This window comes from Streptomyces sp. NPDC096311 (genome assembly GCF_044763085.1).
GTDB lineage: Bacteria > Actinomycetota > Actinomycetes > Streptomycetales > Streptomycetaceae > Streptomyces.
In genome coordinates this window covers 1-115,343 of record NZ_JBIWFN010000016.1, presented here as the reverse complement: position 1 = coordinate 115,343, position 115,343 = coordinate 1, and the positions used below count along the sequence as shown (strand labels likewise).

The following is a 115,343-nucleotide window of genomic DNA, read 5'->3' as shown; positions in this document are numbered from 1 at the left end:
CGCCGATCACTTCATCCCGTCCGCGGGCACCGTCGCCGTCATGCTCACCAGCGGCACGACGGGCCCGCCCAAGCGCGTGGCGCTGACGTACGAAGGGCTCGCCCACGCCGTGCACAGCGCCAACCGGCACCACGAGGGCGCACGCGCGGACGCGGCGCCCCGACTGCGCGATGCCACGTCCATCATCGACCTGCCCCTGTTCAACATCACCTCGTATCTCGACATCGCCATGACCGTCGCGGCCGGACGGCGCATCTGTCTGATGCGCCGGTTCGAGCCCTGGGCGTGGGCGCGTGCGGTGCGCGGGCATCGGGTCGTCGTGTCGCTGCTCGTGCCCGCCGCGCTGCGCATGGTCCTCGACGCGCGGATCCCCGAGGAGTGGCTGACCAGCCTCAAGGTCGTGCGCTCGGGCTCCGCGCCCCTCGATCCGAAGGTCGCCGAGGAGTTCGAGGAGCGGTACGGGATTCCGTTGATCGTCTCGTACGGCGCGACCGAGTTCTCCGGTGCGCTCGCCGGGCTCACCATGGCCGACCGGCGGCGCTGGGGCTCGGCGAAGCGGGGCAGCGTCGGGCGGCCGCACCCGGGTGTCGAGCTGCGCATCCTCGACCCTGACGACGGGCACGAACTGGAGGCGGGGCAGGTGGGCGTGCTGCTCGCGCGCGCCCCGCAGATCGCGGGGACCGAGCCCGGCGGCTGGGCCCGCACCAACGACCTGGCCCGTCTGGACGCAGACGGCTTCCTGTTCATCGAGGGCCGGGTGGACGACGTCATCATCCGCGGCGGCTTCAAGGTGGACCCGAGCGCGGTCGCGGACGTGTTGCGGCTGCACCCGGACGTGGCCGATGCCGCGGTGGTCCCGCTGTCCGACCCGCGTCTGGGCCAGGTCCCCGTCGCAGCCGTGGTGCTCCGCCCGTCACGGCAGGAGCGGCCGGGCGAGGAACTGGAGGGCGCGCTGCAGGACTGGGTGCGCGAGCGTCTCGTCCCCTACGCCGTGCCCGTACGGATCCGGGCCGTTCAGGCGCTGCCGCGCACACCCACCATGAAGATCGCTCAACGTCAACTCCTCGACCTGCTGCGGAGCTGAGCCCCATGACCTCTGAGCCCACGTCTGTCTTCGCCCCCACGGACGACCACGAACAACTCCGCCGCGACCTGCGCGACTGGCTCGCCGTTCACACACCGGACGGCTGGCACGAGGAGCTGCGCACCGCCACCAAGGAGCAGTTCCGCGCCTTCAACATCCGTCAGGCCCGTACCCTGCGCGCGGCCGGGCTGCTCGCCGCACACTGGCCGGCCGTGCACGGGGGCGGCGGCTTCAGCTTCCGTGAACAGATCCTGATCCAGGAGGAGTTGGTTCGCGCCGACTTCCCGCAGCCCCGCCTCCTGGAGATCTCGCTCGCGCACATCGCGGCCACCCTCATCGCACACGGCAACGAGGAGCAGCGTGCGCACCTGCCGGCCATTTTGGACGGGGAGATCTGGTGCCAGGGGTTCTCTGAGCCGGACGCAGGCTCCGACCTGGCGTCGCTGCGCACCCGCGCGGAGCACAGAGGCGATGTGTATGTCGTCAACGGACAGAAGATCTGGTCCAGTTACGCCGACCACGCGTCGTGGTGCCTGCTCCTTGCCCGCACCGATCCCGACGCCCCCAAGCACCGCGGACTGTCGCTGCTGATGCTCGACCTCGACGCGCCCGGGGTCGAGCTGCGGCCGATCCGGCAGGCGACGGGCACCGAGGAGTTCAGCGAGATCTTCCTCACCGATGTCGAGATCCCGGTGGCGCACCGGCTCGGCGAGGAGAACGCGGGGTGGCGCATGGCGCAGACCACGCTCGCCGCCGAACGCGTCTTCAACACCCTGGAGTTGCAGGCCCGGCTCGCCATGGCGGCCGAGGAGATCGCCGCGCAGGCGCGGCACACACCGGTCGGAGCGGACGGCGGCAGGGCGGCCGCCGACGACACGGCGTTCCGCCAGGACCTGGCCGCGCGGGCCGCGGAGATCGAGGTGCTCGGCCTCCTCGGGCAGCACCTGGCCCGCGGTGTGGAGCGCACCGGTGAGGTCGGCGTGGAGGGCTCGCTCGTCAAGCTCCTCTACAGCGAGACCCTGCAGAAACTGACCGGCCTCGCCCTGCGCATGCAGGGCATGTCGGCCTTGCTCGACCAGCGACGCGAGTTCGCCACGACGTGGACCTCGGGTCACTGGATGATCGACCATCTCAAATCGTGGAACTGGACGATCGCCGCCGGAAGCAATGAGATCCAGCGCACCATCATCGGCGAGCGCGTCCTCGGCCTGCCCCGGGAGCCGCAGCAATGACCCTCACCCAGACCCCTACGCCCACCCTCTCCCCGCTGGATCCGGAACAGGACGATGTGCGCGAGGAGTTCCGCCGCTCGGTCCGTGCCGTCCTGCGTGACACGACGGCCGAGCGCGGGATACGTCCCGTCTGGTCGGCGGAGGACGACAACGCGGCAGCGTTCCAACAGGCCGCACAGCTCGGCTGGTTGGGCCTCCTGGTCACCGAACGCTGGGGCGGTGCAGGCGCCGGAATGCGTGAAGTGGCCGTCGTCGCGGAGGAATTGGGCGCGCATCTGGCGGTCGTCCCGTTTCTCTCCAGCTCCGTGCTCACGTGCACCGCTCTCGCCGTGGGCGGTGACGCGGAGACGGGGGCGCGCTGGCTGCCCGGTCTCGCCGCCGGGCGGCTGCGTGGGGCGGTGGCGCTGACGGGGCCGTGCGGGCGCCCCGATCCCGAACTGCTCGACGTGCGGGCGCGGATCGAGGACGGGCGGCCCGTCCTCGACGGCACGGCCGGGTTCGTCCTGGACGCCGCCGGCGCCGACCTGCTCGTCGTCGCGGCGCGCCGGGCCGACCGGCCGAGGGCCGATCTGTACGTGGTGGAGCGCGGGACGCCGGGCCTGGAGATCACGGATCTGCTGAGCGTCGACCGAACCCGCAGGATGGGCACGCTGGTCCTGCGCGATGTCCGCTTGGACCCCTCGGCTCGTCTGCCGTACAGCTCGGAGGCGTGGCCGGTGCTCACCCAGAGGTCCACGGTGGCGTTCGCCGCCGACTCGGTGGGCGCGGCGCGACGGGCCTTGGACATGGCGGTCGAGTACGCCAAACAGCGCGAGCAGTTCGGCCGCCCCATCGGGTCCTTCCAGGCGATCAAGCACAAGCTCGCGGACATGTATCTGCTCGTCCGGGGCGCCTCGCTGGCGGTCGAGGCCGCCGCGGCCGCCCTGGACGAGGGACGCGACACCCGCCGTCTTGTCGCGGTGGCGGGCTCGTACGCGAAGGACGCGGCGGCGAAGGTCACCGGGGACGCCATCCAGGTGCACGGCGGCATCGGCTACACCTGGGAGCACGACTGCCACCGCCTGTTCAAGCGGGCCAAGTTCGACGAGAACTACCTCGTCGATCCGACACTCAACCGCGAGATGATCGCCCGGCTGATGCTGGGCGGCTGATCCGGTCGGCGGTCTCGTAGCCGGTCTGATCAGCGGCTTGGTCGGCGGCCTCCAGGAGCGGTCCTGTCCTGGCCCGCACCCGGTCCGTGGAGCCGGGATGGGTGAACACATAGAAGCGCCCGTCCCGGACCGCGGCCACGGCCGCTCGTGCCACCTGAGCCGGTGTCAGCGTCGTCCCCCAGTTACGGTCCTGGCTTCCGGAACCGGGCGCCAGGGCCCACGGCTCCTGGCGCCCGAAAGCCGCGAGGCGGCGCTCCTCCTTCGCCGGAAGCCCGGTGCTCACCGCGCCGGGGCACAGGACGGACACCCCCACGGGCGCCTGACGTGCGGCCAGTTGGGCCCGCAGGCTCTCGGAGAGCGCGACGACCGCGTGCTTGCTCACCGTGTACTCGGGGATCAACGTCCCCGAGGTCACGCCCTGCATCGACGCGGTGTTGAGGACATGACCCGGGTGGCCCGCCGCGAGCATCGCCGGCACGAACGCCTGGATGCCGTGGAGGACGCCCCACAGGTTCACCTCCATCACGCGCCGCCACTCGGCCACGGGCAGCTCCCACAGCGGATCACCGACCGGGCCCATCACTCCGGCGTTGTTGCACAGCACGTCCACCGCGCCGAACCGGTCCAGGGCCGCGTCCCGCAGGCACAGCACCTGCTCCCGGTCCGACACATCGGTGCGGACGGCGATCACGTCCGTCCCACTGTCAGCGAGTTCGCGCCCGACCACCTCCACCCGCGGACCGTCGACATCGGCGAGCACGAGCCTGGCGCCCCCGGCCGCGAACGCCTCGGCGAGTGCCCGGCCGATCCCGTCGGCCGCTCCGGTGACGACGACGACCTTGCCCTGAAGATCCTTCACACGACATCCCTCCGACCAGATCAGGAACTAATAGAGTATCCTTAAATAGCTCGCGCGGTGTACCGCGGAGCAACAGCCGGACCGGCTCACTTCGGGAGGCACGGATGGCACAACAGGTCGACGCAGTGGTGATCGGCGCCGGGTTCGCAGGCCTCTATCAGCTGCACAGGCTGCGCGAACTCGGCTTCACCACCCAGGGTTTCGAGGCCGGCGGCGGCGTCGGCGGCACCTGGTACTGGAACCGCTACCCCGGCGCCCGCTGCGACGTGGAGAGCATGGACTACTCGTACTCGTTCTCCGAGGAGCTGGAGCAGGAGTGGGAGTGGACCGAGCGCTTCCCCGCCCAGCCGGAGATCCTGCGCTACCTGGAGCACGTGGCCGACCGGTTCGCGCTGCGGCCGATGATCCGCTTCGACACCCGGGTCACCTCTGCCGTCCTCGACGAGGAGACGCTGCGCTGGACGGTCACCACCGACGGCGGCGACACCGTCGACGCCCGCTTCCTGATCGCCGCGACAGGGTGCCTGTCGGCGTGGCAGGTGCCGGACTTCGAGGGCCTGGAGTCGTACCAGGGGAAGACGTACCACACCGGCAATTGGCCCAAGGAGTCGGTGGACTTCACCGGTCTGCGGGTCGGTGTCGTCGGCACCGGGTCCAGCGGCATCCAGTCGATACCCCGGATCGCCGAGCAGGCCGCCGAGCTGTACGTCTTCCAGCGCACCCCCAACTTCAGCGTGCCGGCCCGCAACCATCCGCTGACCGCCGAGTACCGGGCGGACCGCAAGGGCACGTACCGCGAGTACCGGGAGCGTGCCAAGTACTCGGGCGGTGGGCACTCGGCGATCCCGCCCGTCAAGTCGGCCCTGGAGGCGGGCGAGTCGGAGCGGCGCGGCGAGTACGAGAAGCGCTGGCGGCTCGGCGGGGCGCCGCTGATGCAGCAGTGCTACAACGACCTGATGCTGAGCGAGGCGGCCAACGACACGATCGCCGAATTCGTCCGGGACAAGATCCGGGAGACGGTCAAGGACCCCGACACGGCGGAGAAGCTGTGCCCGACCGGCTACGCGTTCGGCGCCAAGCGGCTCTGTGTCGACACCGACTACTTCGAGACGTACAACCGCGACAACGTCACCCTCGTCGATGTGCACCACTCCCCCATCGAGAAGATCACCCCGAGCGGCATCGCCACCGGGGAGCGGGAGTTCGCGCTCGACGCGCTCGTCTTCGCCACCGGCTACGACGCGATGACCGGGCCGCTGCTCAGGCTCGGCATCCGCGGGCGGGGCGGCCGGGAGCTCAAGGAGGTCTGGGCGCAGGGGCCGCGTGCCTACCTCGGGATCCAGGTGGCCGGGTTCCCCAACCTGTTCACCATCACCGGACCCGGCAGCCCCTCGGTGCTCAGCAACATGGTGGTGTCGATCGAGCAGCACGTCGACTTCGTGACCGATGCCCTCGTGCACCTGCGGGACCACGGCATCGAGTCGATGGAACCAGAGACCGGGGCCCAGGACGCGTGGGTGGCCCATGTCACGGAAGCGGCCGACGCCACGCTCCACGTGAAGGCGAACTCCTGGTACCTGGGCGACAACATCCCTGGAAAACCACGGGTGTTCATGCCGTATGTGGCGGGGGTCGGCGCCTACCGCAGGAAGTGCGACGAGGTGGCCGGGCGCGGCTATGAGGGATTCGTGTTGCGGTAAAGGGCGGTGGCGTCAGGCCGTCGGGGCGAGAGCCGCGGCGGCCTCACGCACGTCGAGACCGCTCGGGAGCAGCGCCCACACCGGCGTCGTGACACCGGCCCGCACATAGTCCTCGACGCGGCGGCGGCACTCGGCCGGGGAGCCGTGCACGCACACCGCGTCCACCACCTCGTCCGGCACGGCGGCCACAGCGGCCCTGCGATCCCCCGCGTCCCAGGCGGCCCACATGTCGGCGAGCGCCTCGCCGTGGCCGAGCCAGGAGTAGTAGGCGCGGTAGACCGGGACGGTGAGGTAGCCGGTGACCAGGGTGCGCACGGCGGCCCGGACCGCCTCGGCGTCCTCGGAGGGGCACACCATGATCCGGGCGACGATCTCGGCCTGCGGGTTCTCCTCGTGGACGATCGTCGCGATACGGCGCACGTCGTGTGGGGACACCCAGTTGAGGATCACCCCGTCCGCCTCCCGCGCACCGAGCCGCAGCATCCGCTCGCGCAGCGCCGCGACAAGGATCTTCGGGGGCGTCGGCGGCAGCAGTCCGAGCCGGAAGCCGTCGACGGAGAAGGTGTCGTACCGCTGCTTGATCCGCTCGCCGGTGAACGCGGCACGCAGAAAGGCGACCAGGTCGCGGGTGCGCGCGTACGGGGACTCGTACGGGATGTCGTTCCACTTGCGCACGATGACGTTCGACGAGGCGCCGAGCCCGAGCGTGAACCGGCCGGGCGCGGCGCAGGCGAGCGCGGCGGCGGACTGGGCGAGCGTGGCGGGGCCGCGGGTGAACGAGGAGACGATCGCGGTGCCGAGCCGCAGCCTCGGTTCGGCGGCCGCGGCGAGCGCGAGCGGCGTGAAACCGTCGGCCGCGTTCGACTCGGTGGACCAGGCGTCGGTGTATCCGAGGTCCGCCAACTGTTGGTAGAGCAACGGGTGTTGGTCGAGCGGGATGCCGTCCAGGGGGACGGTAAGGCCCCAGCGGTTCATCACTCTCGCTCCCCTCGGGTGATGGCGTGGGCGGTGGCGATGAGCTTCGGCACGATCCACGCGAAGTCGGCGTGCAGCGCGGTGTCGCTGCGGCCGGTGATGTGCCGGTGGTACGAGCCCTCGGCGATGCAGCCGAGTTTGAAGAGCGCGAGCACCTCGTAGTAGCGGCGGTGCGTGACGTCGCGGCCGCAGACCTCCGCGTACCGTGCCGCGAGTTCGGCGCGGGTGGGCGCTCCGGGGTGCTGGCTCGCGTTGCCGTAGAAGGCGTTGAGCGGCGACTGTTCGCCGGGTTCGGTCCACAGGCCGAGCACCCAGCCCAGGTCCACGAGCGGGTCGCCGACGGTGGACTGCTCCCAGTCAAGGACGCCGGCGACGCGCGGCGGCAGATCGTGCGCGAACAGGACGTTGAGGAACTGGTAGTCGCCGTGGATGATCCCCGGCTCCCCGGAGACCGGCTGGTGGGTACGGAGCCACCGCGCGACCTCGTCGAGGTACGGCAGGTCGCGGGTGCGGTAGTGGGCCAACTGGCCCAGCCAGCGCTCTACTTGGCGTTCCAGATAACCGGCCGGGCGGCCGAACCCGGCGAGCCCCGCCGCCTCCCAGTCCACCCGCGACAGATGGGCGATGACCTCGATGAAGTCGTACATCATCGCGCGCATCGCCCCGTCCGCAAGAGCGTGCTCGGGATAGGGGGCCTTGAGGTGGAACCCCTTGACCTGGGACATCAGCAGGAACGGCCGGCCGAGCACGCTCTCGTCGGTGCACAGGTGGAGCGCCTGGGGGCAGGGCACGGGGGTGCCGCGCAGCGCGCGCAGGACGCGGTACTCGCGGGCCACGTCGTGCGCGGATGCGGACAGGCGGCGGCGCGGTGGGGTGCGCAGGATCACCGGGTCCGGGCTGTCCGCCGTGGAGAGTTCGAAGATCTCGTTGGAGCTGCCCGAGGTGATGCGCCGGATCTCGCGCACGGCGCCGATCTCGGGGACCTCGCGGTCCAGGTAGGGCAGCAGGGAGCGCTCATCGACGAAGCTGTCCAGGTCCGCCATGGTCTGGCGACCGCCTCTCCACGGTTGAGGATCAGTGGTTCAGGCTCAGTGCCTCGATGGCTGCCGCGAATCGCTCCTTCGCGGCCGCCGCGCGCGCGGGGATGTGCTCGCTCGGGACCTCGCGCGGCTCATATCCGCGCAGCGTCCGGCGGGCGACGGTGACCCGGTGGACCTCGTCCGGGCCGTCCACGATGGAGAACGACCTGGCCTGACGGAACATCAGCTCCAGTGGCAGATCGGTGGAGTAGCCGAGCGATCCGTGGACCTGGATCGCCTTGTCCACGACGTCGAAGAGGACCCGCGAGCCGAAGTACTTGATCATGGCGATCTCGGTCCGCGCCTCCTTGGCGCCGACCTGGTCGATCTTCCAGGCCGCGTGCAGGGTCATCAGGCGGGCCGCGTGCATCTGGGCCGCCGAGTCCGCGATGTAGTTCTGCACGGACTGCTTCTCGGACAGCAGCGAGCCGTGCGTGAACCGGGACACCGCGCGCTCGCACATCATGTCGAAGGCGCGCCGCATCATGCCGATCCAGCGCATGCAGTGGTGGATACGGCCTGGCCCGAGCCTCTTCTGAGCGAGCAGGAAGCCCTCCCCCGGACCGCCGATGAGGTGGTCGCCAGGCACGCGGACATCCTCGTAGCGTATCTCGGAGTCGCCGGTGGACCAGTTGAGGTGGTGCTCGCAGGGCTCGGCCATGGTGCCGATGGTGCGCAGCATGCGGACGCCGGGGGTGCCCTTGGGCACGATGAACATGGAGGCGCGCCGATGCGGCGGGGCATCCGGGTCCGTCACCGCCATGACGATGAGGAAGTCGGCGCTCGGGCCGTTGGAGGTGTACCACTTGTGCCCGTTGAGCACCCAGTCGTCGCCGTCCCGTACGGCCCGGGTGGTGAGCAGGGTCGGGTCGGCACCGGCGCCCGGTTCGGTCATGGAGAAGGCCGAGCGGAGCTCACCGGCGAGGAGCGGGTACAGCCACCGTTCCTTCTGCTCGTCGCTCGCGCCGACGGCGATCAGTTCGGCGTTGCCCGAGTCGGGGGCCATGTTGCCGAACACCTCGGAGGCGTAGAAGGCCTGGCCGAGTATCTCGTGCAGCAGTGCCAGCTTGACCTGGCCGAGGCCGCCGCCGCCGAGTTCCGGCGGCAGGTGCGCGGCCCACAGGCCCGCCTCCTTGACCTTCTGCTTGAGGGGTTCCTGGAGCCGGGTCAGCGCCTGACGGTCCGCGTCGAGCACTTCCAGGTCACGCACCTCGGTCGTGACGAACTCCCGTGCCCAGTCCAACTTCTTCTGGTACTCGGGCTCGGTGGCGAAGTCCCACATGCGTCCTGCCCTCCCCTGATTCGATCAGCCGACCAGGTCGAACTGGCTGTGTGCCCGCCGCAGACGGTGCAGTTCGGGCGCGCCCAGATACGTACGGTCGAAGACGGCACGACGCAGATAGAGGTGCAGGTCGCACTCCCAGGTGTAGCCGATACCGCCGTGCACCTCGATGGCGCGCCGCGCCGCCGCCACGTAACGCTCCGTCAGATGGGCCTTGGTGAGCGAAGCGAAGCCGCTCGCGTCGCTCTGACGGTTGTCGAGGGCGTGGGCGGCGTACCAGTACATGCCGCGCGCGGGCAGCACGTCGACGGCCAGGTCGGCGAGCTGGTGCTGGATCGCCTGGAAGTGGGCGATCGTCGTGCCGAACTGCTCGCGCATCCGGGCGTGGCCGACGGCCAGGTCGAGGCAGGTGGCCGCGCCGCCGTAGGCGTCGGCGGCCAGGAGTACGGCGCCCAGGTCGAGCACGCGGGCCGCGGCCTCGACACCGCCCGGAAGGCGTTCGTGCTCGGGGTCCGCGAACGTGAGGGTGGCCCCCGGCCTGGTGCGGTCGAGCGCCTCGCACGGCGTGACGGTGAGTCCGTCGGCGGCCAGGTCGACCAGGGCGAGCCCGTCGGCGAGGACCACCACGGCCAGATCCACACCGCCGCCCACCAGGACGCCGTGCTTCTCGCCGGTGAGCCGCTCGCCTCGCATGCCCAGTGTCTCCAGCTCCCAGCGTCGGCCCGGCTCGCCGACGGCGAGGGTGGCGCGTCGGGTCCCGGCCGCCAACTGCGGCAACCAGTGGGCTCGTTGGGCCGGGCTGCCGGCGAGCGCGATCGCGTATCCGGCGAGGGCGCGGCCGAGGAAGGGTCCCGGCGCGGCGGCCGCACCGAGCCGCTCGGCGGCGACCGCCGCGTCGAGGGCGCTCGCGCCGCCGCCCCCGTACTCCTGCGGAATCAGCATCTCGCAGAGGCCGAGCTCGTCGAAGGCGTCGACCGGGCCCAACCCGCCTTCCGGGTCGTAGCACTCCCGTACGCGCGTGAGCGGACAACGGCTCGCGGCGAAGGAGTCGACCGACTCCGCGAGCAGTCGCTGTTCGTCGGTCAGATCGAAGTTCATGGCCCGCCCGCTCCCCTGCTTTTCCTCGTCATTTGTCCTCGTCGCGCGGCAGTCCGAGGCCGCGCTGGGCGATGATGTTGCGCTGAATATTGGAGGCGCCGCCGGCTATGGCGCTGCCGAGCGAACCGAAGTACTGGTTCATCCACCGCTCGGGCCCGACCCGCGCCCCGCCGCCCGCGCCGGTGTGGGGCAGCAGGGCGGCGTCTCCGATGATGTCGAGCGCGATGGCGGCGACGCGGGCGGCGATGTTCGTACTGGAGATCTTGTTGGTGAGGCCGAGCAGGCCCGCGCTCTCGCCCTTGAGCGTCCGGGACAGCTGGTGGTAGCCGGAGTAGCGCTGCGCCTCCAGATAGCCTTGGACCTCGACGAGCCGGGTGCGCATGCCGGTGTCCTCGATCCAGGGCCGCCCGTCGGGACCCGGGGTGCGGCGGGCGAGGCGGATCAGGCTGCTCATCAAGCGCTCGGGTTCGGCCACGTCGCCGACCCAGGCACGCTCGTGCTTGAGCGTGGTGTTGGCGACGCGCCAGCCGTCGCCCACCGCGCCGAGCACCCAGTCGGCGGGGGTGGTGACGTCGGTCAGGAAGACCTCGTTGAACTCGGACTCGCCGGTGATCTGGCGCAGCGGGCGCACCTCGATCCCGGCCTGGTCCATCGGGACGAGGAAGTACGTCAGCCCTTTGCGCTTGGGGACGTCGGGATCGGTGCGGGCGAGCAGGAACATGTAGTCGGCCTCGTGGGCGAAGCTCGTCCACACCTTCTGGCCGTTGATCACCCAGCGGTCGCCGACGCGGTCGGCCCGGGTGCGCAGGGACGCGAGGTCGCTGCCCGCGCCGGGTTCGCTGTAACCCTGGCACCAGGTGATCCGCCCGTTGACGGTCGGTTCGACGAAGCGCTCCTTCTGCCACTCGGTGCCCGCCTCCAGCAGGGTGGGGACGAGGAGTTGAGTGCCGAGCGACCGGATCTCCATCGGTGCGCGGGCCGCCGTGAACTCCTCGCGCACCACGCGCGCCCTCAGGACGTCGGAGGGCTGCTCGCTGCCACCGTAACGGCGCGGGACGGACCGGTAGAGATAGCCCGCGTCGACGGCCAGTTTACGGAAGGCCGCCACCTCCGCCGGATCGACGCCGTGGCCACCGTCCGGGCCCCGTTCCCAGTGCTGCCGGAGGAAGGCCCGTACCTCCTCGCGGAACTGCTCGTACTCGGGTCCATACGCCAGATCCATCCGCTGCCTCTGTTCGCCGGAACCTCTCGGATAATAGAGGATACTCTTTTACCCGAGGGGCGACAAGGACGACCTCGCCGTCAAGACCCCGAGACGCAGGACGGCCGGCTCAAGCCCCTCTGCGGTGGCGGTGAGCATGACCTCACCGGGCTCCTTCGCGGACCGCAGGACGACCAGGGCTTTGCCGTGCCAGGTCCAGTGCCGGGGGCGCCGGAAGCTGTCGACGTTGTGCGGATTGCCGTTTCCGGCGGCCACGAGGTCACCGGCGCCCTCGACGCGGAAGGACACCTTGACCACGGCGTCGGGGACCGGACGGCCGTGCGCGTCGACCACCTCGACCAGCACATGCGCCAGGTCTCCCCGGCCGGTGGTGAGCGAGTGCACGTCGGACGTGAGCCGGAGCCCGGCGGGCTCGCCGGTGGTGGTGAGCGTCCTGCGGCCTATCTCGTGGCCGTCGCGGCGAGCGACAGCGGTCAACGTCCCCTGCCGGTAGGGCACGTCGAACGCGACCCTGCGCTGATCCGCCTCCGTCACGGACCTGGCGGCGATCCGCCGTCCGTCGAGCAGCAGCGTCACATGGTCGCCCGCGGTGTAGACGCGGACGACCATGTCCTTGCCTTCCGGAACATCCCAGGTCCAGCTGGGGAGTTCGTCGTAATAGCAGGACCGGACGTGGTACTGCCGCGTGCCCTGCGGGGTCGGACGCTCGACCATCATCTCCAACGGACTGAGCCCGTTGACGACGGATCGCCAGTGGTTCTGCGGCTTGCGCTGTCCGATCAGATCGATGTCGCCCTGGAAATTGACGAACCAGGGATACGGGATCTTCCCGATGGACGAGTCGAGGCGCCGGTCGTCGGCCTCGGCCCGGCTGTGCGCGACGAGCGTCGCACCACCACCCGACTCACCGATGTAGTCCCAGGCCGTCCACACCCAACTCCCCACGTACCAGGCGTTGTCACGGGCGATCTGCCAGTCGTTGTAGATGTCCGACGAGGTGTCCTCGCTCTGGAGGAACGCCTTGTCCGGGTGCGCCGCGTGGTCGGCGGCCGTGGGCGCTTGGTAGTGGTAGTCGCCGATGTCGACGTAGCGCCACGGATCGCCGCCGCTGGGCGGCGGGTTCATGCCGCCGAGCGAGACCGGTCGGGTCGGGTCGAGCGAGTGGACGAGCGCCGCGAGCCGTGGGCCGTAGTCATGGGGGTCGGGAACGGCGCCGATCTCGTTCCCGATCGACCAGATGACGACGCCGGGATGGTTGCGGTCACGCAGCAGCATGGCGGTCAGGTCGCGTTCCCACCACTGCGTGAAGTACTGGCTGTAGTCGTCGGGCAGGAGTTTGGGGACGTCCCACATGTCGGTGAACTCATTGAGCACGAGCATCCCGAGCCGGTCGCAGGCGTCGAGCATCGCCGTGGAGCGTGGATTGTGTGCCGCCCGGACCGCGTTGAAGGCGGCGGCCTTCAGAATCTCGATCTTCCGTTCCTCCGCGCGCGCGAAGGCGACGGCGCCCAGCGGGCCGTGATCGTGGTGCACGTTGCCGCCCCGCACCTTGTACGGCTTGCCGTTGAGCAGAAAACCGGCTGTTCCGTCGAAGACCAGGGAGCGGATCCCGAACGTGGTGGTGACGGCGTCGACCGTGCGGTCCGCCACCAGGATCTCGGCACGGACCCGGTACAGATTCGGCCGCTCCGGCGACCACAACTCGGCTCCAGAAACGGTGAGTTCCGCCACTAAGGCCTGGGGGGCGTCGTCGTCGACCGCCTTGACCGCGGTCGACGACGTGACGACCGTACGACCCCGCGCGTCAAGGACCGTCAGCCGCGCGCTCGCCTTCACCGGGGTCCCGGAGTTGACGGCCCGTACCTCCACGCGCACCACCGAGCGGCGCGCGTCGACCACCGGAGTCGTGACATGCACGCCCCACAAGGGGATCCGTACCGGCCCGGTGACCGTCAGCCGGGTGTGCCGGTTGATCCCTGAACCGGAGTACCAGCGGCTGGTCTTGCCCCGGTTGTCGACCCGGACCGCGACCACGTTCGCGCCCCGTGGATCGAGATGCGGCGTGAGGTCGTGCGCGAAGGACGTGGAGCCGTTCGGGTGCGAGCCGAGGTGGACTCCGTTCAGCCAGACGTCGGCGTTCGCGCAGACACCGTCGAAGTACAGCTCGACATGGCGGGGGCCGTCGGCCTCTGGCCCCGCGAAGTGTTTGCGGTACCAGCCCACGCCCGCCACCGTGTATCCCTGGCTCCGGCCCCCGGGAAACAGGATGTGCCCGATGCCCGGATACGTGAGGTCGGCGTCCGGTTCGGGATCCGCGCCGACGTCGAACGGTCCGATGCGCTCCGGCGGCTCACCGTCGGGCGACGGGCTCGTGACGAAGGCGAACGTGGCGGGATCCGCGGTGGCGCCGCCGTCGTCGGAGGTGGCCCCGGGCAGATCCTCGATCCGCCAGTCGTGCGGGAGGTCCAGGGTCCGCCACGCACTGTCGTCGAACGACGGCCGGTGTGCCCCGCCCACGTCGCCGCGGTGGAACCGCCACCCTTCGTCGAACGACTGCTCCCGCCGCGGCCCGCCCTGCCGGGTCGCTTCACCGTGCACGTCGGCCGCCGCCCGCGTCGCCCCCATCATCGCGAGCGTGGCGGCCCCCGCACCCCCCTCAAGGACCCGCCGCCGCGTCACGCTGGATCCGGCCCGGCGCGCGGCCGTGCCCGTCTCCTCGCTCTGCCCGGTCCCCTCGTTCATCATCGCGAAGCGCCCTCCTCGACAAGTACGGCATGACTGTGCTCGCCACCGGACCGGGCCCGGCACGCTCAGCGGAAGCGGAAGAGTTCGCGCGCGTTGGTCTCCACGATCTTGCGGACCTCGTCCGTGGGGACGTCGGCGAACACCTTCTTCGCGTTCTCACGGCTGTTCGGCCACAGCGAGTCCGCGTGCGGGTAGTCGCTCTCCCACAGGAGTCGGCCGACACCGATGTCGTGCCGCAGACCGATCCCGACCGGGTCGTCGATGAAGCACGAGTAGATGTGCTCGCGGACGACGTCGGAGGGGCGGCGGTCCGGATCCACATTGTTCTCCAGCGGGAACTCCCGGTAGGACTCCCACACTTGGTCCATCCGCATCAGCGCGTACGGGACCCAGCCGATGCCGCCCTCCGAGTAGGCCACCTTGAGCTTCGGGTTCTTGACGAAGACCGGCGACATGACCAGCTCGGCCATGGAGTTGAACAGGGTGATGCCGAACAGTGCGGTGACCGCGGCTTGCGGTGCCTCGGGCGACACGAACGGCACGATCCTCGACCCGCCGAAGTGCATGGACAGCGGCATCTCGTGCGCGGCCGCCGCCGCGAAGACACGGTCCCAGGCGGTGCCCTGGTACGAGGGCAGGCCGAGCCCCGCCGGATTGTCGGGGAACGTGATGGAGCGGGCGCCCTTGGCGGCGCAGCGCTCGATCTCGGCGACGCACTCCTCCTGGTCCCACAGCGGCAGGATGGTGAGCGGGATGTAGCGGTCGGGCGCGGCCGCGCACCACTCGTCGAGGACAAAGTCGTTGTACGCCCGCACGCAGAGCAGGGCGAGGTCCTTGTCCTTGGCGAAGACGAACTTGTTGCCGCAAAAGCCCGGGAAGCTCGGGAACGGGGCCTGCGCCCACACCCCGTCCTCGTCCATGTCGGCGAGGCGGGCCACCGGGTCGTAGTGTCCTGGCCGCATCTGGTCGAACCGGATCGGGCTGAAGTTGCGGTCCTTGACGTCGGTGCCCGCGGTCGCCGTGAGGCCCACGTTGGGCTCGAGGATGTCCTCGTAGCGCCAGATCTGCATGCCCGGCTTGAGGTGCACCGTCTTGGCGTAGAACGGCTCGATCCGCTCCTCGGCGATCTCCTCCACGTGTGGGCAGCGGTCGTGGTACTTGGCGGGCAGGCGGTCGGTCCACAGTCCGGCCGGCTCGATGAGATGGTCGTCGATCGAGATCATCTTGATGTCGTCGGTGAGGGGCACGAATCCTCCTGGTTCGTAAGGGCAGTGAGGGTGCTGCGGATGTGTCAGCCGAGCACCGTGCGCTCGACGATCCGCATCTGGTCGTTGGCGTCGGCCGGTGTCTCGTACCCGGCCGGGTCACAGGCCTGCGCGAAGTGGTCGCGGACCTGTTCCGGGGTGAGCGGTGTGGCGCGGGCGGCCCAGCCGCGCGTCTGGGCGAGAAAGCCGTGCGCCACATGACTGCCGCCGGCGTGCACCACCTGTCCGCTGACCTGGCACTGCTCGCTCAGCAGGTAGGCGACGACTCCCGCGACGTTGTCGGGTGACATCAGATCGCCCCACAGCTCCTTCGCCTCCGGTCGGGCGAGCCGCGTGCCGGCCAGCGGGGCGATGGCGTTGGCCGTGATGTCGAGCCCTTTGGTCCGCGCCTCGTGCGCGAGCGACTTGACCAGGCCGATCACGCCCGTCTTCGCGGCCGCGTAGGCGGGCTGGCGGAAGTGGCCGAACTGGGCCATCGACGTCGTCAGGACGATCCGGCCGTAGCCGCGCTTCTCCATGTCCCGCCAGGCGGGCTGGCCGACGTGCCAGGCGCCGAGCAGGTGCACACCGAGCACCTCGTGCACCTGCTCCATCGGCTGGTCGGCGAACGTGCTCGCGCTGACCACCCCCGCGTTGTGGACGAGCAGGTCGACCCGGCCGAAGACGTCGAGGGCACGGTGCACGATCGCCGCGCCCCCTTCGGGAGTGGCCACGGAGTCGGTCACGGCGACGCCGCGACCACCGGCCGCGACGATCTCCGCGACGACCTCGTCCGCGGCCGACGTCGGCTCCCCCGGCAGGTCGTTGACGACGACGGCCGCGCCGCGTGCGGCGAGCAGCAGGGCGTACGCACGGCCGAGACCCCGTCCGGCTCCGGTGACGACGGCCACCCTCCCGGTGAAGTCGATGCCGGGCATCATCGCGCTGTCAGGCATCAACGACCACCTCGGACAGACCAGTTCGGGGAGCGCTTGGCCATGAAGGCCGCGGGGCCCTCCGCAGCGTCGGGGTGGTCCAAGTGGTCCTGGAGGATCTGGTAACCGTGCTTGAGACCGTCGTCGAGGCCGCGGTCCAGGCTCTCCCACACCGCGCGCAGCGACGCCCGCACGGCGGCCGGTGACGCGCTCGCGATGATGTGGCCGAGCTCGACGGCGCGCTCGCGCAACTTCTCGCCCGGTACGACCTCGCTGACCAGGCCGAGTTCGAGGGCGCGGCGCGCGTCGATGCGGTACGCCTTGCCGAGCGCGACCATACGAAGGACCTCGCCGAGCGGGACGCGGCGCGCCAGGCCGATCGGCTCCAGGGCGCTGACCTGGCCGACGTGTACATGAGTGTCGAAGAACGTGGCGTTCTCGCTGCAGATCACGATGTCGGCGTCGGCGACGAAGTGCAGGCCCGCGGAGGCACACATCCCGTTGACCGCTGTGATCGTCGGGGTGAAGACCCCGGCCTGGCGGGCGGTGTAGCGCGGGTAGTCCTCGGGACCGTCGAGTTCGGAGACGTCGCCCCCGGAGGAGAAGGCGCGGTCCCCGGCAGCGGTGACCACGACCGCGCGCACCTCGGGATCGGCGTCCAACTGCGGCCACAGTTCGGTCAGTTTGCCGCGCACCGAGCGCGAGAAGGCGTTGAGCCGCTCCGGCCTGTTGATCGTGAGGACGACGACATGCCCGTCCCGTTCGACGAGGAGTTCGTCCTCGGACGACGGTGCGTTCCCCATGGTCCTGCCACCTTCCCTCACCCATCACCATTCATTAAGAGTGCACTCTATTGGTATCATGGCCGCCGCTCTCAGCAAATGGGCGCGACAGGAGTCGGCAGCAACTGCGAGACAGGGGTACGCACATGGGCGTCGCGGTAGTCACAGGAGCAGGCCGGGGCCTCGGCCTGGGGATCACACAGAAGCTCGCGAAGCTCGGCCACACGCTCGTCGCCGTCGACATCGACGAGGAGAGCGCCCTCGACGCGGCGGCGTCGGTCGGCGGCCGGGGCTTTTGCTGCGACATCGCCGACCGCGACGCCGTACGGGCCCTCGCCGAACAGGTCGGCCCGGTGGACCTGTTGGTGAACAACGCGGGCGTCTGGCGGTTCGGCCCTCTGCTCGACCTCGACCGCGAAGCCATCGAGGACGTCGTGCACGTCAACCTGCTCGGCACGCTGTGGTGCGTGCAGGCGTTCGTCCCCGGCATGGCCGCGTCCGGCAGCGGCGGGGTCGTCGTCAACCTCTCCTCCGGCGCGGCCCGCATGCACTCCCCCGGCACCGGCATCTACCCGGTCACCAAGAACGCGATCGAGGCACTGACCATCCAACTCGCGGTGGAGCTGGGCCCCCTGGGCGTAAGGGTGAACGCGGTGGCGCCCGGCTCCATCGCCACCGAGGCCACCGCGCGGATCCTCACCCCCGCCGACCGCGCGGAGCGCGAACGGACCATCCCCGCGGGCCGGATGGGCCGCCCCGAGGACATAGCCGACGCCGTGGCCTACCTGGCATCGGACGCCGCCCAGTACGTGACCGGGCAGGTCCTCTACGTCGACGGCGGGCTCACCTCAGGGCGGGTGAACCGGAGTTGAGCGAACCGGTCAGGAGACGGGGGTGACGGCGTCGGACCTGATGAGGTCCGACGCCCGTTCGGCAATCATGACCGTGGGGGCGTTGGTGTGCCCGGTGATCAGCGTGGGCATCACCGACGCGTCCACCACCCGCAGCCCCTGAACACCCCGCACCCGCAGCTTCGGGTCGACCACGGACTCCGGGTCGCTCCCCATGGCGCAGGTGCCGACGGGGTGTTCGCCGCGCCATGCGTAGCCGCGCAGATACGTCTCCCACTCCTCGTCGGTGCGGACTTTCGGCCCCGGCAGCAACTCCCCCTCGACATACGGCCCCAGGGCGTCCCGCGCGAAGATCTCCCGGGTCTTGCGGCACACGGCGATCAGTTCGGCGATGTCATCCCGGTCCGCGAGCAGCTGGTGCTCGATGCGTGGCTTGTCCTGAGGGCGCGCGGAGTGCAGGGTGACGCGTCCGCGGGCCCGCGGATGACTCACCGATGGCATCGCCATGCAGGTCGAGGTCTTCATGGGCGTCAGTTCGTTGACGTCGTGCCGGTACTCGATGCCCTCACCGGCGTCGGTCCCCGGCACCGAACCGCTCAACCCCATCGGCGCGAAGATGATCTCGTAGTCGGGGCGGACGGAGTCCTCGCGCAGCCGCCCGAAGGCGATGGAGTGCGCGGCCGCGACGGTCACGGCACCGCGCCCGCGCAGCGCGAAGTCGAGCCCGTGGCGCAGGAATCCGAGCGGGGTCAGCTCCATGTTGAGGGTCGGGACGCCGACCGAGTACGCCATGGTCGCGTAGATGTGCTCCTGGAGACCCCGCCCCACCCGCGGGCTGTCGGCGAGGACGTCGATGCCGTGCTCGTCGAGCACGTCGACCGGACCGATGCCGGACAGCATGAGGAGCTTGGGCGAGGCGAGCGCGCCCGCCGCGAGGAGCACCTCACGGCGGGCCCCGACCCGCACGCTCTTCCCGTCCCTGCGGTACTCGACGCCGGTGGCCCTGCCGTCCTCGACGAGGATCCGGGCGACCAGGGCGCCGGTGCGGACGGCGAGGTTGCGGCGGCGGCGCGCGGGCGCCAGATAGGCGCGGGCGGTGCTGTGCCGAAAGCCGCGGCGCTGGCTCAACTGCCCGTATCCGACGCCGTCCTGGACCGCGCCGTTGTAGTCGTCGTTGAACGGGAGTCCGGCCTGCTGCGCGGCGGCGAGATAGGCCTCGGTGAGCGGGTGGTCGAAGCGTGGGTACGACACGTGCAGCGGGCCCCGCCGGCCGCGCAGCCGCCCGCTGCCGCCGTTGCCCCGCGCGCCCCGGAACGTCTCGGCGCGCATGAAGTACGGCAGGACGTTCGCGTGGTCCCAGCCCTCGCACCCGAGCGCGGCCCACTCGTCGTAGTCGGCGGGGTTGCCGCGGGTCCACACCTCGCCGTTGATGGAGCTCGATCCGCCCAGCACCCTTCCGCCGCCCCAGTGTTCGACAATGTTGTTGCGACTGGGGTCGGGTTCGGCCGTGTACCGCCAGTTGTACTTCTCGGCGTCCAGGAGTGCGAAGCCGGCCGGGACGTGGATGAAAGGGCTGCGGTCCTCGCCCCCGGCCTCGAGGAGCAGCACCGTGCTCCGGCCGTCCTGCGACAGCCTGTTGGCCAGGACACAGCCGGCGGAGCCAGCCCCGATGACGATGTAGTCGACGCGTCCGTGGTGCCCGTTCACTTGCCAGACCCCTTCCGTGCGGGAAACACTCGGCGAGTTGAGTGTACTCAATTCATCCTTCAGGGAACCCGAACAACCTAAGGAGCCGCATGCGCGCAGCCGTGATGGAGAGCCAGGGAAGCCCGTTGGTCGTACGGGAACTGAGCCCGCGGGAGCCGGGGCCGCGCGAGGTCGTGGTGCGGCTGACGGCGAGCGGGGTCTGCCACACCGACCTGTCGGTGCTCAACGGGGTCCTGAACGTCCCCGCCCCCGCCGTGCTCGGGCACGAGGGCGCCGGGATCGTGGAGCGGGTCGGATCCGCCGTGACAGGGGTACGGCCTGGGGACCGCGTGGTCACCGCAGCGGCCGGCTGCTGCGACGAGTGCTACTACTGCGTACGCGGCGAGACGCACAACTGCGACGAGATCGCGGCCCGTACGGTCATGCCGCGCTTCCTCGCCCAGGACGGCGCCGAGCCCCAGGAGCTCCTGGGGCTCGCGGGGCTCGGCACCTTCGCCGAGCTGATGACCGTGCACGAGTCGTCCGTCGTCCCCGTCCGCACCGAGCTGCCCGACGAGCAGCTCGCCCTCGTCGGCTGCGGCGTCGTCACCGGTTTCGGCGCAGTGGTGAACACGGCGCGGGTCGAGCCGGGTACGACGGTCGCCGTGATCGGCTGCGGCGGAGTCGGCCAGGCGGCCGTCCAGGCCGCCGTGGTCTCGGGGGCGGCGTGCGTCGTGGCGATCGACCCGGTCGAGTCCAGGCGGGCCTCCGCCCTGCACGTGGGCGCGTCCGTGGCACTCGCACCGGACGCGGACCTCGACAAGGCAATCGCCGAGCTGACCGAGGGGCGCGGCGCCGATGTCGCCATCGAGGCGGTCGGCTCGGCAGAGACGGTCATGACCGCCTGGCGGGCCACCCGGCGCGGCGGCACGGTGGTCGTGGTCGGCGCGGCCGCGCAGTCGCAGCAGGTGACGCTCAGCGCCGACGACATCATCCACAGCAGGAAGACGCTGAAGGGTTCGATCTTCGCGGGTGGCGCCGCCAGGAAGCTGATCCCGGAAATCGTCCGCCTCGCCGAGGCCGGCCGCCTCGACCTCGCGTCGATGGTGTCGCGGACCATTCGCCTCGACCAGATCGACGCCGCCTTCGAGGACATGCGCCACGGCCGCGGCACCCGGTCCGTGGTCGTGTACGGCGACAGTGACGGCGAGGACTGAGGGCCAGGGCCCGTGCCCCTGGGTGCGCGACAGAGCAATGACTCCGTCGCGCACCCAGGGGCCAGTACTGCTCCGCGTAGGTTCGTGGAGGGGTGTTCAGGCTGTTCGGAGGGGGCTGGCGGTGCAGGTCCCGCCGCCCAGACGCAGGCGGTCGCGCGAGACGAAACGGCGGCCGATCGATACGGGGTGAGGCAGGGATCACGCTCCCGGACGGCGTACCGTTCCCGCGCGTTCGCTCCGTGTCCCGGCGGCATCCTCCGGGAGGTTCACCGACTTGTACTCCAGGTAGGCGCCGACGCCCTCGGGCCCGCCCTCGCGCCCGATGCCGGAGCACTTGAAACCGCCGAAGGGGGCGTGCGAGGAGATGCGGAAGTCGTTCACGGTGACCTGGCCGGTGCGGATCCGCCCGGCCACGTCGATGCCCCTCTCGACATCCGCCGTGAACACCGATCCGGACAACCCGTACGGCGAGTCGTTGGCGATGCGTACCGCGTCCGCCTCGGTCGCGTACGGAATGATCACCGAGACCGGGCCGAAGATCTCCTCCCGGGCGATCCGCATCGCGTTGTCCACGTCGACGAACACGGTGGGTTCCACGAACCAGCCCCGCGACAGGCCGGCCGGACGGCCGCCGCCGACGGCCACCTCGGCACCCTGTTCCCGGCCGGACGCCAGATAGCCCTCCACCCGGTCCCGCTGGCGCGCGGAGACGAGCGGGCCGATGTCGGTCGCGTCCGCCCGCGGATCGCCGACGGTCAGCTCGGACACGGCGGCGCAGTAGCGGTCGGCCACCTCCTGGTAGCGGCTCACCGGCGCGAGAACCCGGGTGATCGCGGCACAGATCTGCCCGTTGTTCTGCATCGCGCCGTTGACCATCTTGGGGATGTCGCGTTCCAGGTCGGCGTCCTCCAGCACGAGCGCGGCGGACTTGCCGCCGAGTTCGAGGCTCACCCGCTTGACCTGCTCACCGCAGATGGCGCCGATGCGCCGGCCCGCGGCCGTACTGCCGGTGAAGGTCACCATGTCGACATCCGGGTGCGCGACGAGATGCTCGCCCACCTCGCGGTCCGCCGGCACGATGCTGACCACGCCGTCCGGATAGCCCGCCTGCCGTACCGCCTCGCCGACGGCATAGCCGTCGAGCGGAGTCTCCGGTGCCGGCTTCACGACCACCGTGCAGCCGGTGAGCGTGGCCGGGAGCATCTTGGACAGGATCAGTCCGAGCGGCGCGTTCCACGGGATCACCGCGGCGACGACGCCGACCGGCTCACGGATCACCAGAGAGGGGCCACCGCCGCCCTGCCGCAGTTCGCGGAGTTCCACCGCGCGTACCGTCTCGATGTAGCGCTCGATCAGCCCGCGCACGACATGGGCGGTGCTCGGCCTGGTGAACCGGACCGGCGCGCCCATCTCGTCGGTCTGCAGCAGCGCCAGCTCCTCGGCCCGGGGGACGAGGTGGTCGGCGAGGCGGAGGGTGATCTCGGCCCGTTCCTCGAACGACATGCGCGGCCAGGGCCCGGTGTCGAACGCGGCCCGGGCCGCCGCCACGGCCGCGTCCATGTCGGCCTTCTCAGCGGCCGGAAGCCGCCCCATCACCTGCTCGGTGGCCGGTGAGACCACCTCACACCTCCCTGGTCCGGCGGGCGCACGCCACTGGCCGCCGATGAACAGCCGATCGAATTCGAGCATCGAGTTGCCTCCTGCCGACTGGGTCCATCCAAGAAGGGGACGTTATCCTCACACTTTTTAGCGAGTCAATGCGTCCAACTTGTGTGAATAGAAACGCTAATTACAGGCATCACGACGTAATCAGTGGCCTATACTTGGCAGTTACCCCCTGTCGGCGCCACGGACGACGAGAAGGACGCGGATGAGGAACGCACGACCCGCAAGCTTCTACCGCTACGCGCAAGCGCTTCCGCAGCGGACCGCTGTCATCGAGTCGGACGGGCGCAGGATCACGTACGGCGAACTTCATCGGCAGGCGAACCGCGTCTCGCACGCCCTGCGCGCCTCCGGGGTCGAAACGGGTGCGAAGATCGCCGTCCTCGCCTCGAACAACGCTCACTTTCTCGCGCTGGAACTTGGCGCTTCGCAGATCGGAGTCCGGATGGTGGCGGTCAACACACACCTCGCCCAGGACGAGGTGACGTACATCCTGGGCAACAGCGAGAGCAGGCTGGTCTTCACCGAGGAGTCGTTCGTCCACCGGGTCCGCGCCGGCCTGTCCGCGCTCGACCGGTCCGCCGACGACCTCATCACGATCGACGCCCCGGGCGGTCCGCGGTCCCTGGACACGTTTGTCGCCGGTCGTCCCGAGATCGAGCCGGCGCACCGTGTCCACGCCATGCGGTCGATGTACACGTCGGGAACGACGGGGCGTCCCAAGGGCGTTGTCTGGCCGGTCGACACGAGCGTCACCCCCGAGGCGGGGGTTGCCGCGCTGGATTGGATCATGGAACAGCGGGGGATGCGGCACGACCCCACGGCCGTGAACCTGATCTCAGGACCGCTGCACCACGGGGCGCCGGGCTCCTGGGCGCTGGCCGGACTGCACCGGGGGCACACCATCGCGTTGAGCGGCAAGTGGGACAGCGAGCAGTTCCTGCGCCTCGTCGAGGAGTACCGGGTCACCGTCGCCCAACTGGCGCCGATCCACTTCTACCGCCTGCTGCAGCTGACTTCGCGGGTGCGCGCGTCGTACGACCTGAGTTCGCTGCGGATCGTCAGTCACGCGGGTTCGCCGACTCCGGTCGCCGTCAAGCGGCAGATGATGGACTGGCTGGGCCCGATCCTGTGGGAGTACTACGGAGCGGCGGAGGGCTGGGGCACCACGATCTCGCCGTCCGACTGGCTCGAGCACCCCGGCAGCGCGGGGCGCCACGACGCCGAAGGTGCGCGGATGAAGATCCTCGACGACTCCGGAAGGGAACTGCCACCGGGCGAACCGGGAACGCTCTGGGTGCGCAACCCGACCGGGGTGAACTCCGAGTACCTGGGAGACCCGGAGCGCACCGCGGCCAACCGGCGCGGGGAGTACTTCACCGTCGGCGACATCGCCTACCTGGATGCCGAGGGCTGGCTCTACATCGTCGACCGGCGTACCGATCTGATCCTCTCCGGGGCGGTCAACGTCTACCCCGCCGAGGTGGAGGACGCCCTGCGCCGGCACCCGGCGGTCGCCGATGTGGCGGTCATCGGCATGCCCGACCCCGAATGGCATCAGCGCGTCCACGCGGTCGTCGTGCCGGCCCCGGGAGTGGCCCCCACCGCCGCTCTCGTCGACGAGCTTCGCGCCTTCGTCGGCGGGAGGCTCGCCAGGTTCAAGGTGCCGAAGCAGATCGAGTTCCGCGCGGCGCTGCCGTACTCCCAGGCGGGCAAGCTGTTGCGGCGCGAGCTGCGAGAGCAGGCAGGGCGCCCGGACGGTCGTTAGGGCCGGATGCCGTACCGGGGCTTGGGGCCGAGGTCGTGCCCCAAGCGCGCAATGGCCGCCTCCAGGTAGCGGATCAGCAGCGGCCGGGTGTCGCGCGGATCGATGACGTCCTCCACGCCGAACGCCTCCGCGATGGGGAACACACTCTTCATCCGTACGAGACGGGCCTCGATCTCCTTGCGCGCCTGCTCGGGGTCGGGCGCTGCGGCGATCAGGCTCCGGTAGGCGGTCTCGACCCCGCCTTCGACGGGCAGCGAGCCCCACTCCCCCGATGGCCAGCCCAACCGGAGACCGAGACGCGCCGGGGTGCTCGTGGCCACGCCGGCCATGCCGAAGCAGCGGCGGACGTGCACGGCCACCGAGGGCACGGTGATCTGGTGCGCCAGCCACAGGGTCCGCATCCCGGCCCGTAGCGTGCCCGACGCCTCGGCCTCCGGGCCGACCATGAAGCCGGGGACGTCGACGAAGTGGACGAGCGGGATGCGGAACGTGTCGCACAGCTCCATGAACCGCGTCGTCTTGTCGGCTCCCTCCGCGTCGACCGCACCGGCCTGGTACAGCGGGTCGTTGGCCACGACGCCGACGACGTGACCGTCGAGACGGGCGAACGCGGTGATGACGCACCGGCCGAAGTAGGGCTTGATCTCGAACATCGAGCCTTCGTCGACCACCAGCTCGACCAGTCGGCGCATGTCGTAGCCGCGGCGCTCATGCGGAACGATCGTCAGCAGCTCCTCCTCACGCCGGTCGGGGCGGTCGTCGGGCTGGATGTAGGGCGGCAACTCCCACACGCTCTGGGGCAGATAGGACAGGAACGTTGCCATCTGGGTGAAGCAGTCCTTCTCGTCGACTGCCTCGTTGTCTGCGACACCGCTCCTGTGCACGTGCACTCCCGTGCCGCCGAGCTCCTGTTTCGTGACGTCCACGCCGATCGCCCGCTTCACGATCGCGGGTCCGGCAGCGAAGAGCTCCGCTCCCTGAACCATGCACGTCCAGTGCGTCAGCAGGGCGTACGCCGCGATGCCACCGGCGACCGCGCCCGCGATCCCGCCGATGACCGGCACCTCCCCCAGCAGTTGCAGCGGGTCGGTCCAGTCCTTGCTGTTCGGCAGGTACGAGCGCCCGAGGCTCTCCATCGTGCGGATGCTCGCCCCGGCTCCGTCGAAGAACTGCACCATCGGGACCCGGTACTCCTTGGCCATCGCGTAGGCCAGGTCACGCTTGTTGCGGTTGCCCGGCCCGCCGCCGGAACCGCCCCGGACGGTGAAGTCCTCGCCGCCGACGACCGTGTTCCGGCCGTTCACGGTGGCCAGGCCGGCCACGTACGGGTCGGGGACGAACGACGTGAGCGTGCTCTGCTCATAGGTGCCGGTACCGGCGAGCTGCCCGAACTCGACGAACGAGCCGGGGTCGACCAGGCCGTCGATCCGCTCACGGATCGTCAGGCGGCCGCGCTCGTGCTGGCGGGCTATCCGCTCCGGCCCGCCCATGCCGAGCGCGATCCCGCGCCGCGCACGGATCGCCTCGACCTCGTTGTGCCAACTCATGACTCCTCCTTCGTCACAGGCGCGGTCGGAGCACTGTGCTCGTGGCGCCCCCCTTCGGCGGCGCTTCGGCGTGAGCGGAATACGACGAGCGCGTCCAGGGCCTCGGCTCCCGTGGCGGTGGCACGCAACGGGTTCACCTCGACCGAGTCGAGCTCGTTACCGAGTTGCCAAGCCACGCCGGCGATGCGGCAGATCGCGGCCACGAGGGCGGATCGGTCGACCGGTGGCCGGCCCCGCGCCCCGTCGAGCACCGCGCGGCCACGCAGCTCGCCGAGCATCTCCTCGACGTCCCTCGCGGTGACAGGCAGCAGTCGCAGCGCCACGTCCGCCAGCACTTCCACGAACACTCCGCCCAGCCCGACCGCGAGCACCGGGCCCCATTGGGGATCCCGGGTCACACCGGCCACCAGTTCCACACCGCCACGGCGCATGGGCGAGACCTGCACGCCCTCGACCCGGATGCCGTCGCGCGCGACGACGCCGGCGGCGCGCACCTCCTCGTAGGCGCGCCGGACGGCGTCATCGCCGGTGACGTCGAGGATCACCGCACCCACATCGCTCTTGTGCGGCACGTCGGGCGATACGAGTTTGACCGCGACCGGACCGCCGAACCCCGAGGCGATCTCGACCGCCTCGTCGGCGCTACGTGCCAGGCCTGCCGGAACGAAGGTCACCCCGCCCCGCGCCAGCAGCGCGCGGGCGGCCCATTCCGACAGCACGCCGTCAGCGGGGGCGAGCGGCTGCGCGGGCCGAGGGGCGAGCGCGGACCGGGCGGCGAGCCCGGGCAACCGCCGGGACCAGTGGGAGAGATGGGAGAGGGCGGTGATGCCGAGCGCCAGGCCGGGCAGCGCACGCACCCCGACGGCGTCGACGGCCGCCCGACCCGTGTCGTTCAGGTGCGCGACGGTCTGGGACAGCAGGAAGGCGGGCAGGTCGATCGCCTCTGTTCCCCTGCCGATGGCCTTGAGGAGGCCGCCGATGCCGGTCGTCTTGCAGGAGTCGTAGGCCGGCACGTTGCTGAGGATCGCGACGGCGCCGAACTCCTCCTGCCGGTCCACGATCCGCAGCACCCGCTCGAACTCGTCACCGAGCGCCGCACCGGTGATGTCGAGCGGGTTGCCGACGCCGGCGAACGCGGGCAGCACGGCTTCGATCTCCCGCGTCGCCGACTCGTCGAACTCCGGTAGCTGCAGGCCGAGTCGCTCGGCCTCGTCGGCGACGACGTCCACGGAACCGCCGCTGATCGACACGACGGCGATGCCGGGTGCCCGCAGCGGTCCTGCGGTGGCGAGGACGCCGGCGGTGATCACCAGTTCCTCCGGCGAACGGACGCGGAGCGCACAGCATTGGCGCAGCGCGGCGTCGACGACGCGGTCGTCACCGACCAGACTGCCCGTGTGGGAGACGGCGTTGCGCGCGGCGATCTCGCTGGCGCCCGCCTTCAGGACGATGATGGCCTTGCCGAGCTCGCGGGCCCTGTCCGCGGCTGCCAGGAACCGCGCCGGATCCGCGATGGCCTCGGCGAACAGCGCGATGCTGCGGGTGCTCTCGTCCTCAACCAGGTACTCGATCACGTCGGTGGTCGTCAACATCGCCTCGTTGCCCGTGGTGACGACGCAGCTGAGGCCGACGCCGAACTCGGCGGCCAGATCTGCAAGGGCGTTGCCCATCCCGCCGCTCTGGGACACGATCGCGACCGGACCCGGCCGGATACCGGGCGGAACGCTCGCGATCCAAGCGCCGGTGCGGGCCGCCACGTTCAGGAAGCCGAGGCAGTTGGGTCCGACGAGCGTGACGCCGAGCTCGCGGGCCCGCGCCACGATCGCGCGCTGCCGGGTCTCGCCCGCTGAACCGGCCTCCGCCCAGCCGGAGGAGAGCAGGACCGCGCTACGGGCACCTGCGTCGGCCACGTCGTCGAGGACCTCGTGTACCGCGTGTGCCGGTACGAGGAGGACGGCGGCGTCCACCGGCTCACCGATCGCGGCGCACGTGGACGTGGTCGCCAGGCCGTGGGCGGGAGTGGCCGATCGGTTGACCGCGAAGATCCGGCCCGCGAAGCCCACGCGCGCCAGGGCCTCGACCACCCCGTAGGACGACGGGGACGCGTCCTTCGCCCCGACGATCGCCACGTTCCGCGGTGTCAGCAGCCGGGCGAGATCGCCCCGCCACGTTGTCCGCCAGTCGGAATCATCGCTCACGACATACCTCGGCGTCCGGCATCTGCCCTCCTGTGGCCAGCCAGTTCGACAGTACTGTAATTCAGTGCACTTTTCTGGAATTTCTCGTTCGAAAGTGAGTGAGCATTACCGAATTAAGGGCACTTAATCTGCCTCCGCCCTTAGGGGTGCGCGCCGGAACGGACACCTCAAGGGTCGCGCCCCGCTCGCAGCACGGACGGCCCCGGACGCGAGGGCGGCGAGGCGGAAGGCTGGTGTGGCCGGACAGGTATCCGGCGTCCGTCACGGGGTCGGTGGAGCGCCGGCGCAGCAGCTGCGGGGCGACCGTGACGTCCGACTCGAAGACGGGGAAGCCGACCAGCTCCGCGACCTTGCCGAGATGATCGATCCCAAGGGATCGGCTGCGCGAGGGCGAGAAGGGAGTCCAACGTCAGTGTGTGAAGACAGAGCTGGACTCCCTCGCAACCGCACTCTATGTGAAGACCGACGGCCTGTTGACGGCCTCACCGCATCTCGCGCCGTGGCTGCCGGCCGTGGGGATCGCCCCGCAGGTCACCGACACCGAGCGGGTCATGCTCGCGACGATGCAGGCCAAGCTCAGCTTCACCCCCGAGGCCGAGTGACTCCGCCACGCCGGTTCCCAGAGGCTGGTCAGGCTGCGCTCGTGTCCGGCCCGCCCAGGTAGAACTGTTCTATCTCCGCGCTACGGGCGAGGAGTTCGGACGACGGGAGTTCCAGGGCCAGGCGACCCTGGTGCATGACCACCGACCGGTCCGCGACCATCGCCGCGTAGTGCAGATGCTGTTCGACCACAACCACCGCGATGCCGTGGTCCGTCGCGAACCTCCGTATTCCGGAGAACAACTGGTCGCACATCACGGGGGCGAGTCCGAAGGACAGCTCGTCCAGCAGGAGCACGCGCGGGCGCCTGCACATGGCGCGGGCGAGACTGAGCATCTGCTGCTCGCCGCCGGAGAGGTTGCCGGCCCGTACGTGCAGCCGCGCTCCGAGCTCGGGGAACACTCCCAGCGCGTCGGACACGTCCACCTGGCCGACCTTGAGGTTCTGCGCAGTCGTCAGCGCGGGGAAGACGCTGCGGCCTTCCAGGACGAGTCCCACCTGGCGGCGCATCCGCCGGTGGGACGGGCCCACGACCGAAGTCCCGTTCACGGTCACGGTGCCCGTGACCCGTTTCAGGAATCCGCCGATCGCCATGAGCGCGGTCGTCTTCCCGACGCCGTTGCGCCCGAGCACAGCGACGACCTCGCCCGCCCCGACCGTCAGGTCGAGGCCGGAGATCACGGGCGCCGAGCCGTACCCGGCTGCCAGGTCGCGTACGTCGAGGCCGCGCGTGCCCGACGCCGTGGCGGTCCCGGTCTGTGTCGCCATCAGTTCACCTCGTCCTCGCCGGCCAGCACTTCCACCTTCTGCGGCATTCCCCCGGTCCCCAGGTAGGCGTGCCGTACGACGTCCGAGGCGAGCACCCGCGCCGGGGTGCCGCTCGCGACGACCGCGCCGAAGTCGAGGACGAGGACGTGGTCGCACAGTCCCGCGACGACATCGATGTTGTGCTCGACGAGCAGCACCCCGATGCCCAGCCGGTCCACGACGAGCCGCAGCGCCGCGGCCATCGCCTCGCGCTCACTCTCGTCGAGCCCGGCAGCGGGTTCGTCGAGGCACAGGATCCGGGGCCGGGCCGCCAACGCCCTCGCGAGGGCGACCAGTTGGCGTGTTCCCTGGGGCAGGGTGCGGATCTCGCTGTCGAGCCACTCCTCAAGCCCGAGGAGCGCGACCGCCTGGGTGGCGACGCCGTCCAGACGTGCGGAGCCGGGGCGCACCCATCCGCTGAGGTACGCGCCGACGCCACGCGGGTCCTGGGCGGCGAGGAGGTTCTCCCGCACCGTCATGTCCGAGAAGAGCTCGAGGTTCTGGAACGTCCTGCCGAGCCCGGCGCGGGCGCGGCGGCGGATGGTCCACTCGGAGACGTCGAGGTCGCCGAGACGGACGGTGCCTGAGCTGCGGCGGGCGAAACCGGTGAGGGTGTCGATGAGGCTCGTCTTGCCCGCGCCGTTGGGCCCGATCACGCCCACGACCTCGCCTGGGCGGATCTGGAGGGTGACGTCGTCGACCGCGCGCACGGGGCCGTAGGCGAGGCCGAGGCCGTCGACGCGGAGGAGAGGTTCGTCGAGACGTGGCGCGGGCCCGACCTCGGGCACCAGTTCCGCGGTGAGGACGTCCTTGGAAGACTGCACCCCGCCTCGCGGGCCACGCCGCACGCGTCGCCGCACCCGGTCCGTCACCGGGCTCAACCGCCGCCGCAGCATGGGAATCATGCCGTCCGGGTCCTGCAGCATGATCTGGATGACGAGCAGGCCCGACGCGACAGCGAAGATCAGGTCGATCTTCGCGGACAGGTTTCTGAAGAGGTACGAGAGCGGGCCGCCCGAGCTGATGAGCCCGGCGTACAGTGCCCCGGCGACGTAGCCGACACCGCTGACGATGGTGAAGGCGAGGGCGAAGATCGACTTGAAGACGTCGAAGTTGGTGAGCGTGATGGTCCGGCTCAGGAAGACGGTGAGCGATCCCGCGAGACCCGCGACCGCTCCGCCGAGCGCGAAGGCGGCGACCTTCACCCCACCGACGGAGATGCCGAGCGCGGCGGCCCCCCGCTCGTTGGCGCGCACCGCGAGCAGCCGCCGCCCCGCCACGGACCGGCGCAGGTTCGCGGTCCCGATCCCCACCACCAGGAGCGCCGCCAGGCACAGCAGCGCGAACCGGCCCGGATGCCGGCTGGGATCGAGATCGAGACCGAACAGAGTCGGCTCCGGCACGATGATCCCGCCGAAGCTGTCGTTGCCGATGAACGTGGGTGAGATGAACACGGTGTTGGCGATGACGACGCCGAACACCATCGTCCCGACGGTCAGGTCGATGCCGCGCACCCGGATCGCCGGCAGCCCGATGAGCCAGCCGACGGCGGCCCCCGCGGCAGTGCCGAGGACGAGAGTCATCGCATAGCCGAGCCCCCACGACCCGGCCGCATGGGCCCCCACCATCGCGCCGACGCCCATCAGCGCGTACGTCGCGAGGCTGATCTGCCCGGCGTATCCGGTGACGATGACGATGGCGAGGCTGACGAGCGCGGCGATCGCCGCGTTGGCGACCGCCCCGGACCAGCCGCTGCCCAGGCCGAGCGCGAGGAAGACGGCCACGCCGAACCCGATCGCGGCCGGGACGGGGCGCAGCAGCCCGGCGCCGACCTTGGGCAGCCGGCTCTCGGCGAACCCGCGGCCCGGCACAGCGGTGCCGCCTGCCACGAGGGCGACCAGGATCACCACGAACGGTGTCATCAGGCGGATCCACGTCGGCACGTCGTAGAGGATCATCACCGCTTCGGCGATGCCCATGAGCAGGGCGGCCGCGACGGCGACGCCGTAGTTGCGGAACTTGCCCACGAGGCTCGCGGCCAGGGCGTAGTTGATGAGCAGGGTGAGCTGGGTCGGCGAGAGCCCGATGGTGGGGACGACGAGGATGCCTGCGGCCGCGGCGAGCGACCCGCCCAGGGTCCAGGTGATGATCCCGACGGGGTGCGGTGAGATGCCGAGCGTGGCGGCCGCCACCGGGCGGCTCTGCAGTGCGCTCGCGGAGAGCCCGAGGCGGGTGTGGCGGAACAACAACGTGAGGCCGACGGCGAGCACGAGGACGACGCCGAGCACGATCGCGGAGTCGTAGCGCAAGGGCACGCCGAAGACGGGGAAGTTGCCGCGCCCCAGGAACCGTGGGATGACGACGGTCTCCGAGGAGTACATCATCAGCGCGGCGTTCTGGATGATGAGCAGCACGCCGAGGGTGGCGATGACCCGCGCCAACTCGGAGGCGTTGCGCAGCGGATACATCACCAGGAGGTAGACGGCGAGCCCGAGGAGCGCGCCGGCCCCGATCCCCGCCGCCATGGCGAGGCCGACCGGCCACCGGGCCAGGGCCCGCAGTCCATGCGTGGCGGCGCCGTCCTCGTACAGCTCCCAGAAGACGTACGTGCCCGCCATGCCGATGGCGCCGTGCGCGAAGTTGAGCACGCCGGAACCACGGTAGATCGTGACCACGCCGATCGCGGTCAGAGCGTACGCGCCGCCGGCCGAGAGGCCGACGATGATGAAGGTCCACAGCTGGAACACTCCGACTCACCTCCCTTTAGCGGTAGTTGAGGCCGCGCAGCACTTGATGTCGTCGACTCCGGGGAAGACGGACCCCCAGAGGTCGGAGGGCGCGGTCAGCACCCCGTCCTTGGAGAGTCGTGAGGACTCCGCATAGACCTGCACGACGCGCGGGGATCCTGGCACTGGCCCCGGCTTGGTCCAGTCCAGCGGTGGCGTCGCCCCGGTGAGGACCGGGTGCTCGGCGATATAGGTCTGAAGGTCGGCGGTCTTGAGGGACTTGGCGCCGTTCATGACATCGGCCAGCGAGAGGATGCCCTCGTACATGTTGAAGGCGTTGTCACTGACGGTGTCGAGGTGCGGCGGCGCCCCGACGGACGGACCGTACTTCTGGATGGCTTCGAGCATCTGCGCGCGAGCCGCGTTCTCGGTCGGGTCGGTGGCCCAACTGGTCGCCACCCGTAGTGTCATGCCGGTCTCTCTGGCCGCCTTGATGGACTGGCTGCCGATCGAGGTGCTCGCGGCGAGCACGGGGACGTCGACGCCCATGTCGGCGAGCGCCTGGAGCACGGGCGCTGTGATCGCGTCGCCCACGCCCATGACGACGGCGTCGTAGTCGTCCGCCAGGACCTTGGCCGCGTAGGGCAGGAAGGTGGTCGTGTCGGACGGCCAGCTGACTTTCTTGAAGTCGGTGATGCCCTTGGCAGCGAGGGACTCCTTGGCGAAGTTGCAGAGTTTCGTGGACACGGCGCCCTCGGCCGTCAGGCAGGCGACCTTCTTGAACTCGTGCTGCTTGACGAGGAGTCCGATGTTCTGGTGGGCGAAGATGCCGAGGCCGGCGGGGTACGAGAGCGGGCTGGTGGTGTCGTCCGGCCAGATCGGCACATTGAACCAGTTGATGACGTCGGCCTTCTTGATGAACGGCCAGGCGATGTTGCCCTGCACGCCGACCGATTCGACGAGGGCCCTGACCTTCGTCTGGTTGAGCAGTTCGTCCGCACACTTGGCCGCGACGTTGGGGTCGCCCTTGTCGTCGCAATGTACCCACTTGAGCGGGCGACCGTTGATGCCGCCCGCCGCGTTGACGGCCTTGACGGCGACCTGCGCGATGTACGGGAGCTGGGGAAAGGTCGAGAGCGGCGCCGACACCGGGAACATCGAGCCGATGACGACCGGGTCGCCGCTCAGCTTCGGGTTGTCCGCGGCCTGCGGAGAGGCGCTCCGCGGCGCCTGTTCGGCGCCGCTCGCCTGGACCGAGCACGCCGCCGTGAGGAGGAGACAGACGGAGGCGCAGACACCTCGAAGCCTCCGCCGTCTCCTCTGGCGCTGAAGTCGCTTGCCTAGCAGCATCGTGCCACCTCACTTTGGGCGAGCGTCGTCGCTCGCACCTCGGGGGATATGACCTTTTCGGGCATGTCAGACGAAGTGCACCTAGGAATTGAGTGCACTGTATTAATCCACCGAAGGGTCGTCAATGCGTGGCGACGGGTGAGAAATTGACGATCAAGCGATGTCAGACGGGTGTCCCAGAGACGACGGCGTCACCCGGACAGAAAATGCGTGCACTGATCGTGGCGTCCACGCGCGCAACGATCACGACACTGAGGGACCGTCACCTCAGTCTCACTCCCCCATCGCGTCCGCGAGCCGCTCGGCCGCCTCCGCGAAGTCCTCGGCCATGCCATAGACCACGTCGCGGGTCGACCGGACCCGGTCGATGAGCCCGACCCCCTGGCCGACGAAGTAGGTCGCCAGCTCCCGCGCGCCCGGATTTCCCTTCTCGGCCTGCATGTCGACGTAGCGCAGCGCCCGCTCGGAGACCAGCGACTGGAGCGGCATCGGCAGTGGCTCCGGATTGCCGGGCCGCTCCCAGGCGTCGGTCCAGGCGGACTTGAGCTGCCGGCACGACTTGCCCGTGCGCCCCTTGGAGCGCACGGTGTCGCGGGACGAGGCCGCGAGCATCTTCTGCACCGTGTACGGCGCGGTGTCCGCCTCCTCAGTGGTCAGCCACACCGAACCGGTCCACACTCCGGCCGCACCCAGGGCGACCGCGGCCGCCATCTGGCGACCCGTCACGATGCCTCCCGCAGCGAGCACCGGCACCTCACGGATCGGGCGGATCGCCTCGACGACCTCGGGGACGAGGACCATGGTGGTGACCTCGCCGCAGTGTCCGCCGGCCTCCGTGCCCTGGGCGATCAGCACGTCCACACCGGCCCTGACCTGCTTGATCGCGTGCTCCTTGGCCCCGACCAGGGCGGCGACCGGGACGCCCGCCTCCTTGGCCCGGTCGATCATGTAACGGGGCGGCACGCCGAGCGCGTTGGCGATCAGCTTGATCGGGTGGCGCAGTGCCACGTCGAGCAGTTTCTCGCCGATCCCGTCGGCCGGCACATTGGCCATGGCCGGCCACCTGTCGCGGCCTCCGGTCTCCAGGCCGTGCTCCTTGAGCAGGCCGTCGACGAACGCGTGGTGTCCGGTGGGCACCCGGGCGGCCAGCTCCTCGGCCGTGAGGCGCTGCCCCTTGCCCTCAAACTTCTCGGGGATGACCAGGTCCGCCCCGTAGGGCTTGCCGTCCACCTGCTCGTCGATCCAGGCGAGTTCGTGCTCCAGGTCCTCCGGCGTGTGCGACGACGCACCGAGGACACCGAAACCACCGGCGTTGGTGACGGCCGCGACCACGTCACGGCAGTGACTGAAGGCAAGCAGGGGCAGGTCGATTCCGAGCATGTCGCAGATGGGGGTCTTCATGACGATCTCCTTCTCTGACGGCTGCGGACTGGATCCCGAGGGGGTGCAGCCACCCGGCACCGTAAATCTGACGGAATCCGTTCAGCAATAGATCCGAGCCGCTGCGCGCCCTATTGCTGAACGGGACCCGTCGGTTTTATGGTCGGCACGCGGACACCATCCGCCGCACCGTTCGACGACGCTTCCGTCGTCCCCATCTCCCCCATCTCCCGCGTCTCGACATGCCTTCCGGTCACCGCACCGGTTCGCCCGAGAGGAGACCCCTGCCCGTGGTCACCGCCGTCACCTCGATGTCCGCCCAAGACGTCGCCGCCTTCGCCGACAGCGTGCGCGGCACCCTCATCCGGCATTGGCCGGACCCCACCGCCGCCGCCGACGCCGACGCCGAACTGAGGCTGCTGTGGTCGGACGCCGTCGAGCACGGCTGGTTCGGGCTCGCGGCGGACGGCGCACTGGCCGCGGCGCTGGCCGCCGTGCGCGAACTCGGCCGTGTCAGCTGCCCTTTGCCGCTGCTCGACGGCTATGTGGCCGGACTTCTCTTCGCCCACGACAGCGACGTCACCGACCGGATCGCCGCCGGCGAGATCCGGGTCGTCGCGACGCTGCGGGATCAAGAGGCGGCTCCTGTACGGCACATGGACGCCGCGCCGGCCGCGACGCACCTGCTCGCGATCCCGCCGACCGGCGGCCAGGCGCTGCTGCTCCCGGTGCTGTCGACGTGCCCGACTCCGGGACTCGCGGTCCCCGCCTGGTCCGAGGTCACCACGGGCGCCGCGGAGGCCGCCACTCCCGTCGACCCGGAGAGCGCCGACGAGACCGTCGTCCTGCTGCGGCTCCAACTCGCCGTGCGCGCCCTGGCCGCCGCCGGTCGGGCGCACGAAATGGCCGTCGAACACGCCATGAACCGGCGGCAGTTCGGCAAGGTGATCGGCTCCTTCGGCGCCGTCCAGCAGCGCACGGCCGACTGCCAGATCGCAGTCGCGTCCGGCACGCTCCTCGTCGACGACGCGATACGGGCGTTCGAGCAGAACACCGCCGACCGGCTGCTCACGGCCGAGATCGCCACGGAGCACATCCGCACCGGCGCGCCGGGCATCCAGCTCGGCGCCCACCACACCCTGGCGGCGGTCGGCTACTTCGAGGAGCACGCCGCGCCCTGGCTGTTCCGCCGTGTCCACGGTGACCTCGCGCGCCTGCGGGATCTGCCGCGCGCGGCGGGCTCCGTCTGCGATGTCCTCGTCGAGGGGTCCGGGTCGCTGCCCGCGGCCGACCTGGGCGCGCAGGGTGAGGCCTTCCGCGACGAAGTCCGCGCCCTGTTCGAGCAGTTCGCGGATCGTGCCACCCTCCACGGGGCCAACCTCGACCCGGACGTGGTCGGCGCGCTCGCCGACCGGGGCTGGCTCGGCTTCGCCTGGCCCAAGGAGGCGGGCGGACGCGAGGCCACCCTGGCCGAACAGGTGGTCCTCCACGAGGAGGCGGCCTATCACCGCGCCCCCGTCGGCCGGGCCCTGGGCGCGGTGACACTGCTCGGCAACTCCATCCTCAAGCACGGCACCGAGGCCCAGAAAGACCGCTTCCTGCCTCTCATCCGCCGCGGCGAGATGGCCTTCTGCCTGGGCTACAGCGAACCCGAGGCGGGTTCCGACCTCGCCTCTCTGCGTACGCGTGCCGTACGCGACGGGGACGGCTGGGTGATCAACGGGCAGAAGCTGTGGACCACCGGCGGCCATCTCTCCAACTGGGTGTGGCTGGCGGTGCGTACGGACACCGATGCCACCCCGCGCCAGGCCGGCATCACCGTCTTCCTCGTCCCCATGGACACACCCGGAATCACGGTGCAGCAGCACACGTCCCTGTCCGGCGGCGTCTCCTGCACCGTGTTCTACGACGACGTACGGGTGCACGACGACCTGCGCGTCGGCGAGGTCGACGGCGGCTGGCGGGTCATCACCGATGCGCTCGCCGGCGAGCGCATCACCATGGGCAACATCGCCGCGGCCCTGCACCGCCAGCTCGACGACCTCCTGGCAGTGGTGCGTGCCGACCCCGACACCACCGTGGGGCCGCGCGGCTCCGCCCGGCGTGAACGCCTCGGCGCGCTCGCCGTAGGCGTCCAGGCCAACCGTGCCCTGGTCGCGTCGGCGATCCGCGCCACCGCCGCCGGGACGGGCGCCCGGCTCGAGGCGCCGATGGCCGGCGTCATGGGCGGCGAACTCGCCGAGCAGTTCGGCGAGAGCGTCCTGGAGATCCTCGGCTGCGACGCGGCGCTGTCGGCCGCCGCCGCCCCGGTGACCGACGTGCCCGGCGGCGGGGCCTTCGAGTACGGCCTGCGCCTGTCGGTCATGTACGTCGTCGGCGGCGGCACCAACGACATCCAGCGCGGTCTCATCGCCCGCGGTCTGGGCCTGCCGCGCTGAACTTCCGCGCGAAGCCCCGTACGAGCCGAAGCAAGAGCCCACGTAGGAGCTGTGAATGACCTCCTCTGTCACACCCGCCCGTCTGCGCACCCTGTTCCGGCCACGCGGCGTGGCGCTCGTCGGGGCCAGCGAGAAGTCGCACTTCTCCGCCTCCGTCCACCGCAACCTGCACGCCTTCGGCCACGGCGCCCACACCCACGTCGTCAACCGGCGCGGCGGCACCGTGCACGGCCAGAGCGCCGTCACCTCGTGCACGGCTATCGGCGAGGAGATCGACGTCGCCTTCGTGATGGTCCCGCAGGCGGGCATGCACGACGCCCTCTCGGACGCGGCGGCGGCCGGCATCCGGAACGCCGTGATCCTGTCGGCGGGGTACGCGGAGACCGGCGCCACCGGCCGCGCGGCGCAGGCCGAACTCGTGGCCCACGCAAGGGAGTTGGATCTGCTGCTCCTTGGCCCCAACCACCTGGGGTTCGCCAATTTCGTCGACGGGATCCCGGTCACCTCGATTCCCGGCCTGCCCCGCACGTCGGGCGAGATCGCCCTCCTGTCGCAGAGCGGCGCCAGCACGGGCGCGATGCTCGACTTCGCCGCTCTCAGCGACACCGGTCTGAGCCATCTGGTCACCCTCGGAAACGAGGCGATGATCACCGCGGGGCATGTCCTCGACTACCTCGTCGACGACGAGGCGACCCGCGCCGTCGCCGTCTACATGGAGTCCGTGCGCGAACCGGAGACGTTCCGGCGCGCCGCCGCGCGCGCGACTGCGGCGGGCAAGGCGGTGGTGGTCCTCAAGACCGGCACCAGCGAACTGGCGGGCCGCTCCGCCGCCGCGCACACCGGCGCCCTGGTCGGGGACGACCGGATCGTGGACGCCGTGTTCCGCCAGTGCGGGGTGATCCGCGTCGACACCATCGAGGAGATGCTCCTGACCTCCGGCCTCACCGCCCGCACCGGACCGCTCGACGCGGACGCCACGGGCATCGGCGTGGTCTCGATCTCGGGCGGCGCCTGCGGGATCATTGCCGACCGCGCCGCGGACGCCGGACTGTCGCTGCCCGCTCTGCACCCGGACACCGAACAGGCGTTGGCCGCCGTCATGCCGGCGTACGGCACCGTGCAGAACCCGCTCGACCTCACCGGCGCCGCCATCATCGACCCCTCGCTCTTCCCCAAGTCGATCACCACGGTGGCCGACGATCCGGCCGTCGGTGCCGTCGTCGTCATCAACGGTCTGCCGTCCTTCGGTGAAGGCCCCTGGACCGGGCAGCGCTTCCTGGACGCGGTCGGCGAGGGTGCGGCGCGGGCGTCCCGGCCCGTCATCCCGGTCAGCCAGATCCTCCAGCCCGTCACCGCCTACACGCGCGCCGCGCTGGACCACGCGGGGCTGCCGTACGCGCTGCCAGGACTCAAACACGCCGCGACCGCGCTCGCGGGCCTCGTCCGCTGGTCTCGCGCCCACCACGATCTCGCGGCCGCGAAGGGTGAACCGGCCCCGGCCGGGACCGCGTTCACGGTTCCGGCCCGCGCCGATCGGCACGGCGCTTGGTCCGAGTCGGCGGCTCGGGGTCTGCTGACGGCGGCAGGGGTCCCCTTGGTCCCCGCGACCCTGGCCACCTCGGCCACCGAGGCCGTCGCCGCCGCGGAGGGGTTCAACGGGCCCGTCGCGTTGAAAGTCGTCTCCCCGCAGATCGCGCACAAGAGCGACATCGGCGGGGTACGCCTGGACGTCCACGGCCTCGACGCGGTGCGCCATGCGCACGACGCGGTACGCGACGCGGCCCGCCGGGTGCCGGGTGCCACGGTCGAGGGAGTGCTCGTCTCGCCGATGCGGCGCGGCGGCACGGAGCTCCTCGCGGGCGTCGTCCGCGACGAGCACTGGGGTCCGGTTCTCGCGGTCGGACTCGGCGGCGTCCTCACCGAGGTCCTCAAGGACACCGCGCTCGCCCCGCTCCCCGTCACCCCGGCCCAGGTACGCGAACTGCTGCTCGGCCTGCGCGGCGCACCCCTGCTGCTGGGCGCACGCGGGTCGGTCCCGGCCGACCTCGACGCGGTCGCGAACGCCGTGGCGGCTCTCGGCAATCTCGCGCTCGCGCTCGCCGAGGACCTGGAGGCGCTGGAGATCAACCCGCTGCGGGTGGACGGCTCCACCGTGGAAGCCATGGACGCCCTGGTGACCTGGCGCCGCCACTGACGCGCCTGCGAGATCGACGCCCACCGTCCCGGACCCTCCACTCCCGCACCATCGTCGATCAGAAATTGATCACGGGGCACATCGTGGCGGATGGCGACAATGGCCTGCGTCTTCGAACGTTGGAGTACCTGTCAAGAGCTGTGGGCCGGCGGAGCTCACCTGGTTCGCGGCCCAGGTGCACGAGACCTTGGATGGCGTCCAGGCGGGTGCTGCGCGCCAGGTGGTGACCTGGTTCTCCATGTCCTGTCTGCGGGGTCTGCCCAACGCTGCTGCCTGGCTCCGCGGGTGATCCATCACCGTAACTACAGTTGAGCGGGACATTGGCCACCCTCCTGTACCAATCATCTGTGGCATCACAGGTCAGCGACCCAGCGCACCTTCGGTGCGCGCCGGGGGCACGGGAACCGTGGAGTGGGGAGTCCTTCACGACCGAGACCACGACGTGGGGATCAACGACGAACGCGGTCCTCGCCCTGCGCGACCATCTGCTCACCGCACGGGTGACGCTGGTGGTGATCGAGGCGACCTCGGACTACTGGAAGCCGTTCTACTACGTGCCGGCCGAAGGCCTGAACGTGATCCTCGTCAACGCGCGGCAGGTCAAGAACCTGTCCGGCCGCAAGACGGACGTCTCGGACGCGGCCTGGCTCGCCCAGCTGGGCGCCCATGGCCTGATCAGGCCCTCCTTCGTGCCGCCCGAGCCGGTCCGTGTCGGCGCCCTCGCGGTGGCGCTGGAGAACGTCGATCGGGGAGGATGGCGCGCGAACGCGACCCCTTGTTCTTGATCAACAGCATAGAGAACCTTGATCATCAGGGGTCGCGTTCACCGTGTCCAGTTCAGACAAGCAGGCCAACAAGGCGCATTCATACGTGAGTTACACATCTCGCGGCGTGAGAATGCACGCGCCCTGGGTCGCCGGCAGGAGCAACCAAGTCCTCATCACCAGGAGGCTCAGCGAGTTGTGGCAATGCCGCCGTCGACAGGAACGACCGCACCAGTGACGTAGGAACCAGCGCGGGAGGCCAAGAAGACAGTGACGCCAGCGATGTCATCAGAACGCCCGATCCGGCCCAGTGGCGAGGACGCAGCAATCTGGTCGCCGTGCGCTTCGAGCGTCGCGGCCATCATCTTCGACTCGAACGGCCCCGGGGCCACCGCGTTCACCGTGATGCGTCGACGGCCGAGTTCGGCGGCGAGGACCCTCGTCAGATGGTGCAGTGCGGCTTTGCTTGCCGAATAGGAATAGCTCGATTGCTCCGGGACCCGGATTCCGTCGATGGAGCCGACATTGATCACACGGGCGGGGTGGTCATCTGTGGCGGCCCGCTCCAGTTGAGGAAGCAGCGCGCGGGTCAGGAAGAAGGGCGACTTGAGGTTCAGGTCGAGGACCTTGTCCCAGCCCGAGGCGGGGAACTCTTCCAGCGGTGCGCCCCAGGCAGCGCCGGCATTGTTCACCAGAATGTCGACCTGCTCCCATTGTGCGCCCACAGCCGCGGCCAGCCGAAGGCACTCGTCCTCGCGCGCGAGGTCCGCGGGGATCGCGTACACCTCGCCGAAGTCTCGCAGTTCTACGCACGCCTTCTCGCACGCATCGGCCTTACGTGACGAGAGAACGACAGTGGCACCTGCCTGAAGCAGGCCCCGCGCGGCCATGAAGCCGATACCGCGGCTCCCTCCGGTGACGACGGCTGTCCGGCCAGTCAGATCGAACAGCGGATTGGTCGAGTAGTGCATGGGATGTTCCAAATCAGTCATATCGTGACCCCTCCATCCAAGGGCAGGACAACACCTGTCATGTACTCAGCTTCGTCTGAGGCGAGAAGCGTCCTCCTCACCGTCACCTCATGCCTCGACCATCGCTTCGGTTTCGACACGCTGCGTCTCGCTTCCACCGATTCGCTGGTGGGTATTCAGCCGCGTGCGCTTGAACAAGCCGGCAACGGCGAGCCCGACGAGGAACGCGGCGACGGGCACGGCGAGCAGGATGTCGTTCGTCGTGCTCCCGGCAGCCGTCGTCAGCGCGATGTTGTCGACGACGAGCGCGACGAGCGCGACAAGGAGGACGGTGGCGACGGCTGCTACCCATGCCGTGGTCCGCTCGGCGAGACGGCGCCGGAAGAACACAGCGATGGCCGCCGAGGCCAGACATTGGAGCGCAAGGATCCCGACCGTGCCCGGCGTACTGACCCAGATAGTCATCTGCAGATAGGGATCGGCCTGCGCCAGGGCGAAGCCGATGATCACCACTACCGCGAGCGCGCTCTGGACCGCCCCGGCCAGGGCCGGCGAACCGTACTTCGGGTGGGTCCGGGCGAGTACGCGAGGAAGGAGACGGTCGGAAGACAGCGCCTTGGCATAGCGGTTGATTGCATTATGGAAGGCGACTTGTGACGCGAAGATGCTGGTCAGCAGGAAGATGTAGGTAATGTCGAGGGCCGACTTGCCCAGGTACTCGTTCATCAGGGATGTGAGCATCGCGGTCGGGTCGCTCCCCGCAACGGCCACTGCCCGCGACTCCCCGGCGGCCTGCACCAAGACCCACAGCACAAGCGCGTAGAACACCGCGAGACATGCGACGGCCGCGTAAGTGGCACGAGGAATGGTCCGGTCGGGCCTGGCGGCCTCGGCCCGGTACAAGGCGGTGGACTCGAAGCCCATGAAGCACACGAAGGCGATGCCGAGCGCGGCGTAGGTGCCCGAGCCGTGCCAGGCCTGGGGGGTGAAGCTGGTGAAGGACAGGCCTTCATGGCCGCCCCGGCTGAGCACGGCGACCATCAGTACACCGAGCAGCAGCGTCTCGATCACGAGCAGGCAGCCCAACACGCGGGCGCTCAACTCGGCGCCCCGGCGCCCCAGGAACCAGACGGCGACAACGCCGGCGAGCGCGAAGGCCCACCACGGCACCTTGAGACCGGTGAACTGCTCACAGGCGGTGCTGAACTGGGCGCCAAGGAGTCCGTATCCGCCGAACTGCACAGCGTTGTAGGAAACAAGAGCGAGGATGCCGGCCGCGGCACCGCAGCGACGGCCGAGACCGAGGGTGATGTACGTGTAGAAGGCCCCCGTCCCTCGCGTTGCTCGGGTCATGCGGTTGAAGGCGTAGGCGAAGACCGTGAGGACGGCTCCGGCGACGAGGAACGTCGCCGGGGCCGCCAGGCCGCCGACAGCGAGAGCGAACGGAGCGGTACCCGCCATGATCGACAGAGGGGCGGCTGCTGCAATGACCATGAACATGATGGCGACTGCGCCCAGGCGCGGCGCGGCGGGTGTATCAGGCACGAGGGCCTCCAGGGGCGTGGCCGGGACGCATCACCAGCGTTATGAAAAGCCCGTAATACATCGGGTGTTGCGTAACCTAGATGCGTATCCCTGAAGGCGCAAGAAGTTGAACGGGATGCAATCGCGGATTGACCACCGCTTCATCAGCGGTAGTTCAGATCGCGGAGCTGCGCACCACTGTGAGCGCCCGGGTGATCACGCTGTGCTGCCGCGATGCCGTCCAGGTGTCCGGATGTTCGATGGCGCTGAGGCACACACCGTTGGTGAGGGCCCGCAGGAAGTCCGTGATGCCGTCGAGCTCGGAGTCCGGCACCAGAGGGATGAGGTGGGAGCGGAGCAACTGGCGTACCTCCCGCTCCCACTCGTCGAAGAAGTGCGCGATGTCGGCGTCACTGTCGCGCGCCGGCATGAGGTTCAGGCGCGCGTGCTCCTCGCGCAGGCTCTCCGCATCATCGGGGACGAGCCAGCAGAGCAGAGCCCGCAGGCGCGCAAGCGGGTCCTCGACGTCGTGTTCAAGGACTGAGAGCTGGTCCCGGCCCTTGGCGATCGAATAGCTGGTGAGGCCGACCAGCATGTCCCGGCGCGACCGGTAGTAATGGGTCACGAGCGTGGCGGACCCACCAAGACGCTGGGCGACGGTACGGAAGGAGAGTCCCTGCAGCCCCGACTCGGCGAGCACGACGATGGCGGCTTCCAGGATCTCCTGGCGGCGGACATCGGAGTCGACGAAGCGTGGCATCAGTCTTCGCCGCCCTCTCCCTGTTGCTGTCCTTGCCGTCCGCAACTGTGCGGTCCACTGCCCTGGCCGCGCCGATCTTACCCGGCCCGCCCACCGGCGTCACCGCCCCAAGCTTCCCCGCCGACTCGCTGCCCCTCCATGCCCGCTCACCAGCCTCGGCGTCAGTCCACCGCCTGCCAGAAGACCCAGCTGTCGGCCACGTACGCAGGGCGCTCCGCACCCTCCAACTCGACCGTGACCGAGGTGCGCACGAGCAACCCTCCTTCTCTGGGCCTGACGTCCGCTACCGTCCCTCGGGCCCGGAACCGGTCGCCGACGTGGACGGGGGTGATGAACCGGGCTCGGTCGATGCCGTACATCCAGGGCATGAGCCTCGCTCCGGTGACCACGAGCAGCGGGTTCGTGAGGTGATCCAGCAGGCTCAGGAGATGCAGGCCCGGGATGAGGCCATCGCCCTGGCTCGCATGTTCGTAATCGTGGGGATTGCGGGCCACTAGGGTCGTCTCCTCGAAGGCGTCGGCCTGGTCCGCGCTGATCGACAGCCAGTCGCTCAGGAATATCTGTCCGACCGCCGCGGGCAGTTGGTCATAGGGAAGGACCAGCCCCATTCCCGGGACGGTCGCATCCCAACTCCCGTTTGTCCGGTGCTTGCCATCCACCTTCAGCTGGTTCTTCGGTATGCGCTGACTGGCCGTACGCGGGAACGGCTCGGTACGCAGGTGGATGTAGCGGGGAACCTTGAACCGGGCCAGCCGCTCCTCGCAGAACGCGACCAGCTCCGCCGCCTCGACCTCCGCGTCCTCATGCACCTGCACGTACGCAAGAACTTCTTCCCCGCGCAAGGTGTCCTCGACAGGCACGACAGCCGTGTCGACGACCGCGGGATGCAGCCGCAGGACCGCCTCGACCTCGGCGGGGGCGATGTTCTGTCCTCCGCGGCGAATCAACTCCTTGAGCCGGCCGACGAAGTAGTACATACCGTCCTCGTCGCGGCGCACCAGGTCGCCGGAGCGCAGCCAACCGTCGTCCAGGACCTCCCGCGTGGCGTCCGGATTGGCGAGGTAGCCGGTGAAGACGATGGCACCGCGCATCTGCAGCTCGCCCTGGCCCGCCCCTTCGACGACAACCCCGTGGACGTGGACCAGGCGGGCCTCGATGTCGGGGTACGGCACTCCGATGGCTCCGGTGCCGACATACCGCTCCGCCACATGGTCGGGCATCGACAGTGCCGGTCCCGACTCGGAGGATCCGTAGATCTCGCGCCAGGGAAATCCGAAGCGTTCGTTGAGCTCGCGATGCCGGTCGGCCGGAACACCCACCGCCTGCGCGCAGGTGATCCGGTGGTCGCGCTCGGCGGCGCTCGGGGGCGCGGTCAGCAGCAGGTCGGGGATGGCGCCGATGGTGTAGATCTGCGTGATGGCGAACTCCTTGGCCACAGCCCAGAACCGGGAGACGCTGAACTTGCGCATCACCACGACGGGGACGCCCGAGTGCCAGGACGCGAGGGTCAGGTAGAAGCCGTCCCCGTAGTGGAACTGCACCGACACCAGGATGCGATCGTCCGGCCCGAGCGGGCGCGTGCGGAGAATCAGGTCGACGTAGCGCAGCGGTTCGGAGTGGTCGCCGCCGAGTGCCTTCGGCATCCCTGTCGTCCCCGAGGTGTAGCCGATGTCGATCACGTCGTCGATCTCGCACGCCGCGTCGGCGAGGGGCAGCGGGGTGGCATCGCGGCAGTGGTGCTCAAGGCCGTCCGGCTCGCCGTCGAGCACCTCCAGTACGTCCTCCAGGGGCCCCCTGCCGACCAGGTCTCCCAGCACGCGGGCGGCCCGGCCTTCCGCCACCGCCCATCGGCAGCCCGCGTCGTCGACCATGAGGGCGGCGTCCACAGGCCCGATGTCGGGGCCCATCGTGACGACGGTGGCGCGGGCCAGGACGATGCCGAAGTAGGCGATGAGGTATTCGGCACGGTTCCCCACGGCCAGCGCCACGCGCTCCCCCACGGACACACGAGGAGCGAGGAATCCGGCGAACTTCTCGATACGCTCGCGCAGTTGGGCGAAGGTGAACGTGGCGCCGTCGTCGAAGATCAGTGCCGGTGCGTCACCGCCCGCGTCGAAACAGCGGGCGGTGAAGGTGGACAGGGTGGTGCGGGGAACGGCCGTCCAGGCCTCGGGCATGTCCGCGGGCCAGGTGACCTGGCCCGCGGCGATCGTTGCTTCGGTCGGCATGACTCTCCTAGAACTGGGGCCGGTGGTGCGCCCACGGCGCGATGGTCTCGAAGGCGGCGGCAGCCTGCAGTACGGCAGCGTCCGCGCCGCGGGCCGCCGCGATCTGCAGCCCGACGGGCAGGCCGTCCCGTGTGAACCCGGCCGGCACGCTGATGGCAGGGCAGCCCGCGTGCGCGATGGCTTCCGTCAGCCGCTGGTTCTCGATGGCGGGCCAGCGGGTCGGTACACCGTTGATCTCCGTCGGGCCGCCAAGCGGGCCGGGATGGGGGAACGCGGGCATCGGAGTCGTCGGCCACACCAGAAGGTCGTACTCGGAGAACAGGCCGGCGAACTCCCGGTAGATCTTGGTCCGGGTCACCATCTGCGTGTACGCGAACTCCCGCGCGCTCATGTCCAAGACGCGCGTGTAGAACTCCCGCATGGGCCCTGGGAAGTCGGTGAAGGCAAAGCCTTCCTCGATCAGGGCGTCGACCTCCTGGGCCAGGAGGGGACCCCACCACTTCTCGAAGTAGTCGATGGGGTCGGGCAGGTCCAGTGCGACCTGTTCGACGTGCGCTCCGCCATCGGAGGCCAGACGCTTGACCGCTGCGGCCACCACGCGGGCGGTCTCGGTGTCGACCGGACCCGAGCCGAGGTCCGGGCTGAAGGCCACCCTCTTGCCTCGCAGTGAGGCCGTCCGCAGAGACGCCAGGTAGTCGTCTCCGTGCTCCAGCAGACAGACGGCGTCATCGGCGTGCGGTCCGGCCACCACATCGAGCATGAGGGCGGCATCCGCGACCGTCCGCGTGAGCGGGCCGGTGACGTTCACCGTGTCGTACGCGCCCGTGGCCGCCGAGGCGAAGGGGATCCGGCCGCTGGTGGCCTTGAGCCCGACCGTCCCGCACATCGAGGCCGGTACACGGATGGACCCGCCCCCGTCGCTGCCGGTGGCCAGAGGCGCCAGACCGCTGGCCACCGCCGCGGCCGCACCGCCGCTGCTGCCGCCGGTGGTACGGGAGAGGTCCCACGGGTTGTTGGTGATCCCCGTCAGTCCACTCTCGGTGATACCGGCCATGCCGAATTCCGGAGTGGTCGTCTTGCCGACGAGAATCGCTCCGGCACCCGCCAGCCGTTCCCAGATCGGCGCGCTGCGGTCGGGGACGTGCTCCGCATAGTGGCGAGCCCCGAAGGTGGTCCGGACGCCGGCCGTCTCCTCCAGGTCCTTCACCGTGGCCGGGATGCCGTGCAGGAGCGGGAGTTGGTCGGCAGGCGTCGAGAGGACGAGCTTTTCGGCCTGCCGGGCTGCCGCGAGGGCCTGCTCCGGTACGACGGTGACGAAGCAGTTGAGGTCCGGCTGCAGGCGTTCGATGCGGGACAGTACTGCGGTGACAAGTTCGACCGGTGAGATGGCGCGTCGGCGGATTGCGGCCGCCAGCTCTGTGGCCGGGGTGAAGCAGAGGTCGTCCTCGGACGTGACGTCCGAGGCGACACTCCGCTGCGCCGGGTTCGTGCTCATGCAGGGCTCCTCTGCAGGCCTCGATGCCGGTCCCTGAACCCGGGCATCAGCGACGGGAGGGCCGACCTGCGTTATGAGTGGCACGTTATACAAAAGCTGTTTCATTTGGAAGACGTCGGCCCCGGTTTCGTGGACCGCCGCCGCATGGGACGCCCGGGGAGGCTCCTGGGCGGTGCGTGACATCGCGGTCCCACGCGTGCGAGCTCGACGATGCCGTTCGGCAGAACGGCATCGTCGGCATGCTCACAGCGGAGGACTTGGGCAGCGGTGAAAGACTCGCATGCTCCGCAGTCCATGAACCGGGACGCCTTACGGCCGGTGACCACGGCGCACAGACTCGACTACCGGCCCCTTCGGGGTGCGGTCACCTCATTCAGCTGAGCCGATGAGCGCGAGCGACGGTTCGTACACGTAGGAATACGAGACGGTGGCGCCGGTGAGCCTCTTGTCGAGATACAAGATCGTCGACGTGGTGAGCAGATCAGTCGTCACCCGCGCCGGCTCGTACAGATCCTGCGCTTCGATCAACAGCCTCGCGCGCCGCTTTGGATCAAGAGAATCCTGAGCCTGAGCCATGAGCTTGTCGACTCGAGGATTCTTGTAGTGGGTGTAGTTGTAGTAGGAGCCGCTCCCGACGTAGTAGGGGACGTTCTCCTGGGTGTCCCCGACAATGCCCGCCGCGGCGCCGATCAGAAGGTCGATGCCTTTGCGTGCTCCAGGACTGTCGCGCAGCTCAGCGATCTGCACCTGCGTCATCGGGCGAATCTCCACATTGAGGCCGATGCCCTCGGCATCCTGCTGGATCAACTGAGCCATCAGCGACATCGTCTCATTTCCCTGCTCGATGACCAGCACGATGGGCTTGGCGCCCCCGCCCGCCTGCTTGACCAAAGCTTTTGCTGTGTCAACGTCAAGCTTGTTCTCTCTGACCCACTTGGGGTACGCGGCCTCCCACAATTCCTTCGCTTCAGGGTCCCAGGTATTCTTCGCCGCGAGGGTGTAGTTGGCCTCGGCGCTCCCGTGATAAATGGATCGCGCGATCCCTTCTCGCTCTATGACCCCGAAGAGCGCCTTGCGTAGGGCGAGGTTGGCCAGCGGCCCATCAGGCCGCATGACGTTGAGCTCGACGAATCCGAAGGACCGGCCGTAGTGGAGAGACCCGCTGGAGATCTGGGAGAGTCGCGGGAGAATCGCTGGCGGGACCTCGTAGGCACCGTCGATCTCACGGGCAGCAATTGTCTGTGCGAGTGCTACGGAGTCGGACAGGAACTTGAACGAGACCGTTTTCGCATGGGCCCTGTAGGTCGGGTTCCAATAGACTTCATTGCGTGTGAGCTCGATTCCACTTCCCGCCTTCCACTTGGCGAGTTTGAAAGGCCCTGAACACATGACCCCGCCGCTGGCGCTGCCGAATTTGCTACCGGCCCTCTTCGCGTAGTCGGCCTCGTAAACTGCACCCGCGATCCCGGCCATTTGCTTGCTGACGAGCTTGTCGGCTCGGGACAGCCTGACCGTCACCTCGTATTTCCCGGTCGCCTTGACGGACTTGATCGAGGAGATCAACTCCCCAAGTGTCGACTTGGGGGAACGCGCGCGGTTGATGCTGTACGCAACGTCCGCTGACGTCATCTCGGTTCCATCCCAGAACTTCACGCCGTGCTTCAGCCGGTACACGATCGTCTTCGGGTCAGGCTGCTTGAAGCTGGCCAGGTTCGGCGAGATGGAGAAGTCCGGGTTCATCCGAAGCAACGTGTCGCAGAGGTTCGACATCACCTGGATCTCGCCGTAGTCCTGTGCCGACGCCGGATCCAAGGTGTTCGGTTCCCCCTGCGGCAAACCCCAGTCAATGTGGGCGACGTCGCCCTTGGCCGATGGAAGCCGATCTTCCATCTGCGATTCAGACGACACGACTCCGCCTGAGGGAGAACGGCTACAGCCTGACAGCACAACCGTCGCGCTGATCAGGGCTACTCCGGTGATGCGGCGGAGCGAAGTCCACCGTCGAGAAGATGAAGTCGAGAACCGATGCACCATCAGAAACCAGTTTCCCTTGTCAGGCGGCGCGTTGGCGTTGGACCAAGCTGGTGATGTAGCGGGCCGCTTGGTGACCGGTGTGGATGGCGCTTTCGAACGAGTTGCGCCAGATGCTGTCGTCGATGTCCGCGCCGGCGAACACGACGGGTCCCTCGGGCTGGTTCATGATGTGCGGGAAGCCCAGCGCGTGACCAGGAGAATCGACGTGATAGGTGCCTTCGTAGAAGGGGTCCTGGTTCCAGTCGTGTCCGTCACAGGCCACCACGCGGGCCTCGGGTAGGTAAGTGCGCAACGCGGCTTCGACGCTTTTCTCGTCGCATGGATCCAGCGACTGCACGCCATCCGCACCGAAGCCGACCAGCAGCCACCTGCCGTCCTCAAGTTCCTTGAGCGGCAGCACCATTTGCAGTCCAGCCAGTCCGAAGCAGATGGGTGCTTGGGAAACCCCTTCGACGATCATGAAAGTCTTGTAGGCGCGCCCAGGGTGTCCCGCACTCGTCGCCGCGACCTTGTCCTCGTGCAGCGGCGGATTGAACTCGATCCTCCGGATCACGTTGCTGGGAACTGCAACAACACATCCCCTGGCGGTGAAGCGTTCACCGCTGGTCGTCGTGACGTCGACACCGCGTGCTCGCCTGGTGATGTGTGTCACCCTGCTGGAGAGCTGCACCTCGGCGCCGGAGCCTTCGACCATCGCGTGGACGAGTTCGCCGGTTCCCTTGGCGAACATCTGCGAGCAGCCCGACTTGACGGTCTGACCGGACAGGAGACCGTACGGGCCGTACCCGTAGGCGGCGATCTTGCTGATCGGCCAGAGGATGGATGACTCGTCCGGGTGCGTGCCGGCGAATGACGCCAGCAGCGCGTAGAGGAAGTCTCTGGTCGCGTCAGGCAGACCGAGGGGCGCGAAGAAGTCGTGCGCGGAGACATCCAGGTCGGCGAGTTGTTGCTGGTGGACGCGGTAACCCACCGAGAAGCGTTTGGCTGCCTCGTAGAGCCGGATCCAGGCGCCTTCGAGATCCCCGAACTCGCCGACCGGGACGGGCAGCGGCCGCAGCTCACCCCCGGTGAAGAAGACCGCACGGGCAGGATCTTCCTCTTCATCAGAAGTCAGAGCGATCCCGTAACGGTCCAACTCGGCGGCGACGTTGTGGTGAAGGTCGGGATTGACCCAGCCCCCACCGCACTCGATGACGATGTCGTCACGGCCCTCGAACCGCCGCGAGTAGGCGCGACCGCCAAGGCGGTCGCCGGCCTCCAGCAACAGGACGGAAAGCCCTCGGTCGCGCAGGTCACGCGTGGCTGTGGCTCCAGCAAATCCAGCACCCACGACGATCACGTCGTAGTCGGGTTCGTGCGTCATGTGATGGCCCTTCTTCGAAATTCCAAGAGGACGGCTATGGCTGCTTGACGGTGACTCGCTCGTATATGGATCAGCTCAACTGGCCAATCTGACCGGGATGTTCGGTGTCTGCTGAACCCGAAGCGCACCTTGCCGCATGAGTAGCCCGGGCCTTGAGCGGCGAACCGTCGTTGTGCCGCTCGGCGGTGAACTTTCGGATCGCGGTTCGGCAGCGTGTGGTTCCGCGGATCCGACTCAGACGGGGTGATCACTCTGCCGCTACTGCGGCAGAGCCTTTGAGTCCATTTCTTCGTTTCGGCTTCCACCCTTGGCGAGGGATCGCGTCGAGTAGCCGCCGCGTGTAATCGGCTGTCGGATTGTCGAGAATGTCGCTGGTGGTGCCTTGCTCGACGATCTGACCGCGGTGCATGACGATGCAGTCGTCGGTGACCTGCCGCACGACGGCCAGGTCGTGAGAGATGAACAGGAACGCGATGTCCATCGACTCCCGCAGGTCGGCGAGCAGATTCAGGACCTGCGCCTGGACGCTCACGTCCAATGCCGACACAGCTTCGTCGAGGATGAGCAGCTGCGGCTCCAAGGCAAGCGCGCGGGCGATCGCCACGCGCTGGCGTTGACCACCTGACAGGCCGCGCGGCCTGGAAGCGGCATGCCGCGCGTCAAGGCCGACTTGTTCCAGTAGCTCCTCGATCCGGCGCCTTCGGCGCTCCGGCGCCCAGTCGAAGTGCTCTCGCAGCAACTCATCGAGCAGCTGGGCGATTGTCTGCCGGGGATCGAGCGACTGATAAGGGTCCTGGAACACCATCTGGATCTTCCGTGCCCGCCGAAGTCGCTCGTTCTTGCCGCGTGCTGTCCTGGCCAGGGGCTCTCCCGAGAAGTGCACCGTCCCGGAAGTCGCTTCTTCCAGCCCGGCGACCAGCCGTGCGACGGTGGTCTTGCCTGAGCCGGACTCGCCGACCACCGCCAGCGAGCCGCGAGGCGGAACATCGAAACTCACCGAGTCGACCGCTACGAGTTCCTCGCGTTCGCCCTCGGCACCACGAACATTGAAGACCTTGCGCAGACCCGTCACTCGCAGCAGTGCGGTCATGCCTTCGCCTCCACCGGGTAGTCGATGGCTCCTTGCAGTTCCTCCGCGCGGTGGCAGGCGACGTCATGACCGGCGAGCTGGCGCAACACGGGGCGTTCCCTGTGGCACTGCTGCTCGGCGAAGGGACATCGGCTCGCGAACACGCATCCGGGACCCGCCTCAAAGGCAGAGACAGGGCGGCCGGGGATCGTCGCCAGGCGCCGTACCCGGGTACCGCTCGGACGTGAGGCGAGCAGACCGACGGTGTACGGGTGCAGCGCCCTCGTACGCAGCGAAGCGGATGGCGCGGACTCGACGATCACGCCGGCGTACATCACCGCAAGTCGGTCGGCGACCGCTGCCGCGAGGTCCAGGTCGTGGGTGATGATGATCATTGCCAGGTCGCGCTCGACGCGCTGCTCGTCAAGGATCGCCATCACCTCCTCTTGTGTGGTGACGTCGAGTGCCGTCGTGGGCTCGTCGGCGAGGAGGAGCCGCGGGCCGCAGATCAACCCGGTCGCGATCATGACGCGCTGCAACAAGCCACCGGAGAGCTGATGGGGATATTGATGCATCCGGCGAGGCGCGTCGTGGATCCCGACCTCACGCAGGATCTCGATCGCGCGGTCACGCGCCTCGCGTGACGAGGCCCCACCGGTTGCGCAGAGCGCCTCGACAAGGAAGTCGCCCACAGTTCGTACCGGATTGATGTGCGCTCGCGGATCCTGATAGATCATCGACACATCCCTGGAACGGTGCCGCCGCAGAGCACGCGCGTCCATGGCGGATACCGAGACGCCGTCGAAACGGATGTCGCCCGTGACCCGCGCGCCGCGCATCAGCAAGCGCATGATGGCGCGCGCCGTCATGGATTTGCCGGATCCGGACTCACCGACGACTCCGAGCACCTCTCCGGAGTCGACGGCGAGGCTGACGTCGTGGATGACACGACGCAGCTGGCCGTCCTTCTTCAAGTCGACCTGAAGTCTCTCGACTTCGAGCAGGCTGTGTCCGAGTGGACTCATCGGTCGACCTCCGATCGTTGGGCGAGTCGCTCTCCGAGCACGTTGAAGGCGACGACGGTGACGATGATCATGAACCCGGCCGAGATCGACTCCATCGGATAGCCGTTGAGAAGTGCTGAGCGTCCGTCGGAGACCATCAGTCCCCACTCCGCATCCGGCGCCTGCACGCCAAGCCCGAGGAACGAGATCCCGGCAAGGTCGACAAGGGCTGAGCCGAAGCCGATGGTCGCCTGAGCTCGCACCATCGGCAGCACGTTCGGCAGGATGTGGCGAGTGCAGATACGCCAGCCCGATAGGCCGGCAAGGTGGAGGGCGTCGATGTAGGGGAGCGATCGCTCCCTCACCGCCACGGTTCGGACGACACGGGCGAGGTAGGGCGTGTAGGCGATCGCCAGTGCGACGACCGGCGCCCACAGGCCGTGCCCGAAGATGGCAACGGCGAGTATGGCGACCAGCAGCGCGGGGAACGCGAACAGTACGTCGACTCCTCGCGCGATCACGCGGTCGAGGCGTCCGCCCCACCATGCCGACGCTATGGCGAGACTCGTGCCGAACAGCGTGGCCGCACAGACCACGATCGCCGGACCGAGCAGACTCAGACGGGCGCCGTACAACAGGCGGGAGTAAATGTCACGGCCCAACGGGTCGGTGCCGAGCAGGTGGTCCCCCGAGGCCGTCAGGTTCGCACCGAGGATGTCCGTGGCGCTCGGCGAATGAGGTGCGAACACCGGGCCCACCATCGCGAGGAGGACAAGGAGGACGCACACGCCCCCCGCACCCAGCAGCAGCTTGTCGGCCCTGCGTATCCGACCACGCCGTGGCGTCTCAACTGCTGCATCAAGTGCGGTGGTTGTTGCCTGGAGACTGGTCATCGGACAGCCTTCCGCAGGCGCGTCCGCGGATCGAGTACTCGTTGCAGCAGGTCGACGAGCGATGTCGCGATGACGAAGACGACGACGAGTATGAGGGTGATGGCCTGCACGACGTTGTAGTCCTTTGCCTCCACGCCCTTGACCAGCAGGGAGCCGATGCCGTCGAGCCCGAAGGCGCTCTCCACGACCACCGTGCCGGCGATCAGTCCCGCGATGGAGATACCCGAGATCGTGAGGATGGGGAGCGCGGCGTTGCGTAGCACGTGCCGACGGAAGACATGCCCTGGAGGGAGGCCGCGTCCACGAGCCGTCTCGACGTGTTCTCGCGAGGCCTCCTCGCGGATAGCTGTTCGAGTGATCTGTGCCGCGTAGGCACAGAGTGCCAGCGACAGCGCAATCGCGGGCAGCGTGAGGTGCCAGATGCGGTCAGCGAAGCCGTCACCGGCTCCGACCACCGGGAACCAACCAAGCTCGAGGGAAAGGTAGTTGATGAGCAGCTGGGCCACGACGAACGCAGGTACTGCGACCGCGAGGCCACTCAGTGACGCCACGACCGGCCCCATGGCGCGGGAGATTCCACCGAGGATGCCGGAGCCGATCCCAAAGGCGAGGATCAGGATCGCGGCGTAGACGACAAGGAAGAGCGTCGTGCCTACGCGCGCAGAGATCAGTGAGGAGACATTGTCATGAGAGAGGATCGACACGCCGAAGTCGCCGCGCATTGCGCCGCTCAGCCAATCCCAGTAGCGCACTAGGAGCGGTTCGTCGAGCCCTAGTTCATGACGAACGACCGCAATCTGCTTCGGTGTTGCGTGGCTGCCCGCCAGGGACGCGGCGGGGTCCCCAGGGGCAGACGCGAGGGCCACCTGGACCAAGAACGTGGCGACCACGATCGTAACCACTGGCCCGAACAGCGCACGAAGCGAACCGTCCAGGCGCCGGACGTACTGCCACCTGGCGCTCACTGGGGCGAGCCCACCAGCGGTGGCCGACAGGCAAAGGGATTTTGTGCTCGCATAGCCATTACGCACCCTCCGGGCATCAATGCACCTGCACAGCAACGTTATTGCGAAGCCCGTCATACAACAGGGTTTCTACAACGTGGACGGGACGCTATACGACGGGCGTCCCGCGTGGCAATGGGTGTGCGCACCTCCTGTCGCGTGCAGGCAGGGCGCAGGGTTTCGGCCTTGTCAACTGCCCCGCGGCACTCGATGCGGTGACGACTGCCAGGCGCGGGACTACAGGACGAGCACACACACCGGCGATCAGGCCACCTTGGCCGCAGCAAGCGGGGCCGGCCGGGTTCTCCCCCTCGGAAGGAGGGCGCCACGATCGCTTGCCAGCGATGTGGAACAGCGTTTATATAAAGGCATGTTCACGCAAGGAGCACTGGAGCGTTCTGAACGTATAACCGACATGTCCGGGGTCGAGCTGGCTCGTGCCGTCCGTCAGCGAGTGCTGTCGCCGGTGGAGATCGTCAACTCCCTGCTCGAACGGATCGACCAGGTCAACCCGCAGATCAACGCGTTCATCACCGTGGCTCACGACTTCGCCAGGGATGCCGCCAAGCGTGCGGAGCGGGAGGTGATGACACTCGATGCCGACAGCCTTGGTCCACTGCACGGTGTCCCCGTAACGGTGAAGGACCTGACGCCGACCGCCGGTGTGCGGACCACCCTGGGTGTCGTGCCATTGAGAGATCACATCCCACACGAGGATGGAGTGACATGGGCGCGACTCAAGGCGGCAGGCGCCATACTTCTGGGGAAGACCTCAACCCCGCCTCTGGGAAGTCTGTGCATTACCGAGAACGACCTGATCGGACGTACCAATAACCCCTTCGACCTGGGGCGTACGGTCGGGGGCTCCAGCGGCGGAGCCGCCGCCGCCCTGGCGGTCGGGCTGGGCCCCATGGCGATCGGCAGTGACGGTGGCGGCTCGATCCGGGTGCCCGCGTCCTACTGCGGCGTGGTCGGATTGAAGCCGTCACTCGGTCGGATTCCGCTGTACTCCGAGGGCGAGATCTACGAGACGGTCGATGTCGTCGGACCGATGGCCAGGTGCGTCGAAGACGTCGCGCAGATGCTCGCGATCATGTCAGGACCCCACCCCCGGGACCCCTTCAGCCTCCCCGCCGACAACACCGACTACATGGCAGTCATCGAGAATCTCGACGTTCGGGACGTCCGGATTGCGCTGTCGATGGACCTGGGGCGCGGACCAGTCGAGCGCGACGTAGCGGCCGCAGTCACAACAACTGCGAACATCATCGAGCAGGTCTTGGGCTGCTCCGTCAGCCCGGTGGACATCGCGCTGCCGGACTTTGCCGACTACTACCGGGACTACTGGGAACCGTACTTCGCCCTCTACATGAAGTACGAGGAGCGATACGACCTCGGCAGATACAAGCCGTTGGTCGAGGGGATCGCGCGCGGGTCGAAGGTCTCAGCCGTGGACCATATCCGCACCGCGCAGGTCCGACGCGCGGAGATCCATGAAGCCCTTGCCGATGTGCTTGAAGAGCACGACGTCCTGATCACCCCGACTACACCGCAGACTGCGTTCCCCCACCCCGATCCAGACCTCCTCGGTCCAGCAGTTGTCGCAGGTGTCGAGGTCTCGATGCCCGCCATAGACTTCGCCCGACTGACCGACCCCATCAGCAATGCCGGCTACCCGGCGATCACCATTCCCTGCGGTCTTACCGCCGAGGGGCTGCCGGTTGGTCTCCAGATCGTGGGAAGACATCATGCGGACGCGGAAGTGCTCCGCGTGGCCGCTTCCATCGAGAAGGCCCTTGAGCCCCACCTGATGAAGCCTGTCCGCATCCCAGTGGCGGCCCCCAACATCTGACTTTTCAGCGGGTGTTGACCTAGGCGCGCGATCTGGCCGAGGTACAAGACGGCCTCGGGCTCCCCTGCCCTTCACATACCAGCCGCCTGCTCACGGACCCCATTCACGTGACTCACCACAAAGGCAATCCAGATTGTCGGAATCGAGGTCAGCGCCGGTATCCCTCCCAGGTGGCTTTAACGCTCCTGGGCGGCCCCACCTCTCCGGCTTCGCTTGGACCGGCCCCAACCGGACACGATCCGTTCCGGCCTCCGCTGACCCCACCTCGCATCTGCCGCAGAACCGTGGCAAGCGGCCAGCGCGAGCCGGAGTCGAACGTGCGAGTGAGTGCAGGTCGAGCCGATTCAGGCGGGGCCAACTGCACTGTGAAAGCCACCCAGGGGCACATTCATACACCGCTGCTCAATCAACCAATACAGCACGTAACCGCTGCTGCCTTTAGATATCCACACAACACACGTAAGGGGTTCAGATGAGCGAGACATCGCAAACGGATGCCGGTGGAGTCACGATCAGCCCCGACCTACGCGCCTTCATCACTGGCGTGCGCCGGGTGGTGAAGGTCGGAGTAGCCCGTGACAATGGGGACCCGTGGCTGCAGCCGGCCTGGTTCGATGTAGACGGTGATGATCTCATCGCGCTGATCAGCGCCGAGTCCATGCTTGGTCGCACGATCGAGCGCGAACGCGCCGTCTGTGTATGCGTCGACGACATCGAGATCCCCTACGCGTTCGCCGTACTTGAGGGTTACGCGTCCGCGGTCGAAGACGCGAGCGAAGCCGAGCACTGGTTGGAGAAGTTGCTCGGGAAGTACCGCGGCGACTTGCCCCCCGCCGCAGGCCGCGCGCGAACGCTCCTCGACGACGGCCTGAAGCTGATCCAAATCCAGTTGAACAACGTCTACTTCGAACCGGTGGTGTCTCCACCACCGGCGTCTGCGTCCAACGAGGGAGCGCACGCATGAGTCTTTTGACGCCAGAACTTCGTGAGTTCCTGACGAGCACCGCTCGAATCGCCAAGGTATCGGTCAGGCGCAAGAACGGCCTTCCTTGGGTCCAGCCGGTCTGGTTCGACGTAGATGAAGACCAGCTGATCTTCGTGGTCGCAGTTCCCTCACTGCTTGGCTATGCGTTGAAACGAGGGGAGGGAATGGCAGTTTGTGTCGACGACATCGAAGCGCCCTTCGGATTCGCAACCCTGGAGGGAAAGGTCGAGACTTTTCCGGACTCTCCTGACGCTGTTGTCTGGCAAGAACGGATGATCCGCCGCTACCGCGATGACGTGCCCGACCCAGCCGCTCACGCCCGGATGCTCGCCGATATGTATGGCGGCATGTTGACGCGGTTCACGCCGACTGCCGTCCACTTCGAGTCGGCCGGTGGGCTCTTCATGCAGGCTGAGCGGAGTTGAGTGGTAGCGCGCACGGTTCCCGGAATGGAGTTGCCGCCCTGATCGCGAGCGAGGCCTCCAGCGGAGGCAGGGCGGGTGCGTTCCCGGGTGGACAAGGCGGGTAACTCACGTATGAATGCGCCCTGTTGGCCTGTTCGTCCGAGCCGCACGCGATGAAGGCGACCCCCGATGGTCAAGGTTCTCGGCGCTGTTGATCAAAAACAAGGGGTCGCGTTCGCGCGCCGCCCTCCCCGATCGGCGTTCTCCAGCGCCACCGCGAGGACGCCGACCCGCTACACCTGCCCGCCGAACTGTCCGAATTCGATTCGCTGCCGTGGGTATTGCACCAGCTCGCTGATCCGCGCCGGGTGCGGGGGCGCCGGTATCGACTGGCTCTCTGCTCGCCTTGTGCATGCTTGTGTTCTATCCAGACCCGCTGTCCGTCGCGCAGGCGGATGCGGCCGGGGCTGCCGCAGTCTTCACAGAGGTGCTAGGCGTGAGGGTCGGTGACAGCGAGACCGAGGCGTTCTGGAGCGAGTTCCTGCGCTCCTTGCGCGAACGCGGCCTGGGCGGGGTCCGTCTGGTCATCTCCGACAGTCACAGCGGCCTGGTGTCCGCGATCCGCAAGGTCGTGCTCGGCGCCTCCTGGCAGCGTTGTCGTGTCCATTGAAGCCGCAAAAAATCAAGGTTCGGCTTTTCGCGTCTGAGCTCGTTGTCAGGTTATGACGGTTTCGCAGGAAGCAGCAGATCGGGCCGAACCTGCGACTCATGGCGCCCAGGACCGACCGCGGCCGGCGCATCCGCGACATCCTCGCCCGCCTGCCGCTGATGGCGGCCATCGGTGCCGCGGAACGCCGCCTTCAGGCCAAGAACGCCCAGCCGCGGCTACATCTACAACGCCCACCCGGTCGCGGCGGCGGGCGCCCACGCCCATCTCGACATCATCGACAAGGAGGGGCTGCTCGGTCGCGCGACGAGCATGGGCGCCTTCCTCCGCGGCGAACTGGAGGCACAGCTCGGCGAGTCACCGTTCGTCGGCCAGATCCGCAACGTCGGCATGATGCTCGCCGTGGAACTCGTCGAGGACCGCGAGACGCGCGTGCCCCTGCCGCTGCGCGTGGACCGGATGCCGCACGACGTCATCCGCCGCGAGACCGCGTGATCGTCCGCAACTCCGCCCACAGCCTGGTGCTCTCCCCACCGCTGATCATGACCGGAGCCGAGGCCAAGGAAACTGCCTCCGCCCTGCGCAGTGTCCTGGAGCGCCACCGAGCCCACCGGCGAGATCCGCACTGCCTGACGCTCCCGGGACGCCCGGTCCAGGTCCACACCGGGCCTCCCCGTCCAGCACCACCCGACAACGACCCCACCCCGTCCCCGCGCCCCGCACGCGCCTCTTCCGCAGTACCCGCGGAGCGATACCATCCGACCTCGGACCGGGGCACACAGGGGCAGTGCCGCGTGGCGGAGTCGCGGACGACCGCCCGGCGGCACGAGCCGGGGCATGAGATCAAGAAGGAGTCCCGTCGGACCCCTCGTGCCGGCTGCCGATGGGCAGGCGTGCCAGCACGGCCCGCCGACTGGCCCTGACATGCTCACGCATGACGCGCTCGGCGTGCCGCAGCAGATCCAGGCCCGCGGTTCGCTCGGCTTCTTCGGCAACTTCCTGCCCGTGGCGTACATCAACGTCTTCGCAGGCATCGGCTGGGCGGCCGTCACCGTCATCCTGGGCGGCAAGGCGTTCGCGGAGCTGACCCATCTGCCGTTCTGGCTGTGCGCCGGGGCGCTCACGGCCATCCAGCTGGTGGTGGCGATCTACGGCTACAACATGATCAACTACCTCCAGAAGATACTGACCTATGTCCTGACCCCGCTGTTCCTGCTGATCACCGTGGTCGCGGTGGTTCGCGGCGGCCGCCTCTTCCACGCCGACTCGCACGCCTCCGGATACATCGGCTCCACGGGCGGCTGGATCACCTTCGGCGGCTGGTTCCTGTCCTTCCTGGTGGCCTGGGCGCCATTCGCCTCGGACTACTCCCGCTATCTGCCGGACACCCCCGAGGTCGTCACCCGCACCGCCTGGTACACCGGCCTCGGCAACTTCGTCACCATCTGCTGGCTCGGCATCCTGGGTGTGGTCGTCGGCGGCAGCGCGACCAGCTCCGACTCGATCACCGCCCTGCACGAACTGGCCGGCCCCTTCGCGATCCCCGCCCTGATCGCCGTCGGCCTGTCCGCCCTCGCGCAGAACTTCCTCAACGTCTACGGCGGTGCGATCTCCGTCCAGACGCTGAAGGTGCCGGTCAGCCGCTCGCAGGCGGTCACCGTGATCTGTCTTCTGGCCTATGCGATCAGCCTGTGGGGCGCGTCGGGCACAGAGGACAAGTTCAAGGTGTTCCTCAACCTCACCGCGTACTTCATCGCTCCCTTCGCGGCCGTCCTGCTGTTCGACTTCTACCTCGGCGGCCGGTCCGACCCGTCCCGCGTCGACGAGCTCTACGACCGGCGCCGGGTGCTGGGCTGGGGCTTCGTCGCCTGGGTGGGCGGGGTCGCGGCCTCGGTCCCGTTCTGGCAGTCCAGCTTCTACACCGGGCCGTTCTCGAAGGCGTACCCGGGCGCGGGCGACCTGAGCATGTTCGTCGCCGCCGGAGCGGGAACGGTGCTGTACCTGCTGACGTACCGGCTGAAGCCGCTGTGGGTCCGCGACGGCGCGACCTCGCCCGGGACGCACGCCCACAATCCGACAGCCCTCACTGAATCCTGACAAGGCGTCAGGTATCGATTCGTCGGCATCCTCGCGTGCGCGATGCGCGAGCGGACTATTCGGCACGGGACATCACGCGCGGGATCGAGTACGCAGTTACATGCTGCTGACCACGGGATACGGCACCACCTAGCAGCATCGAGCACCAACCGGCAAGGACTCGCCGCCACTCCTAAAGCGGGGGTCGCAGGTTCGAATACTGCCGGGGACACCAGGCAAGAGGGGCACCTACGGATCTCCGTAGGTGCCCCTCTTGCATCCAGGTCTGGCGACTGTCGTACCCATCGGCTCACCTGGTGGGTACGACAGTCGCCAGGGCTTAGCGGATGCCGACCCGGGTCTGACTGCCTCGCCAACGCCGTAGAGGTACTGGCCACGCTCCCCCGACCTTGCCTCCAGGCCGCGAAGGCTGTGCGAAGACCTCCGGTGTGCTGGAGCTGTCTAGGACTGCTCCGGCAGCCGATACCCGCGGGAGTTTTCCGGCGGGCAACGGCAGCGAATCGCGATCGCACGGGCGCTGGCTCTGGACCCGGCGCTCATCATCTGCGACGAGCCCACCAATGCCCTCGACGTCACCACCCAGGCCAAGGTGCTCACCTTGCTGCAGGACCTGCAGCGCGAGCGCGGCGTGGCCTACCCAAGTCCCGTCCGTTGTGACGGTACGGAGGGATGGTCTCCAGGTTCCCGGTGGAGTTCAGCGTCCATTCCTCGCCGCGTGCCATCCCACCGGGCATGACCACCCCGATGTCCCGGCCGCGCAGCCTCTCGTACGGCTCCCGGCCCGACGTCCTGTCCTGCTGGGCGGAGCGAAGCATGATCCGCATGGTGTGCGGTACCCCGCCCGGGCCGGGAACACTCAGGTAGGACGGCTCCACGAAGTCCTGGACCCAGATGTCATCACTCTTCGTGAAATACACGGGCGCAACCTGTATTCCGCTAGCCCGTGCCTGCCGGGCCACGTTCTCGGCGAACGTCTGCTGCAATCCGTCGCCACGGACCCGGGCCACCAGCACTCGCTGTGCCGACTGCAGATCTTGGTGCGTCAACAGAGGGGCCTCCCGCAGCGTCACATCGTCAAAGGCACTGCGTCCGTCCACGGTGACGGTCAGTCTGACGACGGCACGGCCGTCCCACTGTGCGCTGTCGCGTACGATGTCGCGGCCCTCCAGCCGAGTTCCACACCCGCTCGCAGTTCAGCCGCGGTCAGCCGGGTGCCGGCCCGGCATCCGCTGGTCGACTTCCGCTCGCGCGGAGAGCACCACCGGCCTGACGGCTGCCTGCCGGAATGGCTCTCCCCTCGCCTTCCACCTTCGTGTCCCGACCACCAAAATAGGGCTATTTATCGATCACCGTCACAGAAGTGACACATTTTTGTCGCGGGAGCACCACGCGCTCACCCCGGGCCTACGCTGTGCCGGTGACCAGTGTCGATGTCGCCGCAGGACCGACCGCCGAGAGCGGTCCCGAGCCGCGTACCCAGTCCCTGATGCTGACCTTCTTCGGCGCTCACGTGCTGGGGCGGCCCATCGCCGTCTCGTCGGGCAGCGTGATCGCTGCTCTCGGGAGGTTGGGCAGTACGGAGGAGGCGGTGCGGACCACCTTGAACCGGATGGTCAAACGCGGCCTGCTGGAGCGTCGTCGCCAGGGCCGGAAGACCTACTTCGGCCTGACGCCGCACGCCGTCCAGGTGCTGACGGACGGCAGGGACCGGATCTGGCAGACCGGCGCGGTGAACCGGGACTGGGACGGCCGGTGGACGATGGTGGGCTTCTCGCTGCCCGAGGCATGGAGTCGCGAGCGGCACGATCTGCGCTCGCGGCTGATCTGGGCGGGCTTCGGCCCCCTGCAGAACGGCCTGTGGGTGGCCCCGGCGCGCGTCGACGTCCGCGAGATGGTGGCGGGTCTCGGTCTGGAGCCGTATCTGCGGGTGTTCCGGGCGGAAGTGGAGACGCCGACCGACGTCCGTGAGGTGCTGGAGCAGGCGTTCGACGTGCCGGCCATCGGTGCACGGTACCGGGCGTTCCTGGAGCGCTGGGACCGCACCGACCCGCTTCCTGCAGCGGTCTCCGGCGACGAACTCGCAGGCCAGCTCCTGCTGCACACCGACTGGCTGGACCTGGTGCGACGTGATCCGCATCTGCCCGCCGAGCACCTTCCGGGGGACTGGCCCGCCGCTCAGGCGGAGACCGTCTTCCGCGGCCTGGCCAGCCGCTGGGAACGCCCGGCCGCGCGCGCGGCCGCCCGACTGCTCGACACCCTGACACTGGCCTGATCCGCACCCCGGCCCCGCACATCCAGACGCGGACCCGCCTGTCTCATTATTGGGCATTCTATTGACGGCAATCAAAAAAGAGCCCTACATTCGCAGCGCTCTTCCAGCTCGCTCCCCCACTCGGTCCCCCTCGACTCGCGGAGCCGCCGTCATGCCCCGACCCCGTTTCTCGACCCTCGCCGCCGCCTGTGCAACCGCCCTCGCGACTGCCCTGACCGGGCCGGCGACCGGCGCGCACGCCACAACCGCCGACCACTACTCCGGCACTCTGACCGACGGCGCCACCTGGATCGCGGACAAGCCCGCGCAGTGGAACGGCAGCCTGCTGCTGTTCAGCCACGGCTTCGGACCGACCGCCGCTGCCGACGCCCCGTCGACCGCGGTGCGCCAGGCCCTGCTGGACGCCGGCTACGCCCTCGTCGGCTCCTCCTACGACCCGAACGGCTCGATGTGGGCGCTCGACTCGGCCGAGCGGGATCAGTTCGCCACGCTCACCGCGTTCCGCCGACAGGTCGGCACGCCGACCCGGGTCATCTCGGTGGGCCAGTCCATGGGCGGCCTCATCAACGCTCAGATCGCCCGCGACGGCGCGGGACGCGTCGACGGCTCACTCGGCCTGTGCGGCCTGGTCGCGGGCGGCGTAGATCTGGACAACTACCAGCTGGACGCCGAGTACACCCTGGCCACGTTCTTCGACCCTGCCGACGCCGACAAACTCGTGAACCTGGACAGCCAGACCGACGCCGGCGCCCTCGCCGACCGGCTCACGAAGGCGGTGGAAACGGCACAGCAGACCCCGGCGGGACGCGCCCGGATCGCCCTGGCCGCCGCCTACCTCAACCTGGCCGACTGGGCTCCCGGCCAGCAGCCTCCCGCGCGCGACGACTTCGCGGGCCAGGAGGAGCAGCAGTACGCATGGCTCGCTCAGGGCCTGCTCGGGTTCATCGTCCCGGCACGCTGGTCGGTGGAGCAGTCCGCCGGCGGCAACACGTCCTGGAACAAGGGCGTCGACTACGCCGGGCTGCTGCGCAAGTCCGCCCACGCCAAGCAGGTCGAAGCGCTCTACCGCGACGCCGGGCTCGACCTGCGCACCGACCTGAACCGGCTCACCCGCGGTGCGGACGTCACAGCCGACTCGGCCGCAGTGGCTCATCTGAAGCGGACCTCCACCGCCGGACAGGGCCTGGACATGCCGCTGCTGGACATCCACACCACCGCCGACCAGTTGGTGCCCGTCGAGCAGGAATCGGCCTTCGCCGGGCGGGTGCGCAGGGCCGGAGACTCCGCACTGCTGCGACAGGCCTATGTGGCACGTCAGAGCCACTGCAACTTCACCACCGCCGAAGTGCTCGCCGGGCTGCATGCCGTGGAGCACCGGCTGGACACCGGGCACTGGGCCAACTCCGCCACCACCTCCGAACTCCAGCACAGCGCCGACGAACTGGGCCTCGACGGCGCCGCCTTCACCGACTACCGGCCGAATCGTCTGACCGGTACCCGCTGACCCCGAAGCGTCCCCTCCCCACTCCACGCTTGCGCGCCTCAGGAGCCCTCCGTGTCCATGACGACCAAACCCTCCGCCAGAACCGCCACCGGCCGCGGACTGACCACCGGCACCCTGGTCGCCGGTCTCCTCGCCGTCTGCCTCGCCCAGATCGGTCTGGCCATACCGGCCACCCTCAACGGGCTGTTCCAGTCCGACCTGCACCCGGTCGGCTCACAGCTCACCTGGATCTCCGACGCCTTCCTGCTCCCGGTCGCCGTACTGGAGCTGACGTTCGGCCTGCTCGGCGACCTCTTCGGCCGCAAGCGGCTGCTGGTCGGCGGCGCTTCACTGCTGGCCGTGGGCGAGCTGGTCAGCGCCACCGCCCCCGGCATCCACCAACTCTGGGCCGGACAGGCCCTGGCAGGCCTGGGCGCCGCCGCCCTCTTCCCGACGTCACTGGCCATCCTGGCCGCCGGCACCACCTCACCCGCACAGCGGGCCCGGGTCATCGCGATGTGGGCGGCCCTGCTCTCCACCGGCGGATTCCTCGCCCCGCTGCTCGGAGGCATCACCGCCACCTACGGCTCGTGGCGATGGTCCTTCGTCGTGGTCACCGCCATCGCCGCGGCAAGCGCCGCCGTCAGCACCCTGTTCGTCGTCAACTCCAGAGCCCCTGAAGGGCGTTCACTCGACGTAGCGGGCCAACTGACGATCGGTCTCGGCCTGTTCTCTCTGCTCTACGCCATCATCCAGGGCCCGACGGACGGCTGGGCCTCACCGTCGATCGTCATCGCCTTCGTCCTGGCGGCCGTGTTCCTCGCCGCCTTCGTCCTGGCCGAGAAGCACGCCAAGTCCCCGCTCCTTCGCCTGGACCTGTTCCGCAACCGCGCCTTCGCGGTGGCCTCGGTCGTGGCCGTGGTGGGCATGTTCGCCTTCCTGGGCACCGCCTACTCCGTCAGCATCCGGCTCGGCCCGGTACAGGACCAGGCACCGATGCGGACAGCCCTGGCATTCGTCCTGCTCAACGGCATCACACTGGTGATGCTGCCACTGACCGAGCGGCTCCTGAGAACCGTGGCACCCGGGCTGCTGCTCGGCGCGGGGCTGCTGCTGATCGCGGCGGGAGACTACTGGACGGCCACACTGCCGATCACCGACAGCGCCTTCACCTCACTGATCCTGCCGCTCGGCCTCGTCGGCCTGGGCTTCGCGATCACCGTCTCGTCGATCACGGCAACAGCCGTCAACACCGTGCCAGTGCACCTGGCCGGCATGGCCAGCGCCACCACCAACCTCCTGCGAGACTTCGGCTTCACCCTCGGCCCGGCCGTCATCGGCGCCGTAGCCCTGAGCCGCGCGGCAAGCAACTTCTCCGACTCCCTGCACGACTCCGCCCTGCCCGGGGCGCTGAAAGACGCAGGCACCGCCGTACTCCAAGAAGGCGGCCCACTCGCGGTCAACGGCGCCTCCGCAGCCTCACCAAAACTGGCCGACCTGCACCCACTCGCCCTGCAAGCCCTCGGCCATGGCTACTCCATCGGCTTCGCCGTCTGCGGCACAGCCGCACTCCTCTCCGCACTACTGACCCTCATCACACTCCGCGACCGAACCGCCCCGCGTGACCATTCCTCAGAGCACTGAGGCGTGTGTCGACAGTGGATCAAGCAGTGCCCGACTCGGTGAGTCATGAAGCAGCGCGTACCCTCTCAAGGCCCTGATCATTTGTGCCTGGAGAGCTCGTATGAGTTTGGATCTGGTGTCCGTCGACCGCGCGCCGGCCGCCGGGGCTGTTCTGCTGACCGGCATCCCCGGGAGCGGGAAGTCCACGGTGGCCGCTGCGCTGGCTGGCCGCCTGCGGATGTCGGCCCACATTGAGGTGGACGCACTCCAGGAGATGATCGTCAGCGGTGGGCAATGGCCCTCGCCGGCCGCGAACCCGGAAGCCGACCGGCAGATCTTCCTGCGCGCCCGCAATGCGTGCCTTCTGGCGGACAGCTTCGCGCGGGCCGGTTTCATCCCCGTACTCGACGATGTCGTGGTCCGCCGCTCCCACCTCGACTTCTATCGCTCGACGCTGGCGGCCCTGCCGCTCCACCTCGTCGTCCTGGCTCCCGGGCCGACGGTGGCGCGGCGGCGCAATCAGGCTCGGGAGAAGGTCCTGGCCACGGACTGGTCGCCGCTGGATGAAGCGATGCGCTCCGAGCTCCGGCACCAGGGAATCTGGATCGACAACGCCGCGCAGACGGTTGAAGAGACAGTCGACGCGATCCTGTCGGTGACCGGTCTGGCGTCCAGCTCTGAAGTCGATCAACCTCCGCGATGATCGCCAGGGCGTGCGCGGAGATCTGACAGACACCCAGTGGGACCCCTTGGCACCGTTGTTGCCCGGGAGCAACGAGCCGGGACGTCCGCCGATGTGGACGAGGCGTCAGCTGATCGACGGCATAAGGTTTTCGGACCCGCATCGGCGTCCCGTGGCGTGACGTCCCGGAGAGTTCAATCCGGTCGAAGTGTGCGGGCGCACCTGAAGAGGTCACTGGCCAACCTCACCAAACACAGCCTCGACCGGCTCACCGCACTGGTGAAGACGCTGCTCAAGCCGATGCAGTACCGCACCCGCCCCGTCGAGGGACTCATCGCCAAAACCGAGCTCGACCTCCCACCTCCACAACCCCGGCCGTCAAAGATCTCCTAGAAATAGGAGGCCACCAGGTCGCGGTCCACCGTGATGGTGTCGCGATCCAGTGCGGGCAACCCCAGGTGGTCACAGATCAGCTGGGTCAGCTGCTCCTCGTAGGACTCGTTCTGATGGTCAAGTCCGGCCGCCGTAATGAGGGGGGCCATCCTGTTGGGCCAGTATTCTCCGACGTAGTCGGGACCCTCGTAGTCGATGCAGGACATTACCTGGCCATCCTGGTAGTGGTACGCCTTGGGCCCGTGGGCCTTGGCAACGCACGGGTTGGGAACGAACACCATCAGCTCAACGCCCTGGGGGCACAGCTCGCGGTAGTCGATCTCGTCGTAGTCGTCGCTGCTGAACATGTGGTGCACGATCACGCCCCAGTCGCCGGCTGCTGTGTCGTTGCCGTAGGCGAACGGCGGCCGGTGCCGCGCGGACAGACGATCGGCCATGGCAGCCAGACTGGTTCCCTTGAAGTAGACCAGGACGGTTTCGTCTTCCCGGTACCGCTTTTCTTCCATCCACGCTATGACGCCGCAGCCGATCCAACTTGTCATGCTCGGCAACATAACCGGCGCCACTGACATTCCAAGGCCCAGAGCCGACACACGACGCCGAGGTCAACCGCCTCACCCGCGCCGTCGGAGCAGAACACTCCGGTCGCCGACTCACCCGCCCACCCGCTGAAGCGCTCAGTCACATCCAACCGCCGTGACCCGCACCGTTATAGATCTCTAGCCGTCGCCCGCAGAGGCGGAGCGTTCAGGGACATTCCCGTGGGCATTGGCGCTTACCGCGCTCTCTGGGGCGCGAAACTTGCTGGTCGGCTCGGGGTTGATGGGGCATGCTGCACACGTGATTGAGCGAGAAGCCGCAGTTCGGATCGCTGAGGAAGAACTCGACCGCGAGTATCAAAAGTGGTCGGCTGCGGGCGTGGACTCGATACGCACGGCTGTGGTGCATGTCAAGGAGCACGAGCTGGTGTGGATCATCTACTGGCAGTCCGTGGAGTTCATGCGCACAGGGAACCCCAGCGCCATGCTGGTCGGCAACGGGCCGTACCTGGTCGACCGCATCGACGGGGGGCTGCACCAGATCGGCGTCGTGTCCGCGAGGGGCGGGGAGTGGGAGGCCGACTACCGCGTTCGCATGCGGGGCCTGGCTGTCCGTACCCCGATAGACGATCTACACGATGAGATATGCGAAGTTGCCGCCACACGCGGGCGCATGCAGGCCACGCGCACTCTACGGCAGGGGCTGCCGGTGCTGTCTCCTGCCCACGCCCTCCAGTACGTGAGCGGGTTGCTGGACGGCAATGCCCCGGCCCACCTCGTGGCCGTCGCCGCCGAGCAACTCGTCGAACCCATCAATCCAGTGCTTGCTGTCAAGACCATCCGCCAGGGAAAGCCCTCCCGGGCGACCTGACTCTCGCGGGTTGACTTCTCCGTGGGGAAGCCGCTTTGAGCATCACAGTTGGCCGGAGAACAGCGACGCGTTCATGGTGCTGATGTCGGTTCTGGTGAAGTCGGGCGCGATGCCGGGGCCGACCTCTGTGCTGGGCTCATGGAGGGTGCGCTGAAGCCTTGCAGGCCGGGTGTGGTCGCACACGTGCGGGCTGCATCAGCTGATCGGCCCGGGCGCGCAAGTGGAGCCGCGCTGCGCGGCCTCAGCGAGGGTACGCGCCTCGCCTGGGGCTGCGTCAGCCGACCATGTCGAAGCAGGCCCGGGCCCGGGTGAAGCGGCGGCCGGCCAGGTCGTCCCGGCGAATCACCCAGTAGATGATGCCCAGTTCGCCTTCGGTCAAGTCGTCGCCACCGACCTCCGCGAGCAGCACCCAGTCGCCCGGGCCGTGGTCGTGCTCCGTGATGGGATCTCCGTTCCAGACCCAGGGGTAGCCGCCTATCTGCACCGGTCCGTCCGTCTGCATCTCGCCGCAGGTCTCCCACCACACCGAGCCCAGCTCGCTGCCGTGCGGGAACTCCTCGGTGTCCGAGCCGCGGTTGGGCAGCGAGGACTCGATCGTCAGATATAGGTCTTGGGCCGGGTGGACCTGCGGCGGCCACTCGCCGCCCGGACCGCGTTCGGAGACGGACGTGCCGGCCGGGACGTAGACGAGCCGGAACCAGTCGTCACCGATCCACGGGTCCTCCGTGTCCGCGAAGAAGAGCAGCGTGCCGTCCTTCGGCAGCGGGAGGTCCGTCGCGCCCGGTGGGATGGCTGCGAGGTCGACCGAGACGAGGAACGGCAGGTCCGGAACGGGCTCGTCCTCGGGCATCGGCGGCAGCCCGCCGAGCCGTCCGGCCACCGGGCCGTCGGACGGCGCCTGACCAGCGGGGCTCAGCATCGCGCAGAGACGGACGGTGCCGAGCCACCGCTCGACCTCGTCCTCCGGCAAGCCACGGCTGCGGGCTTCGTCGCGGAACGGATCCATTGACCTCATTTCGCAGAGTATGCCAAGGTCGATCATGACCGCCTACCACGATGAAGTGAACCGGTCACGGGCTTGACGGCCGACGCCGCCCTGACCGACCCGGCCCGCGCCGGCGGGCGCTGTCACCAAGCTGAGCACCGGAGTAACCAACTGGGACACACAGTGGTTTCCCCATGGCCAAGTGAAGCTTGGGGGCCTGTGTCAGGCGATCGATGGGAGTCCAGGTGGGACTGACGCCGATCAGCGAGTGGGAAAGGAAGCCAGGGCAAGATCCCACTGCTCAGCTGCGTGAAGAAGTGCAGCTGCATCCACGTGCACCGTCACGAAGTACTGGTAGATGTCCGCCCTGTGGTCTCCCTGCTGCCATAGGGGCGCCGCCTCCAGGGAGAGGTGCACGCGAATCGCCGCCCCGGCCTCGCTTCGGTCGGCGAGGCTGAAGGCCAGAACTGGCTCGTTGAACCACGTGTCCGGAGACACATAGCCATCGGCATCAGGTCGGGTGACGGCCACTGTCCCCTTGGCCACCCCCCGCAGCCAGACGGCGACCTGGCGGGCCTCGTGGGTCAGCAGAGACGGATCTGCAAAGGACCATCTCCCCTCGGAAGTTGCTACCGTGCCGCCGACGACCAGCCAGTTGTCGTCGTAGCGGTTGCCTCGGGCCGCGGCGAACTCATAACGCAGCGGGCGGAGTTCGACACTGGTTGCGTGATCACTCAAAAGCACCGCAACAGGATGTCATGGCCCTCGATGCACCCCACGGCGCGTGCGGATGATCAGGGTGCTGCTGCGGCAGGCACGATCTTCGCGGCCTCTGCCAGCTTCGCCGCGCGCACGGCGCTGTCCAGTGTGGAGCGGATCGGATCGAGCACAAGGTCGTAGGTCTCCGAGGACTCCGGCGGCGCCGATCACGGTTTTCAGCGTTCTGGGCTGCTCCGCACTCCTGAATTGTCCTCTCTCACCGTCATCAGTGACATCGCAGGGTCGCGGTTTCCGGGGCAGGGCGGCTCATACTCCAGCTGTAGATCGTGCTCCGAGAGAGGCGCGTCGGCGAGGGACGGCCGTTATTCCAGCCACATCCCGTCGCGCATGATGACTCTCCCACGTAGTTCTGGCTCGCCGCGCCAAGCGCGCACAGTCCTCGGGACCACGCGTACATACAGAAAGGAATCCTCTTCCACACGTGGATCCCACCCGAACTTGTCAGCGAACGCCTCCACTGCGACTTCGGGCACCTCGTGGTCCGGGAAGCACTCCGCCTCACCCTGGAGGAGCACCACGTCGAAGGTGTCCGGTAGCGACAGGCGCACGCGCGGCTCTTTGCGGACGTTGCGCGCAGTCACGGAAGTGGCGCTGGTGCACATCCACACTGCTCGCCCATCCCACAAGAACCACAGCGGCACCTGGTGCGGCCCGTGATCAGGGTGAGCCGTCGACACCCACACATCCCGCTCGGTAACGAGCCGCTCCAGAGCGTCGCGCCTACGCTCCGCCGTCTGGCGACGAACGATTCCTGTGGTCTCCATGAGGACCGACCCTAGCCAAGCAGGCGTGAAGCGCGCCTGAGGCGCAGGACCTACTACCAGCGGCCGATGAACCCCTCAGCGCGGACCAGCTGAGCCGGTGGGCCGGGGTCGTGAACGGGCCGGACAGCAACACTGATGAACAGGCGCTGGATCTCGTTGCAGGTCAGCGGGATCAGGTCGCCCGGCGTGGGGCGGTGTGCGTGTTCGTCGGCGAGGAAGGCATGGGCCACCATTGCCAGGGTTACCCAGCGGGCCCAGGAAGGGTAGCGGCGGACCTGGTGCTCATCCAGTCCGGCCAGCCTTGGCCGGTCTGCCGCAGTCGGTACGGCCGCTCACCGCGGCCGTGGTCGCCGTGGACGCGGCCCACGAAGGCCACGACCCGGTCCATCATGTCGGCGCCTGGCGGCGACAGCGGCTCGACCTGTGGCGCACCGGCGGCCGTATGCGGCACTCGCCCCTGCTCCGGGCGGCGCTGACCTGCATCGTCAGGTGAAGGACTAGGGGTGGTGGAGGCAGTACCCGCCCACCCCGATCGTGGCGATCCCGGTGAGCAACAGGAAGACGACGAACTTGATGTTCGACGCACGCTCACGGCGTTCGTGGTCGGGGTCGGCAGTGAGGAGGGACGGGTCGGCGGGCGCATAACGGAGGGGAACGTCGCGGCCGAGGGACTCGGCGATGTCCCGAATGCCCTGCGTGCACAGCGCGGTGACCTCGACGCCCTCGTGGGTGGTGAAGGCAACGACGGAAGCATGGCTGATGCTCTCGGTGCCCTCGCCGTCCGTACAGACATCCCTGGTGACGGCGACCACCCGGCCCTGGACGGTGACGCCTGCCGCCAGCTGAGCGGCCCTGGCGCGCGTGGACTCGCCGTCCCGGCTCAGCGCGACGACGAGAAGCAGAAGTCCACCGACACAGATCAGCCCCCACTGCCAGCCCCACACGAAGAACGACTGGACGACCAGCCCGAGAACCAGCAGGAACACCATGCAGTTCGGGATGCCCACCCCCGAGGTCCGCCCCTCGCTGTCCAGCATGAGGTAGAACTGCTCCGGCCGCCGCCGCGGAAACCGCACCGGGAACTCCTGCCCCACCCATGCCACTTGTACGCGGTCGCCGCGCTTGTTCTCGTGCCGCAGCCTGAACTCCCGCCCGGTGGCCGGGTCCTGGTACGCGATCGTCACCGGTATCGCGTGCTCACCGGACTCACCGTGCCCCGGCGGATGCACCTCCACGACCCGCGCCATCACCCACACCGCCCGCTGCGGACGGGTCAGCCCGGCCAGCGAACACGCATAACCGACCAACGCCAGCCCCGTGGGCAACGTCCACCACAGCCCGAGTATCCCCTGCACGTCCATCCGACAAGGCTCTCTCTACCGGGACCCCTACCAATCCCAGGTTCACCTGGACCAACTTCCAATCCCCCTCTGCTTGAACTCCCGCTGCCGGGTTGAACAGCACAGAAGCTGCCCACCAAGGCTTCGTCGTTCCGTTCGGTCAACGGCATCGCGTAACAGGTCCCGCAGTTTCAGTGGGAGTTCGTCGGGCACCGCCCGGCGGCGAGCGAGGAGACCAGCGCCACCCCCAGCCCAGCAACCGCGCAGCCGAACTTCGCACCCCATTCGGCGATACGAGTGATCTTGCTCGATGTGAAGCGGCGCGCGGGCGCAGGCGTGGGCGAGCACCGTGGGGCGGTCGCCGTACGCGCCCTGCACCCACGCCTCGTCGCGCACTTCCCCCAGGCCGACCGCCCCGGCTCCGGCCAGGCGGTGCGTGCGCAGGGAGCCACGAGCAGCTCGTCCTGGCGCAGCACGGTCGTGGTGACACCGTCGGCCGACGGCAGACAGGACGGCGAGTGCCTCTTTCGGACAGCAACGGGGCGACGAGGGATCGGGTCCGCGGGGGCGTCCTGGTCTCGTCTCAGATCCGGGATGGGGCTTGTGCGGTGGTGTAGCCAGCGCGTCATGCTGGTCTCTCCACAACAGAGAGGGGGCCTCGTGAACTACAGAGAGCACGCCATCAAATATGCGACGGACCGCGGCTGGGAGCACGTACAGGGCTCGATGACGCTGGGCTCTACCAGGGTGGCGGTCGATGAGTTCCGTAAGGGGCACAAGGTTGTGGTGGCGACGTTCATGAACTTCGACGCGCTCACCGACTGGTCCGATTACTGGACCCTTGGCCACTACGACTTCGGGGACGGACGACACGGCAGAATCGAAGCGGTGCAGTCCAACGCGGCACAGAAACAACTGAGCCTGGAGAGGGCCCTCGATGAGCCCGCGTAGGTCGGTACCTCGGCCCCGGTAGGCGCTTGGTCTTCGTCGATTCACTCCCTCGGACAGGCGTGTTGACAAGTGACCTGTTAACGGTTGGACGGCTTGTGCAGATCGGCTTGGCAGGGTGCGGCCGACTGGCCATAGTGGCCAGGGTGGAACCACTGGCAGTCGGGCATGTTGCTGATTGGATCACCAGCAGGCTCGTCGATCGTGAGCGGAGGCGCCTCAACCATCGGTTGCTCGACGACTCTGTGGACGATCACGGGCGTGGCCGCTCTGACATTGTCTTCACCAAGCTGATGATCGAGTACTACGCTCACGGACTCACGCAGGCACGTCTGAGCTTCGGCGTCAGCATGGTCGCCTCGACGGTCGGCGGAGTCGTCCTCCTCGTGGGGGTCGCCTTTGCCATCTTCCAACGAGGGGCAGGCAGTGATCACTACGTGTCCATTGTCCCAACGGTGGCCGGGATCCTGACTACCGCGATCGGAATCCTCTTCAACCGTCAGGCCGACAAGGCGCTCCGGCACATGGAAAGCCAGAGCAAGACGCTGCGGCAGGACATGAGGGAGCTTCATCACGTGCGCAGGCCAACCGGCAGACTCGTCAACCAGGTTGGCCGTCGACATCATCGCTGCGGGCTCCGTATAGGCTGGTGCGTGTGGATGTGACGGGGTGTCTTGGGTGTGACCTTGTGACCGGGCGCCGGGAGTTGCCCGGGGGCGTCCTGCACGAGACCGCGGCTTGGGTGGTGAATCACGTCGTCGGGCCGATGAATCTCGGCACCTTGATCGTCGGTCCGCGGGACCATGTCGTGGCCATCGCGGAGCTCGACGACGCGGCAGCGGCGGAACTCGGCCCCTTGCTGCGCGATACCGCTCGTGTCGTGGAGACGTTGTGCCGGCCTGAGCAGACCTACGTCTGTATGTGGTCGCACGGCCGCGACGCGCGCAAGCACCTGCACATCGTGGTCCAGCCGGTGACCGCGGAGGTGCGGGCCCGCTACGGCGGGCTGCGCTCTGAGCAGCTCCAGGCCCGGATGCTGGCGGACGGTGACGAGCCGGACAGCACGGATGTCGAGCAGTTCTGCGAGCGGGCTCGCGAGCTGTTCCGAGTGATCACCGACAGCAGCATCGAAGGCCGCAGCTGATCACCGGTGCCGGGCCAACGCCACGGCGCAGTCGGGCGAGGATACGCGAGGAAGCACTGCTTTCTTCTCCACCGTGCACCCTCAACGTGAGGTTGGAAAAGGCTCAATGTCGCAGCTTCCCCAGGTCACCGCGTTCATGAACTACAGAGAGTGACGTTCGTTCCTGGTCGACGGGTACATCGGCGACGCATGAACATGCGAGCTCAAAAGTCCGTAATGGCGGCCCGGGACTCTCGGGCTGACGAGCTTCCCGGCGGGGCTGTGAGCCAGGGGCTTCGATCATGCCTGACGCCGGGTCACTAGGCCGCCATACAGCGGGCCGTCACGCACCGCAACCGTCAGGTTGCCGAGAAGACCTCAATGAGCTCAAGAGCGCGGCGGCAAGACCTCGATCACCGTGACCGTGCCGACAACAGGTCGGGGTTCGTGCATGGTGATCACATCGCCGCACTTCAGATGCCTCCACCGCTCGGGGCTCCGTGCCGGACTTCCCAGCCCCGCCACTCGCACCAACGGCGGCTGCGGTCGAGCATCGCCGGAGTACGTGTCGGCCGGATGCCGACCGGACGCACGCTCTCGGGCTCGTCCTCCACCGTCGCGCGGGCCTGGATGCACAACCCGCTCAGGTCCCGCAGAACCTCGAACTGCTCGTCGACCGCAAGGCCCTCGAACCACTCGCCCCCCGCACGAGCTGACGCAGTCACTGCGCGAGCTCGGTCAGCCTGACCGTTCGCTGGCCCATCCAGCCACCTCGTGATGCAGCTCAGACCAGCACCTCCGCAAGCTATCGACGCAGATCGCGACGTATGACTGGAGCACTGGGCCCGCTCGGGACGCCGGAGCCTCCAAGACCAGTGGAACAGAGGGCCCTGCGGAGCGCCTTCAACGGGTACGGGGTTTCCCTGTCCTCGTCCTGGATCTTGAGGTAGAAGTCCGTCAGTACTGCGGCGAGCGGTGCGTGACGGGAGAGGATCGCCCTGGCCTCCTGCGGTCCGTCCGGTGGGTTCTCCCCTTCCGCACATGCGCGAATAAGCGCCACGCGTTCTTTCCGGTCGTATCCGTACAGCGCCGTGATCAGCCAGTTCACCAGCCAGCTGAGCGTGTAGCAGCGATCGTAGGTCCTGTGCAGTGCGAAGAAGCTGGTCTCGGACGGTGACAGATCAAATTGGGAGGAGAGGGCGAGGCCATAGTCGGCGAAGTAGAGGCGTCGGCCGTCGGTCAGGATGTTCTGAAAGTGGGCGTCGAAGTGCAGGAGCCCGCGAGCATTCATGAAGGATGTGCCGGCCTCCAGCTCGCCCTCCACCAGGGAGCAAGCCCGGTCAGCAGGCTCTTCACCAGCCTGTACCTGCTCGGCGAACCACTCGTGCAGGGTCTGTGGGATGTACTCCAGGAACAGTGCGAGGCTCGCAGAGGACTGTTGAAGGGCCTCGATACGACGGCGTACCTCCGGCCGGCCTCCCCAATAGGCCACGGCCCGCTCCACGTCCGCGAGTTCTTGCGGAAGCGCGGCCGTGTCCGGAAGCACGCGCCAGTGGTACATCATCGGGAACCCCTGGTACTGCCCTCCGAGCACCCAGTTCGTCGTCATGGTGTGAACGGCGAGCTCTCGCCACGCTCCGAAACTAGGCCCGCCGACGCCGTACTGGCAGAAGGTGGGGAGCCCGAACAGGTTGGCCGTGGACCGTACATGTTCCGGCAGCCGCTCCAAATCCGTGAGCGGCACCCGCTTCACGAAGACCGGCTTCCCGTCAACCTCCAGCAGCGCGGACTTCCCGCCGATACCGGAGCCGAGCGGCACGGCGGCGTCCACAAGCTCGCCCAGCCGGTGATCACTTCGCAGGGCGAGTGAGGTGGAGACCGAGCTGTAGGCAGCCAAGCGCGCGTCTTCGGACATATCGGGATACTCAACCGCTACATGCATCGGAATGCCGACCTCGTTTCCACCATGTCCACGAGCGTCCACCAACTGCTGCCTCTGCACTGTAGATGAAGGTCGATGAGGTCGTGGTCGCCGTCATGGTGACGACGCGCCATCGTCCGGCAGTTGCGCTCCCGTGTCTCGACTCTCGGGCGGATCCGCCCTCGCTTGCGGCCACGCCCCGACCCGTACGTCACATGAGTCGCCGAACGCTCGCTCGCCTGGATCATGCACGCACGTCGGCATGCCCGGGACTTCGAACCGCTAGTCCAGCACTCTGAGGGTCCGATCACCCTGGGCGGCGATCACGCTGATGACCCGTCGGCTGACCGGGGCCAGAAGAGCCTGGCCCCTTACCTGCCGCACAGGCCTCCTGAGCTGCCCAGTCTGTCGCCAGGCACCATCCACGCCAGGGCTCTCGGGCTTGCATCCCGTCGTCCTCACCGGCCCCCTGTGCGAGACGTCCTCGCTCTCAAACGATCAGTAGAGGCGCAAGGACCTGGGCCCCTCGCCGCTGGGGCCTCAGCCGGTCTTGGCACAGATCGCGTAGACGGAGGCCGTGTAGTACGGCTCGTAGCCGCCGTTCAGGAACCCGGCGGTCCAGCCGACGGGCGTGGTGCCGGAGAGGATCGGGTTGGAGTGCAATTCCGAGCCATACGATTGGGCGTCAGAGCTGGGCAGGTACCAGCCGCCCCCGGTGGCGATCTCGCCGTCCGGGCACGTGGCGTCCACGTCGACCACGTCCAGGACGCCGACGTTCTTCGACACGGTCACCACGTGCACGCCCGCCAGACCGGGGGTTCCGGCGGGCCCCTGCGGACCCGTGGGTCCGGCCGGGCCCTGCGGCCCGGTGTCTCCCTGCTGACCGGCCGGCCCCGCCGACCCCTGCGCCCCGGTTTCCCCCTTCGGTCCGGTGTCCCCCTTCGGTCCAGCGGGCCCCTGCTGGCCGGTCTGCGCCCAGGTGACGGACTGCTCGTGGGACCGGCACACGGAGCCCACCTCGACGAGGCGCAGGTGACCGCTCGAGTTCACGCATCCCTGAATCGTGCCGTCCGCGGCAATGTACGACTGCTCCCCGCCGGTGGCCGACGCGAAGTCCGCAGACGTCGCCACGAGCACGACAACGGCGGCAGCGGCCGCCGTAACGGCACGACGAATGAAGGTCACAGGTCCCCCCCGGGATCGTTAGTCCCTCGGCCGGAACATCCGACCGAGGCGACACAACTATCCCAAGAACAAAGCACATTGACGATGTGTATGTGAACTGTAAAGTCGCCGGATCGTTGATAGTCGGCCCCGGGTACCGGCCGGCCCTTCATCCTCGGCCTGCAGCCCCAGGAAAAGCGACCGCATCCAGGGCCTGGTTGCGCTGCAGCCGCGAGCCCCAAGCGGCTATTCGCCGACCCGGGCTACGACCACGACAAGTGCCGCCGCCTGCTGCGGAAGGGGAAGGGGAACATCAAACTCTTCATCCCCTGACGTGATGTCGCCCACGGCTCTGGCCTGGGGCGCATCGCGTCTTTCGCCTGGCCGCACCAGTTCAAGCGACCACGCCTCCGCTAGGGCACCGAGCCGAACTTACTCCCGAGCGTCGCCGTGCGATTGTCTGAACGAGGCGGAGACGGCCGTGGCGTGGGCGTGGTTGAGAGCATGCGGAGTTCCGGACCCGGACAGGAGCAGGGGCTGGTGACTGTCCGGTTCGGCAGGGGCTGCACCGGCTACGCGCGCCGCGTTGACAAGTCAGCCCGCACGCCGGCCTCCATCGTTGTGACGTTCGCGCCGGAGATTCACGCCTGTCCGAGTCGGCCTGAGCGCCGCAGAGGGGTCCGGGCTTTTGTGGCTGACGCGGCGCGGGAGACATCTACCAGACGTCGTGCGGGCTCTCGATGATCGCGTGCGGAGGCAGCTTCGGCCGTGACACGATGACGGCCGTTGACCCAAAAGGCCGAAGCCGCGTAGGCGTCGGGGTTGCATGCAAAGCGACGGGCGGAGAGCTGAGACATGGTCGCCTTCTACTCCTCCGCACTGGACGGAGTCGCCTCCAATCCGGCCCTTCCCACACCGCTGCTGCTACGACTGATCGCCTTCGACGGCGGGGGCCACGGCCCGCCCTTCCAGGCCCTCCACCGGCCGATGCTGCCCGAGTCGGCCGTGGCGGCTGTCCTCGCCCACCCGGTCCTGGACGCGCGAGTCGAGTTCGCGATGAGCGGCCAGGCGGATGCCGAGCAGCGGGCCCGGCTCGCGGACGACCCCTCGCCCAAGGTGCGGGCCGCCGTCGCAAGCGGACCCGAGTGGTCCCACGATCACCGGACGAAGGTCCGTCCGCTGCCGGATGCCGTGTGCATGCGTCTCCTGGAAGACCCCGAACCGTCCGTACGTAGCGCACTGTTGCACTCGCGCCACTTGGCGCCGACCTTCCTCGCCTCGCTGGTCCGGCATCCCGATCCGGCCGCACGACGTGCCGCCCTGCGGGTATGGGACGACCTCACGGCGGACGGGCACGCCACGCTGCTCGACGACCCCGACCGTGACGTACGGCGGTGGGCTGCGCTGTGCACGTGTCCTCACGACGCACGGCTCACGGCGGCGCTGCTCCTCGACCCCGCCGCCCGGCCCGAGGCGCTGCGCCGTGGGCTTCTCGACCGCGCGGACGCCGAGCGGTTCCTCGCCGAGGGCGTCCACCTGGTCGAACTCGCCGGTAATCCGTCCCTGCCGGCCGACCTCGTGGACCGTCTCGCCATCGACCCCGACGAAGGGGTGCGGCTCGCCGTCTCCCTCCGGCCCGAGCTGACCGAAGCCCGACGCGCCGCCATCGACTTCACAGTGGCCCCGCACGCACGGGATGACGTGGACTGGGTGGCGGCCGGCATCTCCGATCAGGACGTACTGCACCGGGCCGCGACCTCCGCCCATCCTCTGCTGCGTCGCGCCGCGGCCCGCAGCCCCCATCTGCCAGCCGATCTGCTGCGGCTGCTGGCCGAGGACACGGACATCCTCGTGCGTACCCACCTGGCTATATATCACCCCGACACCCCGGAGGAGGTCCTGATGAGCGTGTACGCACGGCTCGGCGGGACGTTCTCCGCCTGGATGGCGACCGGCCACCCCCGGTTCCCCCGCGAGGGGCTCGCCGCCCGCTACGCGGACCATCCGGACGGGATCTACCGACAACTGGTAGTCCGCGACCCCGCCGCCGACCCCGACCTGATCGAGCGACTCAGCCACGACCCGGACGTCTGGACGCGCCAGGCGGCGGCACGCGACCCGCGCCTACCGCTCCCCCGGCTCCTCGAGGCCCTCGCCCTGCCCGAGCTGGCCTCCAGCGCGGGTGCCAACCCCGCCCTCCCCCCCGGGTGAGATGGCCGTGGTCATGGACGAGGCCGGGGTGCCCGCATGACGAGGAGCGCCTGGAGCGACGCGGCCGAGGTACTCGCAGCTGACGTACTGGCGGACGAACCTCACGTTGCGGCAGATCGCGCCGCTGTTCAGGATCTCGGGGTCCCGGCCCGATCGGATCCTGAACCATCTCGCCCTGCAGATGGCGATCTCGCCGCCCAACGAGCCGCGCAAAGGCACCATGTACATCGTGGACGGAACACTGGTGCCAACCCGCGACCGCAGCATCTCCGCATCGAGCAAGAACTACCGGAACTGGACGAACTTGCGGATCGTCATCGACGCCAACGCATCCGGCGTTGACCGGTCCTGTCGCGGAGCTCCGATCATCGCCGACGGAGAAGCCAACGACACCTGAGTGCCCAGCAGGAGGCCGAGAACCGGATTCACCGCACAGCACGCGCCCGCGTCGAGCACGCCCTGTCCCGCCTGAAGAGCTGGAAGATCCTGCGGGACTGCGGGCTCAAGCACAACGGCGTCCACCAGGCCATGCTCGGCACCGCCCCACTTCACGATCTTGCCCTCACGGTGCAACTCTCACCCCCTACATGACAGCCTTTGGGCATTCACGGTCCGGGGCAGACATGCGGGCGTGACGGCGAGCTCGTCCTGGATGCTCGTCAGTGCGATGTTCACGGACGAGCCGTCCAGCACCTGCAGTGGCTGGGCCGGCGCGATCTCCAGTGGCGGGACCATATCTCTGCCGGCTTGCGCCAGTTCCTTGATACCGGGGATCCCGTGTATCGCGGGCGTATCGAAAACCGCATACCCCACCGCAACGGCCCTCCGTCTCCAATGGGGGCATGAACCACAACACATCCTTGTCAGCGCCGCCCCGCCGCGCGCGCAGGATCGCGCTCCTCAGCCTGGCGATCCTCGGCATGATGAGCGCCGCGTTCGTCGTGCGGCGGCCGCTCATGATGTCGGCTCCGATGTGCATGGCCGGGCGGTGGCACGGCTGCTTCGATACGTTCAACGGTGTGGTGCTCATGACATTGGTCGCGCTGCCGTTGGCCGCGCTGGTGGTGTGGGCTCTGGCGTGCCGTCGACGTGCCGCCGGCGTCACATCGGCGTGGCGGATGTCGCTGGCCGAGGTGGGCATGGTCCACGGGACGGTGCCGTTCATATGGATGACCATGATGCCGGGCGCCGGGGCCGGCACCGTCCCCGCCCGGGTGAGCCTGGTACCGCTGCGGGACCTGGTCACGATGGGGACGGGCCAGATCGTCGGCAACCTGCTGATCTTCGCGGCGCTGGGGTTCTTCGCCCCGATGCGGTTCGCGGCGCTGGCGTCCGTGCCGCGGATCCTGGCGCTCGGGGCGGGCTGCTCGGTCCTGGTCGAAACCGCACAGTACGTCCTGCGCCTCGACCGGGTGTCCTCCGTGGACGACGTACTGGTCAACGCCATCGGCGCCACGCTGGCCGCGCTGGCGTCGCGCCGCTGGTGGCGCACTACGGTGCAAGCGCCGTCGGACCAGCCTCGCCCCGCGCCGGCACCGGCAGGCTGAGGAGCGTGTGCGGTGTGCACATGTCATTGCACACGTCCTTGCATACCTCGTTGCATACCTCCTTGCATACGTCGGCGATATGTTGCGCTGCTTAGGCTTCCGTCATGCGCGTACTGATCGTGGAGGACGAGCCCTACCTGGCAGAAGCGGTCCGTGATGGGCTGCGGCTGGAGGCGATCGCCGCCGACATCGCCGGCGACGGCGACTCCGCCCTGGAACTGCTCAGCGTCAACTCCTACGACCTCGCGGTCCTCGACCGCGACATCCCCGGCCCCTCCGGCGACGAGGTCGCCCGGCGCATCGTCGCCTCCGGCAGCGGCATCCCGATCCTCATGCTCACCGCTGCCGACCGGATCGACGACAAGGCTTCCGGGTTCGAGCTCGGCGCCGACGACTACCTCACCAAACCGTTCGAGCTGCGGGAGCTCGTCCTGCGGCTGAGGGCGCTCGACCGCAGACGCGCGTACGCCCGGCCCCCGGTCCGCGAGATCGCGGGCCTGCGGCTCGACCCCTTCCGCCGCGAGGTCTTCCGCAACGGACGCTACGTCGCGCTCACCCGCAAACAGTTCGCCGTACTGGAAGTCCTCGTCGCCGCCGAGGGCGGAGTCGTCAGCGCCGAAGAACTGCTGGAACGGGCCTGGGACGAGAACGCCGACCCCCTCACCAACGCCGTCCGCATCACCGTTTCCGCACTGCGCAAACGGCTCGGCGAACCATGGATCATCGCCACGGTGCCCGGCGTCGGCTACCGGATCGACACCGCTATGGACGGCCGTATGGACACCCTCGCCCCCGGCAGAGACACCACTGACCCCGGCAGTACACATGCATAGACGCCCAGGGCTCAGCGCCCGACTGAAACTCACCCTCAGCTACGCCGGATTCCTCGCCGTCGCCGGCGCTCTCCTCCTGACCGTGGTGTGGGTGTTCCTGCTGCGCTACGTACCCGACAACTCCCGGGGCCTTCTCGGGATCTCGCCCAACCGCTACCTCCTTGTCCACACCTTCGCCCCCGCCGCGGCCGTGGCGATGGCCTTCCTGCTCGTGTTCGGCCTCGTCGGGGGATGGCTCCTCGCCGGTCGGATGCTCGCACCACTCACACAGATCACACATGCGGCACGGGTGGCCGGGAACGGGTCGCTGTCCCACCGGATCCGCATGAAGGGCCGCCAGGACGAATTCCGTGAACTCTCCGACGCGTTCGACTCGATGCTCCAACAACTCGAGTCCCATGTCGCCGAGCAGCAGAGGTTCGCCGCGAATGCCTCCCACGAACTGCGCACCCCGCTGGCGATCTCGCGGACGCTCCTCGACGTCGCCCGCAAGGACCCCACGCGGGACCGGGGCGAACTCATCGAACGCCTGCACGCTGTCAATACGCGGGCGATCGACCTCACCGAGGCCCTCCTGCTGCTCAGCCGCGGCGACCGCGGAAACTTCACCCGCGAGAGCGTCGACCTCTCCCTCATCGCCGAAGAAGCCGCCGAAACGCTGCTACCCCTCGCCGAACAGCGCCGGATCACGCTCGACGTCACCGGCGGGGCGGCCCAGACCAGCGGCTCCGCGGAGCTTCTGCTGCGGATGGTGACGAACCTCGTTCAGAACGCCATCGTCCACAACCTCCCCGCCGACGGCACCGTGACGGTCCGCACCGAGACGCACGGCGACACGAGCGTGCTGCGGGTCGAGAACACCGGCCGTCGCCTCCCACCGGAACTGGTGCCGACCCTTACCGAACCCTTCCAGCGCGGAACGGAACGCGTACGCACCGACGAGCACGCCGGTGTCGGCCTCGGCCTGGCCATCGTGCACAGCATCGTCCGCGCCCACGGCGGGACTCTCGACCTCGTCCCCCGCCCCGCCGGCGGTCTCCTCGTCACGGTACGGCTTCCTGGCACACCGTAGGCACCGTCCCCGAGCGGGACCCACTGGATCGTTGACTGGAAAGTCGGTGCAGGCCAGGGGCCCGCCCCCATACGGGTCAACGTTCAGAACGGAAGGTCGGTTCTGCCGCCGGCCGGTCCCTCGCCGCGCCGAGTCGGCGCGCGGGCAGCTCCTTCGTCGGCCGGGCGGTGTGCCCACTCCGTCGATTCCGCAACCGGCGCGACTCCCAGGAGGCCTGAGCCGAACCAGAAGGGCTGGTCCGGACCAAAGTATTGACACCCCCTTACCTCACTCCTTAAATCAAGAGGCGATGCACGCACCCCCCACCTCAGTCGGCGCCCCCTTTTCGGTGCACCGTACGGAAGGGAGAGTCTTGGACTCCCCACGTCTCCTCCGCAGATGCCTCTTGGCGGCGTTGTCCGCAGCGCTCGTCACGGCTGCCGCCATCGTTCCCGCCCAGGCGGATCCCCCCACGGCGGCCGCGGCCGTCACCACCTTCTCCGACACGTTCGACGGTGCCGCGGGCGCGGGCGTCGACACCTCGAAGTGGCAGATCGAGACCGGAGACAACGTCAACAACCACGAGCGGCAGTACTACACGTCCGGAAGTAAGAACGCGGCGCTGGACGGCCAGGGTCACCTGGTGATCACCGCTCGCCGCGAGAATCCGAGCGACTACCAGTGCTGGTACGGGCGTTGTGAGTACACCTCGGCCCGGATGAACACCTCCGGGAAGTTCACCGGAACCTACGGCCATGTCGAGGCGCGGATGAAGATCCCGCGCGGGCAGGGCATGTGGCCCGCCTTCTGGATGCTCGGCAGCGACATCGGGCAGGTCGGCTGGCCGAACTCGGGCGAGATCGACGTCATGGAGAACGTCGGCTTCGAACCCTCGACCGTGCACGGAACCATCCACGGGCCCGGGTACTCGGGATCCGGGGGCATCGGAGCCGCCTACTCCCTGCCGGGTGGCCAGGCCTTCGCCGACGCCTTCCACACCTTCGCCGTCGACTGGGCTCCCGACTCCATCAGTTGGTCGGTGGACGGCACGGTGTACCAGCGGCGCACGCCCGCCGATCTGGGCGGCAAGACCTGGGTGTTCAACAAGCCGTTCTTCATGATCCTCAACCTCGCGGTCGGCGGCTACTGGCCGGGCGACCCCGACGGCTCCACCGTCTTCCCGCAGCAGTTGGTGGTGGACGAGGTGAAGGTGACGACGAGCGACGGTTCGGGGTCCACCGGCGGCCCGATCACCGGCCTCGCCGGCAAGTGCGTGGACGTGGCCGGGGCGAACCCAGCCAACGGCACGCCCGTACAGCTCTACGACTGCAACGGCACCACGGCCCAGCAGTGGACGGTCTCCTCCGACGGCACCATACGTGCGCTGGGCAAGTGCCTCGATGTCACCGGCAACGGCACGGCGGACGGCTCGACCGTACAGCTGTGGGACTGCACGGGCGGGCCCAACCAGAAGTGGGCCGTCAGCGCGGCCCACGACATCGTGAATCCGCAGGCCGACAAGTGTCTGGACGCGACGGGCAACAGCTCGGCCAACGGCACCCGGCTGCAGATCTGGTCGTGCTCGGGCGGCGCCAACCAGAAGTGGACCGTGAGCTGAGATTCCGCCACGAGGGACGGGGGGAACGGGGGGGACGGGGGTCCGGTGGGGTTCGCCCCGGCCGGACCCCCGTACGTGTCCCCCCGTGCTCAGCGCCCGGTGCGCCCGCACCGCTGCCTGTTCGCCCACGACCTCCCACCACGGGCGGACAGCACCAGTCGACGGCCGGTCAGCAGCCCATGGACCAGGTGTGCGGTCCGCATGCGGACCGGTCGGCCCGGACTTCGTCAACCACTGAAACAACTGATCAAGAACTGACGCATCCCCAGCCAGTGCTGTGACCGGAGATGTTTGCCGGGTTGCTCGTTGTGATGGTTGGACGTGCATCTCCAACCAGGAGGCGGAACGGCACCGCCGGTCGGGATCCGCAGGCTGACCTGGCAGGAGTTCTGGGCACGCCCTTCACCCGCTGGTCGATCCGCAAGCTCGCGGATCACCCGCGTCGGAACACCTCCCGGCCGATCACGATCGGCCGGGAGGCCCTGCGCTTCTTACAGGGCCGCCGCAGGATGTCCTTTCGGACAGATCTGGGCAGTCGGACTACCGTGCTCTCTCAGCCGGTGTGGAGGATCCGAAAACGATCAGGTTGCGCCGGATCTCGATCAACGACTTGGACTGGCGTCCAGGCCCATTGCCAAACGCTGATGCCTGGCGTGCGGGAGAACTTGATCTGCCCGCGGGTGCCTTCGACCGCGACACGCGGCCAGGATTCGGCAGTGCGCGCCCGGTCCGCGCTGTGAGAACGCAGCACATCGGCGAGGACGGCGACCGTGTCGTAGCCCTCGAAGGCGACGAACGAGGGCGCTACGGCGAGCCGTTCGCGGAGGGCCGTCTCGACTCGTGCACCGAGTGGGCTGAGGCGCTCGGGCAGGTAGCGCAAGAACGGGATCGCGGCGCTGTCGTCGCCCAGCAACGTCGCCCATTCGGCGAACTCCGGTTGCCCGGCCGGAGCACCCATCATGATCTCGGCGAGGCGCTGGTCGCGGCGGACGGACTTGACGATCGACACTGCCGGCTCCGGGTGGCCGACCAGAAGAAGCAGGGCTGTCGCGCGATGGTCGACGAGTTCGTCGCACACGTCCGTGGGGGCGAACGTGCGCATGTCGAGTTCGATGACGGTGCCGCCGCGTGGAGCGAGGTAGTCCCGCAGAATGCGGGCCCCGGATGCCCAGTAGACACTCGGCTCGGCTGCTACGGCGATGCGGCTGTGGCCCGTGCTGAGGAGGAAGTCTGCATAGATCCGCCAGCCGTGGGACTGTGCCGGGGCGAGACGCGCGACCCATTCCGTCGGCTCCTCGGTGAGCGCGTCGAGAACCGCTGACGAGCAGAGGAACGGCAGGCCGAGGGCGTCGGCCCTGGCGGCAGCGGCACGAGCGACGACGCTGTGATACTCCCCCGCCAAGGCAGCCACGCCCAGGCCGGCCAATTCATCCACGGCCGCCGCGGCCCTCTGTGGATCGGCCGCGGTGTCTCGGACCACCAGCTCGAGTGGTCTTCCTACGATCCCGCCGGCGTCGTTGACTTCGCGTACGGCCAGCTCGAGTCCAGCGAGCAAGTGTCGGCCTGCCTCGACCCAACCGGGCCGAGTCAGCGGAACGAGAGCGCCGATCCGGACGGTTGTTCCGCCAGTCCGCTCCGCTGCAGGCGTCGATGGTGGCGTATTCATGCGTTGGCGTCTCCCGAGTGACGATTCGGTCGTAGTTTGCCCGGATCGCAGAGTGAACGTCAGGAGCGTCGAGAGTAGCCGAGCCGAGAATGGCCGACTTCGGCAGCCGGTTCTGTGGCTGCCGAAGTCGGCCCTCGCGACGTCGATCGAGCCCGAGGGGCCGAGGGGCTTTGGGCGGCTCTGCCGTAGCAGATCCGCCAGGCGTCGCCCAGGCTCACCACGCGGTCCACGCGGTCCACACCGAGAAACCTGCAATCACCGGGCGAACGTTCCTGCTGGATTGCCGCCCCTTGCTCAACGTACGGACGGTCGGCTCTCCCGGGCAGCCGACAAAGGGCCACACCACACCGCTCCGATGGCGTCCTCCGACGCTCCGCCGGATCCGCACATGCGCTGTACCGGCCGTCGATCAACTGGGGTTCTACGCTTTCACCCGAACGTTGATCATGGCGGTGTGGGGAAGACGCTTCGTTGCGCCTCACGCCGGCCCGGGTGTGAGGAAGGGCCAGAATGGCCAATGCGATCCGACATTTCGGTACGCGTGTAGTGGTAATAGAGAGCATTCCCCTGATTCTGGGCGGCTTACGGTCCGCCTTAGAGGATGGCGGGATCACCGTCGCCGCAGGAACCCACGACCCGCACGCCGGCATGCGGGCGGTCCGGGAGGAGAAGCCCGATGTGGTCATCGTCGACCTCGACCTGCCCGGCCGCGCGGGAATCGGGCTGCTCCAGCAACTACGTCGGCACTACCCGGCGCCGCGACTGGTCGCCGCGGTCTCCCCGGAGCACGACGACGACAGCCTGTTGCTGACCACACTGATGGCGGGGGCCACGGGCTACCTGCTCAAGAACACAGAGACGGTGGACGTGCTGCGCACCGTGCGGGCCGTACAGCGGGGGTACGTCACGCTGAGCCCGCGGGCAGGCGGCGAACTCTCCGCCCTCTTGGTGCGCCTGGCGGAAGCCGACGGCACGCTCCCGTTCCCGGCGCTTACGAACCGGGAACGGGAAGTGCTGCGATTGGTCTCGCTCGGCTACGGAAACCGCCGAATAGCGCAGGAGCTGTTCATATCGGAGAAGACCGTACGCAATTACGTCTCATCCATCCTGCCGAAAATTCATGTCTCCAGTCGGCTGGAGGCCATTGTGTCCGCACGGCTGGCCGGCCTGGAAACGGCCGCCCCCAGCTCCGGCTCCGGCTCCGGCTCCGGCTCCGGCTCCGGCTCCGGCTCCGGCTCCGCAAGTATGTAACGCGCAGCAGCGGAGCAGCCGTTGCCGACGGAACCGGTGCCCGGAGCGGGGAGTGTCACATGTCGTGGGTGATGAGGTCGGCTGCCACAAGCCGGCGCACGCTGTCACTCACCTGCCGGTTGACCTCCTCCGAGTCGGCCGGGAGATCGACCGCTCGGGCGTAGGCCGTGCGTACCGAGCCGAGGTCACGCCCGTCGCACAAGGAGTAGACCGTCCACGAGCGCGCGTTCAGCCAGTGCATTCGGGCCGACCGCGTGGGACTCACTACGAGTTGTCCCAGGCCGGGCAGGGCGCATGCGTCCACCGGGGTGATCCGCTGGAGGACGCGTCCTGAGGGATTCTCCGGCGGCTGCCACGGTTCCGCCCGCCGGGTCGCCGCCGCGCCACGGTCATGGGGCCGCGGCGCGTAGTCGTCCACCAGACGCAGCGCGGTGAGGAGCCAGCGGGCGAACCGGTGCCCGTTCTCGGTGAGGGCCTCCTCCGGCAGCGACAGCACGCACTCGGCGAGATAGCGGGCCCGTTCCGCACTGGTCCGGTAGTGCCCGCTGCGGGCGGCCGGGGTGCCGGGGCTTGGCTCGTCGAGGTCCTCGACCGACGGGGGCGGGCCGAACCTCTCCCTGACCGCTTCACCCGCGGCGGCCGCCGCGGCCCGGAAGACAAGCAGGTGCACGTAGAAATGCAGGGCTACGAACACCCGGATGACCGTCCACGAACCGATCCGCCACGGGATCGGGACGCGCTCGGTGGCATTCCTGACCACGGAGCCCGTACGGAGGGCGTCGAAGAGCTTGAGGTGGGCGCCCTCGTGCAGCAGGCTCTCGGCGGCGAGCCATGGAGACGTGCAGCGTTCGGGCGCCAGCAGCACCGTCGAGGGAAGCGGGTCGCCGCCGGACATGGACTGCAGGGGGCCCTCTTCGCTCTCCCTACGGGTGAAGCCCACCATGGTGATGTGGCTGAGCACACCGGCTCCCGCGGCGGGCAGCAGAGTCGCGAGGAGTTCCGCGCCCTCCCGCAGGACGGCACGGACGCTGTCCGCCGGATCGACCGAGGCTGCCGCCCGGCTGTCGCCGAGCGCGCCGCGGTACAACTCCATGAGGCGCCCGGCCAGCATCTCCTGCGAACTGCTGTGTGGCGTCGGCTCGGTCAGCACCCAGGCGTCCCCGAGACCGGGCCAGGCACTCCGGTGCGGACGGATGAGGGCTTCGCAGGGCCCCGTGGAGGACGGGGCGTCCGGCGCCGAGGCCGGCACGTAATCGCTCACGTAGGCGCCGAACGAGCTGTGTCCGAGTCGGCCGCTCTCCAGTCGCGCGAGGTCGACCTCGAAGCAGTTGCGCAGCACCGGGTCGTACAGCAGCGGGCGGAGGTGTTCGTCGGCCGCGGCGGCCGTTGTCCGCAGCACGTCCGCTGCTTCGCCGTCATGCCGCGCCAGCATGGTCAGGCCCAGCCGGAACCGGGCGAGGTTGCGCTCGCCGATGGCGGCGGAGTCGCCGAACTGCCGATCGGCGCAGAGCATGGTGTCGGCCTGCGCCACCCGGTCGGTGACCGGCTCGGCGGCGGAAGGTGAAGCGGGCAACGAGGACCGTCCTTCGGGGTCGGGCGGCGGTCGTGGACGTAAGGCATCAGCACCGGGCCCCGTCTCGGGCCCGGTGCCGACGGGACGCGCTGTGCGTCAGGCGGTCCGGACCGCCTGGTACGACGGGAGCCAGGCGCGCTCCTCCGGTGCGTCGACGGCAACCTCCTGGGCTTCGTCGTCGAGGTAGGTCTGCGGAGCCAGGTCGGGGGTCTCGATGTGGTCTACCAGCATGTCCGGTCCCTTCGGTCGTCTGTGGACGGAGCAGGACCGGGCAGGGCAGATGGCATCCTGCCCGGATGCGTCATTCTCCGGCACCCCGCGTCCCGTACCGATGGGACCGTTGTCCTGAATTTTGTCCCAAGCCCCGGCAGGCACGCTGATGGGCTTACGCCTCAGGCGTAACGGCCGACTGGGACGAGGGGCACCCGGCACGCTGCTGCCCGTGCCTTCCGCCCCCGCCCTCACCCCGGAACGGCGCGCCACGTATCGGGAAGTGCTGACCAACCGGCGCTTCCGGCTGCTGTTCGTGACCCGGACCCTGACGGTCACGGCCGACTCGCTGCGGATCATGACCCTTTCGGTGCTCGTCTTCGCGACGACCGGCTCACCCCTGCTGGGCGCCCTGACGTTCGGCGTCGGCTTCCTGCCGCAACTCGCCGGTTCGCTCCTCCTCGGCTCGCTCGCCGACCGCGCCCGACCGCGCCGGCTCGTCACCGCGGGATACGGCCTCCAGTGTGCGGCGGCCGCTGTCATGGGGATGGCCCCCTTACCGGTGGTGGCGATCCTGGTCGTCATCGCCGCCGCGGCCTGCTTGACCCCCGCCTTCAGCGGCGTGACCAACCGACTCATCGCCGAGACACTCACCGGTGACACCTACGTCCTGGGACGCTCGTTGTCCAACATGTCCGCGTCCGCGGCACAACTACTCGGCCTGGCCGGCGGCGGTGCCGCGGTCGAGCTCCTGGGCCCGCGGACCTCCATCCTGCTCAGCGCGGGCGCCTACCTGGCCGCCGCGGTCGCCGTGCGCTTCCGGCTGCCCGACCTGCCCGCACCCGAGCAGTCGGTACAGCACGGACCGCGGCAGGGCTTCAGCTCGGTACTGCGCCACAGTTGGTCCGGCAACACGAAGCTGCTCTCCGAGCGGAGGGTCCGCACGCTCCTGCTCGCCCAGTGGCTGCCGCCCGCGTTTGTCGCCGGTGCCGAGAGCCTGATCGTCCCGTTCGCGGGCGGTCGCGGCATGCCCGCCGGTTCGGCCGGACTGCTGCTGGCCTGTCTGCCGGTCGGCATGCTCACCGGTGACCTGGCCGTCGGCCGCTTCGTCCGTCCCGCCGTACGGGAACGCCTGGTCGCCGCGCTGGTGGTGGTCATCGGCCTGCCGCTGGCCGGCTTCGCGCTGGATCCGCCATGGGTGGTGTGCGCGGGCCTCCTGCTGGTCACCGGAACCGGGTTCGCCTACGCACTCGGACTCCAACGCCCCTTCCTCGACGCGGTCCCGGAGGCCAGCCGCGGCCAGGCGTTCGGTCTGCTCACCGCCGGGCTGATGACCGTGCAGGGAGCGGGACCGGTCGTGTTCGGGGCCGTCGCCGAGTTCACCGACGTCGGCGTGGCCATGGCACTCGCAGGTCTCGCGACGGTGTGCGTGGCAAGGTGTGTCGCCCCGTGGCGCACGGGACGCGGCCAGTAGGGCTGGACCCGTGTGGGCCTGACACCATGGCAACCAGGGGCTCAGCTGTACGCAGAACCGCAACTCGGCCTGCACACCCGGGCGTTGGCGGTACGAGGCTACGGTGTCGGCGCCGGACGGTGCCCGAGGAACGATCAGGTGCGGATGCCGAAGCCGACCCGTGGAAGCCGGTGCAGGAGCGCAGCGTTCTTGCGCATGGCAGCGACACCAACCGGACAGGCACGGCACGATCGCCTGTGAGCGGCGCACCATCACCGACGGCTGGAACTGCTGCACTACGGCCAGGGGCGGCTTCGTCGACGTGCACAAGCCAGGAAGCAGACAACGCGGAGCATCTATGGGTTCGGGGCCCGCGTCGAGCATGCCTTCGCCCGCATGAAGCACTGCACCATCCACCGCGACTGCCGTCGGCAACGCGGCAATGGCCTCCAGCACGCGGTCCAGGCAGTGGTCCACCTGCGCAACCCCGCCCTCACCGCATGGCTGGCACACGCCCATAACCGAGCGGGGAGAAACGTGATCACGGGAGACGAACGAGTGCTAGCGTCGCCCGTATGCCTGAACTGATCGCACCCACGGGCCAGTTGCATTCCTCATGGCTCGCGGCGCGTGACGAGTGGTCTCCGGGTACTCATCAGGACGGGACGGGCCTGCGTCTCGCTCCTGATGCCGACCTCGACGACCCCGAGGTTTTCTCGGAGTGGGTCGAACGACTGCGACAGCAGTCGGACAGGTCGGTTGCCGTCGAGGAGGAGCGCGTCCATGCGACCCATTGGTGGATCGTCGAGGGCGACAGCTATGTGGGGGCCATTGATCTACGGCACTACCTGAACGCCCTTCTGCTCGACATCGGCGGTCACATCGGCTATAGCATCCGGCCCTCCGTCCGGAGACGCGGCTTGGCCACCTGGGCTCTCGGGGCGGTTCTACCAGAGGCCCGTGCGCTCGGCCTGGATCGAGTCCTCGTCACGTGCGACGACGGCAACGTCGCGTCGGCACGCAGCATCGAACGCAACGGTGGTGTCCTGGAAGATGTCCGCACAACCGACGCGGGCATGAAGCGCCGCTACTGGATCACTCTGTAGGCAACGTGCGCAACAGGTCTGGTGCTGTCGCTGATTCGGCCGATTTCCTGGAGCGTCCACGTGTCGCCGTCCGAGACGGCTAAGTCGGCGAAGTCGGCGAAGTCGGCGAAGTCGGCGAAGAGAGCGTCGTCCGGGCGGTCGGGGTCGGGGCCCGACGCCCGGTCGCCTTTCCAGTCGTCGATCGGTGACTTGTGCCGGATGCCACTGACCTTGACGCCGCGTTCGGTGAGTGAAAGGTGTGCGGCTTCGAAGTCCATCAGGACGGCGACTTGCTCGTCCCACGCCGATGGGTCGATGTCGGTCTCGAACATCCAGCCCTGGCCATCGGAATCGGTGTTGGCGAAGTCGGTGACTCCGATGCGGGCGAGGCCGCCTGCATGGTCCAAGCGGGCCCAGAGGTGACAGGAAGTTCGTCATCAGCAAAGTCGAGAACGAGCCGTCGGCAGTCACCCGTACTGCCCCATCCCAAGGCTTCCGAACATGATCGGGCACTCCCAGGAGAAGAAGTGCCATGACGGCTGATAGCCGCCGAGCCTGCGTCGGGAAGGAAAAGACATGCGCCTGGACCTCACGGGACGGACCGCGTTGGTGACGGGATCCACCCAAGGCATCGGAGCCGCGATCGCGGCCGGACTCGCGCGGGCCGGCGCGCGGGTCGGAGTCAATGGACGCGACCGGGGCAGGGTCGAGGAGTCCGTCAAACAGCTCAAGGCCGACGTGCCGGACGGCGACTTCCTTCCGGTCACCGCCGATGTCGCATCCGAGGAGGGCGCCGTCGCCGCCCGGGAAGCCCTGCCGGACGTCGACATCCTCATCAACAACCTCGGCATCTTCGGTGCCAAGGACCCGTTGGAGATCACGGACGACGAATGGCGTCGCTACTTCGAAGTGAACGTGCTGGCCGCCGTCCGTCTCACCCGTACTTACCTGCCGCAGATGATCCGACGGGGCTGGGGCCGCGTCCAGTACATCGCGAGTGACTCCGCAGTGGTGATCCCCGCCGAGATGATCCACTACGGCATGTCGAAGACCGCCCTGCTCGCGGTCAGCCGTGGCTTCGCCAAGCATGCCTCAGGGACCCGTGTCACCGTGAACTCCGTCATCGCCGGCCCTACCCACACCGCCGGTGTGGAGGATTTCGTGTACCAACTCGTCGACCGTGACCTTCCTTGGGACGAAGCACAGCGAGCCTTCATGCGAGAGCACCGCCCGCAGTCGCTGTTGCAGCGCCTGATCGAGCCCGAGGAGATCGCCAACATGGTGGTGTACCTGAGCTCCGACCTGGCGTCCGCCACCACAGGCGGCGCACTGCGGGTCGATGGAGCGTACGTCGATTCCATCCTCCCCTAGGGATGGCCCGAACCCCATCACCCATGAGTCCGCGGTCTGGTCGAGGCCCTGTACTCGCCCCGCTGCTCCTGGCCATCGAAGCGGTATGTCCACCTGCCCGAGGCACTCGTCCCGTGAGGCGCTCCGTGTACCGGCCGTTGGTGCCCCTGCGGTGGCGGGGTACCCGGCACGGCAGGGCCCGCTTTCCGAACCGTTGGGGGGCGGCACGGTCAGTGAAAGGCCGACGTCACGAGGTCCTGCCGTTCGCCGGCATGCCGGCGGGCAGAACCCACGGCGGGGGCCGGCGCCTGCGGGCGGCTGACGCATACGACCGGACGGCCCGCGAGCCGGTGCACACGGGGCCCCACGAAGGACCAGGCGCCTTGGTTCTCCGGCTCTTCCTGCACCCATCGCACCTCGGCCCCGGCGGGGAAACGGGCGAGTTCCGCGCCCAGCTCCTCCGTGGGGAACGGGTAGAGACGCTCAAGGCGGACGATCGCGGTGTCCGACAGACCGGCGCTTCGCCGATGGGCGTCCAGGTCGTAGAAGACCTTGCCCGAGCACACGAGCACACGCCTGATCCGGACGGTGTCCGCCGTCTCATCGGGTATGACCGCACGGAACGCGCCCATCGTGAGCTCCGTCAGCCCGGAGGTAGCCACCTTCGAGCGCAGCATCGACTTCGGCGTGAAGACGACCAGTGGCCTTCTGCGCTCGTCAAGCGCTTGCTGCCTGAGCAGATGGAAGTAGTTGCCCGGCAGGGAGGGCACGGCGACGGTCATGTTCCCCTGCGCGCAGAGCTGGAGGAACCGCTCGATCCTCCCGGAGGAGTGGTCGGGCCCCTGCCCTTCCAGGCCGTGCGGCAACAACAGCGTCACCCCGGAGCGTTGGCCCCATTTCTCTTCGGATGACGCGATGTACTCGTCGATCACGGCCTGCGCTCCGTTGGCGAAGTCGCCGAACTGGGCCTCCCACAGCACCAGCGCGTCGGGCCGCGCCAGTGAGTAGCCGTACTCGAAGGCCAGCGCGCCCAGTTCGGACAACAGCGAGTCGTAGGGTGCGAAGCCGGCGGCCCGCGAGCCGAGGGAGCTCAGTGGCGTGTGCTCCGCGCCGGTGCGCCGGTCGGTGAGCACGGCGTGCCGTTGGCCGAACGTGCCACGGCGGGAGTCCTGCCCGGCCAGCCGCACCGCAACCCCGTCCAGCAACAGGGAGCCGATGGCCAGTGTTTCCGCGGTGGCCCAGTCGATCGTTCCCGCATCCAGCATCGTGCTCCGCCTCTGGAGCTGCGGAAGAACACGCGCGTGCACGGTGAAACCTCCCGGCACAGCGGTCTGGGAATCGATCACCTGGCGAGCGGTGGCCTCCGTGATCGCCGTCGCCGCCTGGGAGGCGGCCAAATGCTGAGCGTTCACGGGGTTCGTGGCGTTCACGGGGTTCACGGGCTTCACGGAGGGGGGCACCGGACGCGCCCGGGTCTGGGTGAAGGCCCGTTCGAGGTGGCACTGATAGTCCCGCAGGGCGCCGTCCACCTGCCGCTCGGTGATGTCTCCCCGACGGACAAGCGTCTCGGCGTACAACTTGCGCACCGAAGCCCTGGCGTCAATGCGGTCGTACATCGCCGGCTGCGTGATGGACGGGTCATCGACCTCGCTGTGCCCGTGGCGCCGGTAGCAGATCAGATCGACGACGACGTCCTTGTGGAACGCCTGACGATAGTCGAAGGCCAGGCGCGCGACCCGGACCACGGCCTCGGGGTCGTCTGCGTTGACGTGGAAGATGGGGGCCTGGACGGTCCGTGCCACGTCGGTGGCGTAGGCGCTCGAACGGCCGTTGGCGGGCGAGGTGGTGAAGCCGAGTTGGTTGTTGATGACGATGTGGACCGTCCCGCCGGTGCGATAGCCGGGCAGCTGGGACATGTTCAGCGTCTCGAAGACCACGCCCTGACCGGCGAACGCGGCATCGCCGTGGACGGCGATCGGCAGGACGGGGAAGGCTTCGCCACCGTCTACTGCCCTGTCCTGCTTGGCGCGCACCACTCCCTGGGCCACCGGCCCCACGAGCTCCAGATGCGAGGGGTTCGCCACCACGCACACGGCGATCATGCCACCGTACAGCGCACGGTAGGTCCCTTCCGCACCGAGGTGGTATTTCACGTCGCCGGATCCCTGGACCGACCGGATGTCCGCCGCGTCCTCGAACTCATGGAAGATCTCCGCGTAGGACTTGCCGATGATGTTGGCCAGCACATTGAGCCGACCCCGGTGTGCCATACCGATGACGGCTTCCCTCACCCCGTGCCCGATGGAGCGGAGCAGCAGCGCGTCGAGCAGCACGATCGCCGACTCGCCGCCTTCGAGCGAATACCGTTTCTGTCCCACGTACTTGGTTTGCAGGAACGTCTCGAAAGCCTCGGCCGCACCCAACCGGTAGAGGATCTGCAATTGTTCGGCGACGTCCGGCGGGGGCTGAGGCGATTCGGTCCTCTGCTGTATCCAGCGGCGTTCCTGGAAGCTCTGGATGTGCATGTACTCGGTGCCGACGGTACGGCAGTACGACTCCTGCAGCGCATTCAGCACATCGCGAAGCGTCATGGTGGCCTGCCCCGAGAACCCGTCGACGACGAACTCTCTTTGCAGGTCATCGTCCCGGAGCCCGAATGCCCTGAGTTCGAGCTCCGGATGCGCGGCCCCCCGTCCTGCCGTGAGCGGGTCCGTATCGGCCACCAGATGTCCGCGGACTCGATACGCCTCGATGAGCGCGGCAACGCGGACCGCTTTGACTGCCTTGACGGCCGCCTCGTCCGTGCTCTCCTGCACGGTCGTCGCGCCGTTGCGCGTCTCTCGGCGGGCCGCGGGGATCGGGGAGGCGAACAACTCCCTCCAGGTCCGGTCGACCGACCCGGGGTCGTGCAGGTATCGCTCGTACTGTTCGTCCACGAGCCATTCGTTGATGCCGAATTCCAGCCCGTGGAGTGCCGGCTGTCCGGCGCGTGATTGCGATGCCACTGGGTGGATCGCCTTCTTTCCTCTTTCGGAGTGACCGATGACGGACACGGCCGGACCGCCCGGTCGTCATTCATCGTGCCTGCGGACTTCCCGTCCGCTGGGTATCCGTCGTGGAGCGAAACCGTCTGACCGTTTCACAGCACCGACGCTATGGCATCGCGGGAGCCGAGCAATACACCCGGGAATGCCATAACGCCGTCACATCAGGACATCGCAGCAGTAAGGCGGCCTCGACTGCTTCCAACCCGAACTCGTCGTCATCCCGTGCGGCAGCCGCAAACTGGGCCGGCGCGCGCGAGCGGCGGACCTGTATGTCGGCTCCTCTCACCGTGCGTGCCGCAAGGCCGCTGATGCGCTGCGACCCGACCGGCTGCTCATCCTCTCCGCGCGCTACGGCCTGCTCGACCTCGACGACGTCATCGACCCGTACGACACACCCCATGGCGGTGCCGACGCCATCACGGCCCAAGCCCTACTGAGGCAGGCCACGGTGCGCAACATCGTGCTCCTCGACCCCGTCGTGGCCCTCGGCGGCGCACGGCATGCCGCCCTCGTCCGCGCCATCTGGCCACACGCCCGCACACCACTGGCCGGGACACGCGGCATGGGTGAGCACATGGCCCGGCCCGCCGTACTGCGCAAGGGACATGACCAGCAGTTGATGCGACACCATGTGCCGCTGCGAGAAGGGGGCCCGGCCGCGGCCGGCGGCCGCGTGGCCCTGCGCCCATGATCACGCGAATGCCACGGCGGGCCCGCTCCGAACGCGCGGAGCAGGCCCGTCGGTGACAGAGCCGTTCATCCCTCGTCGTGTGCCAGCGTCAGATCAAAGGCGTCCTGGCCGCCGGCCGCATCCAGGGTGAGGGATGCTGCCCGGGCCGGGTACCCCGCAGCGACGACGGTGTACTGGTCGGCTTCGAGACCGGTGAAGGCGTACGAGCCGTCCTCGGCGGTGAGCGCGATGCCGACGACGTCGCCCGCCGGGTCCAGGAGGGTGACGCGGGCCTCGGAAACCGGGCGGCCGTCCGTGGTGCTGCTGCGGACGGTGCCCCTGAGCACGGGCGCCATGCCTCGGCGCGCGTCAGACTCGGCCGGCCGGCGGCGCGCGTGCTCGATGACGGGCCGGCGGCGCACGTGTCCGACGGCGTAGCGCAGGGAGCGGCTCACCACCACCATCCAGGCAATGACCACCAGCACGTAGAGCACGACAGCCGCCCATACGAACAGCTGCGAGCCGGTCCGCGCCGCGAGAGCGCTCGTGGCCGTCACACAGGCGCCCACCGGGAAGATGAAAGACCACCATGTGGGTGCGAAGGGCAGCCCGCCCCGGACCGTCCGTACGGTCAGCGCCGCGGCGAGCGCCAGCCACAACATGGCGAAGCCCCATACCGACACTCCTCCCAGCAACGCGGCGACCGCGGCGCCTCGCGCGTAGGGCCCGGGCAACGCGCTCGGCGCCACCGCGGCCAGCGCGCCGAGCGCCGTCACCGCCTGGCTCAACGCCCCCAGGCCGATCCACACCGTGGGCACCACTGTTGCGGCGGGTACGTCGTGGTGCACCAGGCGCCCGTAGATCATGGCCAGCACCAGCAGCGCCGCGACGAAGCCGAGCCCCAGCATCGCGTAACACCCCAGCAGCAGGGTGAGCCGCAGTTGCCCGGCCGGTGCGTGGGGCACCAGCAGCGCGCCCGTCGCGGCGGAGACCATCGGCGGCACCACCGGCATCAGCCAGCCGCCGAACGCCGCGTCCGGCGCGAAGCGGTGCCGGGTGACCATCAGATACGGCACCGTGCACGCGGTGACAAGACCGAGCACGGTACCGAGTGACCAGAGCGCCCAGTCCAGACGCAGAGCTGCCTCGAGCCCGATCAGCCGCCGACTCAGCACCAGCGCCCCGGCGCCCACCGTGAGCAGTGCCACCGGCGGCGCGCCGAAGAACTGGGCCGCCACTGGATCAGCCGCATGTACCCGCAGCGCCCGCTGCCTGAGGTAACCGACGGCCAGCAGGATCAGCAGCAGCGCGGCACCCAGCCAAACCACCGTGGCGAAAGTCCGCAGCCCGGGAGAGCTCCGGGGCAGCGTGACCGCCGCGTTGGCGACGATGCCCGTGCCCATGACCGCCGCGAACCAGCTGGGGCCGAATACCGCACGCGTGGGTGTGTCTGCGGCAGGCGGCAAAGGACGGGCGGACGAGGAGGAATTCATGACCCGAACCTACGGCGGGGTTGGGGCGGCACCGCCGGTCATGTCCAGATGCGAGGGGCTCGGAGCACATATCGAGCGACCGCCACCGTGCGGCAGTCCCGCAGGGCCGACCCGGTCGGCCTCGACCGTGTACCGGCCGCGATGGCGGCACCCCGGTCGGCCTGCTGCCGCCCGTGATTCCCGAGACCACGAGTTGCCCGTACAGACACCCTCACCTGACAGTTCGTCATTGTTCAGCGACTGCGGCGCTGATGGCTCGCCATGCGGGGCATGTTCTGGTGCTGAGCAGTTGTTGGCACCTGCGGCGGCGCGGGCCGGCAGCGTCCTGGGGCCCACGAAGGTCTCCGGAGCACTCGACCTCTTCCTTGAGGGCAGCGACTTACCGCGGGGCCAGGCGGCACGCCTCGGTGGCGACGGCGTCCGCCACCCCGGCCCGGGCCAGATCGCGGACACAGCCGTTCTGGTCGCCCACCAGGCCGACGTAACACCCCATCCCGATGGCGTCCGTGACCTCGGTGCCCTGGTTCCGGACAAGGTTCTCGCAGGCCGCAATGTCCGCGTGGGCGGCTGGTGCGGCGATGACGGTGCCGCCCAGGGCGAGGGCCAGACCGGCGAGAACACTGGGAATACAAGCCGAACGACGCATGAGGATGCACCTGCTCTCTGGGTCGGATCACGCGGTCCTGAGCGCGCCGGACCGCGGGCGGGGGCGGCGGCGAGCGAACGCGCGAGACGAGATCCCCCGGGGATCGAGCACCACAGGGGTCGAGCAGGCGGTGTGCCGTGCCTGTCGTGCGGGTGGTGTGCGCTTCCTCCGAGACCCGATCGGCCCGGTACCGGCCACCCTCGCTCATACGACGCTAGAGCACTCCGTACGCGCCCGCACTCCCGGAACGACGAATCCCGGCGCCCGTTCCCCGACGCCGACGCCATTCCCCAGGGGCTGTGGCCAGGCGATTCCCCAGGCACTGGTCTGACCGACGGCCGACCGGCCAGGCCGCGTCAGAGGGGAGCGGAGGCCCGTGCCTGGGATGTGGCTGATGATCCGCAGTGCCTCGGACAAGGGGACGGTGTCCTCATCGGGATCACCATCGCTGGCGAGGCGCGTCACCACCGTGCGCCCGGTGCAGCTGACAGCAGCCGTTGCCGGCGTCGCCCCGTCGATGACGAACCAGGTCGCGACCGTGCGCACGCCCCTCTCGCCAGGGAAGGGCAAGGGCTCAGACCCAGCTGGCCGGCGGCTCGTCAGCCGGGCTCTTTGGCTGTTCGCCGGGTCGGCAGCCCGGACCCGTCATGACGACCTGACGGCCGGCCGACGTGCGGCGGGCCCGTCCCCGTCTCGGGCCGTGCCCGGGCGGCACCGGCGGCCTCCTCTCCGCCATTTCTCTCCCGCGCCCTCCGATGTCACAGAACGGCGGGGCTGTCTCGTCTCAGATCGTCGAAGACGGAATCCGAACGCAGGAAGGTGATGGTCATGCGGGTGTTCGTGGCAGGCGGCAGTGGAGTCCTGGGGCGGCGGCTGGTGCCGCAGCTCGTGGCTCGTGGTCACCGGGTGACGGCCACGACGACGAGCACGGCCAAGCTCCGCTTCGTGGAGCAACTGGGCGCGGACGGCGTCGTGATGGACGGGCTGGACCCGATGTCTGTCGGCGAAGCGGTGGCGGCCGCCCGCCCGGACGTGATCGTGCATCAGATGACCGGGATCAGCATGGCTCACGCCGGCAAGCCCGACCTGAAGCACTTCGACCGCTGGTCCCTGCCCACCATCAGGCTGCGCACCGAGGGAACCGATCACCTGCTTGCCGCCGCCGAGGCGACCGGCGTGCCGCACTTCGTCGCGCAGGGCTACGCCAACTGGAACGGCATCCGCGAGGGCGGCTGGGTGAAGACCGAGGAGGACCCGCTGGACCTGCACGAGAAAACACCCGCGCACCCGGCGATGGCAGCGCTGCGCCACATCGAGGATGCCGTCACCAGCGCCGGCGGCGCGGTGCTGCGATACGGCGCGTTCTACGGGCCCGGCGCCACCGACGACCAGGTCGTACTCGTACGCAAGCGGCAGTTCCCGCTGGTCGGCAGCGGCACCGGCTATGCCTCCTGGATCCATCTCGACGACGCGGCGAGCGCCACCGTCCTGGCCGTCGAGCAGAAAGCGAGGGGCGTGTTCAACATCGTCGATGACGACCCTGCCCCGGCCTGCGAGTGGCTGCCCCATCTGGCGGCGTGCGCGGGGGCGAAGCGACCGGTGCGCATCCCCCCGTGGCTGGCCCGGCTGCTGGCCGGACAGGTGGTGGTGACGATGATGACCGAGGGGCGCGGCTTCTCCAACGCGAAAGCCAAGCGGGAGCTCGGCTGGGAGCCGCGCTATCCGTCGTGGCGACAGGGCTTCAAGGAGGGGCTGGCGTGACCCGGACCGAGGAGTTCGAACAGCTGCGGCCCCTGCTTTTCTCGATCGCCTACCGGATCCTGGGCAGCGTGAGCGAGGCCGAGGACGCGGTCCAGGAGACCTGGCTGCGCTACGAGCTCTCCGCGACCCGGCCCGCGTCGGCCAAGGCGTTCCTCTCGGCCGTGGTCACCCGGATCTCGATCGACGTGCTGCGCTCGGCCCGCCTGCGGCGGGAGGAGTACGTCGGTCCGTGGTTCCCCGAGCCCCTGCTCACCGACCCCTACGAGGACCCGGAGCACTCGGCGGAACTGGCCGACACGTTGTCGATGGCAGCCCTGTTGCTGCTGGAACGGCTCAGCCCGCTGGAACGTGCGGTCTTCGTCCTGCGGGAGGTGTTCGCCTTCGGCTTCCAGGACATCGCCTCGGCGGTGGGGAGGTCGGAGGCGGCCTGCCGCCAGCTCGCGGTGCGGGCACGCCGCCACATGGACGCGGGCCGACCCCGGTTCGAGCCCGACCGGAAGGAGCGCGAGAAGCTCGCCGAGCGGTTCTTCGACGCCTTGCGGGAGGGGAACATCGACGGGCTGCGGCAACTCCTCGCCGGCGACGTGTCGCTGGTCGGGGACGGCGGCGGCAAGGCCCCGCAGTGGGCCAGGGGCTTCTTCGGCGCCGACCATGTGTCCCAGGTGCTCGCCACCCTCCTCCCTCCGTTCATCCAGATCGGCGGCGCCGTGGAACGGCACCAGGTGAACGGCCAGCCAGGCGCGATCTTCCGCGACCCGGACGGCAAGGTCCTCAACACCTGGAGTCTCGACATCCACGACGGACGGATCCAGACGATCCGCACGGTGAGCAACCCCGACAAGCTCGGGCACATGGGCCCCGTGGCTGACGCATGGGCGGTCCTGCGCGAAACACAGCAGGTCCGTCGGGACGCGGACTGACCTGAAGAGCTCACTGCGCCGGACGGCAACGGCTTGCGGCGCCCCGACCGGAAACTGAGCAGCGACAGGTTCGGCGCACCAGGAACCAAAAACAGAACCAGTACCAGAACAGGAGAATCGGACATGATCAGGATCGGCATCATCATCGGCAGCACCCGCCCCGGCCGGAACGGCGACCAGGTGGCCCCATGGGTGCGGGACCTGGCGGTTGAACACGCAGGCGACGTCGCGGAGTTCGAGCTCGTGGACCTGAAGGACTACGCGCTGCCGCTGCTCGACGAGCCCGTGCCGGCGCGCATGGCACCGGGCCGACGGCCGCACACACGGCGATGGGCCCAGCGGATCGGATCGTGCGACGCCTTCATCGTCGTCACGCCCGAGTACAACACCGCCCCGCCCGCCGCCCTGACCAATGCCATCGACTACCTCTACGCGGAGTGGGGCGGCAAGCCGGTCGGTTACGTCGGCTACGGCATCTTCGGCGCGGTCATGGCGGTGCAAAAGCTACGTGCGCAGGCGGGCCCGTTGCGGATGGCGGACATCGGACCTCAGGTGGCGCTGTCGCTGCGCGAGGACTTCGAAGCCTTTGCCGACTTCCGTCCGCAGGAGCTGCACGTGGCGGAGGTGCACGGGCTGGTCGACGAGCTGCTGGCGTGGGCGCAGGCCCTCGGCCCGCTGCGCGCAGCTTCCCGGGCCGCTGCTTGAACGGCCGAAACCCCATCGCCATCCCCTACAACGTTTGATTCGCCGTGCGAACGGTGGCGGTCCGCGCCCCGGCCTCGCGCCGGAGGCGGACCGGCCCGCCGATCCGATCGTCACTGGACGCCACCATCCCGTAGCCGGGAGCTGGTCATGACCGAGTACGCCACACACCAGAAGATTGCGCTGATTACCGGGCGAACAGGGGGATCGGCCGTGCAGCTGCCGAGCAGTTCGCTGCGCTGGGCATGACGGTCCTGATCGGTCTCCGAGACCCACGGCGTGGCGAGGATGCCGCTGCGGCGTTGCGCGCGGCCGGCGGCAACGCGCACGCGCACACCCGAATGTCTTCCTACACCCCGACCTTGAGTCGGTTCGGTCGCTGTGAACTCTTCATCACCGCTTTGACCTGCGGAAGCAGAAGGAAAGTGTCCTCACACGCGGCCAGCGTCCAGCTGGAGTTGACGGAGCGTCACCGGCGCCGAGAAGCACGATCGACTTCACGGAATCCGTGCCAGAACCCGTTTCTCACCCGTTGCCGAGAAGCGGGTTCCCAGGTGGGGAATCTCGGGCTGTTTGTAAGTGAACTCGTGTGGAGTAAAGCAAGAGTTGGCGCTTTGCGGCCGATACCGTCGCCGCTGTGGCCCAGCGATGTCCTGGCATCTCCACGCAGCGGTCAGGCCTGAACTGCCTCACCCCCCTTGCCTGGGGGCCGACTGCGTCCCTGTGTGGACCACGCACGGTCGAACAGTGAGATGTGGGTCACCTCCGGGGGCGTCGATGTCACACTCCGGGGGCTCGCCTCCCTCTCAGGGTGAAACCGTAGCGACCGCGGCAGGAGGCACTCATGAGCTCCGACACCCGGCCTGGCGCACTGTGGAAGTCCCGGCCAGACGGCGTAGATGGCGACACGCTCCCCGGCGTCCTGGTCAACGGCAGCCTTGCTCCGACGCGACGCTACGGGATTGTCCGAAGTGGCAGCAGGGGGCTGCCAGACAAAGCAGCGGCCGGAAAGCTCGATGCCCGACAGGACCTCGACCGGCCCCGCCCAGCCCGACGGCACACGCCACGGGGACCCATAGGCCCGACGGGCCGACGAGAAGGGAAAGATCATGACCAAGTATCGGAAGACGGGGCGCGCACTGACCGCCGGCGCGGCTCTGCTGGGCGCACTGGCGCTTTCGGGGCCGGCGCACGCCGCCGACCGCACCTCCATCCTCGCCTACGGCGCTTACACCCGCGCGCAGGCCGTGTCCTACGGTGCGAACGGCGCCGTCAGGGTCTGCGACGTCCATGCGGACGGCTACGGCGTCGCCGTCCACTACTACCGCAAGGTCGGAAACCGTCAGACGCTGTCGGACTCCAAGGGCAACGGCACCTGCAGCGAGACCACCGACATCCAGAGCAATCCGATCACCCTCTTCACGGCGTGCGTGGTCATTGACAGCGTCGACTACTGCAACACCTCGTACGCAGACACCGGCCGGTAGCCCGCGCGCTCCCACGGGGTGCCGCACTGGCGTGACCACGCCGGACAGCAGCCGTGCATTCAGGCGGGCGCCGGCCCCGTACGGCGCCCGCCGCCGCCACGGGGCGGGCGCCCGTCGGTCAGTCGACCGGCTGCTCGGCGGTGCGCAGCCCCGCCATCCACGCTGCCCGGGGTCTGCGGTGGCTGCGCCCGGTGCCTCAGGTGTGATCCAGTCAGGTTGCGACCGTGGCGCCGTCCCAGGAGTGCGGGCGGCCCGGACGCGCTGCTGGTCGGCACGGAGTCCAGGGTGCCTGCAGGGGGTGGGCCGCCTCGGAAAACCCAGGGGAGACACCGTGGTCCGTCTCCGTCCACTCGACGGCCCGCCGCTGGCCCGGCAGATCGGTGTCGCCGTCCTGCGCACCACCACGGCCGGCAGCGCCGGGCAACTGCGAGTGACGAACAACAGGTGGTGCGACGAGTTCGACGTCCCCGCCGACAAGGAGTGTGCCGACCGGACGCACCACACGATCGCCGAGTACCGGGCGGTGGTCGCCGACACCGACTTCAGTTCCGATGTGCGGGCGCTCACCGAACCCGTATCGATGGCCTATCGCGCGATGCGCCATCTCGAACGGCCCCGGGACGGCACCCTGGACATCGTCGTCAGCGGCCCTGGCTCAATCGGTGTGACCACCGCACTTCTGTGGGCGGAGCGCTGGCACGAGTTGTGTCTAGAGGTGCCGAACGCAGCAGGGACCTACGCCTCGCCGCCACGAAGTCACTGGGCTTGAACACACTCGTCGCTGACGAGGCGACGGATCTGGCCCCGGACGGATGGCTGGAGGCGTCCGGCGTCTCCCACGCTCTGAAGGCCGCCCTGAAACAGACGGCACCCCGGGGCACCGTGGTGGTGCCCGATCTCTTCGGGCCCGCGGCGGCCCCCGACGTGAAGCAGCTGGACCATCGGGAGATTCGTCTGCAGCGCAGTCACGGCTCCTGGGCCGTGGACTATCACCATGCCCTGAATGTGCTGAGCGCGAACCGGCAGCTGTGGTCCTCACTCTTGTCCATGAGCCCGCCAAGGTTGTGCTGGTACCAGATGCAGACTGATGCGCCCGCACGAGTGGCGCATGGAAAAGTGGACGCGGCTGCCCCTCCAAGAGCGCTTCCTCCGGCTCCGATGTCGTCACCGCTGGAGCCTTGAGCCAGTCGGTGCTGTGGGCCATGCAAGACAGGTCACGCATGGCTCACCCATACACACCCCACATGCGCACACCCCTCGGCCCGAAACACAACAGCGCCTTGCCGTACCGGTCATGGACGCGGACGCATCGATCATCAAGGTCAGCGGCCGTTCCCAAAAACCCCGCCGACTGCGGGGCCATCGCATCGGCTCGTCGTCGGCCCGAGATGGTCCGCGCCAGTCGCGTGCTGACACCTGCTACGTCTGCGGGGAACACCCGCCCGCAGGCGGCGAATCAGCGCGGTGGCGCTCCTCCGGGGGCACGGCTCCCTCGCGCCGCTGGGGACCCGCCGGTCGGTGTCGGCCTGTTCGTCCTCGGTGTCGGCGTACCGGCACTGGAGTCCTCCCGTTCACGGACGCTCGCCGGAACCGGCTGCGACGGGATGCTGCCGCCGACCGTACCCTCATGCCGGTTCTCAATGAATGCGACAGCCTCAGGCGAGAGCGATACCGGTTCACTGACGAGGAGGTGGCGATCGAAGTCGTACTGCCGCGGCCCCTCGCCGGCTTCCAGAACATCGGACCGATACACGATCGTCCGTTGGCCATCGATCTCAGTGATGTCGATCAGCGCCTCCGGCCTGACGAGCCGACTGTTAAGCACGGGAGGACGACTGATTCGTTCGGCTGGGACAAGGACCTCGATTGCGCGCTCGATCTTGAGCTTGACTGCTTCATCGACCGATCCGGAATCGCCGTATCTGACAGTGGGCGGCTTCATTGCCTGTCCCTTCGGTGCGGCTCCTGCAGACGGGCGGGTGACCGGAGCCCGGGCCGAGGCCGGCTGGGACGCGGTTGTCCACGACGGTACGGCCCGCCGCCCGAATCTCGGCTGTGACGGCACACAGGAGCTGCCATGGATCATGTGATCCCAACCATGGCGTGCCCAGTCGTCTTCAGGGTTTTCGCCATACCCACGTGCGGGAGTTCACGACCTGGTCCCTCAAGTCGGTGTGTGCGAACTCCCCGCCTCATGACTCCTCATCGTTCGAGGGTTACCGCCGTGTCCTGTGAGGGGAGCGCCGACGTCCGACGGCGAAAGGAGTGGCCACGCTTCTTCACCAACAGGACCACAGCCCCCATCGCGACCAGGACCACCACGGCGACAGCCGGGCCAACACGAGTGAGAACCTGGACGAGGGACGTGGCGGTGGCGTACTCGGTGCCTGCCTCAGCCGTGGCCCACAGGCAGGCGGCGAAGACGCTGTAGGGAGCGATGCGGCGATAGCGCAGGTGCGTGGCGCCCGCAGCGTGGGGGGCGAGGGTGCGGACCACCGGCACGAAGCGAGCCATGAACACCGCGCGGCCACCGAAGCGTGTCATCAGGGCCTCGGCCCGATGCCAGGCTACGCCCGGGATGCGACGACCTACACGGCCGGTACGCAACTGGTCGCCGAGGAGCCTGCCCGTGTGGTATCCGAGCAAGTCCCCCGCGACTGCAGCACTCACCGCGACGGCTATGACGAGCACGAGGCTGATGTAGCCGGTGCGGGCCAGCGCACCGGCCGTCATCAGCAGGGTGAAGGTGGGGATGAATGCGCCAACCAGCAGGATCGACTCGGCCAGGACGGCGGCTGCCACCACCGCGTAGGCCGCGACAGGGGGCACGTGCGTGAGGATGGTGGAGAGGGCGTTCACCGCTGCCCTCCACCGAGGGCCTGCTGTTTGGGGATCAGGGGCAATTGCAGATACCAGACGTGGGCGGGGGGAAGGTTGGCCCACACGGTCCAGCGGCCGGTCGCGTAGTTGCGCTGGTAGGCGGCCATGACCTCATCCACCGCGGCGTGTCGCCGCGCTTCGGCTCGAGAAGCCGTCACAGCGCGGGCCTTTCGGGTTCCGACATAGGCGAAGTAGGTCAGGGTCCCGCCGGGGTGCAACAGCTCCAGGTATCGAGCCATGATGCGCTCGACCTGTGCGGGGGTGAAGTTGGTCAGTGGCCGGCCGGAGACGATCACGTCGTAGCGCTGATCCGTGTCGAGTTCCTCCACGAAGGTCTGGTGCACATTCACCTGCGCCAGGCGGCCGGCCAGGCCCTGATGTGTGTCGACGAGGTGGCGCAGTCGGTCGGCGAAGCGCGGATGGGCCTCGACGATGTCCAGACTGCTGCCCCGGGGCAGCTGCGGCAGCAGCGCGCGGGTGACCGCGCCGGTGCCGGCACCGGCTTCCAGGACGGCCAGCGGGCGAGGGGGATGGACCCGTATGGGCTCGATCAGGGCACGGGCCAGGGCCTTGCCGCTGGGTGCGATCGCACCGGTAGTCCGCAGATCGTGAGCCGCTTCGGTCAGGAACATCCAGCCTTCGGCACGACGGCGCACGGGGACACGGTCGTCAGAGGGGGTCCAATCGTTCATGGTTTCGACGCTAGAAACCGATGTCAGGCACTGGATCCGTCGTTGTTCGACGGCGTACCCCTACGAAAGTCGGGGGTGCGCGTGGCAGAACGTCGGACGGAATGATCAACAGAGTCTGCATAGGCTTGCAAGGGTGAGCAGGAAAGAGGGTCGGAGGTGGGCCGCCTACGGACGCGTGGGCCTGGTCTCGCTGTGTGTGGCAGCCACTCCACTGAACGCGGTGACGCTCGACAACAGTCGCTATCTGCTTCCCGCGACTGTTTCAGCTGTTCTGTGCGGAGCCGCCCAGCTCATGCCCCGGCTGCCATGGTTTGTCGCACCGCTGCTGGTCACTGTGGCTAGTGCGTGGTGGGGCGAGCCCTTGCTGCCCTTGCTCGCACTCGCCCTGTTCGGTCTCGCTGTGGATCTCCGAGTGCGGGCGGCAGCGGCGTGCGCGGTCGCCGCGCTGAGCGCCAACCTGCTCAGCTACCCGGCCACCTCGCTCTGGACCGCGCAGAGCTACGCGGCCACACTGTTCCTGCCGCTGCTGGCCGTCGCCATCGGTTTGTGGCTCGGCAATCGGCGGCGACTCCTGGAGGCCCTCGCCAACGACATCGAGCATCCGCGTGTGGAAGCAGCGCTGCGTGAACAGGCAGCCCGCTCCGCGGAACGCTCCCGGATCGCCGCCGAGATGCACGACATCCTCGCCCACCGCCTCAGCCTCATCGCCCTGCACACCGGCGTCCTCACCACCAAGAACGACACCCTGCCCCCAACCATCGCCGAACGCCTCACCCTCCTGCGCACCACATCAACCGAAGCCCTCACCGACCTCCGCGACGTCCTCGGCGCCCTACACGACCCCGACACCACACCCACAGCAACACTCACACCGGGTCATCCGAGAGGTACCCGAACTGACCGACCAAGCCCGAGCCGCCGGACAACACGTCACCCTCACCATCGACGGCACACCCGAACAAGCCCCCACCACCCACCAACTCGCCGTCTACCGCATCGTCCAAGAAGCAGTCACCAACGCCCGCAAACACGCCCACGGCGCCGACACCACCGTCCGCATCAACTACCAGCCACCCGCCACCCTCGTCGAAATCACCAACACCCCCGGCACCCCCGACGAAACCGCCGTCACCTCCGGCTACGGACTCATCGGACTCCGCGAACGCGTCACCGCCCTCGGCGGCCACCTCAACGCCGGACCCGCAGGCGCCGGCGCCTGGCGCCTCGGCGCCCGCATCCCCCACCCCACCACCACCCCACAGAACGGCCCCCACACATGATCCGCGCCATGATCGTGGACAGTGACTCCGAGGCCGGCGTAGGTGGCATTGCGCCGGATACGGTCGCGCTGCGCCCCTGCCCGTGAACTCGGCACGTTCGTTCTCCCGCCCCCCACGTGTCCGCTCCCGTGGTGGCCGTGCCGCCAGTACCACCGAGTCCACTTGATTTCGCGGTAGGTCTGACTGTTCCCAGCTGGATGGCAAACTGCTCATAGCAGAAGAGGTACCAGGGTGACGTGCAGGACCTGTTCGACCTGCGTCTGTGGCTGGAGCCCGAAGCTGCGGCACTCGCGGCCAAGCGTGCCGTCCGCTTCCCCGACCACATTGCGGCTATGCGTGATTTCTGCCAGCGCGAAGAAGAAGTCGAGGACCGGGCAGATGTGGCGTCCTGGCTCACGGATCACTACCGGGCACACCGTCGCATCGCCGTACTCAGCGCAAACGCGGAGCTCGACCGCGTTCTCAGCGAGGTTCTGCTGAAGAGGGAGCGGTACCACGCCCTCGACGTGATCAGCCCGGCGTCAGGAACCAGGAGCACGGGATCGACACACCGTGCGCTGATGGATGCCATCGCCACCGGTGACTCCGCCGAGGCCAGGGAACTCGCCGCGCAGCATGTGAGCGGGGCTCGGGACCGCGCCGTCACCGCCGTCCTGGACAGCGAGGCGCTGCGCACCGTTGACCTGACTTCGCTGGGCCCGTCGCCCGAACACCGCGATCGCGAATCGTCCGCGTGTTCCGCCTGAAGGGGGCGGAGGTGTGAGCATGCCGGCTCACTTCCCCTCACCTCGTGTCTCAGCCGAAATCGCATGGGCCATCTCTTCTGCTGTCTCGCCGGACCCGACCGACGCGTGCCAGGCAGGCCCGGCCTGCTGAGCGGGGCCCGGGACCTGGGAAGCGGCGTCAACTCGCCGAGGCCGTCTACCTCGCGGTGTGTGGCGAGCCCTACGTCATCTCACCCCGCTGAGAGGGTGGTATGAGGCTCAATGCCCGTTACGGGGTTGAGCATTGGGGAAGGTGCGCTGCTCTTGGGGTTCGGTGGCGGATCACGGCCGGGGTTGGGGGAACAGGCCGTTGCGTGGCCTCATGCCCGAGCCCGTACGTACGCCTGACAGGGTCGGACCTCTCACGACTGAATGCTATGTATCATAGTTATATGCGTGAGGAAGAGGCCTACTGGCTGCAGAAGCAGATCAAGCGGCTGCATCGCCAGGTGCAGCGGCAGCAGCCTGAGGTCGATGGCGTTTCCTCCTCGGCGTTGCAGATACTCGTGGCAGTGGAGCAAGCAGGGCGGGCGCTGCGGCCCGGTGAGCTCGCCGAGGAGCTGGAGATGACCACCTCCAACGTGGCTGCGGCCCTCCGCTCCCTGGAGAGGGGGCGTCTGGTGGTTCGCGAGCCTGACCCAGGTGATGGGCGTAAGGCGTTCGTGAACTTGACGCCGGCGGGCGCGGACGTGATTGCCGAGGTGCGCCGGGGCAATCATGCGTGGCTGCAGCAGGCCATCGCCGACACTCTTACCGCCGACGAGCAGCGACTGCTGCTGCAGGCGGGAGACCTCATGCGGCGGCTCTGCGAGCAGGCCGCCCCTGCAGGTCGCCGCCGGGTGCTGCCGGAATTTTAGGCACCTGCCCCGAATGGCCTGAGGTGCCGGGCGTGAAATCCCCGGCGGGAATGGATCTTTGCCGCGGCGGCGAAATGCCCCGTACGTCCCAGCCTTTCGGTCGGTAACGCCGCCCGCATGTGCCGGTCCGTGGCCGACGCTGCCGCCCGTCGGCGCCCCCTCCGCAAACCCAGCGAGCATCGCACTCGGGTACGCCGCTTGGCCAAGATCGCCAAGCCTTCTGGCACCTCAAACGCCGCATCCGACGCCGTCCGCGGCCATTACCCAAGGTGACTACGTGAGCGCGTTCCGCTCGTTTGACTTTCTGTAATATAGGTATGCAGCATAGAGATATTACTAGCTATCTTGCATAGATGACGGAGCCAAGCGGCCATGACCTGCGGACGAGGCGGACCCGAAGCAGGTGTCACCGCACCGGCTGGGCCGTGGCGCCCAGGCGGCTCGGCCGCTCCCGCACGGACCGCTTCTCTGCCCCGCACCCGCCGATGCCTAGTCGGGTGCGCGGTCGGGGCAGTGCCGGGTTACGGCACGCCATGACAACTCACCTTCGAAGGGCTGAACATGACACTCACGCGTATAGACGACAAGGCGGCCTTGATCGTCGTCGACCTGCAGAAGGCGCTCACCGCGACAACAGTGCCGCTCCTGCATCCGGTCGCGGAGATCGTGGGACGGGCCAGCCGCCTGGCGGCCGCCTTCCGGACCCGCGGCCTGCCCGTCGTGCTGGTGAACGCCACCGGTAGTGCGCCCGGCAGGACCGAGGTCGGTTCCCACGCGGGCTCCACTCTGCCTGCTGACTTGACCGAGATCCTCCCCGAACTCGACCCCCAGCCCAGTGACATCCGGGTGAGCAAGCGGACCTGGGGCGCCTTCCACAACACCCCGCTCGATGACCACCTCCGCGGCCTCGGTGTCACCCAGGTCGTGATTGTCGGGGTCGCGACCAGCGTTGGCGTCGAATCCACTGCCCGCGCCGCTCACGAGCACGGCTATCACGTCGTCCTGGCCACCGACGCGATGACCGACGGCAGCGTAGAAGCGCACGACAACAGCATCGGCCGGATCTTCCCCCGCGTCGGTGAGACCGCGACCACCGAGGAAGTCCTTCAACAGGTCGGCGAATCCCCCCAGGCCCTGTAGGGCCAATCCGTGGCACGGGGGGCCGACGCGGTGGGTGAACCGTGATGGACACGCGCACCGCCGGCTGCCCCGGGCACGGCGAACTGCACCAGATCACCGGGGAATTGACCACAGAAAGGACGAGCACTGATGGCCTCAGCTGTTCCCGCGGCCGGCCGCGACCCAGAGCCGAGCGTCGAACCCGACACGGGCGACGCACCGATACCGGCGCTGGGCCGCCGCCGCATCAATCTCATCATCGGCGCACTCATGCTGGGCATGCTGCTCTCCGCCCTGGACCAGACCATCGTGTCGACCGCCTTGCCGACGATCGTTGGCGACCTCAACGGCGGCTCTCACATCGCCTGGGTGGTCACCGCCTATCTGCTCACCCTGACGGTGTCGACCCCACTGTGGGGCAAGCTGGGCGACCAGTACGGCCGGAAGATTTTTTTCCAGGCCGCGATCGTCATCTTCCTGATCGGATCGGTCCTTTGCGGCCTCAGCAACTCGATGTTCGAGTTGATCGCCTTCCGCGCAGTGCAAGGACTGGGCGGCGGCGGCCTGATGGTCGGCGCGCAGGCCATCATCGGCGACGTCGTCTCGCCGCGCGAACGCGGCAAGTACCAGGGGCTCTTTGGCGCGCTCTTCGGACTGGCCAGTGTGGTCGGCCCGCTGCTCGGCGGCCTGTTCGTCCAACACCTCACCTGGCGCTGGATCTTCTACATCAATGTTCCGGTCGGCCTGATCGCGCTGATCGTGGTGGCCAGCCAGGTCCCCGGCCGACTGAGCAGGCTGCGCCACAAGATCGACTACCGCGGCATGATTGTGCTGCTGATGGCGGCCTCCGCCCTGATCCTGCTCACCAGCCTGGGCGGCACCACCTATGCATGGTCCTCGGCGCCCATCTACATCCTGGGCGCCGCCGGCGTGGTCCTGACCTGCCTGTTCGTGCTCGTCGAGCGTCGGGCTGCGGAACCGATCCTGCCGCTGCACCTGTTCACAACGCGCACCTTCTCCATGACCAGCCTGGTTGCCTTCGTCGTCGGCTTCGCCATGTTCGGCGCGATCACCTACCTGCCCGCGTTCTTCCAGGTGGTCCGGGGCATCTCGCCGACCGTCTCCGGGATGTACCTCCTGCCGATGATGGCCGGGCTCGTCGTGACGTCGATCGCGTCCGGACGGATCATCTCCAAGACCGGCAGGTACCGGATCTTCCCCATCGCCGGCACCGCCGTGATCACCCTCGGCATGTTCCTGCTCCACCTGATGGACGTGGGCACCACGACCTACGAGAGTTCCCTGTACATGCTGGTGCTCGGCATCGGCATCGGCAGCGCCACCCAGGTCCTGATCATCATCGTGCAGAACGGAGTGCCGAACAGCGAACTGGGCGTTGCGACCTCTGGGGTCACCTTCTTCCGCACAATCGGCGGCTCGTTCGGCACCGCGATCTTCGGCGCGATCTTCTCCAACGTACTGGTCGGCAACCTGGCCAACCATCTCCACGGAGCGCCCCTGCCACCCGGCTTCACCAGCGCAGACGTCACCCCCGAGCTACTCAGCCAGCTACCCGCCTCGGTGCACCACGGTTTCGTCGCCGGCTACGCCGAGTCGATCCAGACCGTGTTCCTCGTCGCCGTACCGGTCGCCGCACTCGCGTTCCTGTGCACCTGGCTCATCCCGCAGGTGGAACTCAAGCAGTGGCCCAAGCCCGACCCCGGCACCCCGGCGACGCCAGCTCCGCCGCCCGCAGGGGCAGCGCCGCAGGGCAACGCCCCGACACAGCCAGACGACACGCACCGCCGGTCCCCGAGCTGAGTGGGCAGCGTGAGGGGTGTCGCCCGGACGAGAAACCTTGAGGCGGTCATGGCGGTCGACGGATCTGGGCGGGGAGGCGACGAGGGTGAGTGAGCGCAAGCCGTACCCGAGCGACTTGTCCGACGAGTGCTGGGCGTTGATCGAGCCGGTGATCACTGCCTGGAAGGCCGCACGCCTCTCCGCGACCGGGTATCAGGGCGTCCACGAGATGCGGGAGATCGTGAACGCGATCTTGTATCAGAACCGGACCGGCTGCCAGTGGGGCTACCTGCCGCACGACCTGCCCCAGAAAGGAGCGGCCTACTACTACTTCGCCGCCTGGCGCGACGACGGCACCGATCAGAAGATCCACGACCTGCTGCGCTGGTATACGCGTGAACAAAGGCACCGATCAGCCGACCCGAGCCTCGTCGTCCTCGACACCCAGAGCAAGCGCGCGGCTGCCGGAGTGCCTGCCGCCACGACCGGGAAGGACGCGGCGAAAAGGGTGTCGGGACGCAAGCTGGGGCTGGCCGTTGACGTTCTCGGGCTGGTGATCGCGGTGGTGGTCACCGCGGCCTCGGCCCACGAGAACCATGTCGGGGCCCGCCTGCTGGACAAGGTCGCCCAGCAGACCGACACGGCCAAGAAGGCACTGGTGGATCAGGGGTTCAAGTCCGCGGTCGTCGACCATGGAACACGCCTGGGCATCGACGTCGAGATCGTACAGCGCAATCCCGCGGACAAGGGCTTCATCCCGCAGACCAAGCGGTGGATCGTGGAACGCGCCTACGGGATCTTGACGATGTACCGGCGCCTGGTACGCGAATACGACCACCGACCCCGGAGCGCAGAGTCTCGCGTGTACTGGGCGATGACCGACGTGATGACACGCCGACTGACCTGCACCACCGCTCTCACCTGGCGAGACACATGACCGGTACCAACGCTCTGAACCCGCTCCTGGAGCGGATCGATGAACGCACCCAGGCCCTAACCGACCAGGCCGCGATGGTCCGGGCACAGATCGAGGAGCTTTCCGCCCGCCTCGGGGAACTCGACGAGCACCTCGAACACTTGCGGATCACCCGCAAGACGGTCCTCACCCTCGCCGGGAAACCCGACACCGCGCAGACCAGGGTAAGTTCACCGGTCCACGAGCTACCGGAGCACCCCGCCTACCAGCAGATCATGACGCTCTTTGCCGACACCGGCGGGCCACTGCGGGCCCGCGATCTGTGCCTGGCCCTCGACCTGCCGATCGTCCCGAAGAACACCGAAGGCATCCGCTCCAAGCTCAAACGCCTGGTCAGCCGCGGCATCCTCACCGAGATCGAGCCCGGCCTGTTCACCCAGCCCCGGCCGTAACCTGACACCGAACCCCGCGAGCAGCACGCCTTCCCCAACACTCTTCCCGTAACGGGCATTTAGCCTCATACCGCCCTCTCAGGACAGACACCGTTGCAGTACTAGTAGGACTCCGTTAGGTCTTTCTGTCGGCCGTGTTCAGCGGCATGCTGAGTGTGTGGACGCACATGAAGTGAACCGTGCTCGGGCGCA

96 protein-coding genes, 1 tRNA gene and 9 pseudogenes (1 of these 106 running past the window's edge) are annotated in these 115,343 nt (G+C 68.6%); 55 read left to right on the top strand and 51 right to left on the bottom strand.

The window, feature by feature from the left end; genetic code table 11:
- The 3 genes in view from ACIRA5_RS35245 to ACIRA5_RS35235 are tightly spaced (at most 5 nt apart) and all read left to right on the top strand, a layout consistent with a single transcriptional unit that may run on beyond the window.
- On the top strand, positions 1-1,084 hold the 3' portion of the coding sequence (locus tag ACIRA5_RS35245) for a class I adenylate-forming enzyme family protein (RefSeq protein ID WP_403697943.1). The gene continues 461 nt to the left of window position 1, outside the view; 1,084 of the gene's 1,545 nt are visible here — the last part of the coding sequence; its start codon lies off the left edge, out of view; it ends in the stop codon at positions 1,082-1,084.
- Positions 1,085-1,089: 5 nt separating this feature from the next.
- Positions 1,090-2,316, top strand: a complete 1,227-nt coding sequence (locus tag ACIRA5_RS35240) for an acyl-CoA dehydrogenase family protein (RefSeq protein WP_403697941.1) — start codon at positions 1,090-1,092, stop codon at positions 2,314-2,316.
- A complete protein-coding gene (locus tag ACIRA5_RS35235) occupies positions 2,313-3,467 on the top strand; it encodes an acyl-CoA dehydrogenase family protein (RefSeq protein ID WP_403697939.1) in 1,155 nt (384 codons plus the stop codon). The genes ACIRA5_RS35240 and ACIRA5_RS35235 overlap by 4 nt, the downstream gene beginning before the upstream one ends.
- Here ACIRA5_RS35235 and ACIRA5_RS35230 read toward each other — a convergent pair.
- Complete coding sequence (locus ACIRA5_RS35230) at positions 3,427-4,326, bottom strand: SDR family NAD(P)-dependent oxidoreductase (protein WP_403697937.1); 900 nt, start codon at positions 4,324-4,326, stop codon at positions 3,427-3,429. The two genes, ACIRA5_RS35235 and ACIRA5_RS35230, sit on opposite strands and share 41 nt — an antisense overlap.
- Before the next feature lie 104 nt (positions 4,327-4,430).
- Between ACIRA5_RS35230 and ACIRA5_RS35225 the strand changes: the two genes are divergently transcribed.
- Positions 4,431-6,026, top strand: a complete 1,596-nt coding sequence (locus tag ACIRA5_RS35225; RefSeq protein ID WP_403697935.1) for a flavin-containing monooxygenase — start codon at positions 4,431-4,433, stop codon at positions 6,024-6,026.
- A 12-nt stretch (positions 6,027-6,038) separates the two neighbouring features.
- Here ACIRA5_RS35225 and ACIRA5_RS35220 read toward each other — a convergent pair whose 3' ends face one another.
- The 9 genes from ACIRA5_RS35220 to ACIRA5_RS35180 all read right to left on the bottom strand — a co-directional run bounded on the left by ACIRA5_RS35220 (position 6,039) and on the right by ACIRA5_RS35180 (position 17,409).
- Positions 6,039-7,001: an LLM class F420-dependent oxidoreductase gene (locus tag ACIRA5_RS35220; protein WP_403697933.1), complete on the bottom strand. Its 963-nt coding sequence runs from the start codon at positions 6,999-7,001 to the stop codon at positions 6,039-6,041.
- Positions 7,001-8,044, bottom strand: coding sequence for a phosphotransferase family protein (locus ACIRA5_RS35215; RefSeq protein ID WP_403697932.1), 1,044 nt, complete (start codon positions 8,042-8,044; stop codon positions 7,001-7,003). The genes ACIRA5_RS35220 and ACIRA5_RS35215 overlap by 1 nt, the downstream gene beginning before the upstream one ends.
- 31 nt (positions 8,045-8,075) lie before the next feature.
- Positions 8,076-9,362, bottom strand: a complete 1,287-nt coding sequence (locus ACIRA5_RS35210) for an acyl-CoA dehydrogenase family protein (RefSeq protein ID WP_403697930.1) — start codon at positions 9,360-9,362, stop codon at positions 8,076-8,078.
- Between the two features lie 24 nt (positions 9,363-9,386).
- Positions 9,387-10,460, bottom strand: coding sequence for an acyl-CoA dehydrogenase family protein (locus ACIRA5_RS35205; protein WP_403697928.1), 1,074 nt, complete (start codon positions 10,458-10,460; stop codon positions 9,387-9,389).
- Positions 10,461-10,488: 28 nt separating this feature from the next.
- Positions 10,489-11,682: an acyl-CoA dehydrogenase family protein gene (locus ACIRA5_RS35200; RefSeq protein WP_403697926.1), complete on the bottom strand. Its 1,194-nt coding sequence runs from the start codon at positions 11,680-11,682 to the stop codon at positions 10,489-10,491.
- Between the two features lie 48 nt (positions 11,683-11,730).
- Positions 11,731-14,427, bottom strand: coding sequence for a glycoside hydrolase family 2 TIM barrel-domain containing protein (locus tag ACIRA5_RS35195; RefSeq protein ID WP_403697924.1), 2,697 nt, complete (start codon positions 14,425-14,427; stop codon positions 11,731-11,733).
- Between the two features lie 65 nt (positions 14,428-14,492).
- Positions 14,493-15,674, bottom strand: a complete 1,182-nt coding sequence (locus ACIRA5_RS35190) for an amidohydrolase family protein (RefSeq protein ID WP_403697923.1) — start codon at positions 15,672-15,674, stop codon at positions 14,493-14,495.
- Positions 15,675-15,718: 44 nt separating this feature from the next.
- Positions 15,719-16,627, bottom strand: coding sequence for an SDR family NAD(P)-dependent oxidoreductase (locus ACIRA5_RS35185; protein ID WP_403697921.1), 909 nt, complete (start codon positions 16,625-16,627; stop codon positions 15,719-15,721).
- Positions 16,627-17,409, bottom strand: coding sequence for an enoyl-CoA hydratase/isomerase family protein (locus ACIRA5_RS35180; protein ID WP_403697919.1), 783 nt, complete (start codon positions 17,407-17,409; stop codon positions 16,627-16,629). The genes ACIRA5_RS35185 and ACIRA5_RS35180 overlap by 1 nt, the downstream gene beginning before the upstream one ends.
- A gap of 125 nt (positions 17,410-17,534) precedes the next feature.
- Between ACIRA5_RS35180 and ACIRA5_RS35175 the strand changes: the two genes are divergently transcribed.
- Entirely contained in the window at positions 17,535-18,260 is a 726-nt protein-coding gene (locus ACIRA5_RS35175; RefSeq protein WP_403697917.1) for an SDR family NAD(P)-dependent oxidoreductase, read from the top strand.
- A gap of 9 nt (positions 18,261-18,269) precedes the next feature.
- Here the strand turns inward: ACIRA5_RS35175 and ACIRA5_RS35170 are convergent, their stop codons facing one another.
- A complete protein-coding gene (locus ACIRA5_RS35170; RefSeq protein ID WP_403697915.1) occupies positions 18,270-19,946 on the bottom strand; it encodes a GMC family oxidoreductase in 1,677 nt (558 codons plus the stop codon).
- An 89-nt stretch (positions 19,947-20,035) separates the two neighbouring features.
- On the opposite strand from ACIRA5_RS35170, the gene ACIRA5_RS35165 reads away from it, so the two are divergent.
- Positions 20,036-21,142, top strand: a complete 1,107-nt coding sequence (locus ACIRA5_RS35165) for a Zn-dependent alcohol dehydrogenase (protein ID WP_403697913.1) — start codon at positions 20,036-20,038, stop codon at positions 21,140-21,142.
- Positions 21,143-21,340: 198 nt separating this feature from the next.
- Here the strand turns inward: ACIRA5_RS35165 and ACIRA5_RS35160 are convergent, their stop codons facing one another.
- Entirely contained in the window at positions 21,341-22,831 is a 1,491-nt protein-coding gene (locus tag ACIRA5_RS35160) for an aldehyde dehydrogenase (protein ID WP_403697911.1), read from the bottom strand.
- A gap of 181 nt (positions 22,832-23,012) precedes the next feature.
- Between ACIRA5_RS35160 and ACIRA5_RS35155 the strand changes: the two genes are divergently transcribed.
- Positions 23,013-24,575, top strand: a complete 1,563-nt coding sequence (locus tag ACIRA5_RS35155) for an AMP-binding protein (protein ID WP_403697910.1) — start codon at positions 23,013-23,015, stop codon at positions 24,573-24,575.
- Here ACIRA5_RS35155 and ACIRA5_RS35150 read toward each other — a convergent pair.
- Positions 24,572-26,122, bottom strand: a complete 1,551-nt coding sequence (locus tag ACIRA5_RS35150; protein WP_403697908.1) for an acyl-CoA carboxylase subunit beta — start codon at positions 26,120-26,122, stop codon at positions 24,572-24,574. The two genes, ACIRA5_RS35155 and ACIRA5_RS35150, sit on opposite strands and share 4 nt — an antisense overlap.
- Positions 26,119-28,320: an acetate--CoA ligase family protein gene (locus ACIRA5_RS35145; RefSeq protein ID WP_403697906.1), complete on the bottom strand. Its 2,202-nt coding sequence runs from the start codon at positions 28,318-28,320 to the stop codon at positions 26,119-26,121. The genes ACIRA5_RS35150 and ACIRA5_RS35145 overlap by 4 nt, the downstream gene beginning before the upstream one ends.
- Positions 28,321-28,736: 416 nt before the next feature.
- Between ACIRA5_RS35145 and ACIRA5_RS35140 the strand changes: the two genes are divergently transcribed.
- Positions 28,737-28,922, top strand: a complete 186-nt coding sequence (locus ACIRA5_RS35140; RefSeq protein WP_403697904.1) for a hypothetical protein — start codon at positions 28,737-28,739, stop codon at positions 28,920-28,922.
- 28 nt (positions 28,923-28,950) lie between these two features.
- Here the strand turns inward: ACIRA5_RS35140 and ACIRA5_RS35135 are convergent, their stop codons facing one another.
- From ACIRA5_RS35135 to ACIRA5_RS35120, 4 genes are all read right to left on the bottom strand, one after another.
- The gene (locus tag ACIRA5_RS35135; RefSeq protein WP_403697903.1) at positions 28,951-29,688 is read right to left on the bottom strand and encodes an ABC transporter ATP-binding protein; all 738 of its coding nucleotides are present in this window, start codon (positions 29,686-29,688) and stop codon (positions 28,951-28,953) included.
- Complete coding sequence (locus ACIRA5_RS35130; protein WP_403697901.1) at positions 29,688-32,474, bottom strand: ATP-binding cassette domain-containing protein; 2,787 nt, start codon at positions 32,472-32,474, stop codon at positions 29,688-29,690. Before ACIRA5_RS35130 ends, ACIRA5_RS35135 begins: the two co-directional genes overlap by 1 nt.
- A gap of 6 nt (positions 32,475-32,480) precedes the next feature.
- On the bottom strand, positions 32,481-33,803 hold the full coding sequence (locus ACIRA5_RS35125; protein WP_403697899.1) for an ABC transporter substrate-binding protein: 1,323 nt from the start codon (positions 33,801-33,803) through the stop codon (positions 32,481-32,483).
- Positions 33,804-34,076: 273 nt separating this feature from the next.
- The gene (locus ACIRA5_RS35120; RefSeq protein ID WP_403697897.1) at positions 34,077-35,204 is read right to left on the bottom strand and encodes a nitronate monooxygenase; all 1,128 of its coding nucleotides are present in this window, start codon (positions 35,202-35,204) and stop codon (positions 34,077-34,079) included.
- Positions 35,205-35,473: 269 nt separating this feature from the next.
- Here ACIRA5_RS35120 and ACIRA5_RS35115 point away from each other — a divergent pair, with 269 nt between their 5' ends.
- From ACIRA5_RS35115 to ACIRA5_RS35105, 3 genes and pseudogenes are all read left to right on the top strand, one after another.
- Entirely contained in the window at positions 35,474-37,621 is a 2,148-nt protein-coding gene (locus ACIRA5_RS35115) for an acyl-CoA dehydrogenase family protein (protein ID WP_403697895.1), read from the top strand.
- Between the two features lie 55 nt (positions 37,622-37,676).
- Entirely contained in the window at positions 37,677-39,815 is a 2,139-nt protein-coding gene (locus ACIRA5_RS35110; RefSeq protein ID WP_403697894.1) for an acetate--CoA ligase family protein, read from the top strand.
- Positions 39,816-40,228: 413 nt separating this feature from the next.
- Positions 40,229-40,525 (top strand): annotated as a pseudogene (locus tag ACIRA5_RS35105) (transposase); the annotation flags it as partial.
- 242 nt (positions 40,526-40,767) lie between these two features.
- Here the strand turns inward: ACIRA5_RS35105 and ACIRA5_RS35100 are convergent.
- The 11 genes from ACIRA5_RS35100 to ACIRA5_RS35050 form a co-directional block, all read right to left on the bottom strand.
- On the bottom strand, positions 40,768-41,571 hold the full coding sequence (locus tag ACIRA5_RS35100; RefSeq protein ID WP_403697892.1) for an SDR family oxidoreductase: 804 nt from the start codon (positions 41,569-41,571) through the stop codon (positions 40,768-40,770).
- Between the two features lie 87 nt (positions 41,572-41,658).
- Positions 41,659-43,044 carry an APC family permease gene (locus ACIRA5_RS35095; protein WP_403698147.1) on the bottom strand — a complete coding sequence of 462 codons (1,386 nt, stop codon included), beginning with the start codon at positions 43,042-43,044 and terminating at the stop codon, positions 41,659-41,661.
- A gap of 205 nt (positions 43,045-43,249) precedes the next feature.
- The gene (locus tag ACIRA5_RS35090; protein ID WP_403697890.1) at positions 43,250-43,834 is read right to left on the bottom strand and encodes a TetR/AcrR family transcriptional regulator; all 585 of its coding nucleotides are present in this window, start codon (positions 43,832-43,834) and stop codon (positions 43,250-43,252) included.
- Positions 43,835-43,995: 161 nt separating this feature from the next.
- Positions 43,996-46,062 carry an AMP-binding protein gene (locus tag ACIRA5_RS35085; protein WP_403697888.1) on the bottom strand — a complete coding sequence of 689 codons (2,067 nt, stop codon included), beginning with the start codon at positions 46,060-46,062 and terminating at the stop codon, positions 43,996-43,998.
- A gap of 7 nt (positions 46,063-46,069) precedes the next feature.
- Complete coding sequence (locus tag ACIRA5_RS35080; RefSeq protein ID WP_403697887.1) at positions 46,070-47,557, bottom strand: amidase; 1,488 nt, start codon at positions 47,555-47,557, stop codon at positions 46,070-46,072.
- Positions 47,558-47,926: 369 nt separating this feature from the next.
- Entirely contained in the window at positions 47,927-49,465 is a 1,539-nt protein-coding gene (locus ACIRA5_RS35075) for an ABC transporter substrate-binding protein (protein WP_403697886.1), read from the bottom strand.
- Between the two features lie 145 nt (positions 49,466-49,610).
- Positions 49,611-50,954 carry a flavin monoamine oxidase family protein gene (locus ACIRA5_RS35070; RefSeq protein ID WP_403697885.1) on the bottom strand — a complete coding sequence of 448 codons (1,344 nt, stop codon included), beginning with the start codon at positions 50,952-50,954 and terminating at the stop codon, positions 49,611-49,613.
- A 247-nt stretch (positions 50,955-51,201) separates the two neighbouring features.
- A complete protein-coding gene (locus tag ACIRA5_RS35065; RefSeq protein WP_403697884.1) occupies positions 51,202-52,044 on the bottom strand; it encodes an ABC transporter ATP-binding protein in 843 nt (280 codons plus the stop codon).
- On the bottom strand, positions 52,041-52,997 hold the full coding sequence (locus ACIRA5_RS35060; RefSeq protein WP_403697882.1) for an ABC transporter ATP-binding protein: 957 nt from the start codon (positions 52,995-52,997) through the stop codon (positions 52,041-52,043). The genes ACIRA5_RS35065 and ACIRA5_RS35060 overlap by 4 nt, the downstream gene beginning before the upstream one ends.
- A 47-nt stretch (positions 52,998-53,044) precedes the next feature.
- Complete coding sequence (locus ACIRA5_RS35055) at positions 53,045-53,776, bottom strand: ABC transporter permease (RefSeq protein WP_403697880.1); 732 nt, start codon at positions 53,774-53,776, stop codon at positions 53,045-53,047.
- A 140-nt stretch (positions 53,777-53,916) separates the two neighbouring features.
- Positions 53,917-54,885 (bottom strand): ABC transporter permease, encoded by a 969-nt coding sequence (locus tag ACIRA5_RS35050; protein ID WP_403697878.1) that lies wholly within the window; start codon positions 54,883-54,885, stop codon positions 53,917-53,919.
- A gap of 409 nt (positions 54,886-55,294) precedes the next feature.
- Between ACIRA5_RS35050 and ACIRA5_RS35045 the strand changes: the two genes are divergently transcribed.
- The 8 genes and pseudogenes from ACIRA5_RS35045 to ACIRA5_RS35010 form a co-directional block, all read left to right on the top strand.
- Complete coding sequence (locus ACIRA5_RS35045; protein WP_403697876.1) at positions 55,295-56,776, top strand: amidase; 1,482 nt, start codon at positions 55,295-55,297, stop codon at positions 56,774-56,776.
- A 472-nt stretch (positions 56,777-57,248) separates the two neighbouring features.
- Positions 57,249-57,740, top strand: coding sequence for a pyridoxamine 5'-phosphate oxidase family protein (locus ACIRA5_RS35040; RefSeq protein ID WP_403697875.1), 492 nt, complete (start codon positions 57,249-57,251; stop codon positions 57,738-57,740).
- Positions 57,737-58,186 (top strand): pyridoxamine 5'-phosphate oxidase family protein, encoded by a 450-nt coding sequence (locus ACIRA5_RS35035; RefSeq protein ID WP_403697873.1) that lies wholly within the window; start codon positions 57,737-57,739, stop codon positions 58,184-58,186. Before ACIRA5_RS35040 ends, ACIRA5_RS35035 begins: the two co-directional genes overlap by 4 nt.
- A gap of 463 nt (positions 58,187-58,649) precedes the next feature.
- Positions 58,650-58,832 (top strand): annotated as a pseudogene (locus tag ACIRA5_RS35030) (transposase); the annotation flags it as partial.
- Between the two features lie 174 nt (positions 58,833-59,006).
- Complete coding sequence (locus tag ACIRA5_RS35025; RefSeq protein WP_403697872.1) at positions 59,007-59,327, top strand: aminotransferase class III-fold pyridoxal phosphate-dependent enzyme; 321 nt, start codon at positions 59,007-59,009, stop codon at positions 59,325-59,327.
- 429 nt (positions 59,328-59,756) lie between these two features.
- A complete protein-coding gene (locus tag ACIRA5_RS35020) occupies positions 59,757-60,929 on the top strand; it encodes a purine-cytosine permease family protein (protein ID WP_403697871.1) in 1,173 nt (390 codons plus the stop codon).
- Positions 60,930-61,070: 141 nt separating this feature from the next.
- A tRNA-OTHER gene (locus ACIRA5_RS35015) sits at positions 61,071-61,143 on the top strand.
- A 237-nt stretch (positions 61,144-61,380) separates the two neighbouring features.
- Positions 61,381-61,566: pseudogene (locus ACIRA5_RS35010) on the top strand (ATP-binding cassette domain-containing protein); the annotation flags it as partial.
- Here the strand turns inward: ACIRA5_RS35010 and ACIRA5_RS35005 are convergent.
- On the bottom strand, positions 61,523-61,999 hold the full coding sequence (locus ACIRA5_RS35005) for a protein-arginine deiminase family protein (RefSeq protein ID WP_403698145.1): 477 nt from the start codon (positions 61,997-61,999) through the stop codon (positions 61,523-61,525). The pseudogene ACIRA5_RS35010 and the gene ACIRA5_RS35005 sit on opposite strands and share 44 nt — an antisense overlap.
- 341 nt (positions 62,000-62,340) lie before the next feature.
- Between ACIRA5_RS35005 and ACIRA5_RS35000 the strand changes: the two genes are divergently transcribed.
- From ACIRA5_RS35000 to ACIRA5_RS34980, 5 genes are all read left to right on the top strand, one after another.
- The gene (locus ACIRA5_RS35000; RefSeq protein WP_403697869.1) at positions 62,341-63,201 is read left to right on the top strand and encodes a PaaX family transcriptional regulator C-terminal domain-containing protein; all 861 of its coding nucleotides are present in this window, start codon (positions 62,341-62,343) and stop codon (positions 63,199-63,201) included.
- A 151-nt stretch (positions 63,202-63,352) separates the two neighbouring features.
- Positions 63,353-64,705: an alpha/beta hydrolase gene (locus tag ACIRA5_RS34995; protein WP_403697867.1), complete on the top strand. Its 1,353-nt coding sequence runs from the start codon at positions 63,353-63,355 to the stop codon at positions 64,703-64,705.
- Positions 64,706-64,762: 57 nt separating this feature from the next.
- Complete coding sequence (locus tag ACIRA5_RS34990) at positions 64,763-66,328, top strand: MFS transporter (RefSeq protein ID WP_403697865.1); 1,566 nt, start codon at positions 64,763-64,765, stop codon at positions 66,326-66,328.
- Positions 66,329-66,428: 100 nt separating this feature from the next.
- Positions 66,429-67,010, top strand: coding sequence for an AAA family ATPase (locus ACIRA5_RS34985; protein ID WP_403697864.1), 582 nt, complete (start codon positions 66,429-66,431; stop codon positions 67,008-67,010).
- A 189-nt stretch (positions 67,011-67,199) separates the two neighbouring features.
- Positions 67,200-67,382: a hypothetical protein gene (locus tag ACIRA5_RS34980; RefSeq protein WP_403697862.1), complete on the top strand. Its 183-nt coding sequence runs from the start codon at positions 67,200-67,202 to the stop codon at positions 67,380-67,382.
- On the opposite strand, the gene ACIRA5_RS34975 is transcribed toward ACIRA5_RS34980, so the two are convergent.
- A complete protein-coding gene (locus ACIRA5_RS34975; protein WP_403697861.1) occupies positions 67,379-67,924 on the bottom strand; it encodes a hypothetical protein in 546 nt (181 codons plus the stop codon). The genes ACIRA5_RS34980 and ACIRA5_RS34975 overlap by 4 nt on opposite strands.
- A 298-nt stretch (positions 67,925-68,222) precedes the next feature.
- Between ACIRA5_RS34975 and ACIRA5_RS34970 the strand changes: the two genes are divergently transcribed.
- The gene (locus tag ACIRA5_RS34970) at positions 68,223-68,792 is read left to right on the top strand and encodes a YrhB domain-containing protein (protein WP_403697859.1); all 570 of its coding nucleotides are present in this window, start codon (positions 68,223-68,225) and stop codon (positions 68,790-68,792) included.
- A 274-nt stretch (positions 68,793-69,066) separates the two neighbouring features.
- Here ACIRA5_RS34970 and ACIRA5_RS34965 read toward each other — a convergent pair whose 3' ends face one another.
- The 4 genes and pseudogenes from ACIRA5_RS34965 to ACIRA5_RS34950 all read right to left on the bottom strand — a co-directional run.
- Positions 69,067-69,807, bottom strand: a complete 741-nt coding sequence (locus ACIRA5_RS34965; RefSeq protein WP_403697857.1) for a DUF1963 domain-containing protein — start codon at positions 69,805-69,807, stop codon at positions 69,067-69,069.
- A gap of 231 nt (positions 69,808-70,038) precedes the next feature.
- Entirely contained in the window at positions 70,039-70,521 is a 483-nt protein-coding gene (locus ACIRA5_RS34960) for a hypothetical protein (RefSeq protein WP_403697856.1), read from the bottom strand.
- A gap of 338 nt (positions 70,522-70,859) precedes the next feature.
- The gene (locus ACIRA5_RS34955; RefSeq protein WP_403697854.1) at positions 70,860-71,321 is read right to left on the bottom strand and encodes a pyridoxamine 5'-phosphate oxidase family protein; all 462 of its coding nucleotides are present in this window, start codon (positions 71,319-71,321) and stop codon (positions 70,860-70,862) included.
- Positions 71,278-71,620: pseudogene (locus tag ACIRA5_RS34950) on the bottom strand (hypothetical protein); the annotation flags it as partial. The pseudogene ACIRA5_RS34950 and the gene ACIRA5_RS34955, both read right to left, overlap by 44 nt.
- A 2-nt stretch (positions 71,621-71,622) precedes the next feature.
- On the opposite strand from ACIRA5_RS34950, the gene ACIRA5_RS34945 reads away from it, so the two are divergent.
- Positions 71,623-71,814 carry a hypothetical protein gene (locus ACIRA5_RS34945; protein ID WP_403697853.1) on the top strand — a complete coding sequence of 64 codons (192 nt, stop codon included), beginning with the start codon at positions 71,623-71,625 and terminating at the stop codon, positions 71,812-71,814.
- A gap of 4 nt (positions 71,815-71,818) precedes the next feature.
- Here the strand turns inward: ACIRA5_RS34945 and ACIRA5_RS34940 are convergent, their stop codons facing one another.
- Positions 71,819-72,682, bottom strand: coding sequence for a DUF3592 domain-containing protein (locus ACIRA5_RS34940; RefSeq protein ID WP_403697852.1), 864 nt, complete (start codon positions 72,680-72,682; stop codon positions 71,819-71,821).
- Between the two features lie 639 nt (positions 72,683-73,321).
- On the opposite strand from ACIRA5_RS34940, the gene ACIRA5_RS34935 reads away from it, so the two are divergent.
- From ACIRA5_RS34935 to ACIRA5_RS34925, 3 genes are all read left to right on the top strand, one after another.
- A complete protein-coding gene (locus tag ACIRA5_RS34935; RefSeq protein ID WP_403697850.1) occupies positions 73,322-73,612 on the top strand; it encodes a hypothetical protein in 291 nt (96 codons plus the stop codon).
- 143 nt (positions 73,613-73,755) lie between these two features.
- Entirely contained in the window at positions 73,756-74,274 is a 519-nt protein-coding gene (locus ACIRA5_RS34930; RefSeq protein ID WP_403697849.1) for a hypothetical protein, read from the top strand.
- Between the two features lie 101 nt (positions 74,275-74,375).
- The gene (locus tag ACIRA5_RS34925) at positions 74,376-74,753 is read left to right on the top strand and encodes a hypothetical protein (protein WP_403697848.1); all 378 of its coding nucleotides are present in this window, start codon (positions 74,376-74,378) and stop codon (positions 74,751-74,753) included.
- Between the two features lie 452 nt (positions 74,754-75,205).
- On the opposite strand, the gene ACIRA5_RS34920 is transcribed toward ACIRA5_RS34925, so the two are convergent.
- Both ACIRA5_RS34920 and ACIRA5_RS34915 read right to left on the bottom strand, forming a co-directional pair.
- A complete protein-coding gene (locus tag ACIRA5_RS34920) occupies positions 75,206-75,457 on the bottom strand; it encodes a DUF5958 family protein (RefSeq protein ID WP_403697847.1) in 252 nt (83 codons plus the stop codon).
- Positions 75,458-75,537: 80 nt separating this feature from the next.
- The gene (locus ACIRA5_RS34915) at positions 75,538-76,647 is read right to left on the bottom strand and encodes a protein kinase family protein (protein ID WP_403698144.1); all 1,110 of its coding nucleotides are present in this window, start codon (positions 76,645-76,647) and stop codon (positions 75,538-75,540) included.
- Positions 76,648-76,872: 225 nt separating this feature from the next.
- On the opposite strand from ACIRA5_RS34915, the pseudogene ACIRA5_RS34910 reads away from it, so the two are divergent.
- Positions 76,873-77,002 (top strand): annotated as a pseudogene (locus ACIRA5_RS34910) (IS5/IS1182 family transposase); the annotation flags it as partial.
- 191 nt (positions 77,003-77,193) lie between these two features.
- Here the strand turns inward: ACIRA5_RS34910 and ACIRA5_RS34905 are convergent.
- Positions 77,194-77,838 carry a hypothetical protein gene (locus tag ACIRA5_RS34905; protein WP_403697846.1) on the bottom strand — a complete coding sequence of 215 codons (645 nt, stop codon included), beginning with the start codon at positions 77,836-77,838 and terminating at the stop codon, positions 77,194-77,196.
- Between the two features lie 216 nt (positions 77,839-78,054).
- On the opposite strand from ACIRA5_RS34905, the pseudogene ACIRA5_RS34900 reads away from it, so the two are divergent.
- The 7 genes and pseudogenes from ACIRA5_RS34900 to ACIRA5_RS34870 all read left to right on the top strand — a co-directional run.
- Positions 78,055-78,231, top strand: a pseudogene (locus tag ACIRA5_RS34900) (IS5/IS1182 family transposase); the annotation flags it as partial.
- A gap of 441 nt (positions 78,232-78,672) precedes the next feature.
- A complete protein-coding gene (locus tag ACIRA5_RS34895) occupies positions 78,673-80,028 on the top strand; it encodes a Mucin-2 (RefSeq protein ID WP_403697845.1) in 1,356 nt (451 codons plus the stop codon).
- An 82-nt stretch (positions 80,029-80,110) separates the two neighbouring features.
- Positions 80,111-80,619, top strand: a pseudogene (locus ACIRA5_RS34890) (transposase family protein); the annotation flags it as partial.
- Positions 80,620-80,870: 251 nt separating this feature from the next.
- The gene (locus ACIRA5_RS34885; protein ID WP_403697843.1) at positions 80,871-81,575 is read left to right on the top strand and encodes a VanZ family protein; all 705 of its coding nucleotides are present in this window, start codon (positions 80,871-80,873) and stop codon (positions 81,573-81,575) included.
- Between the two features lie 104 nt (positions 81,576-81,679).
- Positions 81,680-82,408 (top strand): response regulator transcription factor, encoded by a 729-nt coding sequence (locus ACIRA5_RS34880; protein WP_403697841.1) that lies wholly within the window; start codon positions 81,680-81,682, stop codon positions 82,406-82,408.
- Positions 82,401-83,480: a sensor histidine kinase gene (locus ACIRA5_RS34875; RefSeq protein WP_403697839.1), complete on the top strand. Its 1,080-nt coding sequence runs from the start codon at positions 82,401-82,403 to the stop codon at positions 83,478-83,480. Before ACIRA5_RS34880 ends, ACIRA5_RS34875 begins: the two co-directional genes overlap by 8 nt.
- A gap of 352 nt (positions 83,481-83,832) precedes the next feature.
- Positions 83,833-85,077, top strand: a complete 1,245-nt coding sequence (locus ACIRA5_RS34870; protein WP_403697837.1) for a ricin-type beta-trefoil lectin domain protein — start codon at positions 83,833-83,835, stop codon at positions 85,075-85,077.
- Positions 85,078-85,630: 553 nt separating this feature from the next.
- Here ACIRA5_RS34870 and ACIRA5_RS34865 read toward each other — a convergent pair.
- A complete protein-coding gene (locus tag ACIRA5_RS34865) occupies positions 85,631-86,743 on the bottom strand; it encodes an ABC transporter substrate-binding protein (RefSeq protein WP_403697835.1) in 1,113 nt (370 codons plus the stop codon).
- 510 nt (positions 86,744-87,253) lie between these two features.
- On the opposite strand from ACIRA5_RS34865, the gene ACIRA5_RS34860 reads away from it, so the two are divergent.
- The gene (locus ACIRA5_RS34860) at positions 87,254-87,994 is read left to right on the top strand and encodes a LuxR C-terminal-related transcriptional regulator (RefSeq protein ID WP_403697833.1); all 741 of its coding nucleotides are present in this window, start codon (positions 87,254-87,256) and stop codon (positions 87,992-87,994) included.
- Positions 87,995-88,049: 55 nt separating this feature from the next.
- On the opposite strand, the gene ACIRA5_RS34855 is transcribed toward ACIRA5_RS34860, so the two are convergent.
- Both ACIRA5_RS34855 and ACIRA5_RS34850 read right to left on the bottom strand, forming a co-directional pair.
- A complete protein-coding gene (locus ACIRA5_RS34855) occupies positions 88,050-89,567 on the bottom strand; it encodes an aKG-HExxH-type peptide beta-hydroxylase (protein WP_403697832.1) in 1,518 nt (505 codons plus the stop codon).
- Positions 89,568-89,663: 96 nt separating this feature from the next.
- A complete protein-coding gene (locus tag ACIRA5_RS34850) occupies positions 89,664-89,798 on the bottom strand; it encodes a hypothetical protein (RefSeq protein WP_403697830.1) in 135 nt (44 codons plus the stop codon).
- Positions 89,799-90,009: 211 nt separating this feature from the next.
- Here ACIRA5_RS34850 and ACIRA5_RS34845 point away from each other — a divergent pair, with 211 nt between their 5' ends.
- From ACIRA5_RS34845 to ACIRA5_RS34835, 3 genes and pseudogenes are all read left to right on the top strand, one after another.
- Positions 90,010-91,251: an MFS transporter gene (locus tag ACIRA5_RS34845; RefSeq protein ID WP_403697828.1), complete on the top strand. Its 1,242-nt coding sequence runs from the start codon at positions 90,010-90,012 to the stop codon at positions 91,249-91,251.
- A 311-nt stretch (positions 91,252-91,562) separates the two neighbouring features.
- A pseudogene (locus ACIRA5_RS34840) lies at positions 91,563-91,728 on the top strand (IS5/IS1182 family transposase); the annotation flags it as partial.
- Between the two features lie 77 nt (positions 91,729-91,805).
- Positions 91,806-92,336, top strand: a complete 531-nt coding sequence (locus ACIRA5_RS34835) for a GNAT family N-acetyltransferase (RefSeq protein ID WP_403697826.1) — start codon at positions 91,806-91,808, stop codon at positions 92,334-92,336.
- On the opposite strand, the gene ACIRA5_RS34830 is transcribed toward ACIRA5_RS34835, so the two are convergent.
- A complete protein-coding gene (locus ACIRA5_RS34830; protein WP_403697824.1) occupies positions 92,318-92,647 on the bottom strand; it encodes a hypothetical protein in 330 nt (109 codons plus the stop codon). The two genes, ACIRA5_RS34835 and ACIRA5_RS34830, sit on opposite strands and share 19 nt — an antisense overlap.
- 244 nt (positions 92,648-92,891) lie before the next feature.
- On the opposite strand from ACIRA5_RS34830, the gene ACIRA5_RS34825 reads away from it, so the two are divergent.
- On the top strand, positions 92,892-93,686 hold the full coding sequence (locus tag ACIRA5_RS34825; protein WP_403697822.1) for an SDR family NAD(P)-dependent oxidoreductase: 795 nt from the start codon (positions 92,892-92,894) through the stop codon (positions 93,684-93,686).
- Between the two features lie 209 nt (positions 93,687-93,895).
- Here ACIRA5_RS34825 and ACIRA5_RS34820 read toward each other — a convergent pair whose 3' ends face one another.
- On the bottom strand, positions 93,896-96,670 hold the full coding sequence (locus ACIRA5_RS34820; RefSeq protein WP_403697820.1) for a multifunctional oxoglutarate decarboxylase/oxoglutarate dehydrogenase thiamine pyrophosphate-binding subunit/dihydrolipoyllysine-residue succinyltransferase subunit: 2,775 nt from the start codon (positions 96,668-96,670) through the stop codon (positions 93,896-93,898).
- Positions 96,671-96,929: 259 nt separating this feature from the next.
- Here ACIRA5_RS34820 and ACIRA5_RS34815 point away from each other — a divergent pair, with 259 nt between their 5' ends.
- Positions 96,930-97,403: a DUF6884 domain-containing protein gene (locus tag ACIRA5_RS34815; protein ID WP_403698142.1), complete on the top strand. Its 474-nt coding sequence runs from the start codon at positions 96,930-96,932 to the stop codon at positions 97,401-97,403.
- 65 nt (positions 97,404-97,468) lie between these two features.
- On the opposite strand, the gene ACIRA5_RS34810 is transcribed toward ACIRA5_RS34815, so the two are convergent.
- Both ACIRA5_RS34810 and ACIRA5_RS34805 read right to left on the bottom strand, forming a co-directional pair.
- Entirely contained in the window at positions 97,469-98,875 is a 1,407-nt protein-coding gene (locus tag ACIRA5_RS34810; protein WP_403697819.1) for a carboxypeptidase regulatory-like domain-containing protein, read from the bottom strand.
- Positions 98,876-99,254: 379 nt separating this feature from the next.
- Positions 99,255-99,521: a hypothetical protein gene (locus tag ACIRA5_RS34805; protein WP_403697817.1), complete on the bottom strand. Its 267-nt coding sequence runs from the start codon at positions 99,519-99,521 to the stop codon at positions 99,255-99,257.
- Positions 99,522-100,349: 828 nt separating this feature from the next.
- On the opposite strand from ACIRA5_RS34805, the gene ACIRA5_RS34800 reads away from it, so the two are divergent.
- The 3 genes from ACIRA5_RS34800 to ACIRA5_RS34790 all read left to right on the top strand — a co-directional run bounded on the left by ACIRA5_RS34800 (position 100,350) and on the right by ACIRA5_RS34790 (position 102,907).
- On the top strand, positions 100,350-101,282 hold the full coding sequence (locus tag ACIRA5_RS34800) for an NAD-dependent epimerase/dehydratase family protein (RefSeq protein ID WP_403697815.1): 933 nt from the start codon (positions 100,350-100,352) through the stop codon (positions 101,280-101,282).
- Positions 101,279-102,202, top strand: a complete 924-nt coding sequence (locus ACIRA5_RS34795; RefSeq protein WP_403697813.1) for an RNA polymerase sigma-70 factor — start codon at positions 101,279-101,281, stop codon at positions 102,200-102,202. Before ACIRA5_RS34800 ends, ACIRA5_RS34795 begins: the two co-directional genes overlap by 4 nt.
- Before the next feature lie 123 nt (positions 102,203-102,325).
- On the top strand, positions 102,326-102,907 hold the full coding sequence (locus tag ACIRA5_RS34790; RefSeq protein ID WP_403697811.1) for an NADPH-dependent FMN reductase: 582 nt from the start codon (positions 102,326-102,328) through the stop codon (positions 102,905-102,907).
- 110 nt (positions 102,908-103,017) lie between these two features.
- Here ACIRA5_RS34790 and ACIRA5_RS34785 read toward each other — a convergent pair whose 3' ends face one another.
- Positions 103,018-103,233, bottom strand: coding sequence for a hypothetical protein (locus tag ACIRA5_RS34785; protein WP_403697809.1), 216 nt, complete (start codon positions 103,231-103,233; stop codon positions 103,018-103,020).
- A gap of 780 nt (positions 103,234-104,013) precedes the next feature.
- Between ACIRA5_RS34785 and ACIRA5_RS34780 the strand changes: the two genes are divergently transcribed.
- Positions 104,014-104,391: a hypothetical protein gene (locus ACIRA5_RS34780; protein ID WP_403697807.1), complete on the top strand. Its 378-nt coding sequence runs from the start codon at positions 104,014-104,016 to the stop codon at positions 104,389-104,391.
- A gap of 331 nt (positions 104,392-104,722) precedes the next feature.
- The gene (locus ACIRA5_RS34775) at positions 104,723-105,160 is read left to right on the top strand and encodes a hypothetical protein (protein WP_403697805.1); all 438 of its coding nucleotides are present in this window, start codon (positions 104,723-104,725) and stop codon (positions 105,158-105,160) included.
- A gap of 687 nt (positions 105,161-105,847) precedes the next feature.
- Here ACIRA5_RS34775 and ACIRA5_RS34770 read toward each other — a convergent pair.
- The 3 genes from ACIRA5_RS34770 to ACIRA5_RS34760 all read right to left on the bottom strand — a co-directional run bounded on the left by ACIRA5_RS34770 (position 105,848) and on the right by ACIRA5_RS34760 (position 107,963).
- Positions 105,848-106,333 (bottom strand): hypothetical protein, encoded by a 486-nt coding sequence (locus ACIRA5_RS34770; protein WP_403697803.1) that lies wholly within the window; start codon positions 106,331-106,333, stop codon positions 105,848-105,850.
- A 260-nt stretch (positions 106,334-106,593) separates the two neighbouring features.
- Entirely contained in the window at positions 106,594-107,250 is a 657-nt protein-coding gene (locus ACIRA5_RS34765) for a DedA family protein (protein WP_403697801.1), read from the bottom strand.
- Positions 107,247-107,963 carry a class I SAM-dependent methyltransferase gene (locus ACIRA5_RS34760; protein WP_403697799.1) on the bottom strand — a complete coding sequence of 239 codons (717 nt, stop codon included), beginning with the start codon at positions 107,961-107,963 and terminating at the stop codon, positions 107,247-107,249. The genes ACIRA5_RS34765 and ACIRA5_RS34760 overlap by 4 nt, the downstream gene beginning before the upstream one ends.
- Between ACIRA5_RS34760 and ACIRA5_RS34755 the strand changes: the two are divergent.
- Positions 107,962-108,747: pseudogene (locus ACIRA5_RS34755) on the top strand (histidine kinase); the annotation flags it as partial. The gene ACIRA5_RS34760 and the pseudogene ACIRA5_RS34755 overlap by 2 nt on opposite strands.
- Before the next feature lie 82 nt (positions 108,748-108,829).
- Here the strand turns inward: ACIRA5_RS34755 and ACIRA5_RS34750 are convergent.
- Positions 108,830-109,150, bottom strand: a complete 321-nt coding sequence (locus ACIRA5_RS34750) for a hypothetical protein (protein ID WP_403698169.1) — start codon at positions 109,148-109,150, stop codon at positions 108,830-108,832.
- Positions 109,151-109,479: 329 nt separating this feature from the next.
- Here ACIRA5_RS34750 and ACIRA5_RS34745 point away from each other — a divergent pair, with 329 nt between their 5' ends.
- The 6 genes from ACIRA5_RS34745 (at position 109,480) to ACIRA5_RS34720 (ending at position 115,151) form a co-directional block, all read left to right on the top strand.
- Entirely contained in the window at positions 109,480-109,989 is a 510-nt protein-coding gene (locus ACIRA5_RS34745; protein ID WP_403697797.1) for an FCD domain-containing protein, read from the top strand.
- A 410-nt stretch (positions 109,990-110,399) separates the two neighbouring features.
- Positions 110,400-110,864, top strand: coding sequence for a MarR family winged helix-turn-helix transcriptional regulator (locus ACIRA5_RS34740; protein WP_403697795.1), 465 nt, complete (start codon positions 110,400-110,402; stop codon positions 110,862-110,864).
- 561 nt (positions 110,865-111,425) lie between these two features.
- Positions 111,426-112,004 (top strand): cysteine hydrolase, encoded by a 579-nt coding sequence (locus tag ACIRA5_RS34735; RefSeq protein ID WP_403697793.1) that lies wholly within the window; start codon positions 111,426-111,428, stop codon positions 112,002-112,004.
- Positions 112,005-112,133: 129 nt separating this feature from the next.
- Positions 112,134-113,804, top strand: coding sequence for an MDR family MFS transporter (locus ACIRA5_RS34730; RefSeq protein ID WP_403697791.1), 1,671 nt, complete (start codon positions 112,134-112,136; stop codon positions 113,802-113,804).
- A gap of 85 nt (positions 113,805-113,889) precedes the next feature.
- Positions 113,890-114,720: an IS5 family transposase gene (locus tag ACIRA5_RS34725; protein WP_403697789.1), complete on the top strand. Its 831-nt coding sequence runs from the start codon at positions 113,890-113,892 to the stop codon at positions 114,718-114,720.
- Entirely contained in the window at positions 114,717-115,151 is a 435-nt protein-coding gene (locus tag ACIRA5_RS34720; protein ID WP_403697787.1) for a hypothetical protein, read from the top strand. The genes ACIRA5_RS34725 and ACIRA5_RS34720 overlap by 4 nt, the downstream gene beginning before the upstream one ends.
- The last annotated feature ends 192 nt before the right edge of the window (positions 115,152-115,343 follow it).

Coding starts and splice junctions, on each gene's coding strand:
- ACIRA5_RS35240 (WP_403697941.1), top strand. CDS start 1,090: ATGACCTCTGAGCCCACGTCTGTCTTCGCCCCCACGGACGACCACGAA.
- ACIRA5_RS35235 (WP_403697939.1), top strand. CDS start 2,313: ATGACCCTCACCCAGACCCCTACGCCCACCCTCTCCCCGCTGGATCCG.
- ACIRA5_RS35225 (WP_403697935.1), top strand. CDS start 4,431: ATGGCACAACAGGTCGACGCAGTGGTGATCGGCGCCGGGTTCGCAGGC.
- ACIRA5_RS35220 (WP_403697933.1), bottom strand. CDS start 7,001: ATGAACCGCTGGGGCCTTACCGTCCCCCTGGACGGCATCCCGCTCGAC.
- ACIRA5_RS35215 (WP_403697932.1), bottom strand. CDS start 8,044: ATGGCGGACCTGGACAGCTTCGTCGATGAGCGCTCCCTGCTGCCCTAC.
- ACIRA5_RS35210 (WP_403697930.1), bottom strand. CDS start 9,362: ATGTGGGACTTCGCCACCGAGCCCGAGTACCAGAAGAAGTTGGACTGG.
- ACIRA5_RS35205 (WP_403697928.1), bottom strand. CDS start 10,460: ATGAACTTCGATCTGACCGACGAACAGCGACTGCTCGCGGAGTCGGTC.
- ACIRA5_RS35200 (WP_403697926.1), bottom strand. CDS start 11,682: ATGGATCTGGCGTATGGACCCGAGTACGAGCAGTTCCGCGAGGAGGTA.
- ACIRA5_RS35195 (WP_403697924.1), bottom strand. CDS start 14,427: ATGATGAACGAGGGGACCGGGCAGAGCGAGGAGACGGGCACGGCCGCG.
- ACIRA5_RS35185 (WP_403697921.1), bottom strand. CDS start 16,627: ATGCCTGACAGCGCGATGATGCCCGGCATCGACTTCACCGGGAGGGTG.
- ACIRA5_RS35180 (WP_403697919.1), bottom strand. CDS start 17,409: ATGGGGAACGCACCGTCGTCCGAGGACGAACTCCTCGTCGAACGGGAC.
- ACIRA5_RS35175 (WP_403697917.1), top strand. CDS start 17,535: ATGGGCGTCGCGGTAGTCACAGGAGCAGGCCGGGGCCTCGGCCTGGGG.
- ACIRA5_RS35165 (WP_403697913.1), top strand. CDS start 20,036: ATGCGCGCAGCCGTGATGGAGAGCCAGGGAAGCCCGTTGGTCGTACGG.
- ACIRA5_RS35160 (WP_403697911.1), bottom strand. CDS start 22,831: ATGCTCGAATTCGATCGGCTGTTCATCGGCGGCCAGTGGCGTGCGCCC.
- ACIRA5_RS35155 (WP_403697910.1), top strand. CDS start 23,013: ATGAGGAACGCACGACCCGCAAGCTTCTACCGCTACGCGCAAGCGCTT.
- ACIRA5_RS35150 (WP_403697908.1), bottom strand. CDS start 26,122: ATGAGTTGGCACAACGAGGTCGAGGCGATCCGTGCGCGGCGCGGGATC.
- ACIRA5_RS35135 (WP_403697903.1), bottom strand. CDS start 29,688: ATGGCGACACAGACCGGGACCGCCACGGCGTCGGGCACGCGCGGCCTC.
- ACIRA5_RS35125 (WP_403697899.1), bottom strand. CDS start 33,803: ATGCTGCTAGGCAAGCGACTTCAGCGCCAGAGGAGACGGCGGAGGCTT.
- ACIRA5_RS35120 (WP_403697897.1), bottom strand. CDS start 35,204: ATGAAGACCCCCATCTGCGACATGCTCGGAATCGACCTGCCCCTGCTT.
- ACIRA5_RS35110 (WP_403697894.1), top strand. CDS start 37,677: ATGACCTCCTCTGTCACACCCGCCCGTCTGCGCACCCTGTTCCGGCCA.
- ACIRA5_RS35100 (WP_403697892.1), bottom strand. CDS start 41,571: ATGACTGATTTGGAACATCCCATGCACTACTCGACCAATCCGCTGTTC.
- ACIRA5_RS35095 (WP_403698147.1), bottom strand. CDS start 43,044: ATGGTCATTGCAGCAGCCGCCCCTCTGTCGATCATGGCGGGTACCGCT.
- ACIRA5_RS35090 (WP_403697890.1), bottom strand. CDS start 43,834: ATGCCACGCTTCGTCGACTCCGATGTCCGCCGCCAGGAGATCCTGGAA.
- ACIRA5_RS35085 (WP_403697888.1), bottom strand. CDS start 46,062: ATGCCGACCGAAGCAACGATCGCCGCGGGCCAGGTCACCTGGCCCGCG.
- ACIRA5_RS35080 (WP_403697887.1), bottom strand. CDS start 47,557: ATGAGCACGAACCCGGCGCAGCGGAGTGTCGCCTCGGACGTCACGTCC.
- ACIRA5_RS35070 (WP_403697885.1), bottom strand. CDS start 50,954: ATGACGCACGAACCCGACTACGACGTGATCGTCGTGGGTGCTGGATTT.
- ACIRA5_RS35065 (WP_403697884.1), bottom strand. CDS start 52,044: ATGACCGCACTGCTGCGAGTGACGGGTCTGCGCAAGGTCTTCAATGTT.
- ACIRA5_RS35045 (WP_403697876.1), top strand. CDS start 55,295: ATGTTCACGCAAGGAGCACTGGAGCGTTCTGAACGTATAACCGACATG.
- ACIRA5_RS35040 (WP_403697875.1), top strand. CDS start 57,249: ATGAGCGAGACATCGCAAACGGATGCCGGTGGAGTCACGATCAGCCCC.
- ACIRA5_RS35035 (WP_403697873.1), top strand. CDS start 57,737: ATGAGTCTTTTGACGCCAGAACTTCGTGAGTTCCTGACGAGCACCGCT.
- ACIRA5_RS35020 (WP_403697871.1), top strand. CDS start 59,757: ATGCTCACGCATGACGCGCTCGGCGTGCCGCAGCAGATCCAGGCCCGC.
- ACIRA5_RS34995 (WP_403697867.1), top strand. CDS start 63,353: ATGCCCCGACCCCGTTTCTCGACCCTCGCCGCCGCCTGTGCAACCGCC.
- ACIRA5_RS34990 (WP_403697865.1), top strand. CDS start 64,763: ATGACGACCAAACCCTCCGCCAGAACCGCCACCGGCCGCGGACTGACC.
- ACIRA5_RS34985 (WP_403697864.1), top strand. CDS start 66,429: ATGAGTTTGGATCTGGTGTCCGTCGACCGCGCGCCGGCCGCCGGGGCT.
- ACIRA5_RS34975 (WP_403697861.1), bottom strand. CDS start 67,924: ATGACAAGTTGGATCGGCTGCGGCGTCATAGCGTGGATGGAAGAAAAG.
- ACIRA5_RS34965 (WP_403697857.1), bottom strand. CDS start 69,807: ATGAGGTCAATGGATCCGTTCCGCGACGAAGCCCGCAGCCGTGGCTTG.
- ACIRA5_RS34955 (WP_403697854.1), bottom strand. CDS start 71,321: ATGGAGACCACAGGAATCGTTCGTCGCCAGACGGCGGAGCGTAGGCGC.
- ACIRA5_RS34940 (WP_403697852.1), bottom strand. CDS start 72,682: ATGGACGTGCAGGGGATACTCGGGCTGTGGTGGACGTTGCCCACGGGG.
- ACIRA5_RS34925 (WP_403697848.1), top strand. CDS start 74,376: ATGAATCTCGGCACCTTGATCGTCGGTCCGCGGGACCATGTCGTGGCC.
- ACIRA5_RS34915 (WP_403698144.1), bottom strand. CDS start 76,647: ATGTCCGAAGACGCGCGCTTGGCTGCCTACAGCTCGGTCTCCACCTCA.
- ACIRA5_RS34895 (WP_403697845.1), top strand. CDS start 78,673: ATGGTCGCCTTCTACTCCTCCGCACTGGACGGAGTCGCCTCCAATCCG.
- ACIRA5_RS34885 (WP_403697843.1), top strand. CDS start 80,871: ATGAACCACAACACATCCTTGTCAGCGCCGCCCCGCCGCGCGCGCAGG.
- ACIRA5_RS34880 (WP_403697841.1), top strand. CDS start 81,680: ATGCGCGTACTGATCGTGGAGGACGAGCCCTACCTGGCAGAAGCGGTC.
- ACIRA5_RS34875 (WP_403697839.1), top strand. CDS start 82,401: ATGCATAGACGCCCAGGGCTCAGCGCCCGACTGAAACTCACCCTCAGC.
- ACIRA5_RS34865 (WP_403697835.1), bottom strand. CDS start 86,743: ATGAATACGCCACCATCGACGCCTGCAGCGGAGCGGACTGGCGGAACA.
- ACIRA5_RS34860 (WP_403697833.1), top strand. CDS start 87,254: ATGGCCAATGCGATCCGACATTTCGGTACGCGTGTAGTGGTAATAGAG.
- ACIRA5_RS34850 (WP_403697830.1), bottom strand. CDS start 89,798: ATGCTGGTAGACCACATCGAGACCCCCGACCTGGCTCCGCAGACCTAC.
- ACIRA5_RS34835 (WP_403697826.1), top strand. CDS start 91,806: ATGCCTGAACTGATCGCACCCACGGGCCAGTTGCATTCCTCATGGCTC.
- ACIRA5_RS34830 (WP_403697824.1), bottom strand. CDS start 92,647: ATGTTCGAGACCGACATCGACCCATCGGCGTGGGACGAGCAAGTCGCC.
- ACIRA5_RS34825 (WP_403697822.1), top strand. CDS start 92,892: ATGCGCCTGGACCTCACGGGACGGACCGCGTTGGTGACGGGATCCACC.
- ACIRA5_RS34810 (WP_403697819.1), bottom strand. CDS start 98,875: ATGAATTCCTCCTCGTCCGCCCGTCCTTTGCCGCCTGCCGCAGACACA.
- ACIRA5_RS34805 (WP_403697817.1), bottom strand. CDS start 99,521: ATGCGTCGTTCGGCTTGTATTCCCAGTGTTCTCGCCGGTCTGGCCCTC.
- ACIRA5_RS34800 (WP_403697815.1), top strand. CDS start 100,350: ATGCGGGTGTTCGTGGCAGGCGGCAGTGGAGTCCTGGGGCGGCGGCTG.
- ACIRA5_RS34790 (WP_403697811.1), top strand. CDS start 102,326: ATGATCAGGATCGGCATCATCATCGGCAGCACCCGCCCCGGCCGGAAC.
- ACIRA5_RS34780 (WP_403697807.1), top strand. CDS start 104,014: ATGACCAAGTATCGGAAGACGGGGCGCGCACTGACCGCCGGCGCGGCT.
- ACIRA5_RS34770 (WP_403697803.1), bottom strand. CDS start 106,333: ATGAAGCCGCCCACTGTCAGATACGGCGATTCCGGATCGGTCGATGAA.
- ACIRA5_RS34760 (WP_403697799.1), bottom strand. CDS start 107,963: ATGAACGATTGGACCCCCTCTGACGACCGTGTCCCCGTGCGCCGTCGT.
- ACIRA5_RS34740 (WP_403697795.1), top strand. CDS start 110,400: ATGCGTGAGGAAGAGGCCTACTGGCTGCAGAAGCAGATCAAGCGGCTG.
- ACIRA5_RS34735 (WP_403697793.1), top strand. CDS start 111,426: ATGACACTCACGCGTATAGACGACAAGGCGGCCTTGATCGTCGTCGAC.
- ACIRA5_RS34730 (WP_403697791.1), top strand. CDS start 112,134: ATGGCCTCAGCTGTTCCCGCGGCCGGCCGCGACCCAGAGCCGAGCGTC.
- ACIRA5_RS34720 (WP_403697787.1), top strand. CDS start 114,717: ATGACCGGTACCAACGCTCTGAACCCGCTCCTGGAGCGGATCGATGAA.